General features: G+C 68.0%; 102 protein-coding genes and 1 tRNA gene (1 of these 103 only partly in view). 52 read left to right on the plus strand and 51 right to left on the minus strand.

Features of this window, described 5'->3' with window-relative positions; all coding sequences use genetic code 11:
* The first annotated feature begins 445 nt into the window (after positions 1-445).
* Both ACFW3F_RS12220 and ACFW3F_RS12225 read left to right on the plus strand, forming a co-directional pair.
* Positions 446-1384: a MetQ/NlpA family ABC transporter substrate-binding protein gene (locus ACFW3F_RS12220; protein WP_388057602.1), complete on the plus strand. Its 939-nt coding sequence runs from the start codon at positions 446-448 to the stop codon at positions 1382-1384.
* A gap of 83 nt (positions 1385-1467) precedes the next feature.
* Entirely contained in the window at positions 1468-2802 is a 1335-nt protein-coding gene (locus tag ACFW3F_RS12225; protein ID WP_388057604.1) for a YibE/F family protein, read from the plus strand.
* 18 nt (positions 2803-2820) lie between these two features.
* On the opposite strand, the gene ACFW3F_RS12230 is transcribed toward ACFW3F_RS12225, so the two are convergent.
* From ACFW3F_RS12230 to ACFW3F_RS12240, 3 genes are all read right to left on the minus strand, one after another.
* Positions 2821-3666, minus strand: coding sequence for a hypothetical protein (locus tag ACFW3F_RS12230; RefSeq protein WP_388057804.1), 846 nt, complete (start codon positions 3664-3666; stop codon positions 2821-2823).
* A 162-nt stretch (positions 3667-3828) separates the two neighbouring features.
* Positions 3829-4764, minus strand: a complete 936-nt coding sequence (locus ACFW3F_RS12235; protein ID WP_388057606.1) for a hypothetical protein — start codon at positions 4762-4764, stop codon at positions 3829-3831.
* On the minus strand, positions 4764-6431 hold the full coding sequence (locus ACFW3F_RS12240; RefSeq protein WP_388057608.1) for a serine/threonine-protein kinase: 1668 nt from the start codon (positions 6429-6431) through the stop codon (positions 4764-4766). The genes ACFW3F_RS12235 and ACFW3F_RS12240 overlap by 1 nt, the downstream gene beginning before the upstream one ends.
* Before the next feature lie 267 nt (positions 6432-6698).
* On the opposite strand from ACFW3F_RS12240, the gene ACFW3F_RS12245 reads away from it, so the two are divergent.
* Positions 6699-7934: a TerD family protein gene (locus ACFW3F_RS12245; RefSeq protein ID WP_388057610.1), complete on the plus strand. Its 1236-nt coding sequence runs from the start codon at positions 6699-6701 to the stop codon at positions 7932-7934.
* Between the two features lie 6 nt (positions 7935-7940).
* Here the strand turns inward: ACFW3F_RS12245 and ACFW3F_RS12250 are convergent, their stop codons facing one another.
* From ACFW3F_RS12250 to ACFW3F_RS12265, 4 genes are all read right to left on the minus strand, one after another.
* A complete protein-coding gene (locus tag ACFW3F_RS12250) occupies positions 7941-9224 on the minus strand; it encodes an acyl-CoA dehydrogenase family protein (RefSeq protein WP_388057612.1) in 1284 nt (427 codons plus the stop codon).
* Positions 9221-10348: a dimethylsulfone monooxygenase SfnG gene (gene sfnG, locus ACFW3F_RS12255; RefSeq protein WP_388057614.1), complete on the minus strand. Its 1128-nt coding sequence runs from the start codon at positions 10346-10348 to the stop codon at positions 9221-9223. Before sfnG ends, ACFW3F_RS12250 begins: the two co-directional genes overlap by 4 nt.
* 68 nt (positions 10349-10416) lie before the next feature.
* Positions 10417-11595 (minus strand): LLM class flavin-dependent oxidoreductase, encoded by a 1179-nt coding sequence (locus tag ACFW3F_RS12260; RefSeq protein ID WP_388057616.1) that lies wholly within the window; start codon positions 11593-11595, stop codon positions 10417-10419.
* A gap of 195 nt (positions 11596-11790) precedes the next feature.
* Positions 11791-12453 carry a TetR family transcriptional regulator gene (locus tag ACFW3F_RS12265; RefSeq protein ID WP_388057618.1) on the minus strand — a complete coding sequence of 221 codons (663 nt, stop codon included), beginning with the start codon at positions 12451-12453 and terminating at the stop codon, positions 11791-11793.
* 160 nt (positions 12454-12613) lie between these two features.
* Between ACFW3F_RS12265 and ACFW3F_RS12270 the strand changes: the two genes are divergently transcribed.
* From ACFW3F_RS12270 to ACFW3F_RS12285, 4 genes are all read left to right on the plus strand, one after another.
* A complete protein-coding gene (locus tag ACFW3F_RS12270; RefSeq protein ID WP_388057620.1) occupies positions 12614-13735 on the plus strand; it encodes a ferredoxin reductase in 1122 nt (373 codons plus the stop codon).
* Between the two features lie 71 nt (positions 13736-13806).
* Positions 13807-15021 carry a fatty acid desaturase family protein gene (locus tag ACFW3F_RS12275; protein ID WP_388057622.1) on the plus strand — a complete coding sequence of 405 codons (1215 nt, stop codon included), beginning with the start codon at positions 13807-13809 and terminating at the stop codon, positions 15019-15021.
* Between the two features lie 104 nt (positions 15022-15125).
* Positions 15126-15614 carry a hypothetical protein gene (locus ACFW3F_RS12280; protein WP_388057624.1) on the plus strand — a complete coding sequence of 163 codons (489 nt, stop codon included), beginning with the start codon at positions 15126-15128 and terminating at the stop codon, positions 15612-15614.
* 101 nt (positions 15615-15715) lie between these two features.
* The gene (locus tag ACFW3F_RS12285; protein WP_388057625.1) at positions 15716-16213 is read left to right on the plus strand and encodes a DUF4395 domain-containing protein; all 498 of its coding nucleotides are present in this window, start codon (positions 15716-15718) and stop codon (positions 16211-16213) included.
* 77 nt (positions 16214-16290) lie between these two features.
* Here ACFW3F_RS12285 and ACFW3F_RS12290 read toward each other — a convergent pair whose 3' ends face one another.
* The 15 genes from ACFW3F_RS12290 to ACFW3F_RS12360 all read right to left on the minus strand — a co-directional run bounded on the left by ACFW3F_RS12290 (position 16291) and on the right by ACFW3F_RS12360 (position 30974).
* Positions 16291-16467, minus strand: coding sequence for a hypothetical protein (locus ACFW3F_RS12290; RefSeq protein ID WP_388057627.1), 177 nt, complete (start codon positions 16465-16467; stop codon positions 16291-16293).
* Between the two features lie 30 nt (positions 16468-16497).
* Entirely contained in the window at positions 16498-17445 is a 948-nt protein-coding gene (locus ACFW3F_RS12295) for an exopolyphosphatase (RefSeq protein WP_388057629.1), read from the minus strand.
* Positions 17442-17987 (minus strand): DUF501 domain-containing protein, encoded by a 546-nt coding sequence (locus ACFW3F_RS12300; RefSeq protein ID WP_388057631.1) that lies wholly within the window; start codon positions 17985-17987, stop codon positions 17442-17444. The genes ACFW3F_RS12295 and ACFW3F_RS12300 overlap by 4 nt, the downstream gene beginning before the upstream one ends.
* Positions 17988-17997: 10 nt before the next feature.
* The gene (locus ACFW3F_RS12305) at positions 17998-18663 is read right to left on the minus strand and encodes a septum formation initiator family protein (protein ID WP_388057633.1); all 666 of its coding nucleotides are present in this window, start codon (positions 18661-18663) and stop codon (positions 17998-18000) included.
* A gap of 12 nt (positions 18664-18675) precedes the next feature.
* A complete protein-coding gene (gene eno, locus ACFW3F_RS12310; protein ID WP_388057635.1) occupies positions 18676-19959 on the minus strand; it encodes a phosphopyruvate hydratase in 1284 nt (427 codons plus the stop codon).
* Positions 19960-20143: 184 nt separating this feature from the next.
* Positions 20144-20932: a lytic transglycosylase domain-containing protein gene (locus tag ACFW3F_RS12315; protein WP_388057637.1), complete on the minus strand. Its 789-nt coding sequence runs from the start codon at positions 20930-20932 to the stop codon at positions 20144-20146.
* Between the two features lie 259 nt (positions 20933-21191).
* Entirely contained in the window at positions 21192-22016 is an 825-nt protein-coding gene (locus ACFW3F_RS12320; RefSeq protein ID WP_388057806.1) for a formylglycine-generating enzyme family protein, read from the minus strand.
* Between the two features lie 104 nt (positions 22017-22120).
* Positions 22121-24058 carry an adenylyl-sulfate kinase gene (cysC, locus tag ACFW3F_RS12325; protein WP_388057639.1) on the minus strand — a complete coding sequence of 646 codons (1938 nt, stop codon included), beginning with the start codon at positions 24056-24058 and terminating at the stop codon, positions 22121-22123.
* Positions 24058-25047 (minus strand): sulfate adenylyltransferase subunit CysD, encoded by a 990-nt coding sequence (cysD, locus tag ACFW3F_RS12330; RefSeq protein ID WP_388057641.1) that lies wholly within the window; start codon positions 25045-25047, stop codon positions 24058-24060. Before cysD ends, cysC begins: the two co-directional genes overlap by 1 nt.
* Positions 25044-25853, minus strand: coding sequence for a Stf0 family sulfotransferase (locus ACFW3F_RS12335; protein WP_388057646.1), 810 nt, complete (start codon positions 25851-25853; stop codon positions 25044-25046). Before ACFW3F_RS12335 ends, cysD begins: the two co-directional genes overlap by 4 nt.
* Before the next feature lie 141 nt (positions 25854-25994).
* Complete coding sequence (locus tag ACFW3F_RS12340; protein ID WP_388057649.1) at positions 25995-27401, minus strand: sulfatase; 1407 nt, start codon at positions 27399-27401, stop codon at positions 25995-25997.
* Positions 27402-27544: 143 nt separating this feature from the next.
* On the minus strand, positions 27545-28195 hold the full coding sequence (locus ACFW3F_RS12345; RefSeq protein WP_388057650.1) for a GntR family transcriptional regulator: 651 nt from the start codon (positions 28193-28195) through the stop codon (positions 27545-27547).
* A gap of 37 nt (positions 28196-28232) precedes the next feature.
* Positions 28233-29264, minus strand: a complete 1032-nt coding sequence (locus ACFW3F_RS12350; protein ID WP_388057651.1) for an isopenicillin N synthase family dioxygenase — start codon at positions 29262-29264, stop codon at positions 28233-28235.
* A 49-nt stretch (positions 29265-29313) separates the two neighbouring features.
* The gene (locus ACFW3F_RS12355) at positions 29314-30198 is read right to left on the minus strand and encodes an ABC transporter permease (RefSeq protein WP_388057652.1); all 885 of its coding nucleotides are present in this window, start codon (positions 30196-30198) and stop codon (positions 29314-29316) included.
* Entirely contained in the window at positions 30195-30974 is a 780-nt protein-coding gene (locus ACFW3F_RS12360; RefSeq protein ID WP_388057808.1) for an ABC transporter ATP-binding protein, read from the minus strand. Before ACFW3F_RS12360 ends, ACFW3F_RS12355 begins: the two co-directional genes overlap by 4 nt.
* A gap of 303 nt (positions 30975-31277) precedes the next feature.
* On the opposite strand from ACFW3F_RS12360, the gene ACFW3F_RS12365 reads away from it, so the two are divergent.
* The 3 genes from ACFW3F_RS12365 to ACFW3F_RS12375 are packed head-to-tail and all read left to right on the plus strand — an operon-like array spanning position 31278 to position 34896.
* Entirely contained in the window at positions 31278-32456 is a 1179-nt protein-coding gene (locus ACFW3F_RS12365) for a nitrate ABC transporter substrate-binding protein (protein ID WP_388057653.1), read from the plus strand.
* 41 nt (positions 32457-32497) lie between these two features.
* Positions 32498-33511 carry an isopenicillin N synthase family dioxygenase gene (locus tag ACFW3F_RS12370; protein WP_388057655.1) on the plus strand — a complete coding sequence of 338 codons (1014 nt, stop codon included), beginning with the start codon at positions 32498-32500 and terminating at the stop codon, positions 33509-33511.
* Positions 33508-34896 (plus strand): amidohydrolase family protein, encoded by a 1389-nt coding sequence (locus ACFW3F_RS12375; protein WP_388057657.1) that lies wholly within the window; start codon positions 33508-33510, stop codon positions 34894-34896. Before ACFW3F_RS12370 ends, ACFW3F_RS12375 begins: the two co-directional genes overlap by 4 nt.
* Before the next feature lie 97 nt (positions 34897-34993).
* Here ACFW3F_RS12375 and ACFW3F_RS12380 read toward each other — a convergent pair whose 3' ends face one another.
* Positions 34994-35902 (minus strand): MazG family protein, encoded by a 909-nt coding sequence (locus ACFW3F_RS12380; RefSeq protein ID WP_388057659.1) that lies wholly within the window; start codon positions 35900-35902, stop codon positions 34994-34996.
* The gene (mfd, locus tag ACFW3F_RS12385) at positions 35899-39477 is read right to left on the minus strand and encodes a transcription-repair coupling factor (RefSeq protein WP_388057661.1); all 3579 of its coding nucleotides are present in this window, start codon (positions 39475-39477) and stop codon (positions 35899-35901) included. Before mfd ends, ACFW3F_RS12380 begins: the two co-directional genes overlap by 4 nt.
* 92 nt (positions 39478-39569) lie before the next feature.
* On the opposite strand from mfd, the gene ACFW3F_RS12390 reads away from it, so the two are divergent.
* Complete coding sequence (locus tag ACFW3F_RS12390; RefSeq protein WP_388057663.1) at positions 39570-40142, plus strand: GNAT family N-acetyltransferase; 573 nt, start codon at positions 39570-39572, stop codon at positions 40140-40142.
* 37 nt (positions 40143-40179) lie between these two features.
* Here the strand turns inward: ACFW3F_RS12390 and ACFW3F_RS12395 are convergent, their stop codons facing one another.
* The 3 genes from ACFW3F_RS12395 to ACFW3F_RS12405 are packed head-to-tail and all read right to left on the minus strand — an operon-like array spanning position 40180 to position 43205.
* Positions 40180-41763 carry a cation:proton antiporter gene (locus ACFW3F_RS12395; protein WP_388057665.1) on the minus strand — a complete coding sequence of 528 codons (1584 nt, stop codon included), beginning with the start codon at positions 41761-41763 and terminating at the stop codon, positions 40180-40182.
* Positions 41764-41796: 33 nt separating this feature from the next.
* A complete protein-coding gene (locus ACFW3F_RS12400; protein WP_388057667.1) occupies positions 41797-42498 on the minus strand; it encodes a TetR family transcriptional regulator in 702 nt (233 codons plus the stop codon).
* Between the two features lie 56 nt (positions 42499-42554).
* Positions 42555-43205: a vitamin K epoxide reductase family protein gene (locus ACFW3F_RS12405; RefSeq protein ID WP_388057669.1), complete on the minus strand. Its 651-nt coding sequence runs from the start codon at positions 43203-43205 to the stop codon at positions 42555-42557.
* 135 nt (positions 43206-43340) lie between these two features.
* Here ACFW3F_RS12405 and ACFW3F_RS12410 point away from each other — a divergent pair, with 135 nt between their 5' ends.
* From ACFW3F_RS12410 to ACFW3F_RS12425, 4 genes are read left to right on the plus strand one after another with little or no spacing between them, the layout of a single operon-like run.
* Positions 43341-43985, plus strand: coding sequence for an ABC transporter permease (locus tag ACFW3F_RS12410; protein WP_388057671.1), 645 nt, complete (start codon positions 43341-43343; stop codon positions 43983-43985).
* Entirely contained in the window at positions 43982-45310 is a 1329-nt protein-coding gene (locus ACFW3F_RS12415; protein ID WP_388057673.1) for an ATP-binding cassette domain-containing protein, read from the plus strand. The genes ACFW3F_RS12410 and ACFW3F_RS12415 overlap by 4 nt, the downstream gene beginning before the upstream one ends.
* Complete coding sequence (locus ACFW3F_RS12420; protein WP_388057675.1) at positions 45307-46125, plus strand: ABC transporter permease; 819 nt, start codon at positions 45307-45309, stop codon at positions 46123-46125. Before ACFW3F_RS12415 ends, ACFW3F_RS12420 begins: the two co-directional genes overlap by 4 nt.
* Positions 46125-47126, plus strand: coding sequence for a glycine betaine ABC transporter substrate-binding protein (locus ACFW3F_RS12425; RefSeq protein WP_388057810.1), 1002 nt, complete (start codon positions 46125-46127; stop codon positions 47124-47126). The genes ACFW3F_RS12420 and ACFW3F_RS12425 overlap by 1 nt, the downstream gene beginning before the upstream one ends.
* Positions 47127-47365: 239 nt before the next feature.
* Here ACFW3F_RS12425 and ACFW3F_RS12430 read toward each other — a convergent pair whose 3' ends face one another.
* Genes ACFW3F_RS12430 through ACFW3F_RS12440 form a run of 3 tightly spaced genes read right to left on the minus strand, consistent with a single transcriptional unit; the run spans position 47366 to position 49280 of the window.
* Positions 47366-47875 carry a pyridoxamine 5'-phosphate oxidase family protein gene (locus tag ACFW3F_RS12430; protein WP_388057677.1) on the minus strand — a complete coding sequence of 170 codons (510 nt, stop codon included), beginning with the start codon at positions 47873-47875 and terminating at the stop codon, positions 47366-47368.
* Between the two features lie 57 nt (positions 47876-47932).
* Positions 47933-48130: a hypothetical protein gene (locus ACFW3F_RS12435; protein ID WP_388057679.1), complete on the minus strand. Its 198-nt coding sequence runs from the start codon at positions 48128-48130 to the stop codon at positions 47933-47935.
* 1 nt (position 48131) lies between these two features.
* Complete coding sequence (locus ACFW3F_RS12440; RefSeq protein ID WP_388057681.1) at positions 48132-49280, minus strand: LLM class flavin-dependent oxidoreductase; 1149 nt, start codon at positions 49278-49280, stop codon at positions 48132-48134.
* A gap of 187 nt (positions 49281-49467) precedes the next feature.
* Between ACFW3F_RS12440 and ACFW3F_RS12445 the strand changes: the two genes are divergently transcribed.
* Together ACFW3F_RS12445 and ACFW3F_RS12450 are read left to right on the plus strand one after the other, a co-directional pair.
* Complete coding sequence (locus ACFW3F_RS12445) at positions 49468-50640, plus strand: LLM class flavin-dependent oxidoreductase (protein WP_388057683.1); 1173 nt, start codon at positions 49468-49470, stop codon at positions 50638-50640.
* Entirely contained in the window at positions 50637-51977 is a 1341-nt protein-coding gene (locus tag ACFW3F_RS12450; protein ID WP_388057685.1) for an NtaA/DmoA family FMN-dependent monooxygenase, read from the plus strand. The genes ACFW3F_RS12445 and ACFW3F_RS12450 overlap by 4 nt, the downstream gene beginning before the upstream one ends.
* 49 nt (positions 51978-52026) lie before the next feature.
* On the opposite strand, the gene ACFW3F_RS12455 is transcribed toward ACFW3F_RS12450, so the two are convergent.
* Positions 52027-52098, minus strand: a tRNA-Gln gene (locus ACFW3F_RS12455).
* 119 nt (positions 52099-52217) lie between these two features.
* A complete protein-coding gene (fabG, locus tag ACFW3F_RS12460) occupies positions 52218-52973 on the minus strand; it encodes a 3-oxoacyl-ACP reductase FabG (protein WP_388057687.1) in 756 nt (251 codons plus the stop codon).
* 329 nt (positions 52974-53302) lie between these two features.
* On the opposite strand from fabG (ACFW3F_RS12460), the gene glmU reads away from it, so the two are divergent.
* The 3 genes from glmU (at position 53303) to arsC (ending at position 56297) form a co-directional block, all read left to right on the plus strand.
* Positions 53303-54763, plus strand: a complete 1461-nt coding sequence (gene glmU / locus ACFW3F_RS12465; RefSeq protein WP_388057689.1) for a bifunctional UDP-N-acetylglucosamine diphosphorylase/glucosamine-1-phosphate N-acetyltransferase GlmU — start codon at positions 53303-53305, stop codon at positions 54761-54763.
* Positions 54764-54891: 128 nt separating this feature from the next.
* Positions 54892-55869 carry a ribose-phosphate diphosphokinase gene (locus ACFW3F_RS12470; protein WP_388057691.1) on the plus strand — a complete coding sequence of 326 codons (978 nt, stop codon included), beginning with the start codon at positions 54892-54894 and terminating at the stop codon, positions 55867-55869.
* 86 nt (positions 55870-55955) lie between these two features.
* Positions 55956-56297 (plus strand): arsenate reductase (glutaredoxin), encoded by a 342-nt coding sequence (gene arsC, locus ACFW3F_RS12475; RefSeq protein ID WP_388057693.1) that lies wholly within the window; start codon positions 55956-55958, stop codon positions 56295-56297.
* Between the two features lie 19 nt (positions 56298-56316).
* On the opposite strand, the gene ACFW3F_RS12480 is transcribed toward arsC, so the two are convergent.
* Positions 56317-56763 carry a limonene-1,2-epoxide hydrolase family protein gene (locus ACFW3F_RS12480; RefSeq protein WP_388057695.1) on the minus strand — a complete coding sequence of 149 codons (447 nt, stop codon included), beginning with the start codon at positions 56761-56763 and terminating at the stop codon, positions 56317-56319.
* A 238-nt stretch (positions 56764-57001) separates the two neighbouring features.
* Between ACFW3F_RS12480 and ACFW3F_RS12485 the strand changes: the two genes are divergently transcribed.
* From ACFW3F_RS12485 to ACFW3F_RS12495, 3 genes are all read left to right on the plus strand, one after another.
* Positions 57002-57637 (plus strand): 50S ribosomal protein L25/general stress protein Ctc, encoded by a 636-nt coding sequence (locus ACFW3F_RS12485; RefSeq protein ID WP_388057697.1) that lies wholly within the window; start codon positions 57002-57004, stop codon positions 57635-57637.
* A 59-nt stretch (positions 57638-57696) separates the two neighbouring features.
* Complete coding sequence (gene pth, locus ACFW3F_RS12490; RefSeq protein ID WP_388057699.1) at positions 57697-58263, plus strand: aminoacyl-tRNA hydrolase; 567 nt, start codon at positions 57697-57699, stop codon at positions 58261-58263.
* A gap of 111 nt (positions 58264-58374) precedes the next feature.
* Positions 58375-59394 carry a beta-ketoacyl-ACP synthase 3 gene (locus ACFW3F_RS12495; RefSeq protein WP_388057812.1) on the plus strand — a complete coding sequence of 340 codons (1020 nt, stop codon included), beginning with the start codon at positions 58375-58377 and terminating at the stop codon, positions 59392-59394.
* 104 nt (positions 59395-59498) lie between these two features.
* Here the strand turns inward: ACFW3F_RS12495 and ACFW3F_RS12500 are convergent, their stop codons facing one another.
* Positions 59499-60263 (minus strand): ABC transporter permease, encoded by a 765-nt coding sequence (locus ACFW3F_RS12500; RefSeq protein ID WP_388057701.1) that lies wholly within the window; start codon positions 60261-60263, stop codon positions 59499-59501.
* The gene (locus tag ACFW3F_RS12505; RefSeq protein WP_388057703.1) at positions 60260-61333 is read right to left on the minus strand and encodes an ATP-binding cassette domain-containing protein; all 1074 of its coding nucleotides are present in this window, start codon (positions 61331-61333) and stop codon (positions 60260-60262) included. Before ACFW3F_RS12505 ends, ACFW3F_RS12500 begins: the two co-directional genes overlap by 4 nt.
* A 291-nt stretch (positions 61334-61624) precedes the next feature.
* On the opposite strand from ACFW3F_RS12505, the gene ACFW3F_RS12510 reads away from it, so the two are divergent.
* The gene (locus ACFW3F_RS12510; RefSeq protein ID WP_388057705.1) at positions 61625-62641 is read left to right on the plus strand and encodes a beta-ketoacyl-ACP synthase III; all 1017 of its coding nucleotides are present in this window, start codon (positions 61625-61627) and stop codon (positions 62639-62641) included.
* Between the two features lie 60 nt (positions 62642-62701).
* Here the strand turns inward: ACFW3F_RS12510 and ACFW3F_RS12515 are convergent, their stop codons facing one another.
* Positions 62702-63349: an endonuclease domain-containing protein gene (locus ACFW3F_RS12515; protein ID WP_388057707.1), complete on the minus strand. Its 648-nt coding sequence runs from the start codon at positions 63347-63349 to the stop codon at positions 62702-62704.
* A 197-nt stretch (positions 63350-63546) separates the two neighbouring features.
* Here ACFW3F_RS12515 and ACFW3F_RS12520 point away from each other — a divergent pair, with 197 nt between their 5' ends.
* Together ACFW3F_RS12520 and ACFW3F_RS12525 are read left to right on the plus strand one after the other, a co-directional pair.
* A complete protein-coding gene (locus tag ACFW3F_RS12520) occupies positions 63547-65157 on the plus strand; it encodes a peptide chain release factor 3 (RefSeq protein WP_388057709.1) in 1611 nt (536 codons plus the stop codon).
* Between the two features lie 7 nt (positions 65158-65164).
* Positions 65165-65914 carry a hypothetical protein gene (locus ACFW3F_RS12525; protein ID WP_388057711.1) on the plus strand — a complete coding sequence of 250 codons (750 nt, stop codon included), beginning with the start codon at positions 65165-65167 and terminating at the stop codon, positions 65912-65914.
* Between the two features lie 115 nt (positions 65915-66029).
* Here ACFW3F_RS12525 and ACFW3F_RS12530 read toward each other — a convergent pair whose 3' ends face one another.
* A complete protein-coding gene (locus ACFW3F_RS12530) occupies positions 66030-67040 on the minus strand; it encodes an enoyl-CoA hydratase/isomerase family protein (RefSeq protein ID WP_388057713.1) in 1011 nt (336 codons plus the stop codon).
* A gap of 201 nt (positions 67041-67241) precedes the next feature.
* On the opposite strand from ACFW3F_RS12530, the gene ACFW3F_RS12535 reads away from it, so the two are divergent.
* From ACFW3F_RS12535 to ACFW3F_RS12560, 6 genes are all read left to right on the plus strand, one after another.
* Entirely contained in the window at positions 67242-68831 is a 1590-nt protein-coding gene (locus tag ACFW3F_RS12535) for an ABC-F family ATP-binding cassette domain-containing protein (protein WP_388057715.1), read from the plus strand.
* 57 nt (positions 68832-68888) lie between these two features.
* Positions 68889-69677: an alpha/beta fold hydrolase gene (locus ACFW3F_RS12540; RefSeq protein WP_388057717.1), complete on the plus strand. Its 789-nt coding sequence runs from the start codon at positions 68889-68891 to the stop codon at positions 69675-69677.
* A gap of 130 nt (positions 69678-69807) precedes the next feature.
* Positions 69808-70932: an MBL fold metallo-hydrolase gene (locus ACFW3F_RS12545; protein ID WP_388057719.1), complete on the plus strand. Its 1125-nt coding sequence runs from the start codon at positions 69808-69810 to the stop codon at positions 70930-70932.
* A gap of 34 nt (positions 70933-70966) precedes the next feature.
* Positions 70967-71728, plus strand: coding sequence for a crotonase/enoyl-CoA hydratase family protein (locus ACFW3F_RS12550; protein ID WP_388057720.1), 762 nt, complete (start codon positions 70967-70969; stop codon positions 71726-71728).
* Between the two features lie 102 nt (positions 71729-71830).
* Complete coding sequence (locus ACFW3F_RS12555; RefSeq protein ID WP_388057722.1) at positions 71831-72733, plus strand: LysR family transcriptional regulator; 903 nt, start codon at positions 71831-71833, stop codon at positions 72731-72733.
* Positions 72734-72740: 7 nt separating this feature from the next.
* Positions 72741-73613 carry a LysR family transcriptional regulator gene (locus ACFW3F_RS12560; protein ID WP_388057724.1) on the plus strand — a complete coding sequence of 291 codons (873 nt, stop codon included), beginning with the start codon at positions 72741-72743 and terminating at the stop codon, positions 73611-73613.
* A 58-nt stretch (positions 73614-73671) separates the two neighbouring features.
* Here the strand turns inward: ACFW3F_RS12560 and ACFW3F_RS12565 are convergent, their stop codons facing one another.
* Complete coding sequence (locus ACFW3F_RS12565) at positions 73672-74895, minus strand: acetyl-CoA C-acetyltransferase (protein ID WP_388057726.1); 1224 nt, start codon at positions 74893-74895, stop codon at positions 73672-73674.
* Between the two features lie 47 nt (positions 74896-74942).
* Positions 74943-75704 carry a 3-oxoacyl-ACP reductase FabG gene (fabG, locus tag ACFW3F_RS12570; protein ID WP_388057728.1) on the minus strand — a complete coding sequence of 254 codons (762 nt, stop codon included), beginning with the start codon at positions 75702-75704 and terminating at the stop codon, positions 74943-74945.
* Between the two features lie 213 nt (positions 75705-75917).
* Between fabG (ACFW3F_RS12570) and ACFW3F_RS12575 the strand changes: the two genes are divergently transcribed.
* Complete coding sequence (locus ACFW3F_RS12575) at positions 75918-77102, plus strand: acyl-CoA dehydrogenase family protein (protein ID WP_388057730.1); 1185 nt, start codon at positions 75918-75920, stop codon at positions 77100-77102.
* Positions 77103-77129: 27 nt separating this feature from the next.
* Here ACFW3F_RS12575 and ACFW3F_RS12580 read toward each other — a convergent pair whose 3' ends face one another.
* The 3 genes from ACFW3F_RS12580 to ACFW3F_RS12590 form a co-directional block, all read right to left on the minus strand.
* Positions 77130-78776, minus strand: coding sequence for a class I adenylate-forming enzyme family protein (locus tag ACFW3F_RS12580; RefSeq protein WP_388057732.1), 1647 nt, complete (start codon positions 78774-78776; stop codon positions 77130-77132).
* Between the two features lie 58 nt (positions 78777-78834).
* Entirely contained in the window at positions 78835-79599 is a 765-nt protein-coding gene (locus ACFW3F_RS12585; RefSeq protein ID WP_388057734.1) for an SDR family NAD(P)-dependent oxidoreductase, read from the minus strand.
* Positions 79600-80225: 626 nt separating this feature from the next.
* The gene (locus tag ACFW3F_RS12590; protein ID WP_388057736.1) at positions 80226-81275 is read right to left on the minus strand and encodes an alpha/beta hydrolase; all 1050 of its coding nucleotides are present in this window, start codon (positions 81273-81275) and stop codon (positions 80226-80228) included.
* Positions 81276-81802: 527 nt separating this feature from the next.
* Between ACFW3F_RS12590 and gltB the strand changes: the two genes are divergently transcribed.
* The 5 genes from gltB to ACFW3F_RS12615 all read left to right on the plus strand — a co-directional run bounded on the left by gltB (position 81803) and on the right by ACFW3F_RS12615 (position 90391).
* Complete coding sequence (gene gltB / locus ACFW3F_RS12595; protein WP_388057738.1) at positions 81803-86386, plus strand: glutamate synthase large subunit; 4584 nt, start codon at positions 81803-81805, stop codon at positions 86384-86386.
* The gene (locus ACFW3F_RS12600) at positions 86379-87833 is read left to right on the plus strand and encodes a glutamate synthase subunit beta (RefSeq protein WP_388057740.1); all 1455 of its coding nucleotides are present in this window, start codon (positions 86379-86381) and stop codon (positions 87831-87833) included. The genes gltB and ACFW3F_RS12600 overlap by 8 nt, the downstream gene beginning before the upstream one ends.
* Before the next feature lie 108 nt (positions 87834-87941).
* Positions 87942-88829, plus strand: coding sequence for a cutinase family protein (locus tag ACFW3F_RS12605; protein WP_388057742.1), 888 nt, complete (start codon positions 87942-87944; stop codon positions 88827-88829).
* Between the two features lie 146 nt (positions 88830-88975).
* The gene (locus ACFW3F_RS12610; RefSeq protein WP_388057744.1) at positions 88976-89644 is read left to right on the plus strand and encodes a DedA family protein; all 669 of its coding nucleotides are present in this window, start codon (positions 88976-88978) and stop codon (positions 89642-89644) included.
* A 585-nt stretch (positions 89645-90229) separates the two neighbouring features.
* Positions 90230-90391, plus strand: coding sequence for a hypothetical protein (locus tag ACFW3F_RS12615; RefSeq protein ID WP_388057746.1), 162 nt, complete (start codon positions 90230-90232; stop codon positions 90389-90391).
* A gap of 114 nt (positions 90392-90505) precedes the next feature.
* On the opposite strand, the gene ACFW3F_RS12620 is transcribed toward ACFW3F_RS12615, so the two are convergent.
* Positions 90506-90784: an RNA-binding S4 domain-containing protein gene (locus ACFW3F_RS12620; RefSeq protein ID WP_388057748.1), complete on the minus strand. Its 279-nt coding sequence runs from the start codon at positions 90782-90784 to the stop codon at positions 90506-90508.
* 87 nt (positions 90785-90871) lie between these two features.
* Between ACFW3F_RS12620 and lysX the strand changes: the two genes are divergently transcribed.
* Positions 90872-94285: a bifunctional lysylphosphatidylglycerol synthetase/lysine--tRNA ligase LysX gene (lysX, locus tag ACFW3F_RS12625; RefSeq protein ID WP_388057750.1), complete on the plus strand. Its 3414-nt coding sequence runs from the start codon at positions 90872-90874 to the stop codon at positions 94283-94285.
* Between the two features lie 26 nt (positions 94286-94311).
* On the opposite strand, the gene ACFW3F_RS12630 is transcribed toward lysX, so the two are convergent.
* Positions 94312-95196 (minus strand): MBL fold metallo-hydrolase, encoded by an 885-nt coding sequence (locus tag ACFW3F_RS12630; RefSeq protein WP_388057752.1) that lies wholly within the window; start codon positions 95194-95196, stop codon positions 94312-94314.
* Between the two features lie 308 nt (positions 95197-95504).
* On the opposite strand from ACFW3F_RS12630, the gene ACFW3F_RS12635 reads away from it, so the two are divergent.
* Entirely contained in the window at positions 95505-96053 is a 549-nt protein-coding gene (locus ACFW3F_RS12635; RefSeq protein WP_388057814.1) for a sigma-70 family RNA polymerase sigma factor, read from the plus strand.
* A 71-nt stretch (positions 96054-96124) separates the two neighbouring features.
* The gene (locus tag ACFW3F_RS12640; RefSeq protein WP_388057754.1) at positions 96125-97018 is read left to right on the plus strand and encodes an alpha/beta fold hydrolase; all 894 of its coding nucleotides are present in this window, start codon (positions 96125-96127) and stop codon (positions 97016-97018) included.
* Positions 97019-97049: 31 nt separating this feature from the next.
* Here ACFW3F_RS12640 and ACFW3F_RS12645 read toward each other — a convergent pair whose 3' ends face one another.
* Positions 97050-97214, minus strand: a complete 165-nt coding sequence (locus ACFW3F_RS12645) for a hypothetical protein (protein WP_388057756.1) — start codon at positions 97212-97214, stop codon at positions 97050-97052.
* Positions 97215-97509: 295 nt separating this feature from the next.
* Between ACFW3F_RS12645 and rraA the strand changes: the two genes are divergently transcribed.
* The 5 genes from rraA (at position 97510) to ACFW3F_RS12670 (ending at position 103105) form a co-directional block, all read left to right on the plus strand.
* On the plus strand, positions 97510-98001 hold the full coding sequence (gene rraA / locus ACFW3F_RS12650; RefSeq protein ID WP_388057758.1) for a ribonuclease E activity regulator RraA: 492 nt from the start codon (positions 97510-97512) through the stop codon (positions 97999-98001).
* 87 nt (positions 98002-98088) lie between these two features.
* Positions 98089-99642 (plus strand): succinic semialdehyde dehydrogenase, encoded by a 1554-nt coding sequence (locus tag ACFW3F_RS12655; RefSeq protein ID WP_388057760.1) that lies wholly within the window; start codon positions 98089-98091, stop codon positions 99640-99642.
* A 448-nt stretch (positions 99643-100090) separates the two neighbouring features.
* Positions 100091-101299: a PQQ-dependent sugar dehydrogenase gene (locus ACFW3F_RS12660; RefSeq protein WP_388057762.1), complete on the plus strand. Its 1209-nt coding sequence runs from the start codon at positions 100091-100093 to the stop codon at positions 101297-101299.
* Between the two features lie 2 nt (positions 101300-101301).
* Positions 101302-102117 (plus strand): cyclase family protein, encoded by an 816-nt coding sequence (locus ACFW3F_RS12665; RefSeq protein WP_388057764.1) that lies wholly within the window; start codon positions 101302-101304, stop codon positions 102115-102117.
* A 22-nt stretch (positions 102118-102139) separates the two neighbouring features.
* Positions 102140-103105, plus strand: coding sequence for an alpha/beta fold hydrolase (locus ACFW3F_RS12670; RefSeq protein WP_388057766.1), 966 nt, complete (start codon positions 102140-102142; stop codon positions 103103-103105).
* On the opposite strand, the gene ACFW3F_RS12675 is transcribed toward ACFW3F_RS12670, so the two are convergent.
* Together ACFW3F_RS12675 and ACFW3F_RS12680 are read right to left on the minus strand one after the other, a co-directional pair.
* The gene (locus tag ACFW3F_RS12675) at positions 103085-103780 is read right to left on the minus strand and encodes a hypothetical protein (RefSeq protein ID WP_388057768.1); all 696 of its coding nucleotides are present in this window, start codon (positions 103778-103780) and stop codon (positions 103085-103087) included. The genes ACFW3F_RS12670 and ACFW3F_RS12675 overlap by 21 nt on opposite strands.
* A 145-nt stretch (positions 103781-103925) precedes the next feature.
* On the minus strand, positions 103926-104618 hold the full coding sequence (locus ACFW3F_RS12680; protein ID WP_388057770.1) for a DUF6474 family protein: 693 nt from the start codon (positions 104616-104618) through the stop codon (positions 103926-103928).
* A 228-nt stretch (positions 104619-104846) separates the two neighbouring features.
* On the opposite strand from ACFW3F_RS12680, the gene ACFW3F_RS12685 reads away from it, so the two are divergent.
* On the plus strand, positions 104847-106499 hold the full coding sequence (locus ACFW3F_RS12685; protein WP_388057772.1) for a TM0106 family RecB-like putative nuclease: 1653 nt from the start codon (positions 104847-104849) through the stop codon (positions 106497-106499).
* A gap of 20 nt (positions 106500-106519) precedes the next feature.
* On the opposite strand, the gene ACFW3F_RS12690 is transcribed toward ACFW3F_RS12685, so the two are convergent.
* Positions 106520-107509 carry a hypothetical protein gene (locus ACFW3F_RS12690; protein WP_388057774.1) on the minus strand — a complete coding sequence of 330 codons (990 nt, stop codon included), beginning with the start codon at positions 107507-107509 and terminating at the stop codon, positions 106520-106522.
* A gap of 293 nt (positions 107510-107802) precedes the next feature.
* Here ACFW3F_RS12690 and ACFW3F_RS12695 point away from each other — a divergent pair, with 293 nt between their 5' ends.
* From ACFW3F_RS12695 to ACFW3F_RS12705, 3 genes are all read left to right on the plus strand, one after another.
* Positions 107803-108378, plus strand: coding sequence for an XRE family transcriptional regulator (locus ACFW3F_RS12695; RefSeq protein WP_388057776.1), 576 nt, complete (start codon positions 107803-107805; stop codon positions 108376-108378).
* Positions 108379-108502: 124 nt separating this feature from the next.
* On the plus strand, positions 108503-109015 hold the full coding sequence (locus tag ACFW3F_RS12700) for a hypothetical protein (RefSeq protein WP_388057777.1): 513 nt from the start codon (positions 108503-108505) through the stop codon (positions 109013-109015).
* An 87-nt stretch (positions 109016-109102) separates the two neighbouring features.
* Positions 109103-110284 (plus strand): MAB_1171c family putative transporter, encoded by a 1182-nt coding sequence (locus tag ACFW3F_RS12705; protein WP_388057816.1) that lies wholly within the window; start codon positions 109103-109105, stop codon positions 110282-110284.
* Between the two features lie 115 nt (positions 110285-110399).
* On the opposite strand, the gene ACFW3F_RS12710 is transcribed toward ACFW3F_RS12705, so the two are convergent.
* From ACFW3F_RS12710 to ACFW3F_RS12720, 3 genes are all read right to left on the minus strand, one after another.
* Complete coding sequence (locus ACFW3F_RS12710; protein ID WP_388057779.1) at positions 110400-111161, minus strand: SDR family NAD(P)-dependent oxidoreductase; 762 nt, start codon at positions 111159-111161, stop codon at positions 110400-110402.
* Positions 111162-111298: 137 nt separating this feature from the next.
* Complete coding sequence (locus ACFW3F_RS12715) at positions 111299-111994, minus strand: TMEM165/GDT1 family protein (protein ID WP_388057781.1); 696 nt, start codon at positions 111992-111994, stop codon at positions 111299-111301.
* A gap of 148 nt (positions 111995-112142) precedes the next feature.
* Entirely contained in the window at positions 112143-112664 is a 522-nt protein-coding gene (locus ACFW3F_RS12720) for a peptidase (protein ID WP_388057783.1), read from the minus strand.
* Positions 112665-112878: 214 nt separating this feature from the next.
* Here ACFW3F_RS12720 and ACFW3F_RS12725 point away from each other — a divergent pair, with 214 nt between their 5' ends.
* On the plus strand, positions 112879-115017 hold the full coding sequence (locus ACFW3F_RS12725; RefSeq protein ID WP_388057784.1) for an ABC transporter ATP-binding protein: 2139 nt from the start codon (positions 112879-112881) through the stop codon (positions 115015-115017).
* Positions 115014-115050, plus strand: the 5' end (the start) of a protein-coding gene (locus tag ACFW3F_RS12730) for an energy-coupling factor transporter transmembrane component T family protein (RefSeq protein WP_388057786.1). Its footprint extends 716 nt past the window's final position; the window shows 37 of its 753 coding nt (coding positions 1-37); it begins with the start codon at positions 115014-115016; its stop codon lies off the right edge, out of view. The genes ACFW3F_RS12725 and ACFW3F_RS12730 overlap by 4 nt, the downstream gene beginning before the upstream one ends.

The following is a 115050-nucleotide window of genomic DNA, read 5'->3' on the forward strand; positions in this document are numbered from 1 at the left end:
GGGCCGGGTGAGACACGTTGCGAGACCCTTCGAGGCTCGCTTCGCTCGCACCTCAGGGAGCAGAGGGGGGTATTTCGTGGTCCACGACGGCCGCCAGGCCGCAGAAACTGAGGTGCGAGGAGCACAAGCGGCCACCCCCCTGCTCCCTGAGGTGCGAGGAGCACAAGCGACCACCGTTCTGCTCCCTGAGGTGCGAGGAGCACAAGCGACCACCGTTCTGCTCCCTGAGGTGCGAGGAGCGAAAGCGACGAGCCACGAAGGGCTTCGCGAGGCATCTCACCAGGCCCTTCGAGGCTCGCTCCGCTCGCACCTCAGGGAGCAGGGGGCCCGCGCACCTCAGGGAACAGGGGGCCCGCGCACCTCAGGGAACAGGGGGCGCTCGCACCACAGGGAACAGGGCAGCCCCGAAACAACAATCACCCATCCACATCCGAAAGGCCATATCATGACCCAGGACACCGGCTCCGGTACCGAAACCTCACCCGACTCACCTGAAACCCCCTCTCCGCCGGGCAATTCCGGTATCGAGATCTCGTCTCGGCGGCGCTGGCCGTTGATCGCCGGGGCCCTGGTCGTCGTCGCCGTACTCGCCGCCGTACTCGGCTGGCGCTTCCTCGGCTCCGACTCGACCTCCCCCAACGAGACCGCCGGGGCGACCCTGACCGTCGTCACCGCCGAGGGCAACGCCTCGGAACAAGCCCTGGTGGAGTTCATCGCCGACGAGGTCGCACCCCGCTACGACATCAAGGTCGCCTTCAAGGGCCTCGCCGACTCCACGACACTGAACCGCGCCGTCAGTGACGGCGAGGTCGCCGGCACCGTCTACCAGCACAAGCTGTGGCTGTCGCAGGTCCTCGCGGCCAACCCGGACTTCAAGGAAGAGGCCGCCACCCCGGTCTTCCGCTGGGGCTTCGGGATCTGGTCGGACAAGTACCGCGATGTCGCCGACCTCCCGCAGAACGCCCGGGTCTCCCTGTACTCCGATCCCGCGAACGAGGCCCAGGGCCTGTGGCTGCTCGAGCGCGCCGGACTGATCACGCTCAAGCCCGGCGTCGACAAGTGGAAGGCGACCCAGAAGGACATCGCCACGAACCCGCGCAATCTGCAGTTCGTCTTGCTCGACTTCGCCGCTCAGTCACGCTCGCTCGCCGACCTCGACGCGACCGTCGGTTACACCGAGTACTACCTCGCCGCGAACATCGACATCGCCAAGCAGATCTACGCCCCGCCCGCTCCCGACGAGTTCGCCGGGCAGCTGACCATCGGTACGGAGTGGAAGGACACCGAGAACATCAAGAACCTGGTCGCCGCGTTCAAGGACCCTGCCGTACAGGAATTCCTGCGGACCGATCCGCGAGTAAAGGGCATCCTGCTCCCCTTGTGAGCAGCATGCGCGCTGGTGCGCACCCCATCGCCGCACCCGGGTCGCCCATCGCGACCCGGGTGTGGTGCGCATAGGCTCACCGCGTGAGCCGCACACATCACGGGCACGGTCACGCGCACTCGCTGTCCGACATCAGCCACACGCTCTCGCCATTCGCCCGATGGTTCGTCATCGGAACACTCGCCGTGACCGCCCTCGCAGTCGCCGTCGGCATGGTCGTCCTGTGGCCCTCGGACTCCGAACACCCCATTCCCACGCAGTTCCGTTCCGCCGACGGCGGGGCGATCACCACGGTCGACGGCGAGATCGTGGATCAGTTCCATGCGAACTGCCTCAACTCGGTGGCCGGCTCGGTGCTCGAGACCGCCGACATCCCGGTGAACCCGGTCCCCGGCGGGCCCTGCATCCTCAACGCGGTCCGGTTCGAATCCGGCGACGCCGCCGGGCAATACACCGTTCTGGAGATCCCGACGAACCGGGCGCAGGCCGGGTCAGGCCCCGACACCGTGGCGCCCGCGGCCGGCACCCTCGACGACCCGCAAGCAGGTCAGCCGACGCTGAACGTCGGGGACGGCATCCGACTCTCGACCGTCCCGGGACCCGACGGCAACCGGTACACCTTCTTCGACTTCCAGCGGGGGCCGGCGATCCTCGTCTGGGCCGTCCTCTTCATCGCCGCAATCGTGCTGGTCGCCGCGTGGCGCGGTTTCCGCTCGATCATCGGGCTCGCGATCGCCTTCGGCATTCTCACCGTGTTCACGCTGCCGGCGATCCTGGACGGGTCGTCCCCGGTCGCGGTGGCGGTGGTGTCGTCGGCGGCGATCCTGTTCGTCGTCCTCTACCTGGCACACGGGGTGAGCCTGCGGACCAGTTCGGCCCTCCTCGGGACGCTGACGTCCCTGCTCCTCGCGGGTTTCCTGAGCTGGCTCGCGATCGAGACGATGAACCTGACGGGGTTGTCGGGCGACCAGACCACCAATCTGCAGGTGTACCAGGGCAACATCTCGGTCAGCGGTCTTCTGCTCGCCGGGTTCATCATCGGCACCCTCGGCGTCCTCAACGACGTCACGATCACCCAGGCCTCGGCGGCCTTCGAACTCGCCGCGGCCGGCGAACCGTCACGGATGGCAACCTTCGGCGCCGCGATGCGCGTCGGACGCGACCACATCGCGAGCACCGTGTACACGCTCGTCTTCGCCTACGCGGGCAGCGCTCTCCCGCTGATGCTGCTGTTCTCGGTGGCTCAGCAACCACTGGGCGGACTGCTCACGACCGACGTCGTCGCGGTGGAGTTGGCGCGCTCGTTCGTCGGCGGCATCGCGATCGCGTTGTCTGTTCCGCTGACGACGGCCATCGCCGCCGCGCTCACCACCCCGGCGGGCGCGGGACGTTCGAAGGCAGCGCACGCGGCGGCGTGACGCGCACGGTCCTCGCGGTCAGCACCGTCCGGTCGGCAGGTCGGCCAGATTCTTGCCGAGCCAGTTGCCCAGGCGGGTCAACATCTTGGTGCCGTCGGTGAACGATCCGCTCCGTGGGATGGCCGCCATCGACACCGCCACCTGACCGCGGGTCGTGCTGATGATGCCCAGTTGACGGACGAGGTGCGCCGAGGACTTGGATGTCGCCGGGCCCCAGCCGCCCTTGACCGCGGTGACCGCACCCTGATTGCGTCCCACCTTCGCGATGCCCCATTGCTGGTTCGGGGCAACGGCACTCATCAACCGGATGATGTGCTCGCTGTCGGGCAGACACGGTAGGTGGGCACCGAAGATCGCCTGGTCACGTAGGGCCCACGCGGTGTGACCGGGATACGACGGCGGGTTGTCGACCTCGGAGGACACATGCGTCCGGACATCGTGCCCCTCACGCAGGACCGCGGTGACGGCGTCGACAGAGGCGTGACCGCCACCGAGCACGCCCCACAGCTCGCCGGCCGCGTCGTTGTCGGAGAACGTGATCGCCTTGTCCTCCATCGTGGCGACGGCCGGCCCGCGCTCGCGCTGCGCCGCGAGCGACACCGGGACCTTCATCGTCGACCACGCCCGTCCTGATTTCAGCGATCCCAGGGAGATGACCTGTTCGCCGCCGATCGGCACGATCGCAACACCGAGCTGCCCGGGCAACGACTTCCGCATCGACTTCGTGAGTGCGGCGTAGCTCTTGGCCAGCTTCTTGTCGAGGGGTTCGGGCGGCTTGAACCACGTTGCAAAGGGCTCCGGCAATGGCGGCAGCACGGGGAGCGGTATCGCCGTCGCCGAGCCCCCACCGATCACGACCGACATCGCGATTGCGCAGAACACCACGCCGATCCTTGTCACAATTTTCACAATTGTCTCCTGAGTCACTCCAGACACACGAGACTAGATCGGTCCGGCGGCGCGGACCAGGCTGTATACCCAATCGGAACCATGCTGGGACCGGCGTCACACCTGCCCGCGGACCGGTCAGGCGGGACAACGTCCGCGCGGCAGGCGGACGAGGTTGGCGTCGAGCCAGTTGGCCGCCGAGTTCAACGCCGCGATTCCGCCCGACATCGACCCCCCGACCGCGCTCATCGCCACCGCGGCACGTTGACCGTCGCGGAAGGTGACGATGCCGATCTGCCGGACGAGATACCCGTCCGCCACGCCGGGACCCCAGCCACCCTTGACCGCCGTTGCACGCGGCGCCGGCATGATCTCGATCCCCCACTGCTGGTTCCCGGCCACCCGGCCCATGAGTGCGACCACGTTTCGCGCCCCGGGCAGACAGGGCAGGCCGGCGGTGAAGGTCGCGGCGTCGGGCAGTGACCACACGGTCTGCCCGAAGACGGTGAAGCCGGCACGACGCTGCGTCGCGGGGACGACCGTCGTGGTGTCGCCACCGTCGCGCAGCACCGCGGTCACCGAATCGGCCGCCGCCTGTCCACCGCCGAGCGAAGACCACAGGCTCTCCGCAGAAGCGTTGTCGGAGTCGACGATCGCCGCGCGCGCGGCCGGACTCGGGCCGTTCGCGCGCTCTGCGGCGACCGCCAGCGGAACCTTGATCGTCGACCACGCCACCCTGGGCGTCTCGTCACCGAGCGTCAGCGCGGGGACGGCCGACCCACCGACCGGCGCGATCGCGATGCCGACGGTGAGTCCGGTCGACGCCGCCATCGTGCGGAAACTCGCCGCGAGGCCCCCGTACGACGCCGGCGGGGACGCCGACGAGTTCGGTGCGCTCGGACCGGGTCCGGCGGGCGTCGACGCCGACGGGTCGGCGGTCACGGTGACGGTGACCGGGTCGATCGGCTCCGCATCGGGTTCGGTCGCGCAGCCCGCGAGAAGCGCGAGAACACTGAGCACGACGATCCCCCGGGTCTTCGGCATCCGCCGCGATGGGCGCTCGGCGATCGTCATCAGTAGATGTGCACCACGGCGTCGTTACCCCCACGGCATGCGACGATCGCACCCTCGGGTACGCAGTTCATCGCATAGGCCTGGCCGGTGACCGGGCTGACCGCGACGACCACCCGCGGCGAACGCGCCGCACCGGAACCCGAGTACGCATCGCGCACCGCGAACGCGAACGGGCAACTGGTCACCGACGTACCGATCCCGACCGTCGCATCGCACGGACTCGAGCCAGGTGGCGGCGCAGCCGGGGCCGGTGCTGCGGGCGGTGCGTTCTGGACGGTCGGCGGCGCGACCGTCTCGGTCACCGTCGGGGTCGTCGGCTCGTCGTCGGCGCGGGTCGTGGTGTCCCCACCCGAGCCGGCGATCAGGATGCCGCCGACGACGGCGAGCGCGACGAGCGCCACCGCGATCAGCCCGATCAGTACCGGAACCGCGACGGAGCGCCGCCGGGGCGGTGGGTACGCGGGCGGGTACCCGGGTGACCCGTACGCCGGGGCGCCGGCGTACGGACCCGAGAAGTTCGGCGGAGGTGCGGAATCCGGTCCCGCGTGGTGCTGGGCACCCGGGTACTGCTGCGGCCCGGCGTAGTTGTGCGGTCCCGAGAACTGCTGGGGGCCCGAGAACTGCTGTGGGCCCGAGAACTGCTGTGGGCCCGAGTACTGCGTGGTCCCGGCGCCGGCCTCGGGACCCGTCGTGTGTCGTACCCGGGTCGGTTCGTATACCGGATCAGTGGGCGCGATGACCGTGTCGGGTGCACGCACGACACCGGTCAGCGCGTCCGGCGGCGGGGGCGGCTTGACGAGGCTCGGCCCCGACCCGACCGCCTCCACGCCTCCGGTCAGCGCGGCACGGGCAGCGCGGGCGAGCGCTGTCGCGGAGCCATGACGGGATGTCGGATCGGCATCGAGGGCCGTGCGAATCACCTCGTCCATCGCTGCCGGGACGTCGGCGTTGGCAGCGCTCGGCGACGGGGGCGGGGACAGCACCGCCGCCTTGATCGCGGCGCTCACGGTCGTCGCCGGGTGCGGCACCCGCCCGGTCAGACACTCGAAGAGCACACAGGCCAGGGCGTAGATGTCACTGGCGGCGCTGACCTGCGCGGCGTCGAACAGTTCCGGCGCCATGTACGCAATGGATCCGACGGCCGTGCCGGCCTGGGTGAGGTGGGTGTCCTCGGCGGCATGTGCGATACCGAAGTCGACGAGGTACGCGAAGTCGTTGGCCCCGACCAGGATGTTCTCCGGCTTGATGTCGCGGTGCACGAGTCCCTCGGCGTGTGCGGCATCGAGGGCCGCGGCCACCTGTTCGACGATCGACACCGCGCGCTCGGGCGTGAGGCGTGTTTCCTGCGTCAGCAGCCCTCGCAGATCTTCGCCGACGACCAGGCGCATGTCGATGAACAGCACCCCGTCGATCTCACCCCAGTCGTGGATCGGGATGACATGCGGCTCGCCGAGCCGCGCCGCGGCATGCGATTCCCGGCGAAACCGTTCCTGGTACATCGGATCGTGCGCCAGACCGGGATTGAGCAGTTTCAGCGCGACGACCCGCTCCTTGGTCGTGTCGTAGGCCCGGTAGACCTCGCCCATTCCCCCGCGACCCAGCAGTTCGTCGAGGCGGTACGGCCCGAACTGTGTATTCACCCGACTCCCAGCCATACGCAGGAGCATAAGCCCCCAATCGGACATCGTCTGTCGACCGCTTGATCGCACTTCTCCGGCCAGGTGTCGCGTCGTGCATCCGGAAGCCGTCGACTCACATGACTACGCTGTGCCTCGTGACGCCGTGTACCCGCCGACACGGGTTCGCTCGCTTCGCTCCCGGCGCCAGGAACGACTCGGCCCGCTCGCTTCGCTCCCGGCGCCAGGAACGACTCGGCCCGCTCGCTTCGCTCCCGGCGCCAGGCCGCCCCGACTCATGTGAGGAACCGCCCGGACATGTCTGCTCTGACCAAAGGCCAGAACGGCCCGTTGTCGACCCCCGAGGTCATCGTCTCGGTGGACCTCGCGACCGCCGCCGACCTGTCGGCACTGCTGGTGACCGACCGGGGCGTGGTCCGCACCGACGACGACTTCATCTTCTACAACCAGCCCTCGGGACCCGGTGTCCGGTTGCAGCAGTCGGCCGGAGGTACTGCGCGACTGCACATCTCGACCACCCTGATACCAGCCGACATCGATGCGGTACGTGCCGTCATCACCCTCGACGACGCGTCGTCGACCTTCGGCCGTTTCGCGCCGCCGGTCGCTCACGTCACCGACGGCTCCGGCGCATCGCTGTACGATTTCACCGTCGACGGCCTGACCAGCGAGTCGGTGGTCATCGCCCTCGAGGTGTACCGACGCAACGAGGACTGGAAGGTCCGCGCGGTCGGTCAGGGCTACGCCGGCGGCTTCGCCGATCTGGTCCGCGACCACGGCGTCAGCGTCGACGACGAGCCGCAGCCGGTACCCACACCGCCCGCGCCGATCACCTACTCGCGCCCGACCGAACCCACGCCGCCCCCAGCCCCGTTGCCCCCTGCCCCGTCGCCGACCCCGCCGCAGCCCGCTGCGGCGGCGCAACCTCCGGCGCCGGCCCGCACAACCGAGGTGAGTCTCCGCAAGGGCGCGCCGGTCAGCCTGGCCAAAGGCCAGAAGGTCACGCTCCGCAAAGAGGGCGGCGTGGCGCTCACCGACATCCAGATGGGACTCGGGTGGGACCCGGTGCGCGGCGGGTTCGGACGCGGTGGCTCGATCGACCTCGACGCCTCGGTGCTCATGTTCTCCGGCGGAAAGTGCGTCGAGACCGTCTATTACGGCCATCTCAACAGCAAGAACCGATCCATCCTGCATTCCGGGGACAACCTCACCGGTGAAGGCGCCGGCGACGACGAGGTCATCCGCGTTGCGCTGCAGTCGGTTCCGCCTCAGATCGACGCGCTGATGTTCATCGTCACGTCCTACCGTGGCCACACGTTCGAGAAGATCGAGAACGCGTACTGCCGGCTCGTCGACGAGACGACCTCCGCCGAGCTGGCCCGGTACACCCTCAAGGGCGGAATGCCGTTCACCGCGGTCGCGATGGCGGTCATCTCCCGGGACGGCGGCGAGTGGAAGCTACGCGCCATCGGCGACGGTTTCAACGCCAAGACGCCGAAGAAGGCCGTGCCGCATGTCGGCCGATACCTCTGACGGCGATCAGATCACGCCGTGCAGAGGCGGCTCCTCGCCGCGCAGCACCCAGCGACCGATGTGCTGGTATTTCCAGCGGACGGGATCGTGCAACGTGTGCGTCCGGGCGTCGCGCCAGTAGCGATCCAAGCCACTGCCGGCTGCGGCACTACGGGTACCACTCACCTCGAACAGGGCCGACGCCACCGGGGTGGCGACCCGATCGGCCACCGCCTTGGCCGTCGCGACAGCGATCGATGCTTCCGCGACAGCGATCGATGCTTCCGCGACAGCAGCCGAGGTGCCCGCGACCTCGGCGGGACCCGACGCCGCGCCGACAGCCGTGTCGACCCGGCGGCCGGCGGCGGCGAGTGTCGCCTCGGCGGTCGCCACATCGACCTCCAGCTCGCCGAAACGCTGGACCACGAACGGATCGTCGACGGCGCGGTCCACCTCTGCCTCGAACCACGGCCGCGACTTGGTCCGCACGAACTCCGCGGCCTCGCGTAGCGCTCCACGTGCGATCCCGACGTCGATGGCCACGTGCAGCAGTTGCGCGAACGCGCCGTACCCGGTGGGTGCGGACGTGGCCGGCGCCCGCGTCACCAGATCCTCGACACCCACCCCTACGCCGGTGAAGCGAACTGTCCCCGATCCGGTCGTGCGTTGCCCCACCGCATCCCAGTCGTCGACGATCTCCACCCCGTCGGCGTTCGCCGGGACGAACGCCACATACTCCCCGGGTGTCAGGTCGCGGACGGCGACGTCCAGCTTCGCGAGCACAGCAAGTGTGTCCGCGAACAGCGAACCGGTGCAGTAGAACTTCTCACCATCGAGGACGAATCGCGTCCGGGAGTCCTCGCCCGCCGGACTCAACCGCGTCGAGATGTCGGCGATCGTCTTGCCGCCCCGCTCGGACTGGGCGTTGGCCACGCGGCCGCCGGCCAGCACGTCGGTGAAGATGCGCTCCTGCAACGCTTGTCCGGCCGACAGCCGGACGAGGTTGAGGTAGACGAAGTGGCTGTGCGGAATCTGCGCGATGCTCGCGTCCGCGGCGGCCAGGATCGACACCACCTCGGCGAGCACGCTGGGCCGCACGTCCAGACCACCGAAACGGGCGGGGACGGTGAGTGCCAGCAGGCCCGATTCCGAGAGTCGGTCGATCTCGGGATGGGGCAACCGCCGTTCGCGGTCTCGTTCGACCGCTCCCACCGCGAATTCGGCGGCCAGTTCCCGTGCGATGGACAGCGCCTCGACGTCGGTCCGGATCCGTGTGGCGGATCGGGGCGACGCCTGGCTCACTGCGGTCACGCCACTCCGGCAGGGGTCTGGGAATTCTCGCTCTGGGCACCCTCGATCTCGCGCACCAGGGGGAGCACCTTCTCACCGAAGTACTCGATCTCCTCCTGGAAGTGCAGGAAGCCTCCCAGGATGAGGTCGACGCCGAGACGCTTGTAGGCGACGATGCGCTCGGCCACCTGCTCAGGGGTACCGATGAGCTGGGTGCGGAAACCGTCGTTGTACTGGACGAGGTCCTCGAAGGACGAGTCGGCCCACATGCCCTTCTTGTCACCGGTGGAATTCCCGGCCTGCTGAACGGCGTCCCGGAATCCCTCGACCGCAGGACGATTCGCCTTCTCGACGATCTCGCGCAGGGTGTCGCGGGCCTCCTTCTCGGTGTCGCGCGCGATGATGAAACCGTTGAGCCCGAACTTCACCTCACGCTCGTGGGCTCGGGCGACGGCGCGGAGATCGTCGAGTTGTTCGGTGACGCCGTCGAAGTCCTTGCCGTTGGAGAAGTACCAGTCGGCGTAGCGTCCGCCGTTGTTGCGGGCGGCCGACGAGTTCCCGCCCTGGAACAACTCCGGGTTCGGGCGCTCAGGGGTGTTGAGCGGTTTGGGCTTCAGCGTGAAGTCGTGGATCCGGTAGAAGTCACCGCGGTAGTCGACCTCGTCCTCGGTCCAGATCTTGCGGATCACCTCGAGGAATTCACCGCTGCGCCGGTACCGCTCGTCGTGCTCGAGCCACGGCTCGCCGAGATGGGTGAACTCGTCCTTGAACCAGCCGCTGACGACATTGATCGCGAAGCGGCCCTTGGACAGATGGTCGGCGGTCGCACCGAGCTTGGCCAGGACGGCCGGATGCCAGAGTCCCGGATGCACCGCCGCGATCACCTTCAGTCGCTGGGTGGCGAGAAGGAGCGCGAGGCTGAAACTGGTGGACTCATGTTGGAATTCGGCTCCGTAGCTCGCCTCGTATCGCACCTGCGACAGCGCGTACTCGAACCCGTTGTTCTCGGCGGTCTGCGCGAGTTTGACGTTGTAGTCGTAGTCCCAGCTGGTTCGCTGTTCGATGGTGCTGGTGACCAGGCCGCCGCTGACATTGGGCACCCAGTACGCGAACTTGATCTGATCCGCGATGGATTCGGTGGACATGGGTTACCTCCGCGAGGTGTCGGTTACGTGGCGAGAAGGGACGTGGTGAGGACGAGAAAGGTTGTCGTTCAGGACGATGCGGCCTGCAGGCGGGGCAGGAATGCGGTGCGCACGGCTTCGGCCGGGCCGGCCGACGCCGGGTCGAGCAGTCCGAGCCGAGCGAGAGCGGGCCGGACTCCGTCGCCGAAGTGGTAGGCCTCCTCGAGGTGCGGGTAGCCCGACAGGATGAAGTGGTCGAGCCCGAGCGCGGCGTACTCGGCGATGAGCGCGGCCACCTCGTCGTACGATCCGACCAGCGCGGTGCCTGCACCGCCGCGGACCAGTCCGACGCCGGCCCACACACCGGGGTGGATCTCCAGCGAGCGCGGATCGTTGTGATCGGCGAAACCGGTTCCCCGCCCGTGGAGTTCGGACATGCGGCGCTGACCCTCGGACTCCGAGCGCGCCAGGTTCTGTTGCGCGGCGGCGACCTGCGCCGGGTCGAGCGCGTCGAGCAGACGGGCTGCCTCGGCCCACGCCTGCTCGGAGGTCTCACGCGCGATCACGTGGAAGCGGATGCCGTGTGCGAGTTCCCGTCCCTGTGCAGCGGCGAGGCCGTTGACCCAGGCGATCTTCTCGGCAACTGCGTCCGGACGCTCACCCCAGGTGAGGTAGGTGTCGGCATGCTTGGCAGCGACGTCACCGGCGGCAGGCGACGATCCACCGAAGAAGATCTCGGGAGTCGGGTCCGGACGGCGTCCGAGCTGGGCGCCCTCGACACGCAGGTACTTCCCCACCACGTCGACCGGCTCCTCCTCGGTCCACAGCCTGCGGATGATCTCGAGGTACTCGTCGCAGCGCTCGTACCGCGCGTTCTTCGCCAGGAAGTCGCCGAAGGCGCGCTGCTCACTCGACTCGCCGCCGGTCACGACGTTGACAAGGAGACGGCCCTGCGAATGCCACTGGAACGTCGCGGACATCTGCGCCGCCAGCGTCGGCGAGATGAGCCCCGGGCGGAACGCGACGAGGAATTTGAGGCTCTCGGTCGCGTCGATCAGCGCGGCGGTGGTCAGCCACGCGTCCTCGCACCAGAGACCCGCCGGGGTCAGGACCGCCTCGAAGCCGTTGGCCTCGGCGGCGCCGGCAAGCTGCTTGAGGTACCTCAGATCCGCCGGCCGGTCTCCCGTCATCTGGCTGCCGTGTCCGCCCGCGATCAGATTGCGCGAGTCGCCGTAGGTGGGCAGGAACCAGTGGAAATGCAGAGACACCGCGAGGGCACCTTTCGGTCGGGACGGCACGAGACGAGCACGACACCGCCACGACTCTTTGTTCGGGCGAGCGGGCCGGCACGGTGTCTCGGCCCAGTGTCGGGCACCATCACGACGCCGGACCACAGTTGAAATCGCACTGAGGGCAAATCGACAACCGTCGGCTCCGGGCGCTACGCGACCGATCCCCGCAGGTCAGTCGGACGACGGGCGCCACTGACCCATGCCGAGGAAGACCATCACGAGCTGCCGCTCGGTGCGCTCGACGATCTCCTGTTCGGCCCCACGTCCGCGATACTCCCCGTCGAGCAGATCGGCCACCGCGGTGAGCATGATGATGACGATCAGTTCCGCTGCGAGCTCGAGGTCGTCGGGTTGCCACCGTGCCAGGTCGGGGATGCGGGCGAGGTCGATCGCGAGTTCCTTGGAGAACAGCCGGAGTTCGGTGTCGATCGCGCGACGGATCTCGGCGATGCCGCCGCGCTGCTCTCGCACCAGGAACCGGAATTGCGATTCGTTCTCGCGGACGTGTCGCAGCAGGATGGCCAGCGAGTTCTGCGCTGTCGGCAGGGCATCGCGCGCCGCCAGGTCCCGCCGCCCGTCCCGCAGCGCCCGCCGCAGGACGCGCATCGAGTCCTCGACGACGGTGACCCCGAGATCTTCCATCGACGCGAAATGGCGATAGAAGGCCGTCGGCACGATCCCGGCACCCCGCGCGACCTCGCGGAGGCTGATGCTGCCGAAGCTGCGTTCACCGACGAGTGACCGCGTGGTGTCCAGCAGAGCCTGCCGGGTCTGATTCTTTCTATCCGCACGCGTCTGAGCATCACGGCGGCCCGACTCTCGCGTGCGTGTCACGCACCCGAGTCTATGCGGCGCGTGAAGGAGCGACGCGAACAGGCCGAGCGAGGTCGTGACGGCAGTCACAACGACGAACGCTTGACGACGACCCATCGCGCCGTGTCACACTTGCCGGTGTACACATGTACACCGAAACGGACCGAACGGAGCCCATCCCATGAGCATCCGCACACCCCAGGACCAGACCCGCGCAGACGCCGACGCCACAACCGGCCGGTGGAGCCGTCTGGTCGGTTCGATCGTCGAAGCGGCACTGTCGCCGCATCCGGTCGACCGCTATCTCGAACTGCTCGACCCGATGATGACCTGGCGCGACCTGCGTGGCGAGATCATCCGCGTCGAGCGTCCCACCGCTCGCACCGTCCGCCTCACCATCCGCCCGACCCGCCAGTGGCGGGGCCACGAAGCCGGCCAGTTCGTGCAGCTCAAGGTCGTCGTCGACGGCGTCCGGCACACCCGCTGTTTCTCACCGGCCAATGCCGCCGCAGGCCCGGACGGCGAGATCGAACTGACGATCACCGCTCACGACGACGGCCTGGTGTCCACGCATCTGCGTGAGCACGCCCGTGCCGGCGACGTCGTGGGCCTGTCCGCGGCCGGTGGCGAGTTCGTACTGCCGGAGACCGACCCCACGTCGGCGGTCTTCATCAGCGGCGGCAGTGGGATTACACCTGTACTCTCAATGGCCAGAACACTTGTCTCCCGACAGTACGCCGGACCGATCACGTTCGTGCACTACGCGCGGACCCCGTCCGACGTCGCCTACCGGGACGAACTGCGAGAGCTCGCGGCCGCACATCCCCGGTTCGACCTGCGACTGCACCACACGCGCGACGAGGCCGACGGCCACTTCGGCGCCACTCACCTCGACGGAATCCCGGGACTGTCCGACGCCGACGTGTTCGTCTGTGGACCGGCTGCGCTGATGGACGAGGTCGCCCGTGTCCATGCCGACCTCGCCATCACGCAGCCGCTGCACAGCGAGGCCTTCGCCCCGGCCGCACCGGCGATCGACCCGGACTCCGTCGAAGGCGAGGTCACGTTCTCGAAGTCGGGGTCGTCAGCGGCCAACGACGGCCGCCCCATCCTCGACCAGGCCGAGGCCGTCGGACTCACGCCCGAATCCGGGTGCCGGATGGGCATCTGCTTCTCCTGCACCGCGACGAAGAAGTCGGGCTGCACCCGCAACGTCCTGACGGGCGAGATCGACGACGAGACCGACACCCAGATCCAGTTGTGCATCAACGCGCCGGTCGGCTCGGTCGACATCGAGATCTGATGTCGGCGAGCTGACACCGGCGAGACCATCCATTCCCAGCCACATCTCCTCTCCGAGAAGGAGGCATTGCCATGACCATCGACATCACCCGCGACGTCGAGCCCTCGATCTCCGACAACCTGCCCGCGCTGCATCGCGTGGGCGCCGACCAGAAGGTCGCCGACGATCCCAACACCGTCGTCATGTCCTACGAACAGGTCGAATCACTCGGGCGGGACCTCGACGCCCTGCGCGCGCGGATCGTCGCCGACCTCGGCCAGAAGGACCGCGACTACCTCTACTCGGTGATCCGCGCCCAGCGCGGCTTCGAGATCGGCGGTCGCGCACTCATGTACCTCGGGTTCTTCCCGCCCGCGTGGATCGCCGCGGTCGGCGCCCTGTCGGTGTCGAAGATCCTCGACAACATGGAGATCGGCCACAACGTCATGCACGGTCAGTACGACTGGATGCGTGAGGACACCTACAACTCCCGTGAATTCGAGTGGGACACCGTGTGTCCGGCCGACCAGTGGCGGCACAGCCACAACTACCTGCATCACACCTTCACCAACATCCTCGGTGAGGACCGCGACATCGGGTACGGCATCCTGCGCATGGCGCGCGACCAGAAGTGGAATCCCTACTACCTGGGGAACCTCGGCTACGCGACCGCGCTGATGCTGCTGTTCGAGTGGGGGGTCATGCTGCACGACCTCGAGGCCGAGAACGTGATCACCGGCAAGCGCAAGTGGAGCGACATCAAGGGCCTCGTGAAAGGCATGTGGCGCAAGGCCGGTCGTCAGGTGCTCAAGGACTACGTGGTGTTCCCCGCGCTCACGGGACCGCTGTTCGTGCCCACCCTGGTCGGCAACGCGACCGCCAACCTCGTGCGCAACGTGTGGACCTACTCGATCATCTTCTGCGGCCACTTCCCCACCGGCGCCCAGACATTCACGTCCGAAGAGTGCCAGAACGAGACGCGGGGCCAGTGGTACCTGCGGCAGATGCTCGGTTCGGCGAACATCACCGGTAGCCCGCTGTTCCACATCATGAGCGGCAACCTGTCCCATCAGATCGAGCACCACCTCTTCCCCGACATCCCCGCCAGCCGCTATCCCGAGATGTCGGCGGAGGTCCGCGAGATCTGCGAACGGTACGGACTGCCGTACAACACCGGCTCCTTCAGCCACCAGCTCGCGTCGACCTGGAAGAAGATCGCCAAGCTGTCCCTGCCCAACTGGATGACCCGCGACGACGACGATCTGACGGTGATCGTCGAACGCGAGAAGCCCGCGTCGGTCGCCTGACGCCGTTTGACCGGTGTGCCCCGGGGGTCGTCTCGGGGCACACCGGTCGGGGTTCCAGCCGCAACCGGCACAGCCGCAACCAACGCAGGGGGATTCCCGCAACGATGGTCGACAGCATCGAACGCAACAAGGATCTGTTCCAGGAATTGATCGAGTCCACGGCGACGCACGTCGGCCGGATCGCGACGATCATCACCGGAGCCGTCGCGGGTGTGACCCGCGAGATCGGCGAGATCGTGACCGACGGGTTCGAGATGCGGGAGGCCGCCCGGCGGGCCAAGGCCGACGCCGGATCGGACGGCTCAGTGGCCATCATCGACGCCGAATTCGCGGACGCGTCCACCGAGTTCGACCCAACGGATCCGTATGCCGAATCCGAACAAGCGAGAGAGGTGACCGGAGTGGAGATGGACGAACTGCCCGACCGCATCGACGTCGGCGAACAGGCCGGAATCGACCAGGAAGGTGAGGTCTCCCGAGAGGCCGAACTCGCCTCCGACGGCGGCGAGACCGACAAGGACGAGCCGGACGTCGACGATCCGCGGACCATCGCGGCGTCGGAGCCCCGAATGGACCCGACCGCCGGGTCCTGACCGGCGCCGATCGGATCACCCTGGGCGCAAACGTTGCCCGACAGCACCACCGCACGTACCTTGGTCGGCGGTTGTCCCTGCTCTCCGGAGGTTGTCGCCCGATGACGGTGCGCTCTGTACTCACGTTTCCGAACCCGGTGAACGACTACGCCGCCCGCAGCACCGCGGGGCTCGTCGTAGCTCTCGCGATCATCGCGGTCGCGGTGGACACTCCCGTGCTCTATGGGCTCCTGGCACTCGGGTTCGTCCTCCGCGTGGCGTCGGGACCCACCCTGTCCCCGTTCGGACAGCTCTCCGTCCGTTTCCTCGTGCCCAAGGTCATTCGCAAGGAGAAGCTGGTCCCCGGGCCGCCCAAGAGGTTCGCCCAGACCATCGGCCTCGTAGTCAGCGGAACCGCGTTCGTGCTCAGCCTTCTCGGTTATGGGCTCGCCGCTCAGATCACCACGGGCGTGCTGATCGCGGCTGCGACCCTCGAGTCCGTCTTCGGCTTCTGCCTGGGCTGCACGATCTTCGGATTCCTGCAGCGTCGCGGCGTCATCCCGGAATCGGTGTGCGAGGCGTGCAACAACATCTCACTTCGCGACCCGGCCGCCGTCTAGCGCCGCACTCACCGACGGAGCTGCCCACCACCCCGCGGGGTGGTGGGCAGCTCCGTTCGTGCTGGGCGTGCGGGAGGTCAGCCGTCGGACTTCACCGCGCGGTCGGGGACGGTCATGGCCATCATCATGATCTCTGTCTCGGTGTAATCACGGCCGGGGTGCTCGGCCGCAAGATGTGCCTGAACCGCCGGCACGAAGTCGGACTCGAGAGCCGTGATGGACTCACCGCAGGGGCAACGCAGGTTATATGCCATGTGTCGCATGATAACCGGGCCACGGGAGGTTCAGTCGAGGATTCCCAACGCGATCCCGTCGAGGATGTCGTGCTCGCTCACGATGAGTTCGGTGATGCCGGCCCGCTCGGAAAGGATTCGCGCGAGCTCCAGAGTGACCAGTGATCCCCCGCCGATCACGTCGACGCGGCCGGGGTGCATGGGGCCGAGTGCCGCGCGGTCGGCGCGGGTCATACCGATCAGGTTCCGGCAGACCCGGTCGAGCTCGGGGAGCGAGATCGACGACAGGTGAATCCTGTCCGGGTCATATTCGGGGAGGCCGGCGCCGAGCGCGGCGAGGGTCGTCATCGTGCCGGCGACCCCGACCCACGTGCGCGCCGACTCCACCGGCACCGCCGCGAAGGCCTCTCCCAGACGTGCGCGTGCGAACTCGGTGGCCGCGGCCAGTTCCGCCGGTGTCGGCGGGTCCGACGGCAGCGCTCGCTCGGTCAGGCGGACGCATCCGATGTCGGCCGAGTACGCCGCGGTGACGCCGTCGGCATCACCGAGGACGACCTCCGTCGAACCGCCGCCGAGGTCGGTTACCACGAACGGCCCGTCCGCCGAATCCAGTTCGCCGACGGCTCCCCGGAACGACAGTCGCGCCTCCTCATCGCCGGTGATGACCTCGGCGATCGCGCCCGCGGACACGCAGCCGAGCAGATCGGCGGTCATCGCGAAGAACTCGTCGCGGTTGGACGCGTCGCGCGTGGCCGACGTCGCGACCATCCGCACCCGCTCGACACCGAGCGATTCCATCGTGTCGACGTAGTCGCTCAGCGCGACTCGAGTTCGCTCGATCGATTCCGCGGCGAACATGCCGGTCGCGTCGACGCCATAACCCAGTCGGACGACGCGCATCTCACGATGGAGGTCGGTCAGACGCCCGTTCGGGCCCGGCTTGGCCACGAGCAGACGGATCGAGTTGGTGCCGCAGTCCACGGCTCCGACGATGCTCACTCGTCGTTCCCCGCTGCCTGCGACGGCGTGGACGGAGCGGGCCAGTCCTCCGGGATCGCGGTGCCGCGCAAGCCGTTCGCGGCCGCGAGCGCCACCGCCTCGTCGCCGAGCGGATTGAGTCCGGGCCCCTTGGCCAGGGAGTGTGCGATGAGGACGTGAAGGCATTTCACCCGGTCCGGCATGCCCCCACCGGTGAAATCGGTACCGAGCGGTTCGATCGCATCGCGTTCGGCGAGATAGTCCTCGTGCGCGCGCCGATACGCCGCGGCGAGCGCGGTGTCGTCGTGCAGGCGCGCGGTCATCTCCTTCATGACGCCGGCCGACTCCTGGCGGCTGGCCTCGGCGGTCAGGCGCGGGTCGGTCAGGTAGTAGAGCGTCGGAAACGGGGTACCGTCGGGCAGTCGGGGTGCGGTCTTGACGACCGCGGGTCTGCCGTCGGGCGTGCGGTAGCTGATCTCGAGGACCCCACGCGGTTCGCGCCCCAGCTGGGCGGCCACCGTCGCGAGATCCGCCGCGGTGACGCTGTTGTCGGAGGTGCTCACGCCGAGGGGCTCACTGCACGCCGGGCGGGGTCGACAAGGTGTCCCAGAGATTTCCGTACCACGGCGCGCGGGCACGCTCTTCGGCACGTTCGGCGGCCTCACGCCGCGCCTCGTCGGCGGGGAACAACATCACGAGCGGGATCTCTCCTGGTTTGACGAACTGCAGACGCGTCCGCGCCTGGGCCTCGATGTAGGCGGGATCGTTCTGCTCGTTGACCTTCTGCTGATAGTCCGCGACCTCGCGTTGCAGCTGCTCGTTGGACGCGGTCAGCTGCCGGAACTCCGAACGCTGACTGAAGTACGTCCGCAGTGGCATTGCGAGGGTCAGTGCCACCACGCACACCACCACGACGGTGATCACCAGCGTCGCGAGGCTCGCGGGCGTCATCTCGAAGCCGCGCAGACGGGCTCCGAGTCCGGCGCGGACGGGACTGCGCCGGTTCCGTGGCGCACGCTCCCGCCCTGCACGACGGACACCGGGAACCGACGCATCGTCGGCGACCGGCGACGTGGTGTGGGCGGGAAGGCCCTGCTCGCCCGCCTCGACCACGGGTTCGGGCGTCGCGGGCCGAGCGTGCCGCCGCGTGCGACGGGCGCGTTCGCGTGAGCGCGCGTCTAGCCGACGATCGCGCCCACGCTGACGCCCGTCACCGCGGTGACGTCGCTGCGAAGCCATGCGGACAGCTAATCACGAACCAAACGAGAAACGCGGGAAGGCGAGGTCGCCCGCGTACCGTGCCGCGTCGCCGAGCCCTTCCTCGATGCGCAGCAGCTGGTTGTACTTGGCAACGCGCTCCGAGCGGGCCGGGGCGCCGGTCTTGATCTGCCCACAGCTGCAGGCGACGGCGAGGTCGGCGATGGTGGTGTCCTCGGTCTCACCCGACCGGTGGCTCATCATCGTCTTGTAGCCGTTGTTGTGGGCGAGTGCCACGGCATCGAGGGTCTCGGTCAGCGTGCCGATCTGGTTGACCTTCACCAGCAGCGCGTTCGCGATGCCCTTGGAGATCCCCTCTTCGAGCCGTTCGGGGTTGGTCACGAACAGGTCATCGCCGACGAGCTGCACCCGGTCGCCGATCGACTCGGTCAGCTTGGCCCAGCCGTCCCAGTCGTCCTCGGCGAGGCCGTCCTCGATCGAGACGATCGGGAAGTCGGTGATGAGCTTCTCGTAGAACGACACCATCTCGTCGGCGCCGAAGTCCTTGCCCTCGAGCTTGTAGACCCCGTTGGAGAAGAACTCGGTCGACGCGGCGTCGAGTGCGATGACGACGTCACGACCGAAGTTGTAGCCGGCCTTGCCGACCGCCTCGCCGATGACCGCGATCGCGGCCTCGGTGTTGGGCAGATCCGGGGCGAAACCGCCCTCGTCGCCGAGCGCGGTGTTGAGGCCCTGCTTGTGCAGCACGGACTTCAGCGCGTGGTAGACCTCGGCGCCGCAGCGCAGCGCCTCCTTGAAGGTCGGCGCGCCCACCGGGGCGATCATGAATTCCTGGAAGTCGATGCCGTTGTCGGCGTGCTCGCCACCGTTGATGATGTTCATCATCGGCACCGGCAGGATGTGGGCGTTGGGGCCGCCGATGTAGCGGAACAGCGGCAGGCCGGCGGATTCGGCGGCGCCCTTGGCGACCGCGAGTGAGACACCGAGCAGCGCGTTCGCACCGATGCGGCTCTTGTCGGGGGTGCCGTCGCAGTCGAGCAGAGCCTGGTCGACGAGACGCTGTTCTTCGGCCTCGATACCGATCACGGCCGGAGCCAGATCTCCGAGGACGCCCTCGACGGCCTTGGTGACGCCCTTGCCCAGGTACCGTTCGCCACCGTCGCGCAGCTCGACGGCCTCGTGTTCGCCGGTCGACGCACCGGACGGCACGGCGGCACGGGTGAAGGTGCCGTCGTCCAGGACGACCTCGACCTCGACCGTCGGGTTGCCCCGCGAATCGAGAATCTCACGCGCACCTACCTGCTCGATGATTGCCACGGTTGCACCCCAATCTCGGTGGACGAGTTCGTCGGCGAAATCCCAGGAGGTGTGTCCTCCGACGGGGCCGCCTACGCCGACGACGGCCGGTTCTGGTGCCGGCCGATACGCAAGAGCCTAGTGTCTGCGCTGAAGCCGCACGTGACAAGGTCGACGCAACCGGTGCGGTCGTCGACGGCGATGGTCAGAAGCGGACGTTGATGGAGTAGGCGTTGGAGTGATCGCGCACGTCGAGGACGTAGGCCATCGAGTTGTTGTAGGTCCGGACAGCCTTCTCCCATCCCTCCGGCGTCGTCATGTCGTTGCCGGAGGAGACACACAGGTAGCGGGCCGCCGAGAGGGCGGCATCGTCGATGTTGTCGGGATCGGGCACGCCGTCCCCATTCGCATCGACGCCGAAGCGCTTCCACGTCTCGGGGATGAACTGGAACGGTCCCATCGCGCGATCGTGGGTGGCGTCGCCGTCGAGTTCACCGCCGTCGGTGTCGAGGATCTCCATGTTCCCGCGGGTGCCGTCGAGTTTGACGCCGCGGATGGGCGGGCTGACGTCGCCGTTGTCGGCCACTTCCGACCCTCGGTACTGGCCGTGCTTGCTCTCGACGCCGGCGATCCCGGCCAGCGTGGTCCAGTTCAGGCCGCACTCGGGGTGCTGCTGACGCTGGATCTCGGCGGCGTTGCCGTACGCCTGGAGCGAGACGATGGGGATGCCGGTGGTCTCCGCGATGGGCACGGCCCAATCGTGCATCTTGTCCGCGGTCCGTCCGGGTGCGTTGATGTCGATGTAGGGCTGGGGCACACCCGCCCCGGGCGGGATGCCCTCGGGGATATCCGGCCTGGTCAGCGACGGTAGATCGAGGCAACCCGCGAGCAACGCCGACGACGCGATCGCCACCGCCGAGGCCACGAGGCCGTTCTTCCACGAGTTCGGTCGCCTCGATTCCCGACGCACCGGGTCCCGGCCCTCCACACGCATTCCTGCCCTACTCCCGTCTCGGATCCGGAGATGGTTGTCGGGCGGACTCCGCCCGAGGGAACCACGATCGCACAGCCGATGAGGTGTCCCGAAAATCAACACACAATCTGTTGACTCAACTGACCACGGTGGAGTTCGGTTCCCGGGCGCCGGGAGCGAAGCGAGCGGGCCCGATCTCAACAGGCGCCGGGAGCGAAGCGAGCGGGCCCGATCTCAGCAGGCGTCGGGAGCGAAGCGAGCGGGCGCACCCGACGGGCCGTCAGCCGACCTGGGGACCCACGGTCCGGAATCCGATGTTGCTCGCTGTCGACTCCGGCGTGTTGTGCGATCTCGCGGCGACCCGATACCGATGGCAGTACGAGTCATGACACAGGTGGCTACCGCCGCGGAGCACGCGTGCGCTCCCCCGTGCCGGCCCCGTCGGGTCGGTGCGGTCGGACACGCGGTAGTAGCGAGCGCTGAACGAGTCGCCGCACCATTCCCAGACGTTTCCGGCGCATTGGTACAGGCCGTGACCGTTGGGTTCGAAGGACCGCGCGGGGATGGTGCCGACCCGGGCGGTCGGGCCGTCGGGGAACTCGCCGCGGAAGATGTTGCACCGCGGGTCGTCTCGAGTCGGCTGCTCGTCGCCCCACGGATACCGCGCCCCGCGTAACCCGCCCCTGGCCGCGTACTCCCACTGCGCCTCGGTGGGCAGGACGCGTCCGGCCCAGGCGCAGTAGGCCTGGGCATCGCGGTGGCTGACGTGCACGACGGGGTGGTCGGCGAGGTCGTCGATGCTGCTGCCGGGTCCGGCCGGGCGATGCCACGACGCACCGTCGACGGCGAGCCACCACGGCGTGCCCGGTACCGGTTCGCCGGGCGCAGTCGCGTAGGAGTGGAAGACCGCGGACCCGCCGAAGGTCTCGGCGTCGGTCCGGTGGCCGGTTGCCGCCACGAACGACGCGAATGCGGCGTTGGTCACCGCGGTGGCATCGATCGAGAACGCACTGAGCTCGACGTCGTGCACCGGCGTCTCGCCGTCGGTGCGATACCCCTCGTCGAAGGCGTCGCCCATGGCGAAGAACCCGGCGGGGACGTCCACGGTCGGGACGAGGTGCGGTCCGGACCCGCCGCTGCCGGCCTGCACGGCCGGCGGCGACGACCCGCCCGTCTCGTCGCGGGTGGGGCCCTGAGGATGGCAGCAACTCACCCCGTCATGATGCCGCGATCCATGAGGGCACCGAGGATCAGCGACGCCAACCGATCGATGTCGGCACCCGTGGTGTCGAATCGCAGATCGGGGTTCTCGGGACTCTCGTAGGGCGCGTCGATGCCGGTCAGCCCGCGCAGTTCGCCGCGACGGGCACGTTCGTAGAGCCCCTTGGGGTCGCGGCGTTCGCACTCGGTCACCGGCGTCGACACGTGGACCTCGATGAAGTCGAGATCGGCGGCACGGTGGAGTTCGCGGGCGATCTCCCGATCCGAACGCAACGGCGAGACCATCGAGGCGATCGCGATGACCCCCGCGTCGGCGAAGAGTCGTGCGACGTGCCCGACCCGCCGGATGTTCTCCGCACGGTCACCGGCCGAGAAGCCGAGGTCGTCGGAGATCCCGTGCCGGATGTTGTCGCCGTCGAGGAGGTAGGCCACGCGGCCGCGGCTGACGACGGCACGTTCGAGGGCGACGGCGACCGTGGACTTGCCCGACGCCGGCAGACCGGTGAGCCACACGGTCGCGCCCCGCTGTTCGGTGTGCGCCCACCGCTCGGCTCGCGCGAGCGAACTCGGATGCCACTTGATGTCGTTGCGGGTTGCCTTGCCCGGGATGACTTCTCGCGGCTCGAGGATCGTCCCCGCACCGACCGTGTCGTTGGAGGCCTCGTCGATGAGGATGAACGCACCGGTGTCGCGGTTGCTCGCGTAGGGATCTGCCGGCACCACCGAGGACGTCCGCAGCGTGACGGTCCCGATGTCGTTGAGCACGAGTTCACCGGGCGCGACGTGCTCGATCAGGGTGTCCGGGTCGAGACGCCGCTCCAGGGACTGCACGGTGGCGCGTACCGTCGACGGACCGTGTTTGAGGGCGACGCGGTCGCCGGCCCGCAGCGGCGAGTTCGACAGCCAGCACACGTGCGCGTCGATCTCGCGCGCGAGGACCGGCAGGTGCGCTCCCTGCGCACCGCTGACGATGACGTCGCCGCGCCCGATGTCGATGTCGTCGTCGATCTGGATTCCCACCGACAACGGCGCCACCGCAACATCTCTCGTGGGATCGAGGGTGTCCAGCGCGGTGACGGTCGACCGACTGCCCGACGGCAACACGACGATCTCGTCACCGACCCGCAGGGTCCCCGACGCGAGTCGGCCGGTGTACGTACGGCGATTCGACTCGCCCCGGCTCGACTCACTCGGACGCGACACCCACTGGATCGGCAGGCGCAGTTCCTCGGTCACCGGAGCCGGCGCGTGCAGCTCGACGTCCTCGAGGTACTCCAGCAGCGTCGCGCCCGAATACCACGGGGTGTTCGACGACCGGTGGACGACGTTGTCCCCGTGCTTGGCCGCCACCGGGATCGCCTGGATCTCGCCGATCCCCAGTTGCACCGCGAGTTCGGCGAGATCGGCGCGGATCTCGTCGAACCGGTGCTCGGAGAAGTCGACGAGATCGATCTTGTTGACCGCGGCGATCACATGCGGCACACCGACGAGCGTGGCGATCCGCGCATGACGCCGGGTCTGCCGCAGCAGACCGTGCCGGGCATCGACGAGCAGGACGGCGACGTGCGCATTGGACGCGCCGGTGAACATGTTGCGGGTGTACCGCTCGTGCCCGGGCGTGTCGGCGAGCACGTAACTGCGGGTGGGCGTGGAGAAGAAGCGGTACGCCACGTCGATCGTGATGCCCTGCTCGCGTTCTGCGCGCAGGCCGTCGGAGAGCGCCGCGAGATCGACGTCACCGTCGCCGTCGGTGACCGCCGCGAGGTGATCGGTCGGCAGACTGCCCGTGTCGTGCAGGATGCGGCCGATCAGCGTCGACTTCCCGTCGTCGACGCTGCCCGCGGTCGCGATGCGCAGGAATTGCCGTGCAGTCGTACCGGTCTCGTCGTCACCGGCGATGACCGGCTGCGGAGAGGTGAGAGTCATCAGAAATACCCTTCGCGCTTGCGGTCTTCCATGGCGGCACTCGACGTGCGGTCATCGGCCCGGGTCTCACCGCGTTCGGAGACGGTGGATTCGCTGATCTCGGCGATGATCTCGGGGATGGTGGTCGCCCGCGACCGGACGGCGCCGGTGATGGTCAGATCGCCGACCGTGCGGTAGCGCACCCACTCGGTTCGCACCTCGTCACCCTCGCGGGGCCGGGAATGCTCCGAGACCGAGAGCAGGATGCCGTCCCGGTCGAACACCTCCCGTTCGGCGGCGAAGTAGATCGACGGGAGTTCGAGGCCCTCGAGTTCGATGTAGCGCCAGATGTCGGTCTCGGTCCAGTTCGAGAGCGGGAAGACGCGCACCGACTCCCCCCGACGGATCCGCCCGTTGTACAGCGACCACGGCTCGGGTCGCTGCGCTCGGGGATCCCACTGACCGAACTCGTCGCGGAAGCTGAAGATCCGCTCCTTGGCGCGGGCGCGCTCCTCGTCGCGGCGGGCACCGCCGAACGCGGCGTCGAATCCACCCTCCTCGAGAGCGTCGAGGAGAGTGCGGGTCTGCAAGCGGTTCCGCGAGCCCGATGGATCGGTCGACTCGGCGACACGTCCGGAGTCGATGGACTCCTGCACCGAGGCGACGATGAGTTCGATGCCCTCCGGGTTCTCGGCGGTCGGCGCGACTCGACGGTCCCGGAACTCGATCACCTCGTCGAAATTGTGCCCGGTGTCGACGTGCATGATCGGGAAAGGCAACGGCGCGGGCCGAAATGCCTTCTCGGCCAGCCGAAGCAGGACGATCGAGTCCTTGCCGCCGGAGAACAGCAGCACCGGGTGTTCGAGTTCGGCGACCACCTCGCGGATGATGTGCACCGCTTCGGCCTCCAACACCCGGATGGCGGTCACATGGTCGAAGTCGCCGGCACCGCCGGGCCGACCCCGGCCGGCCGTCGCCTGATCGAGCGAACTCTCGTCTACAGCGGTCACAGTGGATATCCGTTTCGTTCGGCGTCGTCTCGATAGCGTCGGGCCCACTCCTTGGACCGCGAATTGGACTGTGGTTTCAGCGGTGGCGGGGGCGCCAGCCCCGGGTCCTGACCGATCTTCTCCAGAACCCGCGCCGTCGCTTTGGTCGGATCGTCGACCAGGTCCCGGAACTCGATGTCGAGCGGTTCGATCCCCTCGGCGGCAAACCAGTTGCGCCATTGTCGTTCCTGATCGATGAGGATGCCGGCGAGATGCGCGATACCGCCTGCGTGGTACACCGCGTCGTCGTGTCCGTCGGCATCGGAACCGTCGTGCCGCCACACGCGGGTCTGCACCGCACGCCACATCGACACCGCCTGCGGCACAACGTCATCGCGATAGACGTGAACATAGAGCGGATCGACTCCGTCGAACAGCCACCGGAGCGCGCCGCGCAACGCACCCGAGGCGACGCGGCTACGGGAGATCAGCAGCGGCGTCTGGTTCCACATGAGCTTGCCGCCCCAGACACCGTTCGCGGTACGTCCCGCGACCAGGACATCGGAACGCCACGTGCCTGCGTCGCGGGTGTCGACCTCGCCCGGCTCGAGTGGATCGAGGAGGTCGAGGATGCCGGGATCGGCGACACCGGCGAACCACTCACGCGGCTGCGGGGCCCGGGACGAGTCGGGCAGGTACTGGAAGAACTCCTCCGGGCGGCCGGCGACGCCGGTGGTGGCGAGCGACTCCACCAGCAGCGTGCTGCCGCTGCGCTGGCTCGCGCACACCAGATAGTTTGCCGGTCCCGATGAGGACGTCACTGACATGAACGATGAGTCTAGCGAGCCCGAAACCCTCCGCAAGCTGGCCTTTTACGCGCACCGCGGTCGAAACCATTGACACCGGGCCTGCACTGTGAGCGCGACGGGCGCGCAGTGTCCGAGATGACGGTTTCGCGACCGATCCCCTCACCGTTCGCCCGAGGTGATCTCGCCGGCCAGCTCGCGCCGAGCACCCAGCGGACGCCGCGACGGCAACGCCTCTTCCTCGGCCGCGACCTGCGCCGCCTTGGCGTGGAAAGCGTCCATGAAGGCCTGGGCGATCGCCGTCCCCGTGGCCTCGTCGGGCAGCTCGTCGCGGGTCCGCACCCGCCAGTCGCCGAGCGCGCGCGCGAGCTCCGAACGCACTGCGGTGTAGGACGGGTCGTCGGCGACATTGTTGCGCTCATACGGATCGGAACGGAGATCGTAGAGTTCGACGCGAGGTCGGTCCCGTTGCACCTCTTGCTGATCCAGCGATCGCGCGGACAAGCTGTCGGCGATGTCGAGTGGGAGCAGCAGCGCCGGGCGTGCCGCGTAGTTCTCGATGTAGCTGAACCCCTTGGTGCGCACGGCACGGATCGGGTCGAATGCATCGTGATAGGTCTTCTCGGTGAACACCTCGCTCCGCACGGTCGCGCCGTCCGGCTCGACGAGCGCCGCGGCGTGCGAGTCGCCGTCCACCGCGTCCGGGATGTCCAGACCCACCAGTTCCAGCAGCGTCGGGGTGAGGTCGACCCCGGAGAACAGGTCGTCGTAGACCGCGGGCGCGATGCCCCGCCGTGACGGCGGCCGGATGATCAACGCGACGCCGGTGCCCTCGGCGTACAACGTCGACTTGGCGCGCGGAAACGCCAGCCCGTGGTCGGTGACGAACACGATCCAGGTGGAGTCATCGAGACCGAGTTCGGCGACGGTGTCGAGAAGCCGGCCCACGGCGGCGTCGGCCTTCGTGATCGATCCGTGCAGACCGGCCAGATCGTCGCGCACGTCCTCGGTGTCCGGGAGGAAGCCGGGTACCGCGATGCTGCTGGTGTCCGCCGGCTTGTACTCGTCGGCGGGGTAGGGACGGTGCGTCTCGAAGAAGCCTGCGGTCAGGAAGAACGGCCGGTCGTCACCCGCATGGCGCCGCAGCCAGTCCTGTGACTGCTCCACCACGTAGTCGCATCGCGAGTCCGACACGTCCACCGAGTCGAACCCGAGCCGACCGGGGTCGGCGCTCTCGTGCTGCATCCCGAACAGCGCGGAGCGGTACCCCGCATTGGTGAGCAGCGCCGGCAGGGTCTGCACGTCCGGGTGGTACTCGAAGCCGTGATGGGCGAGACCGACGAGCCCGTTGCCGTGCGGATAGCGTCCGGTGAACAGGGAACCGCGGGCGGGCGAGCACAGGGGCGCCGTTGCATGTGCGTCGGCGAACCGGATGCCGGAGGCCGCGAGGTCGTCGAGAACCGGACTCTCGACGCCGTCGGCGCCGTAACACCGCAGATGGCGACCGAGATCGTGCCAATGCACCAGGATCACGTTGTCACGGCGCGCGGTGTCGAGAGGAGTGACCATCCACCCATGATGACTCAGACGATTCACTTCTCGGGAGCGACCTGGTGCGCGGATGCGCACTATCCGGTCACCGCACCGCCGGACGAGATCAAATCATCGTGCGCGAAAGTCCGGCTGCGGACCGTTCGACGGCCCTGCACAGGTCAGGTACGGAGCAGGCGCACGAGCACGCCGGCGGCGTGGGCTCGCGCCGCCCGGTCCGCTTCGTCGACATCACCGACGTCCAGAGCCGCGACGATCCTGCGGTGCTCGGTCACGGCGTGCCGGCGGTTGTCCTCGTGCGACCACATGTCGGACCGATACAGGTGCGACTGGATGTCGAGCTTGAGCAGGGCATCACACAGCGGCGCATTGCCCGACAGCGATCGGACCGCGGTGTGGAAGTCGAGATCGAGTTCGGCGTCACGCCGGTGATCGGGCTCGGTCTCCAACAGTCGCTCCTGCTCGCGGACCCGTTCCGCCAACTCCGCCAGCTGGGCGCGGGTCACCCGGACGGTCGCCTGCCGGGCGGCGAGTCCATCGAGAACCTCGCGGACTTCGAAGACGTGCCGCAGCATCGCGTCGTCGAGAACCGCGACCTTCGCCCCGACGCGCGGCGTGTAGACGGCCAGCCCATCCATGACGAGTTGCTGGACCGCTTCGCGCACGGGGCTGCGTGACACGTCCAGTCGAGCGGCCAGACCTGGAACCGACAGCGACGCGCCGGGTTCGAGCGTGCCGTCGAAGATCTCGTCTCGTATCCGGCGCAGGACCGACTGCATCAGCAGGGCGCCGTCGTCTCCGTTTCCAGTCATGACCGTCCCAGCGTAGAAGGCCCCTGTCCCGACGACCTCATCCCGCGGCCATCACGCGCCGCGCCTCGCGATCGGCACCGGCAGGTGCGACGCCGCTCTTCATGCCGGCCAGCTTCGCATCGATGTTCTCGGCGACGGTGATCGGCGGATACCCCGGATGATCGGTCCGCGCACACCCGGGCAGCGTCTCGATGACGGCATCGGCATTGCCGTCGAAGAAGAACGCCGCCGACCGACGCCGCAGGATCCGGCCGTCGACGACCGGTGGATCGACGCGGTGCACGGTCGAGCGCCACCGGTCATTCGTCCACCGCGCCATCGCATCTCCCAGATTGACCAGAAGTGCGCCGTCGGCGGGTGCCACGTCGTGCCACCGTCCTTCGTGGTCGAGCACCTGGAGTCCGGGCACCTGGTCCGCCCACAACACGGTGAGAATGCCGAAGTCGGTGTGCGCGCCCATCCCGGTCAGTTCCCCGGCGAGCTCGATCTCACCCTCGGGCAGGGTGTAGTTGTTCAGCTTGAGCGCGTCGATGGAATGGTCGGTCATCGTGTCGAAGAAGCCGCGAGGCAGGTCCAGCGCATCGGTGAACGCGGTCAACAGAACGCGGGACAGATCGCGCGCGGCGTCGAACCACGCCGTGACGGCCGTACGAAAGCCCGGGGCGGCATCCGGCCAGGTGTTCGGCAGATAACTCGATTCCGGCAGGTCCAGCTCCGGGAACCACGAGCGCTCCGAGCCGATGGTGAACGCCTCGTAGAAGTCGTTCATCTGATTCGCCGCGGCCACACCGAGACTCATGCTCAGCGACTCACTCTTCGGGGGGCTGTACCCGCGGTTCTGACCGGGCCGGGTGTATCGCTTCTTCACCTCGAGTGGCAGCTCATAGAATTCGTCGAGTGCCGCGGTCAGTCCGTCGATGACGCCGGGCGCGATCCCATGGCCGACGATCTGGACGAAACCGACTCCGCCGCAGGCGTCATCGAGGGCGTGAGCCACCCGGTTCCGTTCCGCGGCCGGGCTCTGCGGGTCGAGGTAGGGCGAGATGTCGATCGTGGGAACGGTGAACATTGATCCTCCAGGGCGGGTTCGGGGCGGGGGCGTCGGGAGTCGTGGCTCGTCAGCGGCGACGGTTGACGGCGGCGTTGAGGATGCTGAAGATGCCGAAGACGAGGATGCCGAACACCGATGCCAGGACAATTGCGGCGATCAGGTCATCGGACTGCAGACGAGCGCGATAGATGTCGAGTAGCGTGCCGATGCCGGGTTCGCCCTTGGCGAAGAACATGTCCCCGATGATGGCGCCGACCACGACGAGCCCCGATGCGGTCCGGAAGCCGGTCATCATCGACGGGAGCGCCGACGGGAACTCGAGCATCAGCAGGCGTTGGATTGGCGTCGCCTTGGACAGCGTGAACAACTCCCGTGAGGACTTGTCCACCGAGACGAGACCGAAGTGCGTGTTGGCGATGATCGGGAAGATGGCGATGATCACGCACACGATGGTGCGGGCGACCATTCCGTAACCGAACCACAGACCGATCAACGGGACGATCGCGAGCACCGGGATCACCTGGAGCACAACCGCCCAGGGATAGATCGCGCGTTCGAGGAAGGACCCTCGGCTCATCAGCACACCGATGGCCACCCCGATGAACGCGGCGAACACGAATCCGACGAAGCACACCTTGGCGGTGACCCAGAGCGCGTCGAGCATGGGACCCACGTGAGTCGGGTCCAGCAGCGATTCGATCAGCACGACGTGTGGGGGCGGGAGCAGGAATCGCCGTGCGGGACTGAGGATCAGGTAGGTGACCGCGTACCAGCCGGCGATCCCGACGGCGAGCGACAGAACCGGCGGAGCTCCGTATCGGAGCGCGGCTGCCGCGACACGGCGCGCGGCGCCCATGTGAGACGGCGTTGCCGACCCCCCGGCAGGCTCCGACGGCGAGACCGGTCCGCGTTCCACACCGACGGCGGGATGCGATCGGGCGGCAGTGGTCATCGTGCACCTCGGAGGGTCTCGGAGATCTCGGCGACGTGATCGGTGAAGCGGTTGTCGTAGCGCAGATCTGGGTGTCGGGGGTGGGCGAACTCGATGCCGATGTCGGCGACGATCCGTCCGGGGCGCGCCGACATGACGATCACCCGGTTGGCGAGGAAGACCGCCTCCGACACCGAGTGCGTGATGAACATCGCGGTGAATCGACGATCGGCGTAGAGCCGCTGCAACTCCGACTGCATGTCGAGCCGGGTCATCTCGTCGAGCGCACCGAAAGGTTCGTCGAGAAGCAACAATTCGGGCTCAGAGGTCAGCGCACGGGCGAGCGACGCGCGCATCTTCATGCCACCGGACAGCATGCGCGGCAGTTGCGACTCGAACCCGGTGAGCCTGACCGCGTCGATCGCGGCCTGCGCCCGGCGCCTGCGTTCGCCACGCGGCAGTCGTGCGATCTCGGCGCAGAGTTCGACGTTGCCCCGCACGGTGCGCCAGGCGAGGAGGGTGGGTTCCTGGAAGATGAACCCGACCGACTCCGTGGCGAGCGCCACGCTTCCCTCCGTGGGCTTCTCGAGCCCCGCAACCATCCGCAGCAGGGTCGACTTGCCGCATCCCGACGGTCCGACGACGGCCACGAAATCGCCGCCCCGCACGTCGAGGTCCGCCCGGTCCAGCGCGCGTGTCCCGGAGTCGAAGAGCTTCGTCACTCCGGAAACCGAGGCGACGACATCCTTGGTGAGATGACGCGCATCCACGTCCCTCACCGTGTCGTAGAGATTCATCGGCTTTCCCATCGTTCGATTCCTACATGTAATCAGGCCGCCTGTGCTCGCAAGCGATCATTGATTACATGTATTGCGAACCGATGACCGCGTGTAAACAGTAGGTCACCAGCAACCGGACTTCAGTGCCGGCGGAAGATGTTCAGATTGTCATAAGTACAGTTCAAAGCACCATTTTTACTACGGAGGACGGTCCGGTACCGACTCCGAGACCGGCTGGCGCGATCGCGGATCGCCATCTAGCTTTCGCATGTAGATCGCGAACGAGTCGCGAACGACCGACATCGAGTCCAGGAGGCCCCCATGACCCCTCACCCACCGTCCCGTATCCGCCTCTCGCGCCTGACCGCGGCCGCCGCGGCGACCATCTGCGCGGCGGTTCTCGCCGGATGCTCGAGCTCCGGGTCCGACGACACCGCGGCGTCCACCCTCCCGTCGGCGCCCGCCGAATCCTCCCTCGCCGGCGCCTGCCCCGACAACGTCGTGGTCCAACTGCAGTGGCAGCCACAGTCGGACATGGCCGGCGTCATCGGGCTGCTCGGCCCCGGGTACACCGTCGACACCGACAACAAGTCGGTCTCCGGGCCCCTTGCCTACGACGGCATGGACACCGGCGTGGACATCACGTTGCGCGCCGGCGGTCCCGCGATCGGGTTCCAGTCGGTCCCCTCCGCGATGTACTCCGACGACTCCATCCACCTCGGTCTCGTACACGGCGACCAGATGATCTCCGCGGCCACAGACCAACGCGTCGTCGGCGTCACACCGTTGCTGCAGTACAACCCCTCGATCATCATGTGGGACCCGGCGTCTCACCCAGACGTGAAGACGATCGCCGACATCGGCAGGTCCGACGCCAGCGTGGTGGTCTCCAAGGATCAGATATTCCCCCAGTGGCTGGTTGCGAAAGGCCTCCTCGACCAGAGTCAGCTCGACACCAGCTACGACGGCGCCCCGGCCCGCTTCGTCGGCGATCCGACCATCACCCAGCAGGGATTCGCCAACTCCGAGCCCTACACCTACGAGAACGAAACCCCGTCGTGGAACAAGCCGGTCGCCTACGCCATGGTGAAAGACGCCGGATACGACGTGTACGCGTCGAACGTCTCGGTACGCGCCGACGACGTCGCGGAGATGTCGCCGTGCCTGGAGAAGCTGGTCCCGATGATCCAGCAGACCGGCAAGGACTACGTGGCCGCGCCCGACGCCGTCAACGCCACCATCGTCGACTGGGTCTCCCAGGACGTCTCCTTCACGCCCTATTCGGCCGGTGAGGCGGCGTACTCGGCGGGGCTGCTCAAGGACCGCGCGGTCATCGCCCCGGGCGCCGACGGTGTCTACGGCAGCTACGACATGGTCAAGGCGCAGAACGTGTTCGACGACCTGGTGCCGATCCTGAACGCGGGCGGCGCCGACCTCCCGCCGTCCCTGCCCGCCGACCAGTTGTTCACGACCCAGTTCATCAGCGAGCAGATTCGCTGACCTGCCGCGTCAGCATCATCAACGATCAAGTGAGGACCACGATGACCGAGACCACCCCACTACACTCACCGACCGATCTGGCCGACATGGCCGAACTCGACCGCGAACGTCGCATGGGCGGGCTGGGCACCGAGACCACCGCCCGCGAGATCCGCCGGATCAGCCTGGCCGACCTGGACAATCGCCGCGACGAGATCGCCGACCAACTCTGGTCGGCCGCAACCGACATCGGCTTCTTCCAGGTCGTGGACCACGGTATCGACCTGGCCGCGGTGGACCACGCGTTCGACATGTCCGCGCGGTTCTTCGCACTCCCCCGTGCGGTCAAGGAACAATATGCGCTCAAGAAGGGGCAGAACGCCGGCTGGGAGTACCGCACCCAGGTCCGCCCGTCGATCGGAACCCCCGACCAGAAGGAGTCCTATCAGTTCACCCGGCCGCGCATGGACGGCCTGTGGCCGAGCGAGAGCGAGCTGGCCGGATTCCGCGCCACCATCGAGGATTTCGAGCACCGGTGCTGGTCGCTGGCCATGACCCTGCTCAGCTGCTTCGCCGACCGCCTCGGTCTTGCGAAGGACTTCTTCACGCAGGCGCACGACCCGTCGTCGGACACCTACCAGAGCACGCTACGGCTACTGCACTACTACGCCTTCCCCGACGAGTTGATCGACACCGAGAATGCCTGGCGCGCAGGTGCACACACCGACTTCGACGCTCTGACCCTGCTGTTTCAGCGGTCCGGTCAGGGAGGTCTCCAGGTCCTGCCGGGTGCGGAAGCCGACGGCCAGGCCTGGACGTCGGTCGAGCCGTCCGACGACGCCATCACCTGCAACATCGGCGACATGCTGATGCGCTGGTCCGACGACAAGCTGCCGTCGAACTTCCACCGGGTCCGGGCTCCCCGGCGGGGTGAGTACACCGGTCCGCGCTACACGCTCGCCTACTTCGCACAGGCGAATTCGGACGTGCTGATCGAAAGCGCCGGCGGCACCTACCCGCCGATCACCGCCGCGGACTATCTCGCCCAGCGCATCGCCGCGAACTTCGCGAAATGACGACGACGAACTCGTCCGGGGCCGCCGTCACAGCGGCGGCCCCGGCTTCCGGTGGTGTCGCGGCCTTCGGTGGTGACGCCGCCTTCGGTGATGTCGCGGCCTTCGGTGATGTCACGGTCTACACCGCGGGCGGATGGCGACCACGCTGCGACATCCACGTCGTCGACGGAATCGTGACATCGATCGAGCCGACCGCCCGACCCACCGGCAACACGAGCGGATACGTCATCCCCGGCTTCGTCAACACCCACACCCACCTTCAGCAATCGCTGATGCGCGGTATCGCCGAATGCACTCCGCTGCTCGAATGGCTGTTGGCCGTGGGCGAGGAGTCGGTGGCGATCACACCCGAGCGCGCCTATCTCGCCGCGGTGTCGGCGTGCCTCGAACTGCTACGCAGCGGTACGACCACCGTCGTCGAACACATGTGGCCCCACCCGTCCGGGGAAGTACATGATGCCGTCGTCCGGGCACTGCACGACACCGGAATTCGCGCAATTCTCGGCCGCGGCGTAGCGGACCGGCCCGATCCGACCCGCAAGTGGGGGTTCGAGCCGCGGCTGATGCAACCGCTCGGTGACGTACTCGAGCACGTCGACCATCTCCGGAACGAGGTCACCGGGTCGCGGATCTCGATGGCGCTGGCGGTACCCAATCCGCGGTCGGTCACCGAAACCGGGATGCGGACGATCCGCGAATTCGCCCAGGAACGCGGCCTGCCGGTGTCGATCCATCTCCTCGAGACCGGTACCGACGAGCAGATGTGTCTGCAAAACAGCGGCTTCGGAGCCGTCGATCATCTCGACCGCAATGACTTCCTGTGGGATCGGGTCCTCGCCGTCCATTGCGTGGAACTCGACGACCCCGGTCAGCGCGTATTGGCGGCCCGGGGCGTGGCGGTGTCGCACAACCCGTTGTCGAACATGCGTCTCGGCAGCGGGGTGGCCCCGATACCGGCGATGCTGGGACGTGGGGTCGCCGTCGGCTTGGGTGTCGACGGCGCCGCCAGCAACGACACCCAGGACATGTTCGCGACGCTGCGTACGGCCGCCTATCTGCAGCGCGCCGTTCATCGCCGTGCCGATCTCCTCGGCTTCGCCGAGATGCTCGACATCGCCTGCGGTGGAGCAAACTCCGCCCTCGGCCTACCGCCGGTCGTCGGCGGCGTGACGGTCGGTGGGCCCGCGGACCTGACGCTGCTGCGCTTCGACCGCGACTACGCCACGCTCCCGGTGCGGGATCCCGGCGCGTCGCTGCTCACCACCGGGTCGAGGTCGATCGTCGACACGGTGATGGTCGGGGGCGAGGTCCTCGTCGCGGACGGGCGCAGCACCCGGATCGACGAAGCGGAGTTCACCGAGCAGCTGGCCACGCTCGAGGTCTGACCTGGGGGTCCTCGTCGACCGTGCAGCAGATTTCGTCGACTGTGCAGCAGATTTCGTCGACTGTGCACGAGATCGCCATGAGGTCGACCACTCTCGGTCAGGCCGGGTCCCCGTCCAACACCGCCGCCCACGCCTCGGGCGAGTCGAGGGTCACACCCAGCTCGGCCGCGCGCTTCTCCGCCGCCCGCACGTCGGACATCAACGCGAGCGCACGGTCGCGCGCCTGCGCCTCGACACTGTCGTCGCCGGCGGTGACCGTCACGGTGAGTGTTTCCGCCGGGATGGTGTCGACGGGAAACCGTGCGGCAGTGAGACGTTCGAGCACCTTCTGCAGAAGGGCGAGTGCGGGCTGGGTGGTCGCCACGCCATCGAGCACCGAGCCACGCCGCTTCTCGGCCGCTTTGCGCTCCTCCCACTCCCGGATCTGTGTCTCGAGATCCGAGTGGGCGCCGGAGAGAACGCCAGGGGTACGACCGGTCACCTTCTCGGTGAAACTACGGGCGACATCGTCGATGTCGAACGGCGCGTCCGGATCGTCGGCAGCAATGCGCGCGTGGAACAGCACCTGCAGCAAGAGGTCTCCGAGCTCTTCGCGGAGCTCGACGGGATCCCCTGCCTCGATGGCGTCGAGGAGCTCGTACACCTCTTCGAGCAGGTAGCGTCGCAGCGAGTGGTGCGTCTGGGTGCTCTCCCATGGCCCGTTCCGGCGCAACGTGTCCATCAGCGCCACGGACTCGAGAAGCGCTGTTCCCGCGACGGTTTGCGTGGCGATGACCTCCTCGCCGCGTTCGACCCGTGCGCGAACGAGGGGATGGTCGGGATCGGTGCTGACGAGCACAGAGCCGGGATCGGCAGTCGAATCGTCGAAAACCGGCTCGGCCGAGTCGAACTCCCACAGCATCGACGCGGGTACGTCCTCGGTGACCTGGACCGGTCCGGCGAGACAACCGCGTGCGCGGATGGGGATCAGGTCCGGCCGCGCCGGATCCAGCAACACCACTGTCATTCGAGCGGCTCCGGCCTGAGCTGGGTGAGGAACGTCGTCAGGTAGTCGATCAGCTCGTCGTCACGCAGACGCGCCGAACCGACACCTCCGGTGCGCGGGATCGGCAGTGTGATCACCGATGTGGTCGCGCGGTAGGTGGCCGACGAGTAGAGACGACGCAGTCGCACCTGCTCGCTGTCGAGGAGGGTCACCGGCGAGATCTTCATCCCCTGGCCGGCGAGGCCGACCTCGGTGATCCCCCGCTCCCGGCAGCGCAACCGCAGCCGGGCGATGAACGCGAGGCGTGTGGTCTCGACCGGAGGCGGACCGTACCGGTCGTTGAGTTCGGCAAGGACCGAATCGACTGCAGCGTCGTCGGTTGCCGACGCGAGCTTGCGGTATGCCTCGAGGCGCAGGCGGTCGGAGTCGACGTATTCGACCGGGATGTGGGCATCGACGGGCAGGTCGATGCGTACCTCGCCCGTCTCCCGCGATTCGACCGGTTTCCCGTCCGCGGCAGCGCGATACGCCTCCACCGCCTCGCCCACCAGGCGGACGTAGAGGTCGAACCCGACGCCCGCCACATGTCCGGACTGCTCGGCGCCCAGGACGTTTCCGGCTCCGCGCAGTTCGAGATCCTTCAGCGCGACCGCCATGCCCGCGCCGAGCTCGTTGTTCTGCGCGATCGTCGCGAGCCGGTCGTAGGCGGTCTCGGTCAGCGGCCGGTCGGGGCTGTAGAGCAGGTAGGCGTATCCACGTTCGCGGCTGCGACCGACGCGACCGCGCAACTGATGGAGTTGCGAGAGACCGAGATTCTCGGCGCGGTCCACGATCAACGTATTGGCGTTCGAGATGTCCAGGCCTGTCTCGATGATCGTCGTACAGACCAACACGTCGTATTCGCGATTCCAGAAGCCCGAGACCGTGCGCTCGAGCTGATCCTCACCCATCTGTCCATGTGCGACAACGACTCTCGCCTCCGGAACCATCGCGGCGATGTCCCGGGCCGTCTTGTCGATCGTCGAGACGCGGTTGTGTACGTAGAACACCTGGCCGTCACGCAGCAATTCGCGACGGATGGCGGCGGCGACCTGCTTGGGCGCGTAGGCGCCGACGTAGGTCAGGACCGGATGCCGCTCCTCGGGCGGGGTGAGGATCGTCGACATCTCCCGGATACCGGCCATCGACATCTCGAGTGTGCGTGGGATCGGGGTCGCCGACATCGTCAGCACGTCGACGTGGGTGCGCAGCGACTTGATGTGCTCCTTGTGCTCGACGCCGAAGCGCTGCTCCTCGTCGACGATGACGAGTCCGAGGTCCTTCCAGATGATCCCGGTCTGCAGGAGGCGGTGCGTCCCGATGACGACATCGACCTCGCCCTTCGACATCGCCTGGATGATCTCGCGGGATTCCTTGGCGTCGGTGAACCTCGACAGTCCGCGCACCCGCACCGGGAAACCGCTCATGCGCTCGGTGAAGGTCTGCAGATGTTGTTGCGCCAGAATTGTGGTCGGGACGAGGACGGCGACCTGCTTGCCGTCTTGCACGGCCTTGAACGCCGCACGGACCGCGATCTCGGTCTTGCCGTAGCCGACGTCACCCACCACCACACGGTCCATCGGGACCGCGCGTTCCATGTCGGACTTGACCTCGGCGATGACCGTGAGCTGATCCACGGTCTCGGTGAAGTCGAACGCGTCTTCCATCTCCTGCTGCCACGGCGTGTCGGGGCCGAATGCGTGTCCCGGCGCGGCGTGACGGGCGGCGTAGAGCTGCACGAGTTCGCCGGCGATCTCGCGAACGGCCTTGCGCGCCTTGCGCTTCGTGTTCTGCCAGTCCGAACCGCCGAGTTTGGACAGCGACGGCTGCTCGCCGCCGACATAGCGCGAGAGCTGGTCGAGTGCGTCCATCGGGACATACAGCCGGTCGGCCGGCTGACCGCGCTTGCTCGACGCGTACTCCAGAACGAGGTACTCCCGCCGGGCACCGGAGACGGTCCGCTCGATCATCTCGACGAACTTGCCGATGCCGTGCTGGTCGTGCACCACGAGGTCTCCGGCGGCCAGGGCGAGCGGATCGACCTGGTTGCGCCGCTTGGCTGGGAGCCGCCGACCATCGCGGACGTTCGCGACCCGCGTACCGGTGAGGTCGGCCTCGGCCACCACGACGAGTCCGGCGTCGGGACAGACGATCCCCGCGCGCAGCGGCGCGCAGAACACGGTCACCTCGCCGGGCTGCGGACGGTGCCCGGGCTCGGCGATCAGATGGGGCACCTCGGCGTCGGACAAACGCTCCCCGACACGCTGCGCGGTGCCCTTGCCCGCCACCACGATCGCCGCGGTCTTGCCGTCCGACACATGCGCCCGCAGCTGGGCGAACGTCGCCGCGATCTCCTTCTCGTCACCACGCGGTGCGGGACCGGGCGCCAGTTGGAGTTCGAGTTCGTCCCCGCTGCCGGTCGCGAGCGGACTCAGGGTCCACCAGGGGCGTCCGGCGGCGAGCGTCGCCTTTCGCACCTCGTCGAGTGGGCGGTACGCGCTGGCCTGCAGGTCGATGCCGAGGCGCGCCGAGGATCGTCCGTCGATCGGCGCCGAAGCGCCCATCGCCGCCGCGGTCCACGACGCCTCGAGGAACTCCGCACCCGTCTTCGCCAGATCCGAGGCGCGGGTCCGCACCTTCTCCGGGTCGAGGATCAGGACCCGGGTGCCGGCCGGGAACACCTCGGTCAGCAACTGCATGTCACCGTCGACGAGCGCCGGGATCAATGCCTCCATCCCCTCAACCGGGATTCCCTCGGCGAGCTTGCCGAGCATCTCGGTGAGGGTCGGGTCGTCGGCGTCGGTCGCCAGATCGCCCGCGCGTGTACGGACCTTCTCGGTCAGCAACAGTTCACGGCCCGGGTGGATTCGCACCTCGTCGGTCTCGACCTCGGGCTGGCTGCGCTGGTCGGCGACCGAGAACGCGCGCATCTCGGTGATCTCGTCGCCCCAGAACTCGACTCGCACCGGATGATCGGCGGTGGTCGGGAACACGTCGAGAATGCCGCCGCGCACGGCGAACTCACCGCGCCGGCCGACCATGTCGACGCGCTCGTAGGCCATCTCGACGAGTTGGGACAGCAGCGCGTCGAAGTCCACCTCGATGCCCTCGCGCAGGGTCACGGTCGCGACGTCACCGAGTCCGGGGGCCATCGGCTGGACGAGGGATCGAACGGTGGTCACGACGACACGCAACGGGTTGTTGCCGGGATCGGCGAGCCGGTGCAACACCGCGAGCCGCTGGCCCACGGTGTCCGCGCTCGGGGAGAGCCGCTCGTGGGGCAGCGTCTCCCACGACGGGAACTGTGCGACGGCGTCGGCGTCGTCGAGGAGTTCGCCCAGTTCTGCGGTCAGATCGTCGGCTTCACGGCCGTTGGCCGATACGACGAGGAGCGGGGCGTCGGCACCGGTGACCAGGCACGAGACGAGGAAGGGCCGCGCGGCGTCGGGCGCGGTGATGTCCAACCGGCGCTCGTCCCGGTGCGCATGCACCTCACGGAAGGACTTGTCCGCACACGCGAGTGCGGCCAGACCGGACAGGGCAGACGGCGTCGACACTCCGTCGATTCTATGGGGCGGCGATTCGCACGTTCCGGCCCGGTCAGGGGGAGTTCCCACCACCGGGCAGTCGCTGTCCTACCCTCGTCGGCATGAGCGACCGCACCGCCGAGCCAACCACGACTCCGATCCGCGTGACAGACGCGACGATCGACGACTGCGCGGCCGTTGCGGACATCTATGCGCACTATGTGCAAAACACCGTCGCGACCTTCGACTACCGGGTCCCGTCGGTCTCCCAGTGGCACGCCAAACACGCCGCGATCACCGCAGCGGGCCGACCGTTCGTGGTCGCCCGCGCGGTCGACGACGGTGTCGAGCGAGTGGTCGGGTACGCCTACCTCGGGACGTTCCGGACCATGCCCGCATACGACCTGTCGACCGAGGACTCGATCTACGTGCGGCCCGGTTTCGGGGGACGCGGCATCGGTACGGCCCTGATGGCGGCCCTGCTCGATCGCGCGAACCCGGACAACGTCCGCCAGATCGTCGCGGTGATCGCCGCGACCGGGGGCGAGGGATCGATCGCACTGCACCGGCGGTTCGGGTTCGACGAGGTGGGTCGCCTGCGCGCCATCGGTCACAAGGAGGGCCAGTGGATCGACTGCGTCTACATGCAGAAGGATCTGTGGACGCGCGACGACGGTCCCGGCGAAGTCGGCTGACGGCCCGCGACACCTGTTCGCCGGTGCCCCGGCGCTGTCATCGTTCCAGCCCGGCGGCCTCCGCCGCCGCGTCGGCGAGTCCGACGCCGGTGCCCTCGTAGATGTGGAACGCAACGTCCGCCCCGCGCTGGAGCAGTTCGTCGCGTTCGTCGTCGTACTGCGCGACGACGGCGATCGTGCCGGTGACCCCGAGTTCCTCGATCCGTTCGAGCGCCACCAGGTTCGAACCGTGGAAGGGCATCGCGAGGACGAGCAGTTCGAGTTCGTCGACGCCGACCGCACGGTCCCAGAAGTCGGTCTCGGTGGCGTCGGCGTCGAGCACCCGGACTCCCCGCTCGGCCAGTTCGCTCGCCTTGAGCGGATCGTTCTCCACTCCGATCACCGGGAGGCCGTATTCATCGACGAGCCGCTCGTACACCGAGTGCCCGACGCGGCCCATACCGAGGACGAGTACGCGCGCAGGCGCCAGCACGATCGGGGCGTCGTCGGGGTGGGCACGGGCGGCGGCGGTGGTCGGGACGAACGCCGACAACCGGGTCACCAGGCCGGAGCCGCGGCGATTGACGAGCGTGGAGAACACGAAGCTCCCCGCCACTGCCACCGACGTCACCACGAGCCAGTCCTCGCCGATCATCCCCGCCCCCACACCGGTGGCGATCACGATCAGCCCGAACTCCGAGAAGTTGGCCAGCGCCAGTCCGGTCAGGATCGACGTCCGGCGACGCAGGCCGAACAGAGAGAGGACGAGCGTGTACACCGCACCCTCGAGCGGCAGGAGAACGATCAGGAGCAGGCCGAGCAGGACCGTCTCGGTCGTGGGTGTGACGTGCAGACCGATCGACACGAAGAACCCCACCAGGAGGAGCTCGCGCAAACCGAACAGCGTGCGCGACAACTCCCCCGCGCGTGGATGCGAAGCCAGCAGCACGCCGACGACCATCGCGCCGAAATCGCCTTTCACGCCGACGGATTCGAAGAGCCAGTAACCGGGCACGAGAGCCATGACGATCCCGAACAGCGTCTGCAACTCGCCGTGACCGAGGGTGTTCCACAGCCGGCGGACGATCCACGCGCCGGGGATCAGCAGGACGAGGGCGAGCGCCCACGGGCTCGGCGGTTCGCCCTGCATCGCAGTCAGATAGACGACGGCGACGATGTCCTGGAGGACGAGGACACCGATGGCGATCCGGCCGTAGAGGGAATGCGACTCCGAGCGCTCGTCGAGCACCTGGACGACGAACACCGTGCTCGAGAAGGACAGCGCAAAACCCAATAGCGCCAGGGTCTCCCAGCCCTCGCCGGCGAGCATCCGCACCCCGACGGCGCCCAGGATGCCCAGGAAACCCATTGTGAGACCGAGGATGACCAAGAGGTTCACCGCCGTCGTGACGACCACCTCGCGCCGGAGCAGCATCCGCACGTCGAGCTTGAGCCCGATGGTGAACAGCAGGATCGTCACGCCCAGCTCGGCCATGGTGTCGACGATCGGTAATTCGTCGATTCCCGGTGCGTGCAGGATGAACCCGGCGGCGAGATAGCCGACGAGGGTCGGCAGGCGCACCGCGCGCGCAAGGAAGCCGCACCCGAAGATCACGACCAGGTAGATGCCGACGGTCTCCATGCGAAGCCTCAGTCGAATGCGATGTTCGGCCGGTCAGGCGTCGTCGGCCCTGGAACGCCTCTGGGATTCCACGTAATCGGGCCCGACGAGTGCGGGATCGGGGTCGAGTCGCGTGAGCCCGTTCCAGCACAGGTTGACCAGATGGGCCGCCACGACCTCCTTCGACGGCTCACGGACGTCGAGCCACCACTGCGCGGTGACCGACACCATCCCGACGAGCGCCTGGGCATAGAGCGGGGCGAGAGCGGGATCGAAACCGCGTCGTTCGAAGTCGTTGGCCAGAATGTGCTCGACCTGGCTGATCGCGTCGTTCAGAAGACTCGAGTACGTCGCTGTCTCGTCCGTGCTGGCGGTGCTGTCACCGCGGACCAGGATGCGGAAGCCGTCCGTCCGCTCCTCCATGTACGTCAGCAGAGCGAGCGCGACCTGCTGGATGCGGTAGAGCGACCGGTTCTTCGACAGCGACGACGTCACCATCTCCAGCAGGGTCTCCATCTCGCGGTCGACGACGACCGCGTACAACCCTTCCTTGCCGCCGAAGTGCTCGTACACGATCGGCTTCGAGACGCCGGCCCGCTGTGCGATCTCCTCGATCGACGTGCCCTCGAAACCCCGCTCGGCGAACAATCCGCGAGCGACTTCGATGAGCTGCAACCGTCGCTGCGCGCCCGTCATCCGTGCCCGGGGCGCACGCTGCACCTCGGCCGAACCCTCCGATGGACGCCCGATAGCCATGGGCCCAGCGTAGGGCGAGACGCCCCAGATCACGAACGGTCCCGCGAAGCCGGTGTTCAGTACAGGCTCGACCAGTACGACCAGAAGCGCACCGCGATCAGCACGATCACGAGCCCCACAGCCGCTACGAGAATCGGGGCGTGGTTGCGTGCGAGAGCCAGCGCAAGGCGCGAGCGCGAGGTGAGACCACTCGCGTGGGCGTTGCGCACACTGACGATGACGAAGATGGGCAGGGTGACCGCCCACACGACCGTGCAGTACGGACACAGCGCGCCGATCGAGTAGAGGCTCGAGTAGACGAGCCATCCGATGAACACCATGGCCGCGGTGACCCCGACCTGCAGCCCCGCCCAGTACCACCCGGCGAGGCGGGCGCCGGCCAGCAGCGCCATCCCGGTGGTGATCGCGACCGCGAAACCGGCGATGCCGAGCAGCGGGTTGGGGAAACCGAAGAGCGCCGCCTGCGGCTCGGCCATCACCGAACCGCAGCTCAACACCGGATTGAAGTTGCAGGAGGGCACGTAGTCGGGGTCGGCGGCCAGCTCGAATCGCTCCACGGTCAGCACGAACGCCGCGACGAAGCCGACGGCCCCGCCGACGCTCAGCAACCAGGCGACGATCCGCGTCCAGGAACGCACGGCCTCGGCCAGGTGGACCCGATCGTCGTCTGGTCCGGCCTCCGAGCTGGTCAGCGCACTCTCACTCACCCGTCCAGGATGGCACCGCGTCGAGCGGAGTTCGACCCACGACGCGTGAAAGTCACAATGGATCGGTCCAAATGTCGGCAGTCGCGTTCATCCGTGCGTAATGTCGAGCCAGACACCGGGGATGGGACACCGACAGTGCAATTGTGGGATTACCTCAGCGAGAACGCACGATCACTCACTTTTCTGACCTATCAGCACGCGTCGCTGTCGTTCCAGACGGTGCTCGTCGGTACGGCCGCGGCCATTCTCATCGCCGCCGTCGTCTACCGACTCCCGCTGGCGAGTGCGCTGACACTGACGTCGAGCCGTGTGGCGCTGACCATTCCGTCGCTGGCCCTGCTGGCGCTGTTGATCGTGCCCTTCGGACTCGGTGTGACGCCGTCGTTTCTGATGCTCGCCTTCTTCGCCACGCTGCCGGTCATCGGCAATGCGGTGGTGGGTTTGCGATCCGTACCGCCGTCCGTCATCGAATCCGCCCGCGGCATCGGACTTTCGAGGTGGCGAATCCTGCTCACCGTCGAGTTGCCGATCGCCTGGCCGGTGATCCTGACCGGTATCCGCGTGTCGACCCAGATGATCGTCGGAGTCGCGGCGATCGTCGCCTATGTTCTCGGACCCGGCCTGGGGTCACTGATCTTCAACGGCCTGTCCCGCCTCGGCGGCGCCAACGCTCTCGAGATGGCGCTCGCCGGAACGATTCTCATCGTCATCATCGCCCTCGTCTTCGACGCTCTCCTGGTTCTGCTCGGCCGCCTCACCATCTCCAAGGGACTCTCATGACCGACTCCGCCACCACGTCCGCGCCGAACGGCAACAACCGCAACGTCACCGGCGAGTCCATCCGGCTCGACGGTGTGGTGAAGCGCTACCGCGGAACCTCCACGCCGGCCGTCGCGCGACTCGACCTGGAGATCGACGCCGGAGACATCGTAGCCTTCGTCGGCCCGTCCGGATGTGGCAAGACGACGACGCTCAAGATGATCAACCGCCTCATCGAACCCACCGAGGGACGCATTTTCATCGGCGGCCGCGACGTCACCGCGGAGAACCCGGACAGGCTGCGCCAGTCGATCGGCTACGTCATCCAGTCCGGAGGTCTGTTCCCGCACTGGTCGGTGAGCAAGAACATCGGCGCGATCCCGCGAATCCTCAAGTGGGACAAGAAGCGCATCGACGAGCGCACCGAGTATCTGCTCGACCTCGTCGGTCTGGACGCGGCAACGTTCGCCGACCGTCTCCCCAAGGACATGTCGGGCGGTCAGCAGCAACGTGTCGGCGTGGCACGCGCACTCGCCGCGGACCCGCCGGTCCTGCTGATGGACGAGCCCTTCGGCGCCGTCGACCCCATCACCCGAGCCCGCCTGCAGGACAAACTGATCGCGATCCAGCACGAGCTGGCCAAGACCATCGTCATCGTCACCCACGACTTCGAGGAAGCGACCAAGCTCGGCGACAAGGTGCTGATCCTCTCCGAGGGCGGCCACATCGAGCAGTTCGCTCCCCCGGAGGAGATCCTGGCCAACCCGGCGAGTCCGTTCGTCGAGGAGTTCGTGGGTTCGGGTGCGACACTCGCCCACCTCACCCTCACCCGCGTCCGCGACGTCGACATCAAGCAGGTGATCACCGCTCGCGTCGGGGAACCGTCCGGCGCCGTGGTGAGCCGCGCGAAGGCGGCCGGCGAGGACTGGGTCGCCGTGGTCGATCAGCACGACCGCCCGCGCGCATGGCCGTCGGTCGAGGAGATCCGCGCCAAGCCGGAGATCTCCGACTACCTCGACCCCCGACTCCCCGTCGTCGCCAAGTCCTCGACGCTGAACGACGCTCTGGACTCGATGCTCGCCACCAGCCAGGGCGGCGTCCTCGTCACCGATGGTCGGGGCGCGGTTGTCGGAGCGCTGAACATCGCGTCGGTGATGGAGGCCATCCGAGGACAGCTCGCGACCGTACGCGACGACGACGATCAGGTCGGCTACCTGGACCACGCGGACGGATCGGCTCCGGTCGAGACCCCGGTCGTCGCGGCCGACGACGAACCCGGTCTGGAGCACGCCACCGACGCCGGCACCGCGCCGGTGGGGGCGCCCGAGACGAGCGCCGACCGGTGACGGGATTCATCGCCGAAGAGGCGCAGATCACCGAAACCGCGAAAGCACCTGCACCGGAATCGGTCCCCAACGGTTTTCGTCGTCGGCTCGCCCGCATCCCCATCGACGTGTGGTTCGAACCGCTGGTGATCGTGGTCGTCGGTGTCGGCTTCGTCATCTGGTACGCGAACACCACGTTCACCAGCACCGAGAGCGCGTCGATGTCGTGGCCCGCACTGCGTGCCACCATTCTCGATCACATCCAGCTCACCCTGGTCGCCACGGTGATCGTCGTCCTGATCGCGATTCCGCTGGGCATCGCGCTCACCCGGCCGTCGCTGAAATGGCTCAACCCCATCGCGATCAACATCGCCAACATCGGACAGGCGGCACCGGCCATCGGGCTCCTGGTGCTGTTCACCTTCTGGCTCGGTACCGGTTTCAACACCGCCGTCGTCGGTCTGGTCGTCTACGCGGTGCTCCCGATCCTGCAGAACACCATCGTCGGTCTGCGACAGGTCGATCAACGGACGGTCGAGGCCTCTCGAGGTATCGGCCTGTCCGCCATTCGCACCCTCGTCCAGGTCGAGCTCCCCCTGGCCGTGCCGGTCATCCTCAACGGTGTGCGCACCGCCTTGGTCATCCTCGTCGGTACCGCGACCCTCAGCACGTTCATCGGCGCGAACAGCCTGGGCACGCTCATCACCACCGGGATCACCCTGTTCCTGCCGAAGCTGCTGGTGTCGGGCGCGATCCTGGTCGCCCTGCTCGCCATGACGATCGACTGGCTCGGTCGCCTCGTAGAACTCGCTGCCACCCCCCGGGGGATCGCATGATGACACGGTCGAACAAGGCCCGCTCGCGTGTACTGGCGATCCTCGCCTCGTCGGCCGCCCTGGTGCTGGTCCTGTCTGCCTGCGGGTTGGTCAGTTCGTCCGGAACGTTCCGTCCCGCGTCCCTACCCGGCGGCGAACGTCCGCTCGAGGGGACGTCGGTCGCGGTCACGTCGAAGAACTTCACCGAACAGGTCCTGCTCGGCAAGATCACCGCGACCTACCTGGCGGCCGCCGGAGCCGACGTGGATGATCTCACCAACGCGCCGGGTTCGATGTCCTCGCGACAGGCGGTTCTCAACGGCGACGCCGACATCGTCTGGGAGTACACCGGCACCGCGTGGCAGACCTACCTCGGTGAGACGGAGACCATCGCCGACCCCCAGCAGCTGTATGAACGGGTCCGCGACGCCGAACGCGCCAACGGTGTCGAGTGGCTGCCGCCCTCGTCGTTCAACAACACCTACGCCTTCGCCGCGTCGTCGCCCACCGCCGAGCGGCTGAACGTCACCAAGATGTCCGACATCGCCAAGCTGCCCGAGTCCGAGCGCACCTTCTGCATCAACGACGAGTTCCTCTCACGTGCAGACGGTTTCATCCCCATGCTGCAGGCCTACGACATCCCGCTCGACGCCCCCGGCGGAGTGCCCAAGGGCAACGTGACCACCATGGATTCCGGCGTGGTCTACACCTCGACCGCACGAAGCGAACCCTGCAACTTCGGCATGGTCTACTCCACGGACGGTCGCATCAAGAACCTCGACCTCGTCGTCCTGGAGGACGACAAGAAGTTCTTCCTGCCCTACAGCGGATGCCTCGTGGTGGGCACCGGCGTCAACGAGGCCAACCCGGAGATCGCCGAACTCATGGCACCGGTGTCGGCGAAGCTCACCGACGAGCTCATGCAGGAGCTCAACGGGCTCATCGACATCGACGGCGCCGATCCCTCCGACGTCGCCTACAACTGGCTGAAGGACGAGGGGTTCATCGTCCCGGTGGACTGAGCGTCGACCGTGCGTCCGATCCCGTCGACTGTGCGCCAGATGCCGTCGACCGTGCGCCCAGAACCGTCGACCGTGCGCCCAATCCCGTCGACTGTGCGCCGATCCCGTCGACTCGCCACCGGATCCGAGGTAGTCGAGCCTGATCCACTCCCGCAGCGGAGGGCTCGAACGCACACTCGATCAATCGCGACGCACAGTCAACGGATTGAGACGCACAGTCGACGGATTACGACGCACAGTCAACGGGGTTGGTTCGGTGCGAACACCGTCATCCAGTGCGGGTGCAATCTGAAGTAGACGACCTCGGTGTCCCAGTCGAAGGCGTCGTCGCCGTAGATCGTCTTGAAGTGCGCCACCAGCTCGGGCCAGTCATCTGCGCGAGGACCGTCCAGCGGATTCAGGATCTCGACGGTCCCGTGCGTGAAGACCCCGAGTTCCTCCCCCTGGATGTGCGCGACGCTGGCGGCCGGGCGGGCGGCGAGGTGTCGGGCCTTCGCCGCGGTGCGCGCTGTCCCGAAGACCCACTTACCGTGGAGGAAGTGCCCGTCGACCGCGCTGATCCTCGGCTCCCCCGACGCGGTCACCGTCGAGAGTGCCAGCACCCGCATGCCGGTCAGGATCTCGGTCAATCGTGCTGCATCGACGGTGTTCTCGCTGCTGATGATCGACCGTAGATGGTCCGTCGAGCGAGACAGGGAGTCGTCGAGGAGCGTCTGGAGTCCGCGGAGTTCGTCCGGTGTTTCACGCATTGGGGTCGTCCTCATCGGTTCGTCGGCGCCGACCCTCGACGCCGAGAACCCATGGTGTCACCTCAAGCGACTGTCGGACCCTGCCGTTCTTGCTGTCTCGAGCGGCAGACCCAGCGGCGGCGCCTCGGGATGGAGAGCCGCGCCGGCGGCGAGGAGATCGACGTCGACACGGCGTCCGATGCCGACGAACAGCGCCTTCATCGACCCCCGTACACCCGTACGTCGCCCGTAACCCTCTGCCGCGAAACCGGTCACGTCACCTCCCCCGTAATCCCCATGCGGCAGCCAGCAATTCGTGCGATGCCAGCCGATGGTCGAAATCGTGGGTGACGCTGGTGACCAGTAACTCGTCGGCGCCGGTCACCCGAGCGAGCGTCCGCAGCCCGTCCACGACGGTTTCGGGGTCACCGACGAACTGGGTGCGCACGCGATCGTCGACGAGGACGCGCGCATCGTCGTCGAGGGGACGCGCGGTGTCCGGATCGGGATACGGTTGCGCGCCGGCCCCGCTGCGGATGCCGTGCACCCAATGTCCGTAGGTGGACGCGCGATGACGCGCGGTCGGCTCATCCTCGGCGACAACGACGTCCGCGGACACGACGACGTAGGGCTCGGCCAGGACCGACGACGGACGGAACGCGCTGCGATATGCCTCGACGGCCTCGAGGACCGTGCTCGGACTGACGTGGTAGTTGGCGACGAACGGCAACCCGCGCGCACCTGCGGTCTGAGCGCTCTGCCCCTTGCTGCTCCCGAAGATCCAGACCGCCACGTCCGCACCACGTCCGGGCACCGCGGTCAGTTCGACGTCGTGGTGGTCGAACTCACCTGAGAGAAGCGCGAGGACGTCGCCGACGGCGTCGTCGAAGTCCGGCGGTGACGCACCGTCGAACTGCGACGCCTCGAACGCGGCGACGACCCGCGGTGCATTCAGTATCGACTCGACGGGGAACGGCGTCGGGATGAGCAGACCGTCGATGATCTCGTCGGGCTGTCGGGGTGCGGGCTCGCGAGGTGCGGATTGCCGGTCGGCCGTCGCCAGCTCGGTGCGACGTTGAGCGGAGCGCCCCAGACCCAGGTCCAACCGGCCGGGGTACAGCGCGTCGATGGTCCCGAACGCCTCCACGATCGACACCGGGGTGTGTAGCCCGCTCTGGACCGCCGCCGACCCCACGCGGATGGACTCGGTCGCACCGGCGATCAGCCCGATGAGTGTGGTCGTCGACGAACTGGCCACTGCTACGAAGTGATGCTCGGCCAGCCAGAACCGTCGGTAACCGAGGCGCTCGGCGCGCTGAGCAAGCTCGACGCTGCGGCGCACCGCGGTGGCGGCGTCACTGCCCTCGGTGACGGGGGCGAGGTCGAGCACCGACAGCGGTATCGATTCCGGTTCGATTTCCGTCATGTCGCTCCCCGATTGCCTCGAGCCCTACGCCGAACGCACCTCATCCTGACCACCGAACCGTGGTCGGTGGAATGTCGGAAGGGTTTGGCCCACCCCGATCCGATGACCAACCTCCGGAATCCCTCGTCCGTGCTCCGCCGTTCGAGTCAGGGACAGACATCGACCGACACGACTGAGGGAGGCCGCGATGGCCGAGCACGTGCACCTCGCTGTGACGCTGGACGGTTCCGGAGCGCATCCGGGCTCGTGGCGGGCGCCCGGAGCCGAGGCACACCAGCTGACGACTGCGGCTCACTGGCAGCGACTCATCGCCGAGGCGGAGGCGGGACTGCTCGATTTCGTCACCCTCGCAGACTCGTTCGCCCTGCACCGCGGCCATCCGGGGACCGACCGGGCGAGTGGCGGACTTGATTCGGTCCTGCTGGCCTCCCGCCTCGCACCCACGACCCGTTCCATCGGACTGCTCCCCACGGCGACGGTCACCCACACCGAGCCGTTCCACGTCTCCAAGGCGATCGCGACGCTCGACTACGTGAGCAACGGGCGGGCCGGGGTCGTGTTGCGCACGACCGCGGACCCGGACGAGGCCGCGCTGTTCGGGCGACGACGGTTCCCCGACGATCCGGCCGTGCTCGCCGACCTCGCCTCCGAGGCCCTCGACTTCGCGACCGTGCTCGGGTTGCTCTGGGATTCCTGGGAGGACGACGCCGAGATCCGCGACGTCGCGACCGGTCGCTTCATCGACCGAGACAAGCTGCACTACATCGACTTCGCCGGGGACCACTTCTCGGTACGCGGTCCCGCCATCACGCCGCGACCGCCCCAGGGCCGCCCCCTGATCGCGGCGACCGGCGGACACCCCACCGACCTGCGGGTGATCGGCCGCGGCGCCGATCTCGGGTTCATCAGCCCTCGAGACGTCGACGACGCCGTGCGTGCGGTGGACGCGGTGAGCACCGCCCACTCCGACGCCGGACGCGAGATCGCCGACCCCGCGCTGCTGTTCGTCGACCTGTTCGTCGTACTCGCCACGACCGTCTCGGAGGCGGAGGACCGCCGCGCGCAACTCGACGAATGGGCGGGTGAACCGTTTACTCCCGACACTGCTGTCGTCGTCGGAACCCCCACCGGGCTCGCCGATGAGATCGAACGCTGGGCAGGGGTGGAGGGAATCAGCGGAATACGACTCCACCCGGCCGCCCTGTCCGAGGACCTACACGCGATCACCCGGGAGGTCGTACCGGAACTGCAGCACCGCAACCGATTCCGTGACAGGTACACCGAGCTGACGCTGCGGGGACATCTCGGCCTGCCGCGGCCGGCCAACCGTTTCGCCACCGGAAAGGCAGGCGTCGCATGACCAAAGAGGTGCATCTCGCCGCACACTTCCCCGGGGTCAACAACACCACGGTGTGGAGCGATCCCGAGTCGGGCAGTCAGATCGAGTTCGACTCGTTCGTCCATCTCGCACAGACCGCCGAGCGCGGGAAGTTCGATTTCTTCTTCCTCGCCGAGGGATTGCGGCTCCGTGAGCAGAACGGGTTGATCTACGACCTCGACGTGGTCGGACGACCCGACACCTTCACCGTCCTGTCCGCCCTGGCCGCGGTGACCACCCACCTCGGTCTGACCGGCACCATCAACTCGACCTTCAACGAACCGGTCGACGTCGCACGACAATTCGCCACCCTCGACCATCTGTCCGCCGGACGCGCGGCGTGGAACGTGGTGACCTCGTGGGACGAGTTCACCGGCGAGAACTTCCGCCGGGGCGGCTACCTGCCCGAGGACCAGCGGTATGCACGCGCCAAAGAATTCCTCACCGCCGCCGCGACCCTCTGGGACTCGTGGCGCGACGACGACGTCGTCGCCGATGCCGCGAGCGGTCAGTTCCTCGCACGTCCCGACGCTGGTGAATTCGACTTCACCAGTTCGCAGTTCGAGATACGCGGGCACTTCCCGACTCCTCGCCCGCCACAGGGACGGCCCGTGATCTTCCAGGCCGGGGACTCCGACGAGGGCCGGGAGTTTGCGGCCGCCACCGCCGACGCGATCTTCTCCCGGCACGCCACCTACGACGCCGGCCGGGCGTTCTACACCGACGTCAAGCGGCGCCTCGACTCCTATGGCCGGCGCCCCGACGAACTGTTGGTGCTGCCCGCAGCGACCTTCGTCGTCGGCGACGACGACGCGCAGGCGGCCGAACTCGCCCACGAGGTGCGCCTGCAACAGGTCAGCGGGCAGACGGCGATCAAGTTCCTCGAGCAGTTGTGGAATCGCGATCTCTCCAATCACGACCCGGACGGTCCGCTGCCGCAGGTGGATCCGGTTCCGGGCGAGAACACCGTCGCCAAGGGACGCGCCAGCGTGCGCATGCACCGCGACCCGGTCGCCGTCGCGCGCGAATGGCGCGACCTGGCCGAGGCGAAGAACCTGACGACGCGCGAGCTCATCATCGAGGTCACCGGCCGCCAGTCGTTCGTCGGCTCCCCCGAGACGATCGCGCACACGATCAACGACTTCGTGCAGGCCGACGTCGCCGACGGTTTCATCCTGGTGCCGCACATCGTGCCCGGCGGACTCGACCGGTTCGTCGACGAGGTGGTGCCGGTCCTGCAGGAGTTGGGCGTGTACCGCACCGACTACGAGGGCACCACGCTGCGAGACAATCTCGGGCTGGCGCGTCCGGCGCGATGAGCCTCGCCAGGACTGCGCCGGAGGGCGCGACCGCGCCTCGACTCATGAGCTCCGCCACCAGGACTCGAACCTAGAATGCCTGAACCAAAATCAGGAGTGTTGCCGATTACACCATGGCGGATCACTGCGCTGACGATTGTGCCACAGCCTGCGGGCACTCACGCCAGGTGACCACTCGACGTCAACCCGACTGCCAGACGTCGACCGAGGTCTGGCAGTCGAGTGGACGTGTGGAAGTGATCAGTCCTTCGGGCCACCGGCCACATAGACGACCTGCCCGGACACGAAGCCGGCACCTTCGCTGATGAAGAACGACGCGGTATGGGCGATATCCTCGGGCACGCCGACACGGTTGACCGGGATCTGACCCGCCGCTGCGCGCTTGAAGTCCTCGAACGGCACGCCGACGCGCTCGGCGGTGGCGGCGGTCATCTCGGTCTCGATGAATCCGGGCGCGATGGCATTCGCGGTCACGCCGAACCGACCGAGCTCGATTGCGAGGGTCTTGGTGAAGCCCTGCATCCCGGCCTTCGCCGCCGAGTAGTTGACCTGGCCGCGGTTACCGAGCGCGGAGGTGCTCGAGAGGTTGACGATGCGCCCCCACTCCGCCTCGACCATGTACTTCTGGGCGGCCTTGGTGACATTGAACGCGCCGCGCAGGTGCACGGCCATGACGGCGTCCCAGTCGTTGACGGTCATCTTGAAGAGCAGGTTGTCGCGGGTGATGCCCGCGTTGTTGACGACGACCGTCGGCTTGCCGAGGTCGGCGACGACCTTCTCCACCGCAGCATTCACCGAGGCCTCGTCGGCGACGTCGGCGCCCACCGCGATGGCCTTTCCGCCGGCATCCGTGATGGCCTTGACCGTGTCGGCGCATGCGTCGGCGTCGAGGTCCAGAACGGCCACCGCCAACCCGTCGTCGGCCAGACGCTTGGCCACGGCTGCGCCGATCCCCCGTGCGGCTCCGGTGACGATCGCCGTCTTCTGCGTGCTCATTCACTACCTCCGTGTGGTCGTTTCACGAACCGGACAACTCCGGCGCGCATGGTTTCGTCTCCCGCACCCACCCTGATCCGTCAGTGACTGCCGACTCAGACAACGGCAGGTTCTACCGATTGATCGCTCGGCGTTCGCGGTCCCTATGTGTTCTATCAGGCCCGGTCGCGAGGATCCGCCACAAACAGCGCGCTGCATTTCGGCCACCGGGCGCTGATGCGTAGGATCGCACCCGACGTGCGACCGCGGGCTGGGTCAGCGACCTCCGCCGGGCACCGTCGAGCAGACATGATCGTGCAGTCACCGATCAGGAAGAGGGTGGGCATTCGATGACGGGAACGTCGCCTTCCGTGGCCGTGATCGTCCTGGCCGCGGGCGCCGGTACCCGCATGAAGTCCACGACCCCGAAGATCCTGCACACCATCGGCGGGCGGTCACTCGTCGGCCACGCGCTGCACGGCGCGGCGGGCATCGACCCCGAGCATCTGGTCGCGGTCGTCAGCCACGAACGCGAACGGGTCGCGGCGGCCATCGGTGAGATCAGCGCCCTCCTGGGAGTCGAGGTCGGCATCGCCGAACAGGACTCGCCGCGCGGAACCGGCGACGCCGCCCGGGTCGGACTGGGCGGGCTCCCCGACGACTTCGACGGCACCGTCGTCGTCACCGCCGCCGACGTGCCCCTGCTCGACGGCGACACCCTTCGCGCGCTCGTGCACACCCACCTCGCCGACGGCGGCGCCGCCGTCACGCTGACCAGCTTCGTCGCCGACGACCCGACCGGATACGGCCGCATCATCCGCGACGGGGACGCCGTCACCGCGATCGTCGAACACAAGGACGCATCCCCCGAGCAGCGTGCGATCACCGAGGTGAACGCAGGCGTGTACGCCTTCGACGCCGCCGCGCTGCGCGTCGGTCTGTCGAAGCTGTCGACCGACAACGTGCAGGGCGAGTACTACCTCACCGACATCGTCGAGATCGCCCGCGCCGAGGGCCGGGCGGTTCGTGGCCACACGGTCGCCGATCCGGTGCTCGTGGCCGGCTGCAACGACCGCGTTCAGCTCTCTGCGCTCGGCGCCGAACTCAACCGGCGCATCATCCGACGTCATCAGCTCGACGGCGTGTCCGTCGTCGACCCCGCCACCACGTGGATCGACATCGACGTCACGATCGAGGCCGACGCGCACATCGAGCCGGGCACCCAGCTGCACGGCCGCACACACATCTCCGCCGACGCCGTGATCGGACCCGACACCACCCTCACCGACGTCACCGTCGGAACGGGTGCACAGGTGATCCGGACGCACGGCAGCGACGCCGTCATCGGCGCCGACGCCACCGTCGGCCCGTTCGCCTACCTACGGCCCGGAACGGCTCTCGGGTTCGCAGGCAAGATCGGTACCTTCGTCGAGACCAAGAACGCCACCATCGGCGACGGGTCCAAGATCCCGCACCTCACCTACGTCGGCGACGCCACCATCGGCGAGCACTCCAACATCGGCGCGTCGAGTGTCTTCGTCAACTACGACGGGGTGGCCAAGCACCGCACGGTGATCGGTGATCACTGCCGGACAGGCTCGGACAACATGTTCGTCGCCCCGGTCAACGTCGGCGACGGGGCGTACACCGGCGCCGGAACCGTCGTGCGGCAAGATGTACCGCCGGGAGCCCTCGCGGTCTCGGCGGGAGAACAACGCGTCATCGAGGACTGGGTCGTGCGCAAGCGGCCCGACACCGCGGCGGCGCGCGCGGCCCTCGAGGCACGCGACAACGACCCCGGGACGGCCTGACAACCCGACCCGCGTTCGACCCTGCCGCCCGCGGCAGTGTTCGACCCTGCCGCCCGCGGCAGTGCACGATCTGCCGCCCGCGGCAGGCAGCCCGACCGATCCGGAACGACACGAGCAGAAGAGTTTTCATGACCTGGACCACTGACAACCAGAAGAACCTGATGCTGTTCTCTGGTCGTGCCCATCCCGAACTCGCCGAAGCAGTCGCCGATGAACTGGGCATCAAGGTCACCCCGCAGACCGCCCGCGACTTCGCCAACGGCGAGCTGTTCGTCCGCTTCGAAGAGTCGGTTCGCGGCTCGGACGCCTTCGTCCTGCAGAGTTGCCCCTACCCACTGAACCAGTGGGTCATGGAGGCGCTCATCATGATCGACGCGCTCAAGCGCGGCTCGGCAAAGCGCATCAGCGTGATCCTGCCGTTCTACCCCTACGCCCGCCAGGACAAGAAGCACCGCGGCCGTGAGCCCATCTCGGCTCGCCTCATCGCCGACCTGCTCAAGACCGCGGGCGCCGACCGCATCATCACCGTCGACCTGCACACCGACCAGATCCAGGGATTCTTCGACGGCCCCGTCGATCACATGCACGCTCAGGGGCAGCTCGCCGAGTACATCCGGGGCAAGTACGGCACCGACAACATCGCCGTGGTCTCCCCCGACTCCGGCCGCGTGCGTGTCGCCGAGAAATGGGCCGACACCCTCGGCGGCGCGCCGCTGGCGTTCATCCACAAGACCCGGGACCCGCTCGTGCCCAACCAGGTCAAGTCCAATCGCGTGGTGGGCGAGGTGGACGGGCGCACCTGCATCCTGATCGACGACATGATCGACACCGGTGGCACCATCGCCGGCGCGGTGCGCGTTCTCAAGGACGCGGGTGCCGGCGACGTCATCATCGCCACCACCCACGGCGTGTTCTCGGACCCGGCGGCCGAGCGGCTCGCGAACTGCGGGGCCAAAGAGGTCATCGCGACCGACACCCTGCCGATCCCGGACGAGAAGCGATTCGCCAACCTCACGGTCCTCTCGATCGCCCCGCTGCTCGCTCAGACGATCCGCGAGGTCTTCGAAAACGGTTCGGTCACAAGCCTGTTCGACGGCATCGCCTGATCCTCGAAGGGTCCGGCGAGAGGTTCTCGCCGGGCCCTTCGTCACGCTCGGGCACCGTGTCGCCCCACCGGGGTACGGTATGTCCCGTGGACGCGACGATCTATCACAACCCGAAGTGCTCGACCTCGCGAAAGGCGTTGCAGGCACTGCGCGACGCCGGCGTCGAGCCGACCGTCGTCAAATATCTCGACGAGCCGTACAGCCGCGAACAACTCGTCGAGTTGTTCGCCGCCGCCGGGATCACGCCCGCGCAGGCCGTCCGCAAACGCGAAGCGCTGTACAAGGAGCTGGATCTCGCGTCGGCCTCCGACGAGCAGATCCTCGACGCGATGGCCGAACACCCCATCCTCGTCGAGCGTCCGATCGTCGTGACCGACAAGGGAACTCGCATTCCCCGGCCCATCGAGAAGCTCGACGAGATCCTCTGAGCACCGGTGGTGGCGCGGGTCAGGCCGACAACACCGGCGCGGGCAGCGGTCGCTGCACCGAGGGCACGGCCAGCGCCGCGACACCCCGCACCAGCGCCTTGGTCATGTCGAAGTAGTCGAAGTAGTCGCGCCACACCGTGATCCGGCCCTCGCGAACCTCGAACCGACCGCACACCCAGAACTGGAGGTGCAACCGGCCGAACCGCAGTTCGTCGACCCGCTCGGTCAGCACCACACCTGCGTCGTCGGCACTGGCGTTGATCATCCGGTAGTTGAAGCCCACCGACTCCTTGTCCGCCACGCCGCCCAGGACCCCGGCCACCTTCCGCTTCCCACGGATCGTCGGCAGCGAGACGTTGGTGTAGGCGATGTCGTCGTCGATGGTCTCCAGTGCGGCGGGTACATCGCCCCGCGCGAACTCGGTCAGCAGGGTCGTCACGATCTCGATCGGCGTCTGTGAGGTCATGGCAGACCAGTATCCCCGAGCCGGCGGATACGGGCGGGCGATGTGACATCCCGGCAGGTCATCGACTACTCTGATCGCCGTTGTCTCGGCGAGGGTGACCCAGTCACCGTGATCGGCGCGGCCATCGCAGTACTCTTCACGCCCTTCGGGCGGGTGGATGCCCGCGGTCGGTGCTCGTGCCCGGTGTTGCTCGTCGCGACGCCGACAGGACCCACCCACCGATCACGAGGAGACCACCATGGCCACTCAGACCAGCAAGCTGTCCGTCAGCACCCGTACCGAAAAGGGCAAGGGCGCGGCGCGTCGCGCACGTCGCGAGGGCAAGGTCCCGGCCGTGCTGTACGGCCACGGCACCGACCCCCAGCATCTGCACCTCCCGGCCCGCGAGTTCGCCGCCATCCTGCGTAACAGCGGCCTCAACGCCATCATCGACCTCGACATCGAGGGCTCCAGCCAGCTCGCGCTGACCAAGCAGGTCGACGTCCACCCGATCCGCAACTACATCGAGCACGCCGACCTGCTCCTCGTCCGCCGCGGCGAGAAGGTGACCGTCGAGGTCGCGATCGTCGTCGAAGGCGACGCCGCGCCGGGTACCCTCGTCGTCTCCGACGCCAGCGTCATCGAGGTCGAGGCCGACGCCCTGTCGATCCCCGAGCAGATCGTCGTCAGCATCGAGGGTGCCGAGATCGGCCTCTCCGTGCACGCCTCCGATCTGGACCTGCCCGAGGGCGTCACCCTCACCGCCGATCCGGAGACCCTCATCGTCGCGGTCACCGAGGCGCAGCTCGCCGCCACCGAGTCCGAGGCCGACGGCTCCGCGGACGCCGGCGCCGAGGGTGAGGCCACCGAGGAAGCCGCCGAGGACTCGGAGTAACCCGACCCTCGACTCCCCGGTCGAACAGTGAAATCGCCCGGAAGTGGAAAACCCCAGTAGTGAAGATCATTGTCGGACTCGGTAATCCCGGGTCCAAGTACGAGAAGACGAGGCACAACGTCGGCGCGATGGTCGCCGACGGCCTCGTCGCCTCGGCCGGCGAGCGCTGGAAGGTGCACAAGAAGTCGGGCGCCGAGGTCGCCGAGGTGCGCCTCGGCGGCCAGTCGGTGCTCGTGGCCAAGTCGCGCACCTACATGAACGAATGCGGACGTCAGATCGGTCCGCTCGCGAAGTTCTACTCCGTGCCCGCCGGCGATCTCATCGTCGTCCACGACGAACTCGACATCGACTTCGGCGCCGTCAGGTTGAAACGGGGCGGCGGCGAGGGCGGCCACAACGGGTTGCGGTCGCTCAGTCAAGTACTCGGCACACGCGACTACCTGCGTGTGCGCATCGGCATCGGCCGGCCTCCCGGCCGCCAGGATCCCGCCGATTTCGTGTTGAAACCGTTCCCGTCCTCGGCTCGCAGCGAGGTCGACCTCCTCGTCGCCAACGGTTGCGACGCCGTCGAACTATTAGTCGGACAGGATCTGGAGTCCGCACAGAACACCGTGCACGCCTGGTGAGGACACCCAATCCGGCGGCACCGCAGCCTTAGAATCGCTGCGGCAGGCAATGCGAAGGGATCGGCAACAGTGGTCAACCTCTCGGTGAAGACCGGACACCAGAACGTCTCGATGCTCGGCATCGGCGCATACCGGCCACGACGCCTGGTCAGCAACGACGAGGTGTGCGAGGTCCTCGACTCCTCCGACGAGTGGATCTTCGAACGAAGTGGCATCCGCAATCGCCGCTGGATCAGCGGCGACGAGTCTGCACGGTCCATGGCCGCCGCGGCTGCCGAGCGGGCCATCGCGAACTCCGGTATCGCGAAGGACAAGATCGGTGCGCTGATCCTCGCGACCAACAGCTGGAAGACCAAGATCCCCCACGGCGGGCCGATCGTCGCCTCCGACATCGGGCTGAACGGCATCCCGGCCTATGACGTCGCCGCGGGCTGTGGTGGCTTCGGCTACGGACTCGGGGTCGCTGCCGACACCATCCGCGCCGGCAGTGCCGAGTACGTCCTGCTCATCGGCGTCGAGACCATGTCGGTGGTCATGGACCCCACCGACCGCAACACCGCGTTCATCTTCGGCGATGGCGCCGGGGCCGTCGTCGTCGGTCCGAGCGAGGACAACGGGATCTCGCCGACCGTCTGGGGCAGCGACGGCGAGAATGCCGAGGCGATCGGACAGAACTGGGACATCCCCGAATACATGGATCGCGCTCAGGCCTACCAGGACAAGGATCCCGAGACCGACCCGGTCGGTCGCATGGTGGTGACCATGGCCGGCCCCAAGGTGTTCCGATGGGCGGCCATCACCCTGCCCAGGGCCCTCGCCACCGTGCTGGAGACCTCCGGCGTCGGCGTCGAGGACATCGAGGTCTTCGTCCCCCATCAGGCCAACGCCCGGATCAACGACCTCATGAAGAAGAACCTCGGTTTCCCCGACGACCTGCCGATGGCGAACGACATCGAGAACACCGGTAACACCTCGGCGGCCTCGATCCCGCTCGCCATGGAGGAGATGCTCGCGACCGGCAAGGCCAGGGGCGGGCAGACCGCGTTGCTCCTCGGCTTCGGTGCCGGCCTGAGCTACGCCGGCGCGGTCGTGACCCTGCCCCCGGCCCCGTCGATCACCAGCTTCGACTGACCCTTCGAAACGCTCGCAAGCTCGCTCCTCAGGGAGCAGAGACGCTCGCAAGCTCGCTCCTCAGGGAACAGAAACACTCACAAGCTCGCTCCTCAGGGAGCAGGTCAGGCGTTTTCCTTGCGGAACACCGAAGTCCCCCACAGGGTTCCGAGGCCGGCGAGGATGAGCGACGCGAGCACGCCCCACAGGACCTGAGCACTGGCGAGATCGCCGGAGAAGGTGTCGCGCACCGCGTCGACGATCCAACGGAACGGCATGAAGTCACTGAGACTCTGCAGCCACGACGGCCCGAGGGTCATCGGGAGCAGGATGCCCGACAGCAACAGGACCGGCATCATCACCATGTTGATGAGCGGCGCCATCACGTCCTCGCTCTTCGTGGTCAGCGCGAGAGCGTTCGACGCCGCGGCGCACGCGCCACCGATCAGCATCGTGATCAGGATCCCGAGTACCACGCCGATCACCGAACCCCGCATGCCCATGAGATAGCCCAGCACCACGAGGATCAGCGCCTGCACGAGGAGTTGCAGCATGTCGCGCATGAGCCGGCCGGTGAGCAGGGCCGTGCGGCTGGCGGGCGTCACCCGTTCGGCCTCGATCACCCCTTCACGCCATTCACCGATGAGGCTGAAGCCGGCGAACAGTGCGCCGAACAGGCCGAGCTGCACGAGGAGCCCGGGAACCAGGAACGTGTACGGATTGTCCGCGCCGCCCGGGAACTGCGCGACGAGCGGTTTGAGCAGCGGCCCGAACAGCACGAGATAGAGGATCGGCTGCATGACGCCGATGAGCACCCAGGCCGGGTTGCGCAGGTTCATGCGGATCTGGCGACGGAACACGATCGTGCTCTCGCGGAGGAAAGTGGTCATCGGTTGGCCCCTTGCTGATGCAGTTCGGCCGACGGGACGTCGTCGGACGTGGAATCGGAATCGGTCGCTTCTGAGGAGATGTCGTCGCCGCGCTCGGTCTCGGCGTCGCGCAGGGACCGGCCGGTGAGGGTGAGGAACACGTCGTCGAGGGTCGGCCTGATGACCTCGATGGAGTCGAGCGAGATGCCCGCGGCATCGAGGTCGCGCAGCAACCCGGGAACCGCCCGGCCGGCCCGCGGCACCCGACCTCGGACGTGGCGACCGTCTACCTCGATCCGGCCCTCGCCGCTGCCGCCGGTGACCGAGGCAAGCTTCTCCGCGGCGGTGGACACGGCCGTCTGGTCGGCGACCTCGAGTGCCACCAGGTCGCCGGAGACCTGTGCCTTGAGGTTGTCGGCGGTGTCCGCGGCCACGATGCGGCCGTTGTCGATGATGACGATCCGATCGGACAGTTCGTCGGCTTCGTCGAGGTAGTGCGTCGTGAGGAAGACCGTCGCTCCACGCTCGGTGCGCAGACGCCGGATGTGATCCCAGAGGTTGGCCCGGGCCTGTGGGTCGAGGCCGGTCGTGGGCTCGTCGAGGAAGACCAGGGACGGTTCGTGGACCAGTCCCATCACGATGTCGAGCCGCCGCTTCTGCCCGCCGGACATGTTCTTGGGCTGCCGCTCCCACAGCCCGTCGAGCTGGAGCTGCGAGAACAGGGCGTGGCCGCGGCGCGTCGCCTCGGCCCGGGACAGCCCGTAGAGCATGCCGTGGTCGACGATCTCGTCGCCGGCCTGCGCCTGACTGAAGGTGCCACCGGCCTGCGACACGTATCCGATGCTGCGCCGGACCGAGACCGGGTCGGCCACCACGTCGAAGCCGTTGACCGTCGCGGTACCCGCGGTCGGCCGCAGGAGGGTCGTCAGCATGCGCAATGTCGTGGTCTTGCCTGCTCCGTTGGGACCGAGGAAACCGACCACCTCTCCTTCGGCGATGTCGAGGTCGACGCCGTCGACGGCTCTCACCTCACGCTTCTTCTTTCCTTTGCCGGTGTGGAACACCTGGACCAACCCGCGTGCGTGGATCATGCGGACTCCCCTTCTCGATGCCGTGAATGGTGTGTTGACGGGTGCGTTCTGTGGTGCGCGCACGTCGTCGTGTGCTGATCGTCGTGCCTCGGGGCGCCTTTCCGACGCCCCGAGGGTGTTCGATCGACCTGTGGACCAGCTTTCCTTGCATCGAGGACGAATTCGGTCCGCATTCTGCACATGGCGTAACGATTACGAGCAGGGTCCCGCTACTTCCCAGTAAGGGACCGTGTGAGTACCGTCGTATGTCGGGTCACATATTCGCCGGGCACGTTTTGGGAAGGGTTCACCATGGCGGTCATCGCAGACACCACTGGCATCAACAACATCGGCATGCTCGGCATCGGCGCGTACCGCCCCGAACGCGTCGTCACCAACGAGGAGATCTGTCAGAACATCGACTCCTCCGACGAGTGGATCTACACGCGCACGGGCATCAAGACCCGTCGGTTCGCCCGTCGCGACGAGAGCGTCATGGAGATGTCGGTCAACGCCGGACGCAAGGCGATCGCCAACGCGCTGCTGCAGGGCTCCGACATCGACGCCGTCATCCTCGCCACGAACACCCACCTGCTGCTGACCCCGGCCGGCGCCACCAAGGTCGCCACCGAACTCGGCGCCAACGGCGTGCCGGCCTTCGACGTCACCGTCGGCTGCGCCGGCTTCGGCTACGGCATGGCCCTCGCCTCCGACATGATCCGCGGCGGCAGCGCCACCCACGTGCTGGTCATCGGCGCCGAACAGCTCTCGGTGACCATGGACATGACCGACCGCACCAACTGCTTCATCTTCGGCGACGGCGCGGGCGCGGTCGTCGTCGGACCCACCGAGCAGCAGCAGCTCGGACCGGTCATCTGGGGATCGGACGGCTCCCAGTTCAATGCGATCCGCCAGGACTTCGACTGGATCACCTTCCTCGACAGCGATCGCACCAAGCGCCCGTACCTGCGTATGGAGGGAACCGCGGTGTTCCGCTGGGCCGCCTTCGAGATGGGCAAGGTCGCCCACCGCGCCCTGGAGGCCGCGAAGCTCGGCTCCGAGGACCTCGACGTCTTCGTCCCGCACCAGGCCAACGCCCGCATCAACGAACTGCTCGCCAAGAACCTCAAACTGCGCGACGACGCCGTGGTGGCCAAGGACATCGAATACACCGGCAACACCAGCGCCGCCTCGATCCCGCTCGCGATGGAAGACCTGCTGTCCACCGGTAAGGCACAACCCGGACAGACCGCGCTGCTCCTCGGCTTCGGCGCCGGACTCTCCTATGCCGCCCAGGTCGTCACCATGCCTCCGGTTCCGTTCGAGTAGGGGTGACCGCAGCTGCGGCAGTGTGATCCGCCTGGCGGACTCAGGTGCCGCAATGTGCTCTCACGCGGCGGTCAGGGCGGCCTCGATCCGTTCGACGACATAACCGGGCCGTTCGCGCAGGTCGTTCCAGGTGACGTTGAGGACGGTCCACCCCAGGGCGATGAGATCGTTGCGACGCCGGCGGTCCCGTTGAAAGGTCTTGGCGTCGCGGTGAAACGCCATCCCGTCGATTTCGACTGCCAACTTGCGGTCGGGGAACGCGATGTCGACGAAGTAGCCGCCGACGGGGTGATCGCACACCCAGCCGTCGACTCCAGCGGTGCGGAGCAGACCGAGGGCCAGCCGTTCGGCAGCCGATCGTGCTCCGGAGTCCACACCGGCCACCAGCGAGGCGATCATCGACGCACCTTCGCACCGCCGACGGCGCTCGGCGGTGGCGCGCAACTGACTGATCGATACCTTGCGCTGCAACAGCGCGGCGTCGAGCACTGCGGCATCGTCGGCGACCCCGTGCCACCACGCGGCCCCGAGACCGGACAGTGCCGCCTGGCGCCCCACGGCCGCAACCGCCAGGCGGGCGCGGGTTCGGGCCGTGTCGGGATGATCCGCAAGCGTGAACCCGCCCCGCGAGCCGGCCTGCCACACCCCCGCGGTGACCCGGCGTCGGACCGCGGATCGCGTGAGTCCGAATTCCAGGGCATCAGCCATCGTCAGCACCCCGTCACGGGCCAGAGCGCGTCGTCGAAGTCTTGGAGGAATCTGCACGATCATCAGACGCACCCCGCAGTCGGACGGTTCCGCGTCGCGACATTGCGGCAACCAGGTCCGCATAGCGGTGCACGGTGCCGCAATGTCACAGGTTGCGAGTTTGGCCGCCCCCTCGCCGCCCGGTAGCCTGGAAACTCGTGAGTTCCGAGGTGATCAGTCGCGAAGTGACGCGTCGTCGTACCTTCGCCATCATCTCCCATCCCGACGCCGGTAAGTCGACGATGACCGAGGCGTTGGCGCTGCACGCGAGGATGATCAGCGAAGCCGGTGCCGTCCACGGCAAGGCGGGCCGTAAGTCGACCGTCTCCGACTGGATGGAGATGGAGAAGGCGCGCGGCATCTCCGTCAGTTCGACCGCGCTGCAGTTCAACTACTCCGCTGCGAGCCAGGCGGACCCCGAGATCCCGAGCGTGATCAACCTCGTCGACACCCCGGGGCACGCCGACTTCTCCGAGGACACCTATCGCGTGCTGACCGCGGTCGATGCCGCGGTCATGCTGATCGACGCCGCCAAGGGACTCGAACCGCAGACGCTGAAACTGTTCCAGGTGTGCCGCCATCGGGGCATCCCGGTGATCACGGTCATCAACAAGTGGGACCGCCCGGGACAGAGCCCCCTCGAACTGATCGACGAGATCACCGAACGTATCGGCCTCACGCCGACCCCGCTGTTCGTCCCGGTCGGTATCGCGGGCGACTTCCGCGGCCTGCTCGACCGGCGCACCGGCGAATACGTGCACTTCACCCGCACCGCCGGCGGCGCCAAGATCGCGCCCGAAGAGATCATGTCCGCCGACGACGCGCAGGCTCGCGAAGGCGACGAGTGGACCTCCGCGCTCGAGGAGAGCGAGTTGCTCTCCGAGATGGGGCAGGACCACGATCAGGAACTGTTCCTCGCCGGGCAGACGTCGCCGATGATCTTCGCCTCGGCGATGCTCAATTTCGGTGTGCGACAGCTACTCGAGGTCCTGGTCGAGCTCGCTCCCCCGCCTGGGCCCCGAGCCGATGTCGACGGTACCGACCGTCCGGTGACCGATCCGTTCAGTGCGGTGGTGTTCAAGGTGCAGGCCGGCATGGACTCCAGCCATCGAGATCGCCTGGCCTACATGCGGATCGTGTCCGGCGAGTTCGAGCGCGGCATGGTCGTCACCCACGCGCAGACCGGAAAACCGTTCGCCACCAAGTACGCTCAGGCCGTCTTCGGCCGCGACCGCTCGACGGTCGACACCGCCTATCCCGGCGACGTCGTCGGACTGGTGAACGCAACCGCGCTCGCACCGGGCGACACCCTCTACGACGGTCCCAGGGTGCAGTTCCCGCCGATCCCGTCGTTCGCGCCCGAACACTTCTCGACGCTGCGCGCGACCACGGCCGACAAGTACAAGCAGTTCCGCAAGGGCATGGACCAGCTCGAGAGCGAAGGCGTGGTCCAGGTGCTGCGCAACGAGACCCGTGGTGAGGCCTCCCCCGTTCTCGCCGCCGTCGGACCGATGCAGTTCGAGGTCGTGACCGCGCGGATGAAGGCCGAGTACAACGTCGACACCATCATCGAACCGCTCGGCTACACGCTCGCGCGACGCACGGACGCCGCCAGCGCGGCCGAACTGGACCGGCAGCGCGGCGTGGAGGTCTTCACCCGCACCGACGGCGCGGTCCTCGCCCTCTTCAGTGACAAGTGGCGCCTGCAGTACATCGAGAAAGAACACCCCGACCTCACGCTCGAACCCCTTGTCGCGGCAGCGGACTGACCGGTCGATGACCGTCCGGGGTCGGCCGGCGCGCGCCGCCGTGCTGCTGTGTGCGACGGTGTCGGTCCTCGTCGCCGCCTGCGGCTCCGACGGCCCACCGCGGCCCACGCCGACCACCTCGACCCCCACGCCGACCGCGCGTCCGGTGGACCCGGCGGCCTGCACCGAGAAACCCCCCGAGGGCAGCGTCGACCGTAGCGGCCAGAACTTCGAGTTCCACCACGGCAACATCAGGGTCGCGGTCGTGAACACCCCGGCGCAATCCGGTCGCGGTCCCGCCGCCGGTGCCACCCGGGCCGACGAACCGACCTGCTACGAATTCGACCGCTGGGGACCCGCGCGCCCGGACGTACCTCCGGACTCACTGCTCTTCGTGTTCAAGGACGCCGGTGCCGGAGGCGCGCAGATCGAGTTCCTGATCAGCGAACTGACCGGTGGCCTGTTGCCGCCCGTGGGCGCGACGCGTCCCACCGTCGGACCGTTGACCAGGCCGATCAACGCCCAGATCGGTGTGTCCGTCAACGGCGTCTACCATCACTCCTCCGCCTGTCAGCTCAGCGTGAGCGGGATGTCGGGCAAACTCGCGGCGGGTACGTTCACCTGCCCGACGGCAACGCGGCTCGACGCCAATCCACTCGCCCCCGACGACGACGTCCCCTACGACCTCGACGAGTCGTCGACTCCCGGACCACCCGACGGCGCAGGCACTTCGACGAACAGCGTCGCACTGTCGGGGTGGTTCCAGCTCACACCCTGAGACGGGTGACGCGAAGCGGCTTCGACACGGCTCCTCGACCTCGACGCGCTCCTTCGTCGCCTGCTCGACCCGGCGGCTGCGCTCGGTGCCGGCGCAACCAGCGGGGGTGACCGGCTCAACCAGCGGGGGCACCGACGATCCGGGCCACCACCGCGGGGTCGACGTCATCGATCCGCGCCGGATCGAATTCGGGACTGCGATCCTTGTCGACGAGCACTGCCCGCACTCCCTCGCGGAAGTCGTGGGTCTTCGTGATCTCCTCTGCCGCATGCAGTTCCCGGTCGAAGCATTCGTCGAGCCCCGACCTCGCCCCGGCAGTGATCATCGCCGCGGTCACCCACAGGCTGGTCGGTGAGGCACCCTCGAGCAACCCGACCATCTCCTGGGCCCATTCGTCACCGACCGCGCCGCGCAAACCGCCGACGATCGCATTGATGTTGTCGTCGGCGAAGTACTCACCGATCTTCCGCAACGGCACATCGCTGGTGTCCTCGGTACCCGAGGTGGCCAGCGCGTCGGCCAGCGGTGCGCCCGAACGGATGCTGTCGGCGACCGTCGGCAGGTCTGCGGAGGAGACGAAATGCGTTGCGAGACCGACGGCCACCGCATCGATACCGCGAATACGGGCGCCGGTGAGACCGAGCCACATCCCCACGCCCTCCGGAAGTCGCGGGAGAAAATACGTCGAACCGATATCCGGGAAGAAGCCGATGGCGGTCTCGGGCATCGCGATCATCGCCCTCTCGGTGACCACCTTGATCTCGCCGTGCACGCTGATCCCGAGTCCGCCGCCCATCGCCGCCCCGTCGATGAGACTCACATAGGGCTTGGGGTAGTCGGCGACGAGTTGGTCGAGCCGGTACTCGCTGCCGAAGTACCTGCTGATCGCCGCAGCGTCGCCGTCGATGGCGTGCTCACGGATCGCCCGGATGTCGCCACCGGCGCAGAAGGCCCGCTCGCTCGCCGAGGTGACCAGGACGGTGTCAATCGAGTCGTCGTCACCCCATTCCCCGAGGGTGACGTACATGTCGTCGATCATGCTCTGGTCCAACGCATTGAGAGCCTTGGGCCGATCCAGGACGATCTCGCCTACGCCGTTGGACACCGAGGTGCGGAGAAAAGACATACCCCAACCGTAGCGGTGACCGCGGAGCGATAATCCGTTGGCAAGTCCGAACACATCCGCTACGGTGGTCACCACTCACCCGCAGACCTCTCAGGAGTGATCCACCGCGATGAAGAACTGAAGTGGCCCCGGCCCGCCGGCTCCGCCGGCGGACGTCACCGACGCCCTCGTCGGTGTACCCGACCCACTTCAGGAGTGCTCATGCCATCTTCCATCGTGCTGTCCGACGTCTCGTTCACCTGGCCCGACGGGACCGTCGTCTTCGATCACCTCGACCTCGCCCTGGGCGCTGAGACGTATGCGCTGATCGGCGCGAACGGTGCCGGCAAGTCAACACTCCTGGGCCTGATCGCCGGTCGGCTGCGTCCGGCCTCCGGAAGCATCACCGTCACGGGCGGCGCGTCGACGACCGACGTCGGCGTGGTCGCGCAGGACCCACAGGCCGATCCGTCGTCGACCGTGGCACGTTCTCTCGGTATCCACGACATCCGTTGCGCGATAGCGCGAATCGAGAACGGATCGGTCGATCCGCGCGACTTCGACGTGGTGGGTGACGACTGGGGGGTCGAGGAGCGCGCAGTCGGCCTCCTCGAGCAGATGGGCCTGCCGCGCGACCTCGATCGCATGGTCGGCGCGATGTCCGGCGGTGAGGCCACCCTGCTGGCGATCGTCGCCGCCCTCATCGCCAATCCGACGATCCTGCTTCTCGACGAACCAACCAACAATCTGGACACCGATTCCCGTGCAAGGCTTTTCAGTGCCATCGATTCGTTCGCGGGCACGGTGATCGTCGTCAGTCACGACCTCGAACTCCTCGAGCGCGTGGACGCGACAGTCGAGCTCTATCGCGGTCACGTACGACTGTTCGGCGGCCCCTACTCGCACTACCGGGAGATCGTCGACGCCGAGCAGGAAGCCGCCGAGTCCGCGGTCGCCACCGCGGCCGGCGATCTGCGCAAGCAGCGTCGGGAGATGTCCGAGGCCCTGATCAAACTCGACCGGCGGGCCCGCACGGGTGCCACCGCCGAGCGCGAGAAGCGGGTCCCGAAGATCATCGCGCACAACCGCCGGAGCGAGGCGCAGGTCTCGGCGGGCAAACTGCGCAACGCCCATCGCGACGACGTGGCCTCCGCGGCAACACGTCTCGACGAGGCCAAGGAAGACATCCGCGCCGATCGCACCGCGCGGATCGTCGTACCGACACCGGAGGTGGCCCCACGTGCCCAGATCATCGTCGACGACCGTCTCCGCATCGACGGACCCGAGCGGGTGGCCCTCGTCGGACCCAACGGCTCCGGCAAGTCCACACTGATCGCCGATGTCATCGCGCGTGAGTCCATTGTCGTGCCCTACGCGTTCGTGCCCCAGCAGATCACCTTCCCCGACACGGATGCGTCGATCGCCGACCATGTGACGACGACTCATCCGGACATCCCCACACAGGAGGTGCGGGCGCATCTCGCCCGGTTCCTGTTCCGGGGTGCCCGCGCGGATCGCGCGCTCGCCGAACTGTCGGGCGGCGAACGTCTGCGGGTGGCGGTGGCCGACGCACTTCTCGGCGACCCGACACCCAAACTGCTCATCCTCGACGAGCCGACCAACAACCTCGACCTCGACACCGTCACGCAACTCGTCGACGCGCTCGACGCGTGGACCGGGGCGCTCCTGGTCGTCTCGCACGACGCCGGGTTCCTCGACCGGATCCGGATAGGACGCCGGGTCTCACCGGCGACAACCGACCAACCCTCCACCGGGACGGAGCCCGACGTCGACGGGCAGACAGACCACTGACGAACACTTGGTGACGAAGCCGGCGCTGCACGCCGGGCGGACGCATACTCACGGGCGATGCCTCCATCAGCTCTCGCCACAACCGAACCACCGGTGGACGAACCGACCCCCGTCGTCCTCGTCCACGGCATACGGGTGAGCGGGGCGACCCTGCACCGGGTGGCCGCCGCCGTGTCGCAGACCGCCCCGGCCGGGAGGCAGGTTGCGACCCCCGACCTGCCCGGCCACGGACGGCGACGCCACGAGACGTTCACGCTGCCGGGTGCCGTCGACACCGTCCTCGCCGAGATCGACCGATTCGGCCGTCCGACGGTCGTCGCCGGCATGTCGATGGGCGGTTACGTGGCGATGGCGGTCGCCGGACGCCACCCGCAGCACGTCGCAGCCCTGGTACCCATGTGTGCCACCGCCCAACCGAGCCGCTTGCTGGCCGCGCCGTTCGAGACGTTCGGCGCGGTCACGTCATTCCTGCCACGGCAGGCCGCGGTCATCAGTCAGGCGCTCACCCGCGTGGCCGTCGGCCGGCAGGTCTCCGAGGACATGGAGATCGGCGGATTGTCCCTCGGGTCCATCGCCGACGTGGTGGCCGAGATCAAACGGTTCGACGCCCTCGCGGAGGTGAGTCGATACCCCGGCCGGACGGTCTTCGTCAACGGACGCCAGGACCAGTTCCGCGTCCACGAGCGCCGGTTCGTCGACGCGGCGCCGGATGCGACACTCACCGTCATCCCCGGTGCGAGCCACCTCTTCCCGCTGATCCAGCCCGAACTCGCGGGACGGATCGTCGGTGAGGTGGCGGCGAGTTGCGACCACACCCGCATCCTCGGGACCGAACGCGACTCATAGGTCCTACCTCAGGGTGTCTGAGCCGCACCCAGTTTGAGCGTCGAAGTCGTCTCGTGATCGGATGACTGCAGATCACTGCAACACTCGTCGCGGTGCCCTGGCGCGAACGACGCACCGATGAGGAGGCTGGATGGTCCCGATCGAGGTCACCGGCGTGCTGCAGAAACAAGCCTGGGCCGACAAGGTGTTGCCGCCGGTCGAGGAGGTCCGGCCGCAGCTGTGGTCGATCCCGGTGCCCATGGGCCCCAATCCCCTGCGATACGTCCTCGTCTACGCACTCGGACTGCCCGACGGCGGCCTCGCGCTCATCGACGCGGGCTGGCCGTCCGACGAGTCCTGGGACGTCCTCGTCGCGGGCATCCGCTCCACCGGACACGACCTCACCGACGTCCGCTCGATCGGTGTGACCCACCTGCACCCCGACCACTTCGGGCTCGTGCCGCGCCTGCTCGAGCACGTCGACGCCGAACTGTGGATGCACCGCGACGACGCCCGCCACCTACGCCACCACTCCGACGCCGAGGCGGAGAGCCAACTGAACCAGGCGCGGTCGGAACTGCGAATGCTCGGTGCACCCACCGCCGTCGCCGACGAAGGACTGGTCGGATTCATCCGGATGCCCGACGGCCGGACGGTCGACCGCGAACTGACCGGCGACGCCCCGCTCGACATCCCCGGATGGGACCTCCGCGCGATCTGGACTCCCGGCCACACTGCGGGACACCTCTGCTTCGCCGATGACACGGCGGGCGTCATCTTCACCGGCGACCACCTCCTGCCGCGGATCAGCCCGAACATCTCGACCAACCCCATGCAGACCGACAGCCCCCTCGCCGACTACTTGATCTCGCTGGCCAACACCGAGAAGATGCGCGATCACGAGGCTCTGCCGTCCCACGAGTACCGGTTCCGAAGGCTCGGCGATCGGGTCACCGGCCTGCTGGCGCATCACGAAGAACGCCTCGGCGAGATCACCGCGACCGTGGCGCGGCACCCGGAGAGCACGGCCTGGGAGATCACCCGGTTGGTGACCTGGTCACGCCCGTTCGAGGAACTGCCGCTCACCCTCAGTCGGCTCGCGCTGCGCGAGACGCACGCCCATCTGGTCGTCCTGCAGGAGCGCGGCGTTCTCGATGCCCGAGTACCCGCCGGCCCACCTGCCGACCCGTCCGTGCCGGACCCGATCCGCTGGTTCCTCACCGACGACGCCGGACAGCCCGCGCCGCAATCGATCTCCACGTCCGACGCCACCTGACATCCCGCCCCATCCCACCGACCGAGGAGTCCCCATGAGCGCAGTGCTCACCGAGTTCGCCGACGGCGTCGCCGTCATCACGATCAATCGTCCCGAAGCGAAGAACGCCGTGAACCTCGAGGTCTCGGAGGGCATCGCCGCCGCGATCGACGAGCTCGAGTCACGCGACGACCTCACCATCGGCATCCTCACCGGCGCCGGTGGCACGTTCTGCGCCGGAATGGACCTCAAGGCCTTCGCCCGCGGCGAGGTGGTGTCACTGGAGGGGCGCGGATTCGGTGGCCTCACCGAGGCACCGCCGACCAAACCACTCATCGCCGCCGTCGAAGGCTGGGCGCTGGCCGGCGGATGCGAACTCGCCCTGTCGGCCGACCTCGTCGTCGCGGCGAGCAACTCGAAGTTCGGTATCCCCGAGGTCAAGCGTGGGCTCGCCGCCGCGGCCGGCGGTCTGCTGCGTCTGCCGAAGATCCTGCCGTACCAGGTCGCGATGGAGCTCGCGCTCACCGGCGACCCGCTCACCGCCGAACGCGCCCACCAGTTCGGCCTGGTCAACCGGGTCACCGAACCCGGGGAAGCACTCGCAGGCGCACGCGAACTCGCAGCCGTCATCGCCGCCAACGGCCCCCTCGCCGTCCGCGCCACCAAGCAGGTCACGTCGATGGCCATCCGCTACACCGACCCCGAACTCATCAAGAAGCAGTGGGACTTCCTCGGCCCGGTGTTCGCCTCCGCCGACGCCAAAGAGGGCGCCATCGCCTTCGCCGAGAAGCGGGCGCCGCGATGGACCGGCAAGTGATCTCCACGGACACCGTCTTGCTTCGGCCCGCTCGCTCCGCTCCCGGCGCCGTCCTGATTCGGCCCGCTCGCTCCGCTCCCGGCGCCGGATAACATGACCGGGGTGGACCTGCACCTCGTGACCTACTTCGTCGCCGTGGTCGACCACGGCGGCATCACGAAGGCCGCCCAGTCGCTGTACATCTCACAGCCGTCGCTGTCCCAGGCCATCCGCACGCTCGAGAAGCGCCTCGGCGTCAGCTTGTTCGACCGCACCGGACGTCGCCTCGAACTCACCGAGGCCGGACGCAAGCTCGACGTCGCCGCCCGGCGCATCCTGGCCGACGTCGACCGTGCCAAGGCCAAGGTCGACGCGGTCCGCGAGCTGCGTGCCGGACGCGTCGACATCGTGACCTACGCGGCCTTCGGCGTGGACCCGGTGGTCAACGTCGTCCGCCTGTTCCGGGAACGCTTCCCGCGCTTGTCGGTGCGGGTCGTCTCGACCGACAGTCCCTCAGGAGTGCTGTCCGCGTTGCGATCCGGGGACGCCGAAATCGGCATCATGGACTCCACCGCCGAACACGCGACGTTCACGGCCATCCCGATGGCAGAGCAGGAACTGGTCGTGGCGGCCCCGGCGCCGCTCGTCGACGCCCTGCCCGATCCGATGCCGCACTCCGCGGTACGTTCGCTGCCACTCGTCATCGATCACAGTGACCCCATCACCGCAGCGCTCCTCGGTGGGCTTCTCGACGACGGCGGCAAGAACGTGGTGGTCGACTGCCAGTTGCCCTCCGCGGTGTGGAGCCTGGTCAAAAAGGGAACAGGGGCAACTGTTCTCCCGCGCACCGTGGCCGACCGCCAGTTCGCCGGCCTCCGGCGTCTCGCGCTCGACCCACCACTGCGCCGACCGTGGGGACTCGTGCTCCGCTCCGGGCTGCCCTCGCCGGCCGCACTCGCCTTCATCTCCGCAACGAAGACCCACTGCGGGATCGCCCCGGACCCCGCCGAACCACGGGATTGGTGACCCCACCATGGAGTTGCGGCAGGTCGAGTACTTCCTGGCGGTCGTCGAGAACAAGGGGATCGGTGGCGCGGCGTCGGCACTCGGTGTCGCCCAACCGACTGTCTCCCAAGCACTTCGGGCCCTGGAACGGGAACTCGGGGTACAACTGTTCCACCGTATCGGTCGCGGGATGGTCCTGTCGGCCGCCGGGCGCACGATGGTCGGACCCGCGCGGCAGATCGTGCGAGACGTGGACACCGTCGACGATCTGCTCTCGGCGTCGGAGGACGAACTCACCGGCCACCTCGACATCCTCGCCTTCGCCGCGACCGCCGCCGGACCCGTCGTCGACCTCGTCGCCCGGTTCCGGGCCGCGTATCCGCGAGTATCGGTGCGGCTCGGCGAATTACGCGACGAGACCAGGGCCGCGTCGGCCATCGAGGACGGCCACTGCGAGTTCGCCGTCGCTCACCTGCCCATCGCCGGCGACGACCTCGAGGTGATCGTGATCGGTGAACACGAACATGTGCTGGTCTATCCGCCCGACACCGAAGTACCCGACGGCCCGATTCCGCTCAACAACCTGCCGCCGATTCCCATGGTCTTCGTGCCGCGCGGATACTCGGTGGCCGACGAATTCGAGGAGGCCATCCGCGTCGGGGGCGTCCGTCCGCCGCTGGCGGTGTTGTCCGAACTCCGTGAGGAACGCCTCCCGATGGTGGAGTCCGGGATCGGCGGCACCCTGCTCGAACGATCCGTCGCGGAGTCGGCGGAGGAGCCGGTCGTGATTCGCGAGATCGAACCGAATGTCGTGCGTCCCTTCGCGATCGCTTTTCACCCGCCGTCCCTGTCGGCCGTCGGCCAGGCATTCGTCGACCTCGTTCGCGAGTCGACGGGGTGACAAGTGGAATACCGGACCCCACCGGAGCGAATCAGGTGGGGTCCGGTGAGTCTCTGGGTCAGCCGACGCGTTCGAAGATCGCCGCGAGTCCCTGACCACCGCCGATACACATCGTCTCCAGGCCGTAGCGGGCATCGCGCCGATGCAGTTCGCGCGCCAGGGAGGCCAGCATTCGGCCGCCGGTGGCGCCGACCGGGTGCCCCAGCGAGATCCCCGAACCGTTGACGTTGGTGCGATCGAAGTCGCCGCCGGCACCGAACCGGCCGAAACCCCACTCACGGGTGACCGCGAGAGCCTGCGCGGCGAACGCCTCGTTGAGCTCGATCACGTCGATGTCGGCCAACGTCAGACCCGCTTTGACGAGCGCCTTCTCGGTGGCGGGCACCGGCCCGATCCCCATCGTGCGCGGCGGTACACCGGCCAGCCCCCACGACACCAGCTTCACCAATGGACGCAGGCCCAGCTTCTCGGCGACCTCGGGTGTCGTCACGATCGCCATCGACGCGGCGTCGTTCTGTCCGCTGGCATTGCCCGCCGTCACCGTCGCGTCCGGGTCGGTCTTGCCCATGATCGGCTTCAGCTTCGACAGAGCTTCGACCGAGACATCCGGACGCGGATGCTCGTCGGTGTCGATGATCTGATCTCCGCCTCTGGAGGCCACGGTGACCGGGACGATCTCCTCGGCGAGGACCCCGTCCTTCTGGGCACGTACCGCGCGGGTGTGGGACTCGACGGCCAGTTCGTCCTGCTCGGCCCGCGAGATCTCGTACTCCTTGCGCAGGTTCTCGGCCGTCTCGATCATCCCGCCGGGCACTGGATGATTCTTGCCGCCGGCCGTCGAGCGAGCGCGAACCAGACTGTCGTGCATCGCGATACCCGTGCGGGCCCCTCCCCACCGCATGTCGACGGAGTAGAACGACGCGTTGCTCATCGACTCTGCTCCGCCCGCGACGACGAGGTCGTTGTCACCCGCAGACACCTGGTAGGCGGCCTGGATCACGGCCTGCAGCCCCGAGCCGCATCGTCGATCGATGTGCATGCCGCCCACCGTGATCGGCAATCCCGCGTCGAGCGCGATCACCCGTCCCAGCGCCGGCGCCTCGCTGTTGCCGTTGCAGTGACCGAGGATGACGTCCTCGATCCTCGCCGGGTCGAGCCCGGTCCGATCCAACATCCCTGTCAACGCGGCGACCCCGAGATCGACAGCGGTGAGGCTCTTGAACATTCCGCCGTAGCGGCCGACCGGGGTGCGTACCGGTTCGCAGATGACGACATCGCGCATGTGAGTGACCTTTCGGAGTCAGAGGAAGGGCGGGCCGGCGGAGACCGTCACATGAAGCGGCCGCCGGTCACCTCGAGGACGGTGCCCGTCATGTACGACGACATGTCCGAGGCCAGGAACAGCGCGACGCTCGCGACCTCACCGACCTCACCGGCGCGCCGCATCGGGATCTCCGCCATCTTCTGGTCCCACGCCTTCTGCGGCATCGCCTCGGTCATCGCCGATCGGATGAGACCCGGCTGGATCGCGTTGACCCGCACGCCGTGATGGGCCATCTCCTTCGCCGCGGCCTTGGTCAGGCCGACGATGCCGGCCTTGGCCGCCGAGTAGTTGGTCTGCCCGACCATACCGACCTTGCCCGACAGCGACGAGATATTCACGATCGCACCGCGTTTGGCCTCACGCATGATCGCCGCCGCCTTGCGAGTCCCGTTCCAGGTGCCCTTGAGGTGCACCGAGACAACGAGATCGAAGTCGTCCTCGGTCATCGTGCGCATCGTCGCGTCCCGCGTGATCCCGGCATTGTTCACCAGTACGTCCAGAGATCCGAACCCATCCACCGCAGCCGCGAGCAGATCGTCGACCTCGCCCGCGTCGACGACGTCGCACCTCACCGCCCGGGCGACATCGCTGCCGCCGAGCTCGTCCGCGGCAGCTTGCGCGGCGTCGAGGTCGAGGTCGCCGAGCACCACCCGTGCTCCCGCGTCGACGAAGCTGCGAGCGATCTGGAAACCGATGCCCTGTGCCCCGCCGGTGATCACGGCGGTACGTCCTTCGAGCAGCGGCTCTGCGGGGGTGCTGGGTGACATGTGTCGTCCTTCCCGGGGCGGCGACCACCGTCGGAGTCCGGTCGGTGGAGCGAAGCGGCGAGCGGCGACAGGGCGCCGCGCCGGCGTGGTTGAGTGAACCCAATCTATCGAGATCGGACCCCGTCGAACCCCTCCACGGCCATACGCAGCGGCTATCGGATCGATCCCGGTTTCGTATTGGACGGGCGAGGGCGAACGCGCAAGAGTGGCCCCATGACCGGTGTGATGCGACCAGCCACGACCTCCCAGGTGGGCGAAGAGGATTTCGCCGACATTCTCTCCGCGACGCGTGAGTTCGTCCGCGACGTGGTGGTCCCGCGTGAGCAGGAGATCCTCGACACCGACGCGATCCCGGATGACATCCGCCGAACAGCCAAGAACATGGGCCTTTTCGGGTATGCCATCCCCCAGGAGTGGGGCGGGCTCGGCCTCGATCTGACCCAGGATGTCGAACTCGCGATGGAGCTGGGATACACGTCTCTCGCACTCCGGTCGATGTTCGGCACCAACAACGGCATCGCCGGCCAGGTCCTCGTCCACTTCGGCACCGATGAGCAGAAGACCGCCTGGCTGGAGAAGATCGCGTCCGGTGAGGTGGTCGCATCGTTCGCGCTGACCGAACCCGGTGCCGGCTCCGATCCGGCCGGCCTGCGGACCAAGGCTGTCCGCGACGGCGACGACTGGGTGATCACCGGCGAGAAACGCTTCATCACCAATGCTCCCCTGGCCGATCTGTTCGTCGTGTTCGCACGAACACGACCGGCCGACGATAACGGCACCGGCATCGCGGTGTTCCTCGTCCCCGCCGACGCCGGCGGACTCAGCGTCGGCGTCAAGGACCGCAAGATGGGTCAGGAGGGTGCCTGGACCTCTGACGTCCATTTCGACGCCGTCCGCGTGCCGGAGTCTGCCCTGGTCGGCGGCAGCGAGGACGTGGGTTACAAGGCCGCGATGATGAGCCTTGCACGCGGCCGGGTCCACATCGCCGCACTCTCGGTGGGCGCCGCCCAGCGTGCACTCGACGAATCGGTCACGTGGGCCGCCACCGCGACCCAGGGCGGTACCGCCATCGGTGAGTTCCAGTTGGTGCAGGCGATGCTCGCCGACCAGCAGTCCGGTGTCATGGCCGGCCGCGCGCTGGTGCGTGAAGCCGCCCGCGCCTGGGTCGACGACACCGACCGGCGCATCGCCCCGTCGGCAGCCAAGCTGTTCTGCACCGAGATGGTAGGCAAGGTGGCCGATCTCGCCGTGCAGATCCACGGCGGCAGTGGCTACATGCGCGACGTCCCGGTCGAGCGCATCTACCGCGAGGTCCGTCTCTTGCGTCTGTACGAGGGAACGAGCGAGATCCAGCGACTCATCATCGGACGCAACCTGGTCAAGCGCGCACAGCGCTGAACCCTCGGGCGGGCGCAGGGCCGGACCTCAGGCGTTCGCCAGGCGCTCCCGCAACGCCACCTTCTGGATCTTGCCCGCCGCCGACCTGGGCAGCTCGTCGACCACGTACACATCGCGGATCTTCTTGTACGGCAACACCTGTGCGGCGACGAAGCGCGACACCGCATAAGCGTCGATGAGGTGGCCGTCCCGGGCGACGAGGAAGGCCACCGGTTCCTGCCCCACCGCACCCGCGTCACGGGCGACGACTGCCGCCTCCTCGACGTCGGGATGCGTCACCAGGATCTCCTCGAGCTCGCGCGGATACACGTTGTAGCCCTTGTAGATCAGCATGTCCTTGGCACGGTCACAGATGTAGAGGTACCCGTCGGCATCGCGGTAGGCGATGTCGCCGGTGTCGAGCCACCCGGCGACGAACTGTTCGGCGGTCTTGTCGGGATGATCGAGATAGCCATCGGTGACCTGCGGTCCGCGCACCCACAACCGGCCCCTCTCCCCCGGCGTGAGGACGACAGCCGGATCGTCGACGGCGCGGATCTCGATCTCGGTGTCGAACGTCGGCAGACCCACACTGCCGAGCCGGTATCGCCCCTCGGACGTCAGGGGTGCCGAGGACACCAGACAGGTCGCCTCGGTGAGACCGTATCCCTCCACGATCGCCGCCGCCGGGAACGCCTTCCCGAGTCTTTCGAGCGTCACATGGTCGATCGGCGCGGCGCCGGAGGACACCACCCGCACCGAGGTCAGGTCGTGTGCGGAGACGTCGGGGTGCACGGCGAGCGCGTGCCACATCGCGGGACTCCCGGTCAGATACGACGCCCGGTGCGCCTCGATGAGAGCCAGCATCCGTCCGGGCTCGAAACGGCCCGCGAACACGTGCGTGGCACCGCACAGCAGCAGAAACGACATGTTGATGAGCGCGTGCGCGTGGAACAGCGGCGACACCACCACCGTCGCCGCGTGCCCGGGCACCACTCCCGGGTTCGCCGCCGACCGGGGTGTCAGCGTGAGGAGACCGTCGGCACCCACCTCCACGGCATGTCCTGCCCGCCAGCCGATCATCTGGGTGACGTTGCCGAGCACGTTGCGATGCAACACCCGCACGCCCTTCGCCACACCCGTGGTGCCACCGGTGAAGGCGAGGTGCGCGACATCGTCGCGTGTGGTCGACACCGGCGGCGCTGCATCGCGCCCGGTGGCGAACTCCGCGAGGGAGATGGTGGCGATCCCTGCCGGCGCATCCACGGCCCCGTCCACCGTCACCACCGTTGTCAACGCCGTACCGGCGGCGGCCGCCAGGAGTCGCGCAGACTGCTCGACCTGCGTGAACCCCACCACCGCAGCGGTTTCCGCGATCTGGCGCCGCAGACCCGGTACCGGCTGCAACGGATTGACCAGGGTCACCACCGCGCCCGTGCGCAACGACCCGTAGTAGGCGACGACGAACTCGACGCTGTTGGTCAGGTACAGCAGGACCACATCGCGATCATTCACCCCCGCCGCGCGCAGAGCCGACGCCACCGCGGCAGACCGTGCGTCGAGCCCGGCGAACGTGAGCGTCGTGTCCCCGTCCACGACGGCCGCGCGGTCGCCGTAGAGGGCGGCCATACTCGCCGGGAGTACCGCCATCGTGGCGTCGGGATAACTGAGGGCGGTGGGAGCCGGGGCGGACATCGCGATGAATCCTCTCGAGAGGCGTTGTGAGAGTGGCAGATCGTACCGGGGATTTCGGCTACCGCGGGGCCATTCGGATCGCACCGTCGAGGCGGATGGTCTCACCGTTGAGGTACGTGTTCTCCAGGATCGACGCGGCGAGGTGTCCGAACTCCTCCGGCCTGCCGAGTCGTGCCGGGTTGGGGATACTCGACGCGAGCGCGTCCCGCACATCGTCGCGCAGACGGGCCAGCAACGGGGTGTCCATCGTGCCCGGTGCGATGGTGTTGACCCGAATGAGCTTGCTGGCCAGGTCACGAGCGGCGACGAGGGTCATCCCGACAATGCCCGCCTTCGACGCCGAGTAGTTGATCTGCCCGATCTGCCCCTCGAAGGCGGCGACCGACGCGGTCATGATGATCGCGCCGCGCTCGCCCTCGATGGGTTCGAGTCGCGCGATGCGTTCCGCGCCGAGCGAGAGTGCGTGGAACGAGCCCACCAGGTTGAGCTTGATGACGAACTCGAAGTCCTCCGCCGACCCCGCGTTGCCCCCCTTGTCGAGGATGCGCATCCGACGGCCGGCCCCGGCACAGTGCACGAGCGCCCGCAAACCCCCGCGGTCGTCGGCGACATCGAGTGCGGCGGCGAACTGTTCGCGATCGGTGATGTCGGCGGCGGCGAACGACGCCGCGGTGCCCAGTCCGTCGGCCACGGCCTGCCCGTCCGAGGTCGGCAGATCGATCAGGGTGACCAGGCCGCCGGCGTCGATGACGCGTTGGGCCGTCGCCAGCCCGAGGCCGGATGCACCACCGGTGATCGCGACCGAGATTCCTTTGAGTTCCATTGCCGTTCAATACCTTTCGAAGTGACGTCGTCTTGTTGTTCGAGGATCGAGCGAGCCCAGCCCCGCCCCCCGAGGAGCGAGCTTGCGAGCCCAATCCCGCTCCCTGAAGAGCGAGCTTGCGAGCCCAACCCCGCTCCCTAATCCGAAAGAGGCGACCAACCCCTGCTCCCTGAGGAGCGCCCGGAGCTTGCGGAGGGCGCGTCACGAAGGGTCTACCGAGACACCTTGGGAGGCCCTTCGAGGCTCGTCGCTTGCGCTCCTCGCACCTCAGGGAGCAGGGGTTATGCGGTTCTTTCGGATTAGGAGCAGAGCGGTCGTCGCTTTCGCTCCTCGCACCTCAGCGTCTGCGGCCTGGCGGTCGTCGTGCACCACGAAAGCCCCCCTCTGCTCCCTGAGGTGCGAGCGAAGCGAGCCACGAAGGGTCTCGCAACGTGTCTCACCAGGCCCTTCGAGGCTCGTCGCTTGCGCTCCTCGCACCTCAGGGAGCAGGGGTTATGCGGTTTTTTCGGATTAGGGAGCAGGGGTTATGCGGTTCTTTCGGATTGGGGACCAGGGGTTATGCGGTTCTCTCGGATTAGGGAGCAGGAATTATGCGCTACTTTCGGATTGGGGAGCAGAGGAGCGGCTCAGGACGCACGCGCCGGGGCCGTCACCTCGATGAACCGAGCGGCGATGTCGATGGCCGACCGCGCCTCGGGCGACAAGCGGGGGATCAGCTGGAAGACGTGCCCCTGGTCGGGCCAGGCCTGGATCACCGCAACCCCTCCGGCGCCGGTGATCTCGTCGTGCGTGGCCCGGGCGTCGGCGCCCATCACCTCGCGTGCTCCGTACTGGATGAGCGTCTTCGGCAGTGCCATGTCCGGGGTGAGGCGGACGCGCATCCGGGGATGGTCGGGGTCAGCGGTCCGGGTGTAGAGCCGCAGGATCTTGCGGGCGGGGACCGCGTCGATGATCGGGTCGCGCACCCCGGTGCGCTGATTGCGCACGGCCAGTTCGAAAGTCGGGTCGTAGAGCGGGGAGAACAGCACCATCGACCCCGGTTGTGGAGTACCCGCCGCGTGATTGACGGCGAGCAGATCGAGCGCGAGGTGCCCGCCGGCGGAATCGCCTGCGATCACGATGTCCTCGGCGCGATAGCCCTGGGACAGCAACCACCGATAGCCGCGGATGGTGTCGTTGCCCGCGCACGGCCAGGCGTGTTCGGGGGCGAGCCGGTAGTCGAGGCTGAACGCGGGTAGGCCGGTCCGGTTACCGAGCCTCCCGACCAGGCCCCGGTGCGTTCGCGGCGAGCACACGACATACCCGCTCCCGTGCAGGTAGTAGATGATCCGGGAGCCGGCGACCGGTGCGGACGCGTGCCGGCCGGTCACCCATTCGCCGCGGACCTGACCGCCGCGGAAGCTCTCCCGCACGAGCTCCACGCGGGTGTTGGCCGGGGGTGGGTTCAGCCGCTCGATGGTCCGGTTCAGAGCCGGGCGCGTCCGCTGGATCATCTGCGCGGTGACACGGGGATGACTCACCCCGGCCGCTGCCATCATCGGCCAGGTGACGCGGGCCAGGTAGGCGTTGACCGCCCGGGACCGCCGCGAACCGTGCGGGTCCACACCGAGGCGTCCGAAGGGCTCCTCGACCACGGGTTCGGAAGCGGGTTCATCCGCCGGCACAGTGACACTCATCACCCGACGGTAGATGCTCGGCGTCGTCCGGGTGTGAGATCGCCCGGGGCGAGATCGGGCCGCTATCCGTTCGGGACCGGAATGTTCGTCTGATGCCCGACGGAATGGGTGCCGCAGGCGTCTTCGGGACGGTTGCCGGGGGAGGCCCCGAAACGCCCGATTCCCGTCTGACGTGCACCTGCGGTGCCGTTGTGGTAGCCGGATTTCGAGAGTCGGCCCTTCACGTGGAAAAATGACTCACAATGCTCATACGGCTGCCCGGGGGCGCTCTGGCGTGCTGCGCGCGGTAGCTGCGATGAGCAGGGTGGTTCGGGTCCCGACGATGCGGCCCGAAGGGACCGTCAGCAACGGCGCTGACCGGGACTCACCGCCGCTGTGATCGTCGGCTCTGCCCAGGTCAGCCCCGATGCGGGTGGATGACGACGACGCCGGGGACATCGAGGTCCGCGGCCCGACACGGCCGGTGTGGCCCCAGACATTGACGACGGGTAGTGCGTGCACCCCGCGCGCGCAAAGTGAGGCGAACTATGAAGCAGGCTCCGGGACCGGTGGGTCTCTACGACCCACGCAACGAGCACGACTCGTGTGGCGTGGCGTTTGTCGTGGACATGCACGGGCGGCGCAGTCGCGACATCGTCGACAAGGCGATCATGGCGCTGGTGAATCTCGAGCACCGCGGCGCCGCGGGCGCCGAGCCGAACACCGGCGACGGTGCGGGCATCATGATCCAGGTCCCCGACCGTTTCCTGCGGGAGACCGTGGACTTCGAGTTGCCCGCGGAGGGCAGCTACGCGACCGGTATCGCCTTCCTGCCCCAGGGCTCGGAAGACGCTCGTCTCGCCTGCGAGGGCGTGGAGAAGGTCATCGAGGCCGAGGGCCTGACCCTGCTCGGGTGGCGCGAGGTGCCCACCAACGAGAACTCGCTCGGAGCGCTCGCGCGTGACGCCATGCCGACCTTCCGTCAGGTGTTCGTCGGCGGTGCCGAGGGCATGGAGCTGGAGCGTCGCGCCTACGTCGTGCGCAAGCGCGTCCAGTACGAGCTCGGTAACAAGGGTGCAGGCGCCGATGGACCGGGCCGCGAGACCGTGTACTTCCCGAGCCTGTCCGGCCGCACCTTCGTCTACAAGGGCATGCTGACGACCCCGCAGTTGCGGGAGTTCTACGTCGACCTGCAGGACTCGCGGGTCGAGAGCTCGCTCGGTCTGGTGCACTCGCGCTTCTCCACCAACACCTTCCCGTCGTGGCCGCTGGCGCACCCGTTCCGCCGCGTCGCCCACAACGGCGAGATCAACACCGTCACCGGCAACGAGAACTGGATGCGCGCCCGCGAGGCGCTCATCGACACCGAGGCATTCGGTGCCGACGCGGCGTCGAAGATCTTCCCGATCTGTACACCGGGCGCCTCGGACACCGCGCGCTTCGACGAGGTGCTCGAGCTGCTCCACCTCGGCGGACGCAGCCTCCCGCACGCCGTTCTCATGATGATTCCCGAGGCATGGGAGCGTCACGAGTCGATGAAGCCCGAGCATCGGGCGTTCTACCGCTACCACTCCGCGCTGATGGAGCCGTGGGACGGGCCGGCGTCGGTCTGCTTCACCGACGGCACCGTTGTGGGCGCCGTGCTCGACCGGAACGGCTTGCGCCCCAGCCGTATCTGGGTCACCAAGGACGGACTGGTCGTCATGGCCTCCGAGGTCGGCGTGCTCGACATCGACCACTCCGACGTGGTGCAGAAAATGCGCCTGCAGCCCGGCCGTATGTTCCTCGTCGACACCGCCGCCGGTCGCATCGTCGACGACGAGGAGATCAAGGACGAGCTCGCCGCCGAGCACCCGTACGGGGAATGGCTCGAGCAGGGACTCGTCCCGGTCGACGACATCGAGGCGCCGCCGCACCAGCACATGCCGCACGACCGGGTCGCGCTGCGCCAGCAGGTGTTCGGTTACACCCGTGAGGAACTCGACCTTCTCGTCGCGCCGATGGCGAAGACGGGTGCCGAGGCACTCGGGTCGATGGGTACCGACACCCCGATCGCGGTGCTGTCCAAGCGTCCGCGCATGCTGTTCGACTACTTCCAGCAGCTGTTCGCCCAGGTGACCAACCCGCCGCTCGACGCGATCCGCGAAGAGATCGTCACGAGCGTCGGTGGCACCATCGGTACCGAGGCCGACCTGCTCAACCCCGGCCCCGAGTCGTGCCGCCAGATCGAGCTGCCCTCGCCGGTGCTCGACAACGACACGCTCGCGAAGCTGGTGGAGATCAACAGCAACGACGCGCTGCCCGGTTTCCGCAGCGTCCACATCCACGGTCTGTACCCGGTGGCCGAGGGCGGCGCCGGGCTGCGCACCGCACTCGACGAGGTGCGCGCGAAGGTGAGCGCCGCGATCGACGACGGCGTGAACCTGGTGATCCTGTCCGACCGCGAGTCCGACGAGACCTACGCACCCATCCCGTCGCTGCTGCTGACGGCTGCGGTGCACCACCACCTGGTGCGTGAGCGCAAGCGCACGCAGGCCGGCCTGATCGTCGAGTCCGGCGACTGCCGCGAGGTCCACCACGTCGCCGCACTCGTCGGTTTCGGTGCGGCAGCGGTGAACCCGTACATGGCCTTCGAGTCGATCGAGGACATGACCGAGCGCGGCGTGCTCGGCAACGTCGACTTCGCCACCGCGCAGAAGAACTACATCAAGGCCGCCAGCAAGGGCGTGCTGAAGGTGATGAGCAAGATGGGCATCTCGACCCTCGCCTCGTACACCGGTGCGCAGCTCTTCCAGGTCATCGGTGTCTCGCAGGAGACGGTGGACGAGTTCTTCACCGGCCTCAACAGTCAGCTCGACGGCATCGGTCTCGACGAGATCGCCGCCGACGTCGCGACGCGCCACGCTCTCGCGTTCTCCGATCGTCCGTCCGAGCGCGCGCACCGCGAGCTCGAGGTCGGCGGCGAGTACCAGTGGCGCCGCGAGGGTGAGTACCACCTGTTCAACCCGGACACCGTCTTCAAGCTCCAGCACTCCACGCGCACCGGCCAGTACAAGGTGTTCAAGGAGTACACGAAGCTGGTGGACGACCAGTCCCGCCAGATGGCTTCGCTGCGTGGCCTGTTCGACTTCAACTTCGGCGATCGCGACCCGATCCCGATCGACAAGGTCGAACCGGCCCGCGAGATCGTCAAGCGGTTCTCCACGGGCGCGATGAGCTTCGGCTCGATCTCCGCGGAGGCCCACGAGACCCTCGCGATCGCCATGAACCGGCTCGGCGGTCGCTCGAACTCCGGTGAGGGCGGCGAGGATCCGCGTCGCTTCACCCACGACGAGAACGGCGACTGGCGACGCAGCGCGATCAAGCAGGTCGCGTCGGGCCGCTTCGGTGTCACCTCGCACTACCTGAGCAACTGCACCGACATCCAGATCAAGATGGCGCAGGGTGCCAAGCCCGGTGAGGGCGGGCAGCTGCCGCCGCACAAGGTGTACCCGTGGGTTGCCGAGGTGCGTGGCTCGACGCCGGGTGTGGGTCTGATCTCGCCGCCGCCGCACCACGACATCTATTCGATCGAGGATCTCGCGCAACTGATCCACGATCTGAAGAACGCCAACCCGCAGGCCCGCATCCACGTGAAGCTGGTCTCCGAGGTGGGCGTCGGTACCGTCGCCGCCGGTGTCTCGAAGGCACACGCCGACGTGGTCCTGATCTCCGGGCACGACGGCGGTACCGGTGCCACCCCGCTGACCTCGGTGAAGCACGCTGGCGCACCCTGGGAGATCGGCCTGGCCGAGACCCAGCAGACCCTGCTGCTCAACGGACTTCGCGACCGCATCGTCGTGCAGGTCGACGGCCAGCTCAAGACCGGTCGCGACGTGGTCGTCGCCGCCCTGCTGGGCGGCGAGGAGTTCGGTTTCGCGACGGCACCTCTCGTTGTCGCCGGTTGCATCATGATGCGCGTGTGCCACCTCGACACCTGTCCGGTGGGCGTGGCCACCCAGAATCCGTTGCTGCGTGAGCGTTTCGCCGGCAAGCCGGAGTTCGTCGAGAACTTCTTCCTGTACATCGCCGAAGAGGTCCGGGAACTGTTGGCCCGCCTCGGCTTCCGCACCCTGCAGGAAGCGGTCGGTCACGTCGAGGCACTCGACACGACCAAGGCACTGGCGCACTGGAAGTCGGAGAAGGCGGGCAAGCTCGACCTGTCGTCGATCCTGGCGATGCCGGAGTCCCCGTTCATGAACCAGGACCTGTACTGCTCCGGCGTTCAGGACCACGGCCTGGACAAGGCGCTCGACCAGCAGCTCATCGCCCAGAGCCGTGAGGCGATCGACCACGGTACCCGGGTGTCGTTCACCTCGAAGATCACCAACGTCAACCGCACTGTCGGCACGATGCTGGGCCACGAGGTCACCAAGGCCTATGGGGCACAGGGTCTTCCCGACGGGACGGTCATCGTCGACTTCACCGGTTCGGCCGGCAACAGCTTCGGCGCCTTCGTTCCCAAGGGCATCACGCTGCGCCTCGAGGGCGACGCCAACGACTTCGTCGGCAAGGGTCTCTCGGGCGGTCGTCTGGTGGTCCGGCCGGCTCGCAACGCGCCCGACGACTTCGTCGCCGAGCAGAACATCATCGCGGGCAACGTGATCGGCTTCGGTGCCACCGCAGGCAAGATCTTCCTGCGCGGCATCGTGGGCGAGCGTTTCTGCGTGCGCAACTCGGGTGTGACCGCGGTCGTCGAGGGTGTGGGTGATCACGGTTGTGAGTACATGACCGGCGGTCGCGTCGTCGTCCTCGGTGAGACCGGTCGCAACTTCGCGGCGGGGATGTCCGGCGGCATGGCGTTCGTCTTCGACCCAGAGGGCAAGCTGGCCGACAACCTCAACACCGAACTCGTCGACCTCGAGCCGCTGGAGGACGAGGACATCGAGTTCCTCGCCACCGTCATCGACGAGCATCGGGCCGAGACCGAATCCCCGGTCGCCGCCGCGCTCCTCGACGACTGGGACACCGCACAGACCAAGTTCGCCAAGGTCATGCCGCGCGACTACAAGCGCGTGTTGCTGGCCATCTCCGACGCGGAGAAGAGCGGACGAGACGTGAACGAAGCGATCATGGAGGCCGCACGTGGCTGACCCCAGAGGATTCCTCAAGCACCCCGAGCGGGAACTGCCCGACCGCCGCCCGGTGGAGCTGCGTCTGCTGGACTGGAAAGAGGTCTACAACGACTTCGACAAGGGCCATCTGAAGACGCAGGCGAGCCGCTGCATGGACTGCGGTATCCCGTTCTGCCACAACGGCTGCCCGCTGGGGAACCTGATCCCCGAGTGGAACGACCTGGTCTACAAGGACCAGTGGCGCGACGGCATCGAGCGTCTGCACGCGACGAACAACTTCCCGGAGTTCACCGGCCGTCTGTGCCCGGCTCCGTGCGAGGCGTCGTGCGTGCTGGGGATCAACCAGCCGCCGGTCACCATCAAGCAGGTCGAGGTCGAGATCATCGACAACGCCTTCGACAACGGCTGGGTCACCCCGGTCCTGCCGTCGGAGAAGACCGGCAAGTCGGTGGCCGTCGTGGGTTCCGGTCCCGCGGGACTCGCTGCCGCGCAGCAACTCACGCGTGCCGGGCACGACGTGACGCTGTTCGAGCGGGCCGATCGCATCGGTGGTCTGCTCCGCTACGGCATCCCCGAGTTCAAGATGGAGAAGCGCCACATCGACCGTCGTCTGGCGCAGATGGAGGCCGAGGGCACCGTCTTCCGCACCGGCGTGAACGTGGGTGTCGACGTGACCGTCGACCAGCTCCGCGCCGACTTCGACGCGGTGATCCTCGCCAACGGTTCGACGATCGCCCGCGACCTGCCGATCCCCGGGCGTGAGCTCGACGGCATCCACCAGGCCATGGAGTTCCTGCCGCAGGCCAACCGCGTGCAGCTCGGCGACAGCGTCGAGGGTCAGATCTCGGCCAAGGGCAAGAAGGTCATCATCATCGGCGGCGGTGACACCGGCGCCGACTGCCTGGGCACCTCCTTGCGCCAGGGCGCCGAGATCGTCCACCAGTTCGAGATCATGCCGAAGCCACCGATCGAGCGTGCCGAGTCGACCCCGTGGCCGACCTACCCGCTGATGTATCGCGTGTCGTCGGCTCACGAAGAGGGCGGCGAGCGCGTCTTCTCGGTCAACACCGAACAGTTCGTCGGCGAGGACGGCAAGGTCACCGGCCTCAGGGCCCACGAGGTCGAGATGCGCGACGGACGTTTCGAGAAGGTCGAGGGTTCGGACTTCGAGCTCGAGGCCGACCTCGTGCTGCTCGCCATGGGCTTCGTCGGTCCCGAGCGCGACGACCTCCTCGACAAGATCGGCGTCGAATACGATCCCCGCGGGAACGTGAAGCGTGACAACAACTTCGCCGCCGTGGGGCAGCCGGGTGTCTTCGTCGCCGGTGACGCCGGGCGCGGACAGTCGCTCATCGTGTGGGCCATCGCGGAGGGCCGGTCGGCCGCCGCGGCCGCCGACGCGTTCCTCACCGGGGCGTCGGACCTGCCCGCACCGATCGTGCCCACCCAGGTCGCGCAGCGCTGACACTCTGCCGAATCCACAGCCCGAAGCCGCGGTGAGCGCGGCTTCGGGCCGGGAAACTGCGTAGGGTTGTCGCTGCTGCCTCATCGGCCGGTACGAAGGGAACGGACCATGCGTCGGATCGTCACCATCGCGTGCGCACTGCTCTGTGCCGTCCTCGCCGGGGGAGGCCTCGGCGTCCCCAGGGCCGACGCCGCGCCGCGCGGATGCCCGGAGATCTACCTGCTCGCTGTGCCCGGAACCTGGTCCAACGGTGCCAACCCGGGCTTCCTCGGGGAGGTCACCGCCGGGCTCGGGGCCGAGACGCAGGTGCAGTTCGTCGGATACGACGCCACCGCGTTCCCCTGGGAGAAGGCGATCTACGGCAAGTCCAAGGCGCAGGCGGTCGCCAACACCACGGGCCTCGCCCTGCAGATGCTCCGCCGGTGCCCGGGCACCCGGATCGCGCTGGTCGGTTACAGCCAGGGCGCCGACGCGGCCGGCGACCTCGCATCCGAGATCGGCACCGGTCGCGCCGCCATCCGGCCCGGACAGGTGGCGGGCGTCGTGCTCGTCGCCGATCCGCGACGGTCGAAGCGGGACAATCTCATCGGGCCGGCGCTGAGGGGCGAGGGGAGCGGCGGACCACGCCTCGACGGCATGGGGTGGGTCCTGCCGAGGGCGTTCTCGATCTGTGAGCCCACCGACGTCTACTGCAACGTGCCCCGGGACTACTACGTGACCCGGATCGTCGGCTACCTCGCCGAGACCAGCGACCCGACGCCGAGCCAGATCGGTCAATACCAGGCCGAGGCGGGCGCGATCCTGTCCGAATTGCTCACCCTCGGCGGGCCCGGCGAGATCGTGCAGGAACTGGGCGACGCGCGGGCACGCGAACAGATCAGGTCCTTCAACCAGTTCCTGCAGTCCGGGTCGCACGGCACGTATCGGGACTTCGAGGTCCGTCCCGGGGTGACCGCGGTGCAGTGGGCCAACCGGTTCCTCGCCGGCCTCGCCTGACCCGTCGAACGGACCGTCGCACCCAGCCGCGGGGACACCGACCTGCGGCGGAAGTCCCGAAATCGGACATCCGACTAGAGTGGCGTTCGACGTGGTCGCCGAAGTCCGGCGACCGGTGACCGACCCCGGACAGACGGACCACATCCTTGCCTACGCTTCCCGTACTCCTCGCTCAGACCGATCCGTCCGAGGGCCACAGCGGCTTCATCGGCTGGATCCTCGACCTCATGGACACGCTCGGCGAGGTGGGCGTCGGGGTGGCGATCCTCCTCGAGACCTTCCTCCCACCGATTCCATCCGAAGCGGTCCTTCCCGGCGCAGGCTTCCTCGCCTACGAGGGCCGCATGAACGTCTGGCTCGCCTGGGCCGCCGCGACGATCGGATCGCTCGTCGGCGCCTGGCTCTGGTACTGGATCGGTGCAGCGCTGGGCCGCGACCGCACCCGGCGTCTCGTCGGTCGGCTCCCGCTACTCGACTACGACGACTTCGACAAGGCGGAGGCGTACTTCATCCGTTGGGGCGGACTCGCGGTCCTTCTCGGTCGGTGCGTGCCCCTCGTGCGATCGTTCGTCTCGATCCCCGCCGGCATCGAGAAGATGCCCTTCTGGCGCTTCACGGCCTACACGACGCTGGGTTCGGGAGTGTGGAACGCGTTGTGGATCGGGATCGGCTTCGGTTTCGGTCCGGCCATCGCCCCGGCTCTCGAACGGTGGAGCGGCGTGCTGTCCAACATCGTGATCGCGGTGCTGGTCGCGATGGTCGCCTGGTTCGTCGTGAAGCGGGTTCGCCGCAGGAGGGCGACCACCGCCGGGTGAGGACGATGGGCTCAACGCAGACGTGGTGCTGATCACCGAACGGGCCGGGGAATACCTTCCCCTACCGCGCAGTTGTACCCCTCGACGGTGACGGACTCAATGCCCCGGGTCCCACCCTTTTGCCGCTTCGAGCGGCCTGTTTGCCGAGAGGCGCACTGACCGGCACCGTCCTTCAACACGCCGAAGCCGCCGACCCCACATCGGGTCGGCGGCTTCGGTCGTTCTGATCGGAGGCGTCGACACACCGTCGTGAACCGGTGCTCGCTGCACCCGCAGAAGAGGGTCCCGGCGCCGCTCTCGGACGACCCCCACCCCGACCGGGATCACGCGGCGCGTCATTCATGCAGGTGAGGGGTGCGTCGCTACCCGTGGGGTAACGCTTCGCGTGGGACGATCGATCTAGCCGTCGTGTGCGGCACTCGCCACTTCGGGACCCGGAGGTGCGGGATTCACACGTGTCGGCAGTCGCGGAAAACGTGGTGGAAGCCACGGAAAAGTCCGACGACACGATCCGGAACAGCCGCTACAGTAGAACAAAGTTTGAGTCCGTTGTAACGAATGTGAAGTATCAGGAAGTGATTGGTCATGAAGTTGGCTGACACCTTTCACGCGCCCCGCCGGGGCTCGGTGTTGACCTCGCTGATCGGCGGGCGACTCGGGAGCCGCCGCTCCACGACGATGTTCCCCGCCGAAGCGGAACGTCTCATCACACCTGCCGAACTCAGACGGTTCGGCGTCCGGACCTAGGGCCCTTCGAGGCTCGTCGCTATCGCTCCTCGCACCTCAGGGGGCGGGCGGCAGTGGCTGTGCCGTTCATCCGGATCAGTGGGCGGGGGGCAGTGGCTGTGCCGTTCCTCCGGATCAGTGGGCGGGCGGCTCGTCGGTCCCGGAGACCACTCGTACGCTCATCCCGCCGACGGACACGACGTCACCGATCGTCAGTTGCCGGCCGCGTCTGGTCTCCACCTCGTCGTTCACGGTGACCAGGCCGTCGGCGATCACCTCCTTGGCCTCGGCTCCGGACTCGATCAGGTTGGCGAGTTTGAGGAATTGGCCGAGTCGGATGGAGTCGTCTCGGATCGTCACGTCGTACACGCCTCGATCATGCCGGTCGCGGGCACGCCGGGCCACTCCGGCCATCGGCGACTCCGGAGATGATCTGTGCCGGGCGGGGCCAATCCGCGTGGAGTGCCGGGACATACCCCTTTTCCCGACTACCTTTTACGCATGGCCACCGACACCCCCCTCGCGCCGGTCGACCCCGAGAACCCCGGCGAGCACCGCGACGCCGCACCTCGTACGCCCACCGCGGCCGATCGCCGATCCCTCGCACTTCTCGACAAGATCCGGCGGCCCACCGGGTTCGGTACCCGTGCGCCGCACATAGCGGGCACGATCGTCGGCGTCTTGGCGGCAATCGCTTTGCTGTCCAGCCTCTTTCCGGCGATCCGACACCTGATCCACGACCCGCGACGCTACGTCGACGACTACATCATCACCCTGCCCGACACCAGCTTCGCCTGGGCGTTCGTGCTGGCGCTCATCGCCGTCGCGCTGTCGGCGCGCAAGCGGATCGCCTGGTGGATCAGCGTCGTCTACCTGGTTCTCTTCATGGCGACGAACGCGCTCTATCTGGTGCCGTCGTTGGAAGACGACCTGGGTGTGACGCGGTGGGACCGCACCAACATCTACATCGGCCTGTTCATCGACGCGCTCGCGCTGATGTTCCTGCTGTCCACGTATCGCCAGTTCTACACGCGGGTCCGCAAGGGGGCGATCCCCGCGGCGTTCGGCACGCTGATCGCCGGGCTGGCGATCGCGACGCTGCTGGGTTGGGCCCTGGTGTGGGCGTTCCCGCACACCCTCACCCGGGGCGACCGGTTGCCCTACGCGTTCAACCGGGTGGTCGCGTTCGGTGCCATCGACCAGGAGGCCTCATTCGACGGCCGGCACACGCACCTCTTCGTCAACGGGTTGCTGGGTCTGTTCGGTGCGCTGGCGTTGATCGCCGCGGCATTCGTGCTGTTCCGTTCCCAACGACTGCGCTGGCTCATCACCGCCGAGGACGAGGCGCTCATCCGTGCCCTCATCGCACGGTTCAACGACGACGATTCGCTCGCGTACTTCTCGACCCGCCGCGACAAGGCCGTCGTGTTCTCGCCCGACGGCCGCGCGGCCATCACCTATCGGGTGGAGGTGGGCGTCGGACTCGCGGGCGGTGACCCGATCGGTGACCCGGATTCATGGCCGGACGCCATCGCCGAATTCCTCACGCTCTGCGAGAAATACGGTTGGCATCCCGCATCGATGGGATCGAGCCCGCGCGGCGCGGCAGCGTTCGACGCCGCCGGCTTCGTCTCCCTCAACATCGGCGACGAGGCCATCCTCCACACTCGTGAGTTCAGCCTCAGCGGACCGTCGATGAAGGCGGTACGTCAGGCGGTGACACGCACCCGCCGCGCCGGGGTCGCCGTGCGCATCCGGCGGCACAACGAGATCGAGGACCGCGAGATGGCGACGATCGTCGCGCGCGCCGACGACTGGCGCGACACCGACGAGGAACGCGGCTTCGCGATGGCGCTGTCGCGCATCGGCGATCCCGCGGACGGCGACTGCCTGCTGGTCGAGGCCGTGATGGACGAGGGCGCCCCCGGCGAGCGGGTCGTCGGCATGCTGTCGTTCGTGCCGTGGGGGCGTCGTGGGGTTTCGCTCGACCTGATGCGCCGCGACCGGCACGGGCCCAACGGCGTCGTGGAGACGATGGTCGCCGAATTGTGCCGCAACTCCGAGCAACTGGGCATCACCGAGGTGTCGCTGAACTTCGCCGCGTTCCGCGCGTTCTTCGAGCAGGGGCCCCAGATCGGTGCCGGGCCCGTGATGCGGATGGGCTATTCGGTGTTGATGTTCGGCTCGCGGTTCTTCCAGATGGAGTCGTTGTACAAGTCGAATGCGAAGTATCTGCCGGACTGGCAGTCGCGCTACCTGTGCTTCGAGGACAGCCGGATCCTGCCCCGGGTCGGCCTGGCCGCGATCGTGACCGAGGGTTTCATCACGTTGCCGCGCTTCGGTCGGGCCAAGCACTACACGCAGGGGCCGCCGTCGATCCCGCCGGGCGTCGACGCGCCGGCCCTGATCGCCGAGCTCGACGCCGAGGCGGCCACACCCGAGGGTGCGGTCGTCCACCGACCCGAACAGGTGCGTGTCCGGCTCGACAAGATGGACCGCCTCGTCGAACGCGGCTTCGACCCGTACCCGCCGGCCGATCAGCCCACCCACACGATCGCTCAGGCCAAGGCCGAACCGGAAGGAACCACGGTCACCGTCGCCGGCCGCGTGACGCGACTTCGGGACTTCGGCAAGGTGGTCTTCGCCGACGTCCACGACTGGTCCGGCGAAGTGCAGGTGCTGGTCGAGGACTCCCGGGTCATCCCCGGCACACCCGATTTCGGCACCGACGTCGATCTCGGCGACCTGATCCAGGCACGTGGTGTCGTCGGCACCAGCCGGAAGGGCGAGCTGTCGATCCTGATCGACGCCTGGCGGATCAACGGCAAGTGCCTGCGTCCGTTGCCCGACAAATGGGCCGGCCTCACCGATCCGGAAGCGCGTGTCCGCCAGCGTTATGTCGACCTGGCGATCAACGAGCAGACGCGCAAGTCGTTGGCGACCCGGAGCCTCGTCGTGAAGTCGTTGCGCGACTTCCTCGCCGCGCGTGGCTTTCTCGAGGTCGAGACGCCGATCCTGCAGCAGATCCACGGTGGCGCCAACGCGACCCCGTTCCAGACGCACATCAACGCCTACAACCTCGACCTGTACCTACGTATCGCGCCGGAGCTCTATCTCAAGCGGTTATGCGTCGGCGGGGTGGAGAAGGTCTTCGAGATCGGCCGCAACTTCCGTAACGAGGGTGTCGATTTCAGCCACAACCCGGAATTCACGAGCCTGGAAGCCTATGAGGCGCACAGTGATTACCTCAAGATGCTCGATCTCACGCGGGAGATGATCCAGCACGCGGCGACGGCGGCCTACGGGGAACCGGTCATCGTCCGGACCGATGCCGATGGAAATGAAGAGCGCGTGGACATCTCGGGGGAGTGGCCGGTCAAGACCGTCCATCAGGTGGTCTCGGAAGGTGCGGGTGAGGAGATCACCCCGGAGACCTCCGTCGAGGTGTTGCGTGCGGTGTGTGATCGCCTCGAGATCAACCACCGGCCGGACTGGGATGCCGGGCAGATCGTGCTGGAACTCTACGAACATCTCGGCGAGGACCGGACCACGTTCCCGACCTTCTACACCGATTTCCCGACGTCGACGTCACCGCTCACCCGCGCGCATCGGAGCAAGCCGGGCGTTGCCGAGCGGTGGGACCTCGTGGCCTGGGGTGTCGAACTCGGCACGGCCTACACCGAACTCACCGATCCGGTGGAGCAGCGCAAACGTCTCACCGAGCAGTCGATCCTGGCCGCCGACGGTGATCCCGAGGCGATGGAACTGGACGAGGACTTCTTGCAGGCGCTCGAATACGCGATGCCGCCCACGGGTGGTCTCGGTGTCGGCGTCGACCGGGTGGTCATGCTGATCACCGGACAGTCCATCCGCGAGTCGCTGGCGTTCCCGCTCGCGAAACCGCAGGACGCCTGACCCGGTCGACCGAGTTCGAATTCGCCTCAGCCGCAGAGTGCTCCGACGGCGTCGTGGTCGTGCGTCGGGACGACCCGCACGGTGTGGCGTGCCAGATGAAGCCGGTGCAGCGTCGCGAACGTCGCGTCGCGGTCGTGGTCGACGAACTCGCCCGGAATACTCGGCTTCTGCCGGAGTCGATCCACCTGCTCGGCGTGCCACGCCGCGTCGCCGGCCAGCAGGATCCGTCCGGAGGCGGTGCGGGCGAGGACGCCGACACTTCCGGGCGTGTGACCGGCGAGGTCGACGATCACCACCGAGCCGTCGCCGAACAGGTCATGGCTCGCCGTGAACGTGGACACCGGCGGCCCGTCGAGTCCGTAGTCGAGGATCGGTCGACCGTCGGTCAGTGCGCCGCGCACCCCGCCCACCGGTGGGTGGGTGCCGGACAGGACCCACTCCCGTTCCACCCGAGGCAGCCAAACCGGGAGCCCGGGCAGGTCCAGCAGACCGCACACGTGATCCCAGTGGGCGTGCGTCGGCAGCGCGAAGTCGGGTGCGCGGCGCAGCGGGCGCAACTCGAGACCCTCGGCAGTGCTGATCGTCGACCGCGGTGGCGTGATCAGCGGACGCAGGATCGTCGGCAATTCGGGAAGAACGCGCTGATGGGCGTCGCGGCAGAAGCCGGGATCGACGAGAAATGTCGCCTCGGGGTGTTCGACCACGAAGGTCGTCATCGCCGAGGGCAGACGGCGGAAGGCCGGCGCTCCTTCGACGAGTCCGGCAATCGGGACCCGGCGCGCGACCTGGGGCAGCGCGCGCACCCGCACCGTGACCTCGCCGTCGGGGAACCCGGCGTCCTCGATCGCGTCGATGAGCCGCCGGTCGGGCGGGCGTGGCCGGATGGCGCCCCGCATGGCGAGGGCGCTCATGCGTAGCACCTCGGCCGGCGTCGGACCCGGCTGGCGATACGTGGACACCGGGTATTCCTACCGCTCACAGGGTCCTCGGCGCTCCGGTTCCGGGCATCCGACACGTGTCTCGCCGCGCCGGCGGCGTAACACCACGGCCGGACGGAACGACGTAGAGAAGGACCCCCGACGCTCGACGACAGGAAGTCAATCGTGATTTCTCATGCTCGCCTCGACTCGCCGGTTGGCCACCCGCGCTCGGTCCCGTGAACGCCGGCAGCGGCCCGCCCGCCGACCCGAGCCCGCATTCCGGTGACGACTCGCGTGTCCTGCGTGACCTGCTGAGGGCGATCTCCGTGGGAGATCGCGTCGCATTCACCCGCTTCTACGATCTGACCAGTTCCCGGATCTACGGTCTTGCCGTCCGGGTGGTGCGAGACCGGCACTACGCCGAAGAGATCGTGCAGGAGGCCTACCTGCAGTACTGGCAGCGGGCCGGCGACTACGACCCCGCTCGCGGGTCGGTGATCACCTGGATGATGACGATCGCGCACCGACGCGCCGTCGACCGGGTCCGCACCGAGAACATGCACACCGAGCGGATGTGGGAGTACGGCGTCATGGCGGCCGAACCCGAAGCGACGCAGAACATTCCGCTGGAAGTTGTGGTCCGTTCGGCGGAAGTGAACGCGGTGCGCACCTGCCTCGGGCATCTCACCGACCTCCAACGGGGGAGTGTCGAGTTGTCGTACTTCGGGGGGCTCACGTACCCCGAGGTGGCGACCCGCACCGGCACACCGCTGCCGACCACGAAGTCGCGGATCAGGGACGGGCTACGACGGCTGCGGACCTGCCTGGACAACCAGGACGATTGCTGACCGCACGCCGTCGGTGCCTCCCGTCACGTCGTCCGGCGACGCGGCCCGGCCCGCCCGGGCACACTGGACGCGTGCACGAGACGACACCCGACGAGGGCCTGGACTCGCCCGGTGAGTTCGTGACGGTCGGGGAGCATCGGCTCCATGTGCTCGACGAGGGGTCGGGTCCACCGCTGCTGCTGATGGCGGCGCTCGGGAGCAACTGGTTCGATCTCGATCCGCTTGTCGCCCGACTCTCTTCGTCGTGGCGGGTCATCCGCTACGACCGACCGGGCTACGGGTTGTCCGATCCCATCGGCCGTGGGCATCATCCGTCGCTGCTCGGTGAGGTGGAACGGATGGCCGCTGTGCTCGACGCGCGTGGCGTCGACGAACCGGTTGTCGTCGTCGGCCATTCGCTGGCGTCGTTGTACGTGGAGGCGTTCGCGCGACGGTATCCCGAGCGGACCGCGGGTGTGGTCGTGCTCGACGGATCGTTCGTGCTGTTCCCGTGGCGGATCGTCCCGCTGTCGTTCCGGGTCGGCAACGCTCATCGGGTGGTCGGTGCGGCGCGTGCGGTCACCAGTCGCGTCGGCATCCGTCGCTGGCCGAGCTTTCAGGTGTGGAGCCGCGTGGTGCCGGCGCCGCCCGAGGGTCGCGGAGAGCAACAGCGCCGGTGGAGCACCCACGTCTTCGGGCAGCCGCCCTATCTGCTCGCACTGCTCGTGGAGAACGCCGCCTTCGGGTCGATGAACCAGACGTTGCGGGGTCTGCGACGGTCCGAGCCGATGCCCGACGTCCCGGTGACCGTCGTGGTGGCGTCGTCGAGACTGCCGGGGTGGCGGCACTTCTGGGAATGGAAGCAGCGGCGTTACGCCGAGGTGCTCACGGCCCGTGAGATCGCCGTTCTCCCGCGGGCGCGGCACTTCCTCGTCTCGGAGCGGCCGGACGACGTCGCCGAGATCATCGGCGGGGTGCGGCAGTGACCATGTGCGTCGTTCCCCAAGTCGGCATCGCCTAGGGACGACAGAACTGCGAGATCGTCTCGGGAGAGACGAAGAAGTTCATGATCGACGTGAGGGGCTTGCCGGTGACCGGCGATGTCACCGGCGTGATCGATGTGCCGATGAAGACGCAACCGCCCGCCGCGGCCGTCCTTTCGGCAATTCGGTTTGCCAACATGACGCGAGCGACGCTGCTGAACGGCAGGTCCGTTCCGGCGATTGGAGGCAGGAGCTGCAATAGCTCGCCTCATGCGTGCGCCCTTCGGGTTTGAGGTGAGCACGGGTGCGGCTCACGATGACATCACGCTCGCACAGATCAAAAGTGATGTAAATCACTTTTAGGAAAGCAAAGCTTATGGTCAAAGGCCCAGCCGGCGTGAGCCAGGGCTATGACCTCGGCCCACGGCTGCGTCCTGCCCGGTCCCTTACCCGCGAGTAACCAGCTACTTGCGGTTACACCTAAACTGTTCGGCATGAGCGAGCTGACCTTCACCCCGACGGCTGACCTCGTCGACGAGATCGGTGCCGACGTCCGTAGCTGTGACACCCAGTTCACGCAGTTCGGCGGGAACCGGGAGTTCGTCGGACGCGTGTCGACGGTCAAGTGCTTCCAGGACAACGCGCTCCTGAAGTCGGTACTCGGCGAGTCCAACCCCGGCGGGGTTCTGGTCGTCGACGGCGACGCCTCGGTGCACACCGCACTGGTGGGAGACCTGATCGCCGAACTCGGTCGGTCCAACGGCTGGGTGGGGCTCATCATCAACGGCGCCATTCGCGACGCCAAGGTCATCGGTGGGATGGAGATCGGGGTCAAGGCCCTGGGCACCAACCCGCGCAAGTCGACGAAAACCGGTGCCGGCGAGCGCGACGTTCCGCTGACCATCGGCGGCGAGACGTTCACCCCCGGCGACCTCGTCTATTCCGACGACGACGGCATCGTGCTCGTCTCGCCGGACACACGGTAAGGCCGAGCGCCGGCAGACCTCGATCGCCGCCACCGGCGATCGCCATCCGACAAGACCCGATACCCGACAGCGCTGAGGAGCACCGCCATGCCCAAGCCCACCGCCGACTATTTCGCTCGCCTGGGTGCGCTCGTCGCCATCGACGACGCCGCGAGTCGTCCCACCCGCCCGGTGCTCGAGGCGTTCAGCGGGACGGAGATGGCGACCATCCCGGTCGCCACCGCAGACGATCTCGAGGTGGCGGTCGCCCGCGCCCGCCAGGCGCAGCAGGGGTGGGCGTCCCGCACGCCGGCCGAGCGCGCCGCGATCATCGACCGCTTCTCCGAACTGGTCCACCGCAACGCGGCGTCCCTGATGGACATCGCGCAGGCCGAGACCGGCAAGGCACGTATCTACGCGCAAGAAGAGGTCATCGACGTCTCGATCACCGCGCGTCACTACGCGACGAACGGTCCCAAGCTGCTCGCCGACCGCAAGGTCAAGGGCATGCTGCCGGGCGCGACGAGCGTGCGCGTGCGCTACCTGCCCAAGGGCGTCGTCGGCATCATCAGCCCGTGGAACTACCCGCTGACGTTGGCGGTGTCCGATGCGGTGGCCGCCCTGATCGCCGGCAACGGCGTGGTCATCAAGCCGGACAGCCAGACCCCTTACTGCGCACTGGCTCTGGCCGAGCTGCTGTACGAGGCGGGTCTGCCGCGCGAGCTGTACGCCGTGGTGCCCGGCCCGGGAGGGGTTGTCGGCCAGGCGATCATGGCCACCACCGACTACGTGATGTTCACCGGCTCCTCGGAGACCGGTGCCACCCTCGCCGAGCAGGCCGGACGTCGACTCATCGGTTTCTCGGCCGAACTCGGCGGCAAGAACCCGATGGTCGTCACCGCAAGCGCTGACATCGCCAACGCCGTCCGGGGCGCGGCGCGCGCGTCGTTCTCCAACTCCGGGCAGCTGTGTATCTCGATCGAGCGGATCTACGTCGACAAGAAGATCGCCGACGACTTCGCCGAACGGTTCGCGGCCTACGTGTCGACGATGAAGCTCTCCGCCTCCTACGATTTCAGCGCTGACATGGGCTCGCTGGCCTCGGCCGCCCAGATCGACACCGCCGAAGCGCATGTCGAGGATGCGGTGGCCAAGGGTGCAAAGGTCTTGGCCGGTGGCAAGCGTCGTGCCGACCTCGGGCCCTTCTTCTTCGAGCCGACGGTCCTCACCGACGTCACCGACGACATGGTGTGTTTCGGGAACGAGACCTTCGGGCCCGTCGTGACGATCTACCCCGTGGACTCCACCGACGAGGCGATCAAGCTGGCCAACGACACTGACTACGGCCTGAACGCAAGCGTTTTCGCCGGAAGCAGTGCCGAAGCGCAGGAGGTCGCCGAGCAGCTGCGGGCCGGGACCGTGAACATCAACGAGGGCTACGCGGCGGCGTGGGCGTCGACGGCGGCCCCGATGGGCGGCATGGGCATCTCCGGTATGGGACGCCGCCACGGCGACGAGGGCCTGCTGAAGTACACCGAGCCGCAGACGATTGCCGAGCAGCGATTCATCGGCATCGACCGGATGCCCGTGGTCCCGACGAGCATTTACCGCGCCATCACCCCGACCGCGGTCCGCGCGCTGAAGTACCTGCCGGGTCGCTAGGCGAGCCGTTCCCGCCCCGGAGGTGCGAGCGAAGCGTTCCCGTTCTGCACCACCCTGAGGTGTGAGCGAAGCGTTCCCGTTCCGCTCCCTGAGGAGCGAGCGAAGCGTTCCCGTTCTGCTCCCTGAGGAGCGAGCGAAGCGTTCCCGTTCTGCTCCCTGAGGAGCGAGCGAAGCGTTCCCGTTCTGCTCCCTGAGGAGCGAGCTTGCGAGCGTCACGAAGGGTTTCGCAACCTCGGTCGCCTGACCCTTCGTGACGCGCCCTCCGCAAGCTCCGGGCGCTCCTCAGGGAGCAAAGCGAGCCAGCGGCTCTGTGGTTCTTTCGGACCAGGGAGCAGAAATCGGGCGGTTCTGTCGGATCAGCGAGCAGGTCCAGGCCGGCGAGACGGCCGATGTGCTGCCCGGTGGAGGTGTGCGTGGTTACGGTATCTCTGTGACCCGGAGCCCCCGCATGCGCAGAGACCCCGTAACCCGATCCCACCGGACGCGTCTGGGAGTGCTGACCGCGGCGCTGTCGGCAGCTCTCGCCGGCAGCCTGCTCAGCGCGCCGACCGCCGACGCAGCACCCGCGCTACGGGTGACCACCGTGGTCGACGGGCTGAGCATCCCGTGGGGCGTGGTGGTCGCCCCCGACGGGACGGTGCTGACCGGCGAGCGGGCGGGACGATTCGTCGCCGTGCGCCCGGGCGGGCAACGCGTGAACGTCCGCGCCGATCTGTCGCGCATCTTCGCCCACGGCGAGTCCGGGCTGATGGGCCTCGCCATCGATCCGCGGTTCGAACAGACCCGTCGTGTGTACTCGTGCCAGGCGGAGGCGACCGTGCCGGGTGCGCCCGGTGCCCCCGGGTCGTTGTCGAACATCCCCATCGAGTTCCCCCAGACCGGGCAGACCATCAAGGTCGTGTCCTGGCGGGTCGGCGCCGACTGGACCCAGATGGCCCGCGAGCGCACCGTGCTGAGCGGAATTCCGGTCAACGCCTCGGGACGGCACGGCGGTTGCGGGCTCGCGGCGACCACCGATGGTCTCTGGGTCGGCACCGGGGACAACGCCACACCCTGGATTCCGCAGTCCCGTACGTCGCTGGGCGGCAAGGTGTTGCACATCAAGCTCGACGGCACTCCGGCTCCGGGTAATCCGAACCCGCGCAGTCCGATCTACAGCCTCGGTCATCGCAACGTCCAGGGCGTGGCGATTCAGCCCGGCACCGGTCGCGTGTACGCGATCGAGCAGGGCACGACACGTGACGACGAACTCAACCGCATCGTCGCCGGTGGCAACTACGGGTACAAGCCCGATCGCCTGCCGGTGATCTACGACGAGTCGGTGCCGATGACCGATCCGGTCCGTGTCCCGGGCGCGATCGGTCCGGTGTGGAGTTCGGGCAACGAGACGATGGCCCTGCCGAGCATCGCTTTTCTGCCCGAGACCGGTTGGGGCGCCTTCAATGGCGGCCTCGTGCTCACGGCACTCAAGGGCAAGAGGCTGGTGTTCATGAAGCTCTCCGACGACGGACGACGGGTGGTGTCGCAGACCGAGGCCCTGAAGGACACGCACGGCCGCCTGCGCGGCGTGGCCGTCGCACCCGACGGCTCGCTGGTCCTCACGACCAGCGATGGCGAAGGGTCGGATCGCATCCTGCGCGTGCGTTCGGACGCCTGACGATGTGCGACGACGCGATTGTCGGGCACGCACACGACGAAGCCCGTCGGATGTCTCGTCGGACGGCGCTACGGGTGGCGGCCGGTGTGGCGACAGGGATCTCGGCGTCGGTGGCGGCGGGGACCGGGCTGGCCGCTCCTACCCGCGGAGCGCCGAGTGGTGCGATGGCAGGTCGGATCGTCGACCTCACGCACACGCTGTCACCGTCGTTCCCGGTGTGGCCGGGCAACCCGCCGATGGTGACGATCCCCACTTCTCGTGTGCGGGGGCGGGATTCGGGATTCTCGACCAACTGGGTCTCGTTCGCCGAGCACACCGGCACACACGTCGATGCCCCCGCCCACAAGATCGGGGGCGGGATCACCGTCGACCGCATCGACCCGGCCGACCTCGTCGCGCCACTCGTGGTGATCAGCATCGAGACCAGGGCGCGCCGTGACCGGCGGGAACAGTTGACCGAACGCGATGTCGCGGACTGGGAGTCGCGGCACGGGCAGATCCCGCGCGGCGCTCTGGTCGCTCTACACACCGGATGGCAGCCACGAACCGGTGGTGCGGAGGCCGCCGGCTTCTCGCCGGCCGCGGTCGGCATGCTCGTCGCCGAACGAGGAGTCGTGGCCATCGGGACCGACACACTCAGCGTCGACATCCGCGGAGCCACCGGCGCCCATACCGCGATCCTCGGCAGCGGGCGGTATGCCGTCGAGGCGATGGCGAACCTGACAGCCGTACCGGCACGAGGCTCGACCGTGATCGTCGGGGCGCCGAAGTTCGCCGGTGGAACCGGTGGTCCGGCACGCGTGATCGCGATGGTGTGAGCCGCATGGAGGAGGATCATCGATGACGACTCGAATCACCCGGTTCAGCCGCGGGCCATACACTTTCGATGTCACCGACGCGGGGCCGGCCGACGGTGAACCGATCGTACTGCTGCACGGGTTCCCCCAGCGGGCCTCGTGCTGGGAGTTCGTCGCGCCATCATTGCACGACAACGGTTTCCGGACGCTTGCGCCGGATCAGCGTGGGTATTCACCCGGTGCCCGACCCACGCGGCGGCGAGACTACGTGCAGGGAGAGCTGGCGTCCGACGTGCTGGCCCTGCTCGACGCCGCCGGGATCGAACGAGCTCACGTCGTCGGCCACGACTGGGGTGCGATCGTGGCGTGGACACTGGCGGCGCACCATTCCGATCGTGTGAAAACGCTTACTGCCCTGTCCGTTCCGCACTCCGGGGCGTTCCTGCGCGCCATGCCCCGGGGGCAGGTCTTTCGTTCCTGGTACATGGCGGCTTTCCAGGTTCCGGTGCTGCCCGAGAAGCTTCTCGGCTGGGCGATGCGGACGCAACCGGATTTCGGTGAGCGGATGGGACTTCCACAGCCGTTCGCGTCACGCGTCGCCGCCGAGATCGGCGCCTATGGTGCGCTTCCCGGTGCGCTGGGCTGGTATCGCGCGATGCTCCTCCCGGACAAGCGATCCACGCCTCGGCCGGTCGGTGTTCCCACCACCTATGTGTGGGGCGACGCCGACATCGCGATCGGTGATGCGTCTGCTCGCCTGTGTTCTGGGTGGGTCGAGGCGAATTACGAGTTCATCGTGCTGCCCGGCGCCGACCACTGGCTGCCCGAAGCGCACCCCGGCGACGTCGCCGCGGCGATCCTGGCCCGGGTCGCCGATGGCCGGTCGCGATCCGGACCGGGGCCAACGGATTCGGGGCCAACGGATCCCGATCCAGCCGCTTCGGCTCTGGCGGACCGATCCGCCGCGATTCGGTCGGCCGACGAGACGTCAGCGCAGGATACGGCGTAGCACGACGAAGACGACCAGGGCGACCGCAGCCGCGAGTCCCGCGAATGCGGGTGTCAGGTTGGTCGTCGGGGGTTCGGTCGGGGAACCGGAGCGCAGCTGCGCGAAAGTGGCACGCGCGGCGTCGGATTCGGCGACGACATCGACCGGCGGATGGCCGGGTTCGGTAGCCGGTGCGGGTGTGGGTTCGGCCGGTGTGGGTGCCGAGGGCGTGGAGGCCGGCTCCGGGGAGTGGGTCACCGGTGGACTCGGGGACGAGACCGGGCTCGGGGCCGACACCTGAGGCGCCTCGGGCTCGGCAACCGGCTCCTGCGGTCTCGTCGACTCCGGAGCGGGCGGCGCCGACTTGGGCGGTGCTTTCTTGGCTGCCGACTTCTTCGCCGGTGCGACCCCGGCGGCCTTCTTCGCCGGGCTCTTCTTTGCGGGTGTCTTCTTTGCAGCCTTCTTCGGCGGTAGTCTGTCGCCTCCGGACTCTGCGGCCGCGGTCTCCGGCGTGGCCTTCGTCGCCGGTGCCTTCTTCGCAGCCTTCTTGGCCACCGGCTTGCCGGGCGCGGGCTCCGGTGTGTCAGGAGAGTCGCCGGACCCGGAGTCGCCGGGGGTGGCGATCGGGAACAGCGCCTGCTCGTCCCGGTTCGGCGCACCCTCGGACGGCGTGACATTCGGATTCGGCTCGGTCATACGGCGCTCCCTCGCAAGTGTCCGGCACGCGCTCGGCGACTGTTCCGCCGCGCGACACGTTCGGGGCCCATCCTAGTGGGTCGGCGCCCTCACCCGACGAGGGTCGTGGCCTTCGGCTCGACGAGAGTCCGACGCGACACCCGCGTCAGGAACGGACGCCGAGCCGCGCGAGGATGTCGGCGTCGACGGCCTCGAGCTCGTCGGCGATGGACTTGTGGGCGGTGCGGCGCTGACCGGCAGACATCGTCTCCGCGGTCTGTACCGCGATGTCGAGGTTGTCGAGACGCTTGGTCATCGCGTCGACGAAGTCCTTGGCATCGGCACTGGTGTCCTGGGCGACGACCTTCTCCAGTGCCGTCCGGGTGGTGGCGATGCGCGCGGACAGAGTGGCGCCGTGACCGCTGAACTGGCGCAACACTTCCGGTGAGACCCCCGCACGGTTGGCCTGCAGCGTGGCGAGCTGTTCGCGGCCGGCGACCGCCGCCCGGTAGACGATGGGTGCGGCGATCGGCGCCACGAGCCGAGCGACGGTGAGGTAGCGCTTCACACTGGACGGGCTGAACGCCCTGGCGTCGGCGGCTGCCTGCGCCTCGACGGCGAATTTCTTCGCCTCGGCGTTGCTCACCTTCGACTGGGACTTGGCGAGCTGCTTGGCGGTCTTGCGCTCGGCCTTCATCTCCTTCTGGAAGTACTTGTACTCGTTCTTGCGCCGAGCCTTCTGCTCTCTGCGCCGCGACTTGGCGTCGAACTTCGCCTCCAGCTTGGCTTTCGCCTTGAGAGCCTTGGCCTCGGCCTTGCGCTGCGCACGAGTCGTACCGTCGGAGGAGAACAACCCCATCGAATGCCCTTTCGCTGCTGCGGGGAAGACCGCAGTCGATCCCCGGCCCGCTCTCGTTCCGCTCCCTGCGCCGGTGTCGACCGGCTCGCTCGCTCGCTTCCGGCGCCGCAATCCGTGGCCCCGCTCGCATCGCTCCCGGCGTCAGGCGCGCGTGATAACAAGTACAAGCATGACATGTGGTTGTATCCGACCACGTGTCTCCTCCGCTCGAGCCCAGAAAGGGATGGCGTGGCCCCTGTCGTGTTGTCCCCCCGCGACCTCGCCGGCTGTGAGCATCGGGTGGCTCTCGACTTCGCGCACGACAGACGTCCCGCCGACGAGCCCGACCCGCCCGGTGTGCAGCGTCGGAAAGAGGCTGCCGCTGATCATCGCGCCGCGGTCCGCGAGTTGCTTCGAGGGGTGCACAGCGACCAGCCCGCCGCGTTCGTGGCCATCGACCCCGATGCGAGAGCAGCCGACCGGGTCGCGGCGACGCTGCGCGCTTGCGATGCCGGGGCGAGGTGGATCTGGAACGCGACGCTGCCCACCGACGAGGCGCACGGGCGGCGTGGCCACTCCGAGCTGCTGGTCCGCGTCGGCGACGGGTACACCCCGGTCATCGTCGTCAACCACCGGGTCAGCCAGCCTGCGAAGTCGGTCCCCGATCCGGACGGGCGGCCGCCCAGCCTGGTGACCAGTCCCTTCTGGACGTGGGCGCCGAGCCCCGACCCGTATCGGACCGGGCGACCCAACCGCCGGGACAACCTTCGGCTGGCACACCTCACCGCCATGCTCGTGGAGATCGGCAGGGCATCGTCGACCGACACCGCTGAGCTACGTGGCGGGGTGATCGGCGTGGACGCCGACTGCATCGTCGTCCTGGACACCGGCGCGATGCTCGCGGACTACTCGGGGATCCTCGAGCGCCGCCTCGCGGTCGCGGCCGGCGAGATCCCGACCGAGCCGCGTCGGATCAGCGAATGCCGTTCGTGTCCGTGGTGGGTCCGTTGCGGACCAGAACTCGAGGAGAAGCGCGACGTCAGTCTCGTCGCGACCGGTAATCAGGGATCGATCCTCATCGATGCCGGGATCACGACGATCGATCAGCTCGCCGCGCAGCGGGGGGCACCACCGGACGGCTGGCCGGGCGGGGTGCGGTTCGGGGACGCGATCATCAACGCGATCGCCTGGCTCACCGGCACCGAGCTCGTGCGGCGCGTCGACTCGCCTCGGGTCCGCCGCGCCGACATCGAGATCGACGTCGACATGGAGAGCTACGGCGAGCACGGTGCGTACCTGTGGGGAACACTGCGCACCGACACCACCGATCCGTCGGTGCCCGTCGAGTATCGGCCGTTCGTCACCTGGGACCCGCTGCCCACTCGCGACGAAGCGCGATCCTTCGCCGAATTCTGGGGATGGCTGATGGCCGAACGCGCGGCCGCGCGAGATGCGGGGAAGACGTTCGCGGCCTATTGCTACTCCCAGCAGGCGGAGAATCGATGGCTCCTGGGCTCCGCCGATCGTTTCGGTGGCGAACCGGGCATCCCGACTCGTGCCGAGGTCCAGGCCTTCATCGCGTCGCCGGAGTGGGTGGACATCTACGAGGCGGTGGGTGAGAACTTCATCTGCCCGCGGGGCAAGGGACTGAAACGAGTGGCGCCGGTCGCGGGGTTCTCGTGGCGCGACGACGACGCGAGCGGTGAGGCCTCGATGCAGTGGTACCGGGCGGCCGTGGCGCTCGGAGGCGGTCGTCCCGACGACGGGCAGCGTCAGCGCCTGCTCGAGTACAACGAAGACGATGTCCGCGCCACAAAGGTGCTGCGCGAGTGGATGACCGACGGCGCGGCCGCGCAGGTACCTCATGAGCGGGACCTACTCGACCGCTTCCGGGCGGGCTGACGCCCCGGCGGACCTACGACTCAGGGTCGCATCGAGCGCAACGAGTCGAGGAACGACCCGCTGCCGAACAGCGCGACCGCCCCGAGCAGCATCAGCGCACCGGGCGCCACCCCGAGGACGAACTTTCGTACCGACGTCAGCGTCGAGCTCTCCGGCGTACCCGTCGACGCCTGAGGTGGGCCCGCCGACGGTCCCTGCGCACCTGCGATCGTCTGCGGACTGTCAGTGTCGTCGGATTCGGATTTGGATTCGGATTCGGCTCTGGCGGAACGGCGGTCGGCCCCCGGCTCGGTGGTGGAACCCGAGCCCGGGGCCACCTCGGGTGCCCCCGCGGACCCACCACCACTCGGCGGCGCGACCGACGGTACGTCGGCGACGGCCGGTCCGGAGCCCGCGGGGACTCCGGGGGGATCGGACCCGCCCACGTCGCCGTCGGATGTCGTCCCCGCCTCCGGCTCGCGGGTGCGGCGGATGGTGACGCCCCCCTCGCCGTCCCCGTCGCTCCCGGACGTGGTCTGAGACCCCGAGTTCGTCGGGTCCGGGTCATCGGTGGTCGTCGTGGTGGTCGACGCCGTCGTGTCAGTCGTGTCAGTCGTGTCGGTGGTCTCGGTCGTCGAGTCCGACGTCTCCGTCGAACCGCATCCGCAACCCGGGGGATACGACGGCGAGGACTCGTCCGTGGTCTCTGTCTCGGTCTCGGTCTCGGGGTCGGTGGTCTCTGCATCGCTCGGCTCGGCATCGTCGGCCGCCGAGCCGCCGGGTGTGTCGCCCGGCCCGTCATCGTCGGTGACATCCGACTCGGCGTCCGACTCCGAGTCAGCGTCGGAATCGGTGGTCGAGTCGGAATCGGTGTAATCGGATCCGGACACGCCTGGGTCCGAGGGCGCAGGCGACGCGACACCGGGCGCCAGGACGATGAACGCGATCGCGGCGATGACGACGAACAGGACGGCGGGGCCGCACGTCCTGCTGCGGGAGGCGCCGGTGTCGGATGGGAGACGGTGGGTCATGGTTCGTCAGGCGTACAGTCGATGGGGAGAAACAACGTCGCTCACACCGCGCAGCAGACCGCCGCACGCCCCGCGCCGGAGCCGAATGTTCACCTGCCGGATCCGTGTCGGCAACCCATGCCCCCCAAGAATGTGAAGAACGCCACACTAACGATCGTTACACCATCTTCACAGGTGATACGCGTCGAGCGCGGCGGTCCGGTACTTTCTGATCGTACCGACCGTTGCGACGGCCGTGTACAGCGGGCTTTAATGCTTGCAAATTCAAATTTTGCGTGTCGGAGAAGATTGTCATGACTTCAGGAGGGGCGGAGAAGCCTATGGGCGACACCGGACGCACCGACTCCGATCGTTCGAGGACGACGGATACAGATGCTCTCGACCCCGGGCTGTTCGCCCGGCGGCTCGAGGAACTGTTCCGGACTGTTCCAGGACCGAACGGTCGGGCGTACAGCGCGAAAGCGATCGCGGCGCGATCGACCGAGCGGGGGTTCCGGCTGGGCGAGTCGTATCTCAGCCAGCTGCGTTCGGGGAAGGCCAAGTCCCCGTCGTTCCGCACGGTGGAGGGCATCGCGGCCGCTTTCGGGGTCGATGTGCACTATTTTCTCGAGGATCGGGCCGCGCAGCGCACCCGTGACGAGATCGATCTGATGCGGTTGCAGGCCGATACGAACGTCCAGCTGGCGGCTTTCCGCCTGGCGGGGCTGTCGAGCGATTCGGTCACGGTGGTCAACGAGCTGATCAAGGTGTTGCGCGAGCAGCAGGGTCTGCCCAAGGACCCGCCGGACGTCATCGCGGCCGGCCTGAGTGACAGCAAGCCGTCGGCGGACTCGCGACTTCGCGTCGTCGGAGACCACAGCGACGACTGACCGCGGGTGGGACGTTCGCGGAGCCTGATTGTCCGGACCGAGGGGTGTCGGCCCGGACAGGCCCGAGAAGTCGATCACTGCGGGTGGATCGCGGCGTCGTGCGTGCTCGTGATTCGATGAGGCCATGCGTCGATCCGAGCGCGCATTGCGCACGCTGTGCCGCACCACGTTGAAGGGGCTCGATCTCGATCTGCCCCTCGACGTCACTCAACTGTGCGAACGGTACGGCGAACGTCGCGGTCGGCCCATCCGGTTGATCGCGCATCCGCTGCCCGCCGGCGTGCCCAACGGCATCTGGCTGGCCGCCACCGATGCGGACTACTTCTTCCACCAGGCCCACACGTCACGCCTGCACCGCGACCAGATCGTCATCCACGAGTTCGGACATCTGATCGCCGGTCATCAGATCCTGGGCGAGGTCTCGGCCCAGGGCCTCGATGCCCTGACGCAGGACGAGTCGACGGCCGCACTCCGGCGCACGTGCTACTCCGACGATGCCGAGTGGGAAGCCGAGATGCTGGCGTCGTTGATCCTCGGCTGGGCCGAGGACGCCAGTACCGGCGTGGGGAGCACGGCAGCGCACGACGAGCTGCGCGGTCTGCAGCGGCTGCTCGGTGGCCACCGAGGGTGGCTGTGAGATGCGGGCCGGTTGCGACCGCGGTGAGAATGTGAGTCCCTGTTGGGCGTGATCACTGTCGCGGGCGGGGGCCCGACGGTCAATCTCCTGTCGTCCGGTGTCCTGCCGCCTGCGGGCGTCCAGGCTCACTCGGCCGACCTGTCCTCCGGTGTGGACGTCGGAATCGGCGCGGTCAACGCCGGCGCGGCCGTCGTCTTCGCCTTCGCGTTCTGCTGGCGCCTCGACCAGATCCGCCGTGCCGGGTGGGGGCTGCAGCCGCTGGCGATGATGGTCGCCGTGGCATCGCTGACCCTCGCGTTCGTCGTCGTCGACGAGTCGGCCGCCGATGTGCTCAACGAACTCGGCTTCGCCGGCTTGTCGAGGGTGGCGTTCTACGCGCTCCTCGCGATCGGGGTGGCTGCGCTGGTGGTCGTGTTCTTCTTCCCTGGGCAGGTCACGCGGGAGCGCCGCGCCGGGTGGGAGGCGCTACCGCTGGTGATGGCGCTCGTCGGGCTGCAGGTGACCATGCTGGTCATCCCGGTGGAGATCCGGACCGCGACCATCGATGAATGGACCGTCCAGAACTGGGGTTTCGCGCTCTTCATGCTGATCGCCAGCGGGTACCTGACCTACGGCTTCATCGCCTGCGTCAACAGCGTCCGCAAGTTCTACGCGACGGCGGACGGGTATCTCCGTGTGTCTCTTGGTCTTCTGATGACCGGACTGACCTGTCTGGCCATCGGCGCCGTCTGCCAGATCGTGTTCGTGATCGTGTCCGCGACGAATGTCGTTCGGTCGCCGTGGCTCTTGACGACGAACAGGGTTGTCGCCGTCGTCGGTGTCGTGGCGTTCCTACTGGGAATCAGCTACCCGATGGTCTATGCCCGGATCCAGATGATCGCCGCCAACAGGCGTCGTCGCCGACTCGACGCAGACCTCCTACCCCTGTGGCGGCTGGTGACCGACGCGGTCCCGGAGGTCGTGCTGCCGGACGCCGGCCGCCTGACGCCGACCACACGATTGCATCGGCGCGTCGTCGAGACCCGAGACGCCTTGACGCAGTTGAGCCCTCGGATTCCAGCGGTGTTCGGGTATGCCGAGCCGGAGGTGCAGGCGAGGCTGCTGCGTTCCGCCGTCGCCGAGCACGATCCTCGGGACGGCAGCGGCGGTCCCGTCCGGGATCTGGCCCCGGCGGACGGCGACGGCCTCGAAGCCGACGCCGCGCCGTTGATCAGGCTCGCTCGCGCGTTGAAGGCGCAGCAGGACACCGAGGAGCCGGCCGACCGGTGATCGGCCGGCCGACTCCGCCGCGACGGAGTCGCCCGGATCGAAGCCGACGGAGTCGCTCGGATCGAAGCCGACGGAGTCGCTCGGATCGAAGCCGACGGAGTCGCTCAGATCGAGATCAGCGCGGTGCCATCCGGATTGCACCGTCCATGCGGATGGTCTCGCCGTTGAGGTAGTTGTGGGCGACGATGAACTCGGCGAGTTGGGCGTACTCGTCGGGCTCGCCGAGACGCTGCGGGAACGGGATGGCCTCGGCGAGGGTCTGCTGGAACTCGGGGGTCACGCCGGCGAGCATCGGTGTGCTGATGGTTCCCGGGGCGATGGTGCACACACGCACGCCGATGCGCGCGAGGTCGCGAGCCGCCGAGATGGTCATCGCGTGCACGCCACCCTTCGACGCCGCGTACGCGATCTGACCGATCTGGCCCTCGAAGGCGGCCACTGACGCGGTATTGATGATGACGCCGCGCTGACCGTCGCCGTCGATGGTGGATTCCTCCTGCATGCGGTTGGCGGCCAGCCGCATGACGTTGAAGGTGCCGATCAGGTTGATCTCGATGACCTTGCGGAAGAGGTCGAGCTCGTGCGGACCCTTCTTGCCGAGGATTCGTGCGGCCCAACCGACGCCCGCGCAGTTGACCGCGACGCGCAGCGGCGCCCCGGACTCGGCGATGGTCTCGATGGCGGCCTGGACCTGAGCCTCGTCGGTGACATCGGCGGCGACCAGCGTGACTCCGTCGGTCGGCGCGGCCTTGTCGATCGAGGCCTGCAGGTCGAGACCGAAGACCTGGGCGCCGGCTGCTGCGAAACGCCGTGCGGTGGCTGCGCCGAGGCCGGAAGCCCCGCCGGTGACCAGTACGGAAGCGCCTGAAACGTCCATGTGTGAAGTAATCCTTTCGCGGTACCCGACCCGTTCTCCTGCCGGCCGCGTCACCGTCGTCGGCGACGCCGCTCCGGCTCATGCTGCAGTTTCACGATAGTCAGATGCCGCGAACGACCCTCGATCAGCCCTCTGTTTTACCGAACGAGCGCTCGGGCGCTGTCGTCCGAACGGAGTCGGCTCTCCCGCCGGATCAACACGATTCCCACTCCGATGATGATGACGACAGCGCTGAGGGTGCCGGCGATCACGGGTACCGACGCACCGATCAGGCCGTCGGTGATCAGCCATGCCGCGAAGGCGAAGAAGAGGACGGCCGCACCGATGGCGATGATGCGCTCGGGGAGATGTCGGCCCAGCAGGACGCCCACTCCGATGGCGAGCGCGTCAGCGGCGACCATGCCGAGTGTCGATCCGATCCACACCCCCAGCCAGTCGTTGTCGGTGGCGAGGGTGATGGTCGCGAGCATCGTCTTGTCGCCCAGCTCGGCGAGGAAGAACGCCGACATGACCGCGAAGAACACCGAGGCGCCGACACGGGTCGCCCGGCTCGACTCCTCGTCGTCGAGCCGGTCGCCGCGTAGGGTCCACAGGCCGAAGACCAGCATCGCGAGTCCGGCGAGGATCGTCAGGAGCGCGGTGGGTATGGACAGTCCGAGGAAGTGGCCGAAGAAGACCGAGACCGCATGCACGGCGGTGGTGGCCACGGTGATCGCGAGGAGGATGACCCACCAGCGGTAGCGCAGGGCGTAGGTCATCGCCATCAGCTGTGACTTGTCACCGAGTTCGGCGACGAAGATCACGCCGAAGCTCAGGATCAGGGCGGCGGTCACGGACGCCAGGTTAGTCAGGGCTAACTCACGGGCGCAACTCGTCGAATGGCCGTATTTCTGCAGGTAGGGGCATCAAAACTGAATGTTCGGGACGCCGTAACCCGACCTCCGGAGGCCCGTCGAGAAGGCTTCGGGTCGCCGCCCGGCCTCACGCTGCGAGAAGCATCGCGAGGACCGCGGTGTCGGGGTCGGCGTTGGGGTCGATCCCCACTTGGTTGCGGAGGTTGACCACGGTCCCGTCGGCCTCCGCCTCGGCCCAGCCCGCCCGGTGCTCGAGTCCGAGTTCGGGGAGTCCGGGCAGCAGCACGCATCCGGAAGCGACCCGGGAGCACTCGGGGAGCGACGGGCGTGTCTGCGAAGGCGGGTGCAGCATGACCAGCGCCGGTGGGTTGTTCAGGAACCGGCCCGCTTCGACGAAGCTGTCGTCGACGACGTTCCCGATCGCGACCATCATGCCGACGGTGTCCGCCTCCCCCTGCTCGGGACGCTGCTCGACCACGCCGAAGATCGTCGTCGTGGGTAGGAAACCCGGCCGGCAGGCGATGCGGACCGATGCAACGAGTGTCTGCGTCCACTCCAGCGTCGACTCCGGCCAGCGGCCCGAGATGAGAATCCCGTTCAGAGTGCCCTCGTGCTGGAACGGGGTGAGCCCGATCGGAATCGACTGCATGATGTCCTCCTCCGACCCGGGCGCGATGTCGGGATGATCCACGGACTGGGGACCGGCAACCGACCCGGGTGAAAAGACCATCCACCCGCAGCGAGACGCGGACAACTCGAATCACCGTGTTGTGATGGATCTTTAACATGCGAACGAACGACAGTCGTGGCTCCTGGCCACTGTCGCCGCCGGTGGGGACGGCGACACCAGGCACACTGGACCGGTGAAGAACTCGCCCCCGCTGCGACCCATGGAGTTCGCGTCCGTCGCGATCTTCGGCGGACTGACCGTCGCGGCGGTGGTCATCGCGTCGGTCATCCCGTTGGCCCAGGCGGCCGGACTGCTCGCCCCGGTACCGCTCGCACTCGTCGCCGCGCGCACCCGGCCGCGGGCCCTCATCACCGCGACGGTCGCCACCACCGCCGTCGCGTTCGCGATGGCGGGGACCGGCGCCATGGCGACCGTGCTGGGGTCGGCGCTGATCGGTGGCCTGGTCGGCGACATCAAGCGCCGGGGCCGGGGGATCGGTGTGCTCGGTGGCGCCACGCTGGTGGCCTCGCCCCTGCTCGGCGGGATCTCCGTGCTGGTCCTGCTCGTGCTGGTGCCCCTGCGGGAGCTGACGATCGAGGCGATGACCAACTCCATCCACGGTGTAGCGAAGTGGCTGCACGGGTGGGGCCCGACCGGGGGCGTCGCCGACGGGCTCGATGCCATGAGCCGGAGCATTGCCGACGACTGGTGGGTGTGGGTCTGGGTGTCGGGGACCGTCGGCACCGCGATCTCGCTTCTCGTCGCGTGGTGGATTCTCGGTTCCGTCATCAGCCGGTTGCGGGACGTGCCGAGCGAGGACACCCTCGACGCCGCGCCGTCGACGTTCGCGACGGGTGCACCCGCGGGTGATCCGGGTATCGCACCGCTGCCCCTGGTCCTCGAACGCGTCGGATTCGCCTACGCCCCGGACGCCCGCCCGGTGCTGCACGAGATCGACCTGCGGATCGATCCGGGTGAGTTCGTCGCCGTGGTCGGAGCCAACGGCTCCGGCAAGTCGACCCTCGCGAAGATCCTGGCCGGCCGCGACGCGACGACGGGAACGGTCCACCGGCCGGGCCGGGCGGGTCTGGGCGCGCACGGGGGGACCGCTCTCGTCCTGCAGCGCCCGGAGATCCAGATGTTGGGTTCGCGCGTCGCCGACGACGTCGTCTGGGGCCTGCCACCGGGAGTCGACGTCGATGTCGACGCGCTGCTCGACGAGGTGGGCTTGGCAGGTCTCGGAGACCGCGAGACCACGGATCTGTCAGGCGGTCAGCAACAGCGGCTGGCGATCGCCGGGGCGCTCGCGCGGAGCCCGCAACTGCTCATCGCCGACGAGGTGACCTCCATGGTCGATCCGGAAGGTCGGGGACAGCTGCTGGCGCTGCTGGCGGGCCTCCCGGCGCGCCGCGGGATCGCCGTCGTCCTGGTCACGCACCGAGGAAGCGAGGCCGCGGCCGCCGACCGGGTGATCCACCTGGGCGGAGGGCGAATGGTGCCGCACGCGCCGGACTGGATGCCGAGTCCCGATGCCGACCTGGCCGCCCCGGCTCAGACGTCGCGCCCGTCACCGCCGCCCGCCTCGACGTCGCGGATCGGCGGACCTCTCCTGGTTCTCGACCAGGTGGGGTACGCCCACCTGCCGGGCTCGCCGTGGGAGGTCGTCGCGCTGCAGGCGATCTCCCTGACGGTCTACCGCGGCGAGGGACTCCTCGTCGTCGGTGGCAATGGGTCGGGCAAGACGACCCTCGCATGGATCATGGCCGGGCTGCTCACGCCGGGGACCGGAACGTGCCGCCTGCTTGATGTCCACGAAAAGATAACTCCTGGAGCCGGTTTCGACGCCGGAACGCCGATGACCGACCGGGTCGGAGCGGTCGGGCTCGGATTCCAGCACGCTCGGCTGCAGCTGCAGAAGGTCACTGTTGCCGACGAGATCATGGCGGCGGGTGGCGAGAAGGTGGGCACCGCCGAGGTGGCCCGCGTTCTCGAACTCGTCGGGTTGCCACGCCAGATGGCGGTCACCAAGGTCGACGCGCTCTCGGGCGGACAGATGCGGCGCGTCGTCCTGGCCGGACTCATCGCCCGCCATCCCGACCTGCTCGTCCTCGACGAGCCGCTGGCCGGCCTCGATCCACCGGCCCGCGAAGAGATCGTCGCGCTCCTGGCACGACTCCGCGCCGACGGCATGACGATCGTGATCATCTCCCACGACTTCGAGGCGTTGGAGTCGGTGTGCACCCGACGAGTCCGCCTCGTCGACGGTCGTCTGCTGCCCGATTCGCAACACATGATCGATCAGGCGCCCGGATGGAACGGAGGAACCCGATGACGATGCGTACCGTTCCGCTGCGGCAGGTGCCGG

Source organism: Gordonia sp. NPDC058843 (genome assembly GCF_042743165.1).
In the GTDB taxonomy this organism is placed as follows: domain Bacteria; phylum Actinomycetota; class Actinomycetes; order Mycobacteriales; family Mycobacteriaceae; genus Gordonia.

What these genes read in the sequence shown, in the direction of transcription:
- ACFW3F_RS12445 (WP_388057683.1), top strand. Translation starts at nt 49,468, where the DNA reads ATGGCCGAGCACGTGCACCTCGCTGTGACGCTGGACGGTTCCGGAGCG.
- ACFW3F_RS12415 (WP_388057673.1), top strand. Translation starts at nt 43,982, where the DNA reads ATGACCGACTCCGCCACCACGTCCGCGCCGAACGGCAACAACCGCAAC.
- ACFW3F_RS12565 (WP_388057726.1), bottom strand. Translation starts at nt 74,895, where the DNA reads ATGCGCGATGTCGTCATCTGCGAACCGGTACGCACCCCGGTCGGCCGC.
- lysX (WP_388057750.1), top strand. Translation starts at nt 90,872, where the DNA reads ATGGCCACCGACACCCCCCTCGCGCCGGTCGACCCCGAGAACCCCGGC.
- ACFW3F_RS12400 (WP_388057667.1), bottom strand. Translation starts at nt 42,498, where the DNA reads ATGGCTATCGGGCGTCCATCGGAGGGTTCGGCCGAGGTGCAGCGTGCG.
- ACFW3F_RS12335 (WP_388057646.1), bottom strand. Translation starts at nt 25,853, where the DNA reads ATGTCAGTGACGTCCTCATCGGGACCGGCAAACTATCTGGTGTGCGCG.
- ACFW3F_RS12305 (WP_388057633.1), bottom strand. Translation starts at nt 18,663, where the DNA reads ATGGCTTCGCAGCGACGTCACCGCGGTGACGGGCGTCAGCGTGGGCGC.
- ACFW3F_RS12645 (WP_388057756.1), bottom strand. Translation starts at nt 97,214, where the DNA reads ATGTTGGCAAACCGAATTGCCGAAAGGACGGCCGCGGCGGGCGGTTGC.
- ACFW3F_RS12380 (WP_388057659.1), bottom strand. Translation starts at nt 35,902, where the DNA reads ATGACAGTGGTGTTGCTGGATCCGGCGCGGCCGGACCTGATCCCCATC.
- ACFW3F_RS12575 (WP_388057730.1), top strand. Translation starts at nt 75,918, where the DNA reads ATGACCGGTGTGATGCGACCAGCCACGACCTCCCAGGTGGGCGAAGAG.
- ACFW3F_RS12620 (WP_388057748.1), bottom strand. Translation starts at nt 90,784, where the DNA reads ATGGCCGGAGTGGCCCGGCGTGCCCGCGACCGGCATGATCGAGGCGTG.
- ACFW3F_RS12535 (WP_388057715.1), top strand. Translation starts at nt 67,242, where the DNA reads ATGCCATCTTCCATCGTGCTGTCCGACGTCTCGTTCACCTGGCCCGAC.
- ACFW3F_RS12315 (WP_388057637.1), bottom strand. Translation starts at nt 20,932, where the DNA reads ATGCGTGTGGAGGGCCGGGACCCGGTGCGTCGGGAATCGAGGCGACCG.
- ACFW3F_RS12525 (WP_388057711.1), top strand. Translation starts at nt 65,165, where the DNA reads ATGACCGTCCGGGGTCGGCCGGCGCGCGCCGCCGTGCTGCTGTGTGCG.
- ACFW3F_RS12615 (WP_388057746.1), top strand. Translation starts at nt 90,230, where the DNA reads ATGAAGTTGGCTGACACCTTTCACGCGCCCCGCCGGGGCTCGGTGTTG.
- ACFW3F_RS12350 (WP_388057651.1), bottom strand. Translation starts at nt 29,264, where the DNA reads ATGTTCACCGTTCCCACGATCGACATCTCGCCCTACCTCGACCCGCAG.
- ACFW3F_RS12680 (WP_388057770.1), bottom strand. Translation starts at nt 104,618, where the DNA reads ATGGGGTTGTTCTCCTCCGACGGTACGACTCGTGCGCAGCGCAAGGCC.
- ACFW3F_RS12470 (WP_388057691.1), top strand. Translation starts at nt 54,892, where the DNA reads ATGACCTGGACCACTGACAACCAGAAGAACCTGATGCTGTTCTCTGGT.
- ACFW3F_RS12480 (WP_388057695.1), bottom strand. Translation starts at nt 56,763, where the DNA reads ATGACCTCACAGACGCCGATCGAGATCGTGACGACCCTGCTGACCGAG.
- ACFW3F_RS12505 (WP_388057703.1), bottom strand. Translation starts at nt 61,333, where the DNA reads ATGATCCACGCACGCGGGTTGGTCCAGGTGTTCCACACCGGCAAAGGA.
- ACFW3F_RS12515 (WP_388057707.1), bottom strand. Translation starts at nt 63,349, where the DNA reads ATGGCTGATGCCCTGGAATTCGGACTCACGCGATCCGCGGTCCGACGC.
- ACFW3F_RS12240 (WP_388057608.1), bottom strand. Translation starts at nt 6,431, where the DNA reads ATGCTCCTGCGTATGGCTGGGAGTCGGGTGAATACACAGTTCGGGCCG.
- ACFW3F_RS12340 (WP_388057649.1), bottom strand. Translation starts at nt 27,401, where the DNA reads ATGGTCACTCCTCTCGACACCGCGCGCCGTGACAACGTGATCCTGGTG.
- ACFW3F_RS12450 (WP_388057685.1), top strand. Translation starts at nt 50,637, where the DNA reads ATGACCAAAGAGGTGCATCTCGCCGCACACTTCCCCGGGGTCAACAAC.
- ACFW3F_RS12675 (WP_388057768.1), bottom strand. Translation starts at nt 103,780, where the DNA reads ATGACCGAGCCGAATCCGAATGTCACGCCGTCCGAGGGTGCGCCGAAC.
- sfnG (WP_388057614.1), bottom strand. Translation starts at nt 10,348, where the DNA reads ATGTCCACCGAATCCATCGCGGATCAGATCAAGTTCGCGTACTGGGTG.
- ACFW3F_RS12500 (WP_388057701.1), bottom strand. Translation starts at nt 60,263, where the DNA reads ATGACCACTTTCCTCCGCGAGAGCACGATCGTGTTCCGTCGCCAGATC.
- ACFW3F_RS12495 (WP_388057812.1), top strand. Translation starts at nt 58,375, where the DNA reads ATGCTCGGCATCGGCGCATACCGGCCACGACGCCTGGTCAGCAACGAC.
- ACFW3F_RS12345 (WP_388057650.1), bottom strand. Translation starts at nt 28,195, where the DNA reads ATGACTGGAAACGGAGACGACGGCGCCCTGCTGATGCAGTCGGTCCTG.
- ACFW3F_RS12390 (WP_388057663.1), top strand. Translation starts at nt 39,570, where the DNA reads ATGAGCGACCGCACCGCCGAGCCAACCACGACTCCGATCCGCGTGACA.
- ACFW3F_RS12360 (WP_388057808.1), bottom strand. Translation starts at nt 30,974, where the DNA reads ATGAATCTCTACGACACGGTGAGGGACGTGGATGCGCGTCATCTCACC.
- ACFW3F_RS12540 (WP_388057717.1), top strand. Translation starts at nt 68,889, where the DNA reads ATGCCTCCATCAGCTCTCGCCACAACCGAACCACCGGTGGACGAACCG.
- ACFW3F_RS12665 (WP_388057764.1), top strand. Translation starts at nt 101,302, where the DNA reads ATGTGCGACGACGCGATTGTCGGGCACGCACACGACGAAGCCCGTCGG.
- cysC (WP_388057639.1), bottom strand. Translation starts at nt 24,058, where the DNA reads ATGACTCTCACCTCTCCGCAGCCGGTCATCGCCGGTGACGACGAGACC.
- ACFW3F_RS12545 (WP_388057719.1), top strand. Translation starts at nt 69,808, where the DNA reads ATGGTCCCGATCGAGGTCACCGGCGTGCTGCAGAAACAAGCCTGGGCC.
- ACFW3F_RS12235 (WP_388057606.1), bottom strand. Translation starts at nt 4,764, where the DNA reads ATGACGATCGCCGAGCGCCCATCGCGGCGGATGCCGAAGACCCGGGGG.
- ACFW3F_RS12220 (WP_388057602.1), top strand. Translation starts at nt 446, where the DNA reads ATGACCCAGGACACCGGCTCCGGTACCGAAACCTCACCCGACTCACCT.
- ACFW3F_RS12230 (WP_388057804.1), bottom strand. Translation starts at nt 3,666, where the DNA reads ATGTCGGTCGTGATCGGTGGGGGCTCGGCGACGGCGATACCGCTCCCC.
- ACFW3F_RS12690 (WP_388057774.1), bottom strand. Translation starts at nt 107,509, where the DNA reads ATGACCCACCGTCTCCCATCCGACACCGGCGCCTCCCGCAGCAGGACG.
- ACFW3F_RS12430 (WP_388057677.1), bottom strand. Translation starts at nt 47,875, where the DNA reads ATGCGTGAAACACCGGACGAACTCCGCGGACTCCAGACGCTCCTCGAC.
- ACFW3F_RS12660 (WP_388057762.1), top strand. Translation starts at nt 100,091, where the DNA reads ATGCGCAGAGACCCCGTAACCCGATCCCACCGGACGCGTCTGGGAGTG.
- ACFW3F_RS12395 (WP_388057665.1), bottom strand. Translation starts at nt 41,763, where the DNA reads ATGGAGACCGTCGGCATCTACCTGGTCGTGATCTTCGGGTGCGGCTTC.
- gltB (WP_388057738.1), top strand. Translation starts at nt 81,803, where the DNA reads ATGAAGCAGGCTCCGGGACCGGTGGGTCTCTACGACCCACGCAACGAG.
- ACFW3F_RS12585 (WP_388057734.1), bottom strand. Translation starts at nt 79,599, where the DNA reads ATGGAACTCAAAGGAATCTCGGTCGCGATCACCGGTGGTGCATCCGGC.
- ACFW3F_RS12375 (WP_388057657.1), top strand. Translation starts at nt 33,508, where the DNA reads ATGACGACGACGAACTCGTCCGGGGCCGCCGTCACAGCGGCGGCCCCG.
- ACFW3F_RS12550 (WP_388057720.1), top strand. Translation starts at nt 70,967, where the DNA reads ATGAGCGCAGTGCTCACCGAGTTCGCCGACGGCGTCGCCGTCATCACG.
- ACFW3F_RS12720 (WP_388057783.1), bottom strand. Translation starts at nt 112,664, where the DNA reads ATGCAGTCGATTCCGATCGGGCTCACCCCGTTCCAGCACGAGGGCACT.
- ACFW3F_RS12270 (WP_388057620.1), top strand. Translation starts at nt 12,614, where the DNA reads ATGAGCATCCGCACACCCCAGGACCAGACCCGCGCAGACGCCGACGCC.
- ACFW3F_RS12560 (WP_388057724.1), top strand. Translation starts at nt 72,741, where the DNA reads ATGGAGTTGCGGCAGGTCGAGTACTTCCTGGCGGTCGTCGAGAACAAG.
- ACFW3F_RS12655 (WP_388057760.1), top strand. Translation starts at nt 98,089, where the DNA reads ATGCCCAAGCCCACCGCCGACTATTTCGCTCGCCTGGGTGCGCTCGTC.
- ACFW3F_RS12510 (WP_388057705.1), top strand. Translation starts at nt 61,625, where the DNA reads ATGGCGGTCATCGCAGACACCACTGGCATCAACAACATCGGCATGCTC.
- ACFW3F_RS12425 (WP_388057810.1), top strand. Translation starts at nt 46,125, where the DNA reads ATGACACGGTCGAACAAGGCCCGCTCGCGTGTACTGGCGATCCTCGCC.
- ACFW3F_RS12695 (WP_388057776.1), top strand. Translation starts at nt 107,803, where the DNA reads ATGACTTCAGGAGGGGCGGAGAAGCCTATGGGCGACACCGGACGCACC.
- ACFW3F_RS12365 (WP_388057653.1), top strand. Translation starts at nt 31,278, where the DNA reads ATGACCCCTCACCCACCGTCCCGTATCCGCCTCTCGCGCCTGACCGCG.
- ACFW3F_RS12710 (WP_388057779.1), bottom strand. Translation starts at nt 111,161, where the DNA reads ATGGACGTTTCAGGCGCTTCCGTACTGGTCACCGGCGGGGCTTCCGGC.
- fabG (WP_388057728.1), bottom strand. Translation starts at nt 75,704, where the DNA reads ATGTCACCCAGCACCCCCGCAGAGCCGCTGCTCGAAGGACGTACCGCC.
- ACFW3F_RS12245 (WP_388057610.1), top strand. Translation starts at nt 6,699, where the DNA reads ATGTCTGCTCTGACCAAAGGCCAGAACGGCCCGTTGTCGACCCCCGAG.
- ACFW3F_RS12605 (WP_388057742.1), top strand. Translation starts at nt 87,942, where the DNA reads ATGCGTCGGATCGTCACCATCGCGTGCGCACTGCTCTGTGCCGTCCTC.
- ACFW3F_RS12485 (WP_388057697.1), top strand. Translation starts at nt 57,002, where the DNA reads ATGGCCACTCAGACCAGCAAGCTGTCCGTCAGCACCCGTACCGAAAAG.
- glmU (WP_388057689.1), top strand. Translation starts at nt 53,303, where the DNA reads ATGACGGGAACGTCGCCTTCCGTGGCCGTGATCGTCCTGGCCGCGGGC.
- ACFW3F_RS12700 (WP_388057777.1), top strand. Translation starts at nt 108,503, where the DNA reads ATGCGTCGATCCGAGCGCGCATTGCGCACGCTGTGCCGCACCACGTTG.
- ACFW3F_RS12530 (WP_388057713.1), bottom strand. Translation starts at nt 67,040, where the DNA reads ATGTCTTTTCTCCGCACCTCGGTGTCCAACGGCGTAGGCGAGATCGTC.
- ACFW3F_RS12440 (WP_388057681.1), bottom strand. Translation starts at nt 49,280, where the DNA reads ATGACGGAAATCGAACCGGAATCGATACCGCTGTCGGTGCTCGACCTC.
- ACFW3F_RS12355 (WP_388057652.1), bottom strand. Translation starts at nt 30,198, where the DNA reads ATGACCACTGCCGCCCGATCGCATCCCGCCGTCGGTGTGGAACGCGGA.
- fabG (WP_388057687.1), bottom strand. Translation starts at nt 52,973, where the DNA reads ATGAGCACGCAGAAGACGGCGATCGTCACCGGAGCCGCACGGGGGATC.
- ACFW3F_RS12275 (WP_388057622.1), top strand. Translation starts at nt 13,807, where the DNA reads ATGACCATCGACATCACCCGCGACGTCGAGCCCTCGATCTCCGACAAC.
- ACFW3F_RS12630 (WP_388057752.1), bottom strand. Translation starts at nt 95,196, where the DNA reads ATGAGCGCCCTCGCCATGCGGGGCGCCATCCGGCCACGCCCGCCCGAC.
- ACFW3F_RS12285 (WP_388057625.1), top strand. Translation starts at nt 15,716, where the DNA reads ATGACGGTGCGCTCTGTACTCACGTTTCCGAACCCGGTGAACGACTAC.
- ACFW3F_RS12580 (WP_388057732.1), bottom strand. Translation starts at nt 78,776, where the DNA reads ATGTCCGCCCCGGCTCCCACCGCCCTCAGTTATCCCGACGCCACGATG.
- ACFW3F_RS12590 (WP_388057736.1), bottom strand. Translation starts at nt 81,275, where the DNA reads ATGAGTGTCACTGTGCCGGCGGATGAACCCGCTTCCGAACCCGTGGTC.
- ACFW3F_RS12670 (WP_388057766.1), top strand. Translation starts at nt 102,140, where the DNA reads ATGACGACTCGAATCACCCGGTTCAGCCGCGGGCCATACACTTTCGAT.
- rraA (WP_388057758.1), top strand. Translation starts at nt 97,510, where the DNA reads ATGAGCGAGCTGACCTTCACCCCGACGGCTGACCTCGTCGACGAGATC.
- ACFW3F_RS12280 (WP_388057624.1), top strand. Translation starts at nt 15,126, where the DNA reads ATGGTCGACAGCATCGAACGCAACAAGGATCTGTTCCAGGAATTGATC.
- ACFW3F_RS12290 (WP_388057627.1), bottom strand. Translation starts at nt 16,467, where the DNA reads ATGGCATATAACCTGCGTTGCCCCTGCGGTGAGTCCATCACGGCTCTC.
- ACFW3F_RS12370 (WP_388057655.1), top strand. Translation starts at nt 32,498, where the DNA reads ATGACCGAGACCACCCCACTACACTCACCGACCGATCTGGCCGACATG.